At 31.8% G+C, this 115,343-nt stretch carries 112 protein-coding genes, 1 pseudogene, 2 riboswitches and 1 other annotated feature (1 of these 116 running past the window's edge); of the genes and pseudogenes, 101 read left to right on the top strand and 12 right to left on the bottom strand.

Annotated elements, in window-relative coordinates; translation table 11 throughout:
• Positions 1-110: 110 nt before the first annotated feature.
• A complete protein-coding gene (locus E4100_RS09575; RefSeq protein WP_135269811.1) occupies positions 111-236 on the bottom strand; it encodes a helix-turn-helix domain-containing protein in 126 nt (41 codons plus the stop codon).
• Positions 237-909: 673 nt separating this feature from the next.
• Positions 910-1,062 (bottom strand): hypothetical protein, encoded by a 153-nt coding sequence (locus tag E4100_RS09275; protein ID WP_167792034.1) that lies wholly within the window; start codon positions 1,060-1,062, stop codon positions 910-912.
• Between the two features lie 419 nt (positions 1,063-1,481).
• Here E4100_RS09275 and E4100_RS09340 point away from each other — a divergent pair, with 419 nt between their 5' ends.
• From E4100_RS09340 to E4100_RS00675, 24 genes and pseudogenes are all read left to right on the top strand, one after another.
• Positions 1,482-1,865 (top strand): hypothetical protein, encoded by a 384-nt coding sequence (locus tag E4100_RS09340; RefSeq protein ID WP_209315193.1) that lies wholly within the window; start codon positions 1,482-1,484, stop codon positions 1,863-1,865.
• Positions 1,862-2,254 (top strand): integrase core domain-containing protein, encoded by a 393-nt coding sequence (locus tag E4100_RS09345; RefSeq protein WP_486669505.1) that lies wholly within the window; start codon positions 1,862-1,864, stop codon positions 2,252-2,254. Before E4100_RS09340 ends, E4100_RS09345 begins: the two co-directional genes overlap by 4 nt.
• Positions 2,255-2,832: 578 nt before the next feature.
• On the top strand, positions 2,833-3,279 hold the full coding sequence (locus E4100_RS00565; RefSeq protein WP_135269813.1) for a hypothetical protein: 447 nt from the start codon (positions 2,833-2,835) through the stop codon (positions 3,277-3,279).
• A gap of 1,001 nt (positions 3,280-4,280) precedes the next feature.
• A complete protein-coding gene (locus E4100_RS00570; RefSeq protein ID WP_135269815.1) occupies positions 4,281-5,519 on the top strand; it encodes an MFS transporter in 1,239 nt (412 codons plus the stop codon).
• A gap of 330 nt (positions 5,520-5,849) precedes the next feature.
• Positions 5,850-6,056, top strand: coding sequence for a P-loop NTPase family protein (locus E4100_RS00575; RefSeq protein WP_135269817.1), 207 nt, complete (start codon positions 5,850-5,852; stop codon positions 6,054-6,056).
• A gap of 319 nt (positions 6,057-6,375) precedes the next feature.
• Positions 6,376-7,059 (top strand): helix-turn-helix domain-containing protein, encoded by a 684-nt coding sequence (locus tag E4100_RS00580; protein WP_135269819.1) that lies wholly within the window; start codon positions 6,376-6,378, stop codon positions 7,057-7,059.
• An 836-nt stretch (positions 7,060-7,895) separates the two neighbouring features.
• Positions 7,896-9,539, top strand: coding sequence for a M56 family metallopeptidase (locus E4100_RS00590; RefSeq protein ID WP_135269821.1), 1,644 nt, complete (start codon positions 7,896-7,898; stop codon positions 9,537-9,539).
• A 305-nt stretch (positions 9,540-9,844) separates the two neighbouring features.
• Complete coding sequence (locus E4100_RS00595; RefSeq protein WP_135269823.1) at positions 9,845-10,264, top strand: recombinase; 420 nt, start codon at positions 9,845-9,847, stop codon at positions 10,262-10,264.
• A 594-nt stretch (positions 10,265-10,858) separates the two neighbouring features.
• Positions 10,859-11,161, top strand: a complete 303-nt coding sequence (locus tag E4100_RS00600) for an iron-sulfur cluster repair di-iron protein, ric (protein WP_135269825.1) — start codon at positions 10,859-10,861, stop codon at positions 11,159-11,161.
• 59 nt (positions 11,162-11,220) lie between these two features.
• Positions 11,221-13,062, top strand: a complete 1,842-nt coding sequence (locus E4100_RS00605) for a heavy metal translocating P-type ATPase (RefSeq protein WP_209315208.1) — start codon at positions 11,221-11,223, stop codon at positions 13,060-13,062.
• Between the two features lie 96 nt (positions 13,063-13,158).
• Entirely contained in the window at positions 13,159-13,392 is a 234-nt protein-coding gene (locus E4100_RS00610) for a heavy-metal-associated domain-containing protein (RefSeq protein ID WP_135269828.1), read from the top strand.
• Positions 13,393-13,490: 98 nt separating this feature from the next.
• Positions 13,491-14,186, top strand: coding sequence for a Crp/Fnr family transcriptional regulator (locus E4100_RS00615; RefSeq protein ID WP_135269830.1), 696 nt, complete (start codon positions 13,491-13,493; stop codon positions 14,184-14,186).
• A gap of 316 nt (positions 14,187-14,502) precedes the next feature.
• On the top strand, positions 14,503-14,781 hold the full coding sequence (locus E4100_RS00620) for a DUF5320 domain-containing protein (RefSeq protein ID WP_135269832.1): 279 nt from the start codon (positions 14,503-14,505) through the stop codon (positions 14,779-14,781).
• Positions 14,782-14,843: 62 nt separating this feature from the next.
• Positions 14,844-15,212, top strand: a complete 369-nt coding sequence (locus E4100_RS00625; RefSeq protein WP_135269833.1) for a DUF134 domain-containing protein — start codon at positions 14,844-14,846, stop codon at positions 15,210-15,212.
• A 17-nt stretch (positions 15,213-15,229) separates the two neighbouring features.
• Entirely contained in the window at positions 15,230-15,598 is a 369-nt protein-coding gene (locus E4100_RS00630; RefSeq protein WP_135269835.1) for a NifB/NifX family molybdenum-iron cluster-binding protein, read from the top strand.
• Position 15,599: 1 nt separating this feature from the next.
• A complete protein-coding gene (locus E4100_RS00635; protein WP_135269837.1) occupies positions 15,600-16,460 on the top strand; it encodes a nucleotide-binding protein in 861 nt (286 codons plus the stop codon).
• Entirely contained in the window at positions 16,438-17,301 is an 864-nt protein-coding gene (locus E4100_RS00640; RefSeq protein WP_135269838.1) for an ATP-binding protein, read from the top strand. The genes E4100_RS00635 and E4100_RS00640 overlap by 23 nt, the downstream gene beginning before the upstream one ends.
• A 193-nt stretch (positions 17,302-17,494) precedes the next feature.
• The gene (locus E4100_RS00645; protein ID WP_135269840.1) at positions 17,495-18,334 is read left to right on the top strand and encodes an Mrp/NBP35 family ATP-binding protein; all 840 of its coding nucleotides are present in this window, start codon (positions 17,495-17,497) and stop codon (positions 18,332-18,334) included.
• A gap of 1 nt (position 18,335) precedes the next feature.
• Complete coding sequence (locus E4100_RS00650; protein ID WP_135269842.1) at positions 18,336-18,695, top strand: NifB/NifX family molybdenum-iron cluster-binding protein; 360 nt, start codon at positions 18,336-18,338, stop codon at positions 18,693-18,695.
• A gap of 225 nt (positions 18,696-18,920) precedes the next feature.
• On the top strand, positions 18,921-19,355 hold the full coding sequence (locus E4100_RS00655) for a MarR family winged helix-turn-helix transcriptional regulator (RefSeq protein WP_135269844.1): 435 nt from the start codon (positions 18,921-18,923) through the stop codon (positions 19,353-19,355).
• A 48-nt stretch (positions 19,356-19,403) separates the two neighbouring features.
• Positions 19,404-19,535, top strand: coding sequence for a thioredoxin domain-containing protein (locus E4100_RS09625; protein WP_135269846.1), 132 nt, complete (start codon positions 19,404-19,406; stop codon positions 19,533-19,535).
• Positions 19,536-19,547: 12 nt separating this feature from the next.
• Positions 19,548-19,865, top strand: a pseudogene (locus E4100_RS00665) (peroxiredoxin family protein); the annotation flags it as partial.
• A gap of 143 nt (positions 19,866-20,008) precedes the next feature.
• Positions 20,009-20,428, top strand: a complete 420-nt coding sequence (locus E4100_RS00670) for an arsenate reductase ArsC (protein ID WP_135269850.1) — start codon at positions 20,009-20,011, stop codon at positions 20,426-20,428.
• Between the two features lie 103 nt (positions 20,429-20,531).
• The gene (locus E4100_RS00675; protein WP_135269852.1) at positions 20,532-20,852 is read left to right on the top strand and encodes a putative heavy metal-binding protein; all 321 of its coding nucleotides are present in this window, start codon (positions 20,532-20,534) and stop codon (positions 20,850-20,852) included.
• 41 nt (positions 20,853-20,893) lie between these two features.
• Here E4100_RS00675 and brnQ read toward each other — a convergent pair whose 3' ends face one another.
• Positions 20,894-22,186 carry a branched-chain amino acid transport system II carrier protein gene (gene brnQ, locus E4100_RS00680; protein ID WP_135269854.1) on the bottom strand — a complete coding sequence of 431 codons (1,293 nt, stop codon included), beginning with the start codon at positions 22,184-22,186 and terminating at the stop codon, positions 20,894-20,896.
• A gap of 148 nt (positions 22,187-22,334) precedes the next feature.
• Positions 22,335-22,579 (top strand) — a binding site (T-box leader).
• 60 nt (positions 22,580-22,639) lie between these two features.
• Here brnQ and E4100_RS00685 point away from each other — a divergent pair.
• The 10 genes from E4100_RS00685 to E4100_RS00730 all read left to right on the top strand — a co-directional run bounded on the left by E4100_RS00685 (position 22,640) and on the right by E4100_RS00730 (position 31,073).
• Positions 22,640-23,419 carry an amino acid ABC transporter substrate-binding protein gene (locus tag E4100_RS00685; protein ID WP_135269856.1) on the top strand — a complete coding sequence of 260 codons (780 nt, stop codon included), beginning with the start codon at positions 22,640-22,642 and terminating at the stop codon, positions 23,417-23,419.
• Positions 23,420-23,445: 26 nt separating this feature from the next.
• Positions 23,446-24,096 (top strand): amino acid ABC transporter permease, encoded by a 651-nt coding sequence (locus E4100_RS00690; protein WP_135269857.1) that lies wholly within the window; start codon positions 23,446-23,448, stop codon positions 24,094-24,096.
• A gap of 9 nt (positions 24,097-24,105) precedes the next feature.
• Positions 24,106-24,762: an amino acid ABC transporter ATP-binding protein gene (locus E4100_RS00695; protein WP_135269859.1), complete on the top strand. Its 657-nt coding sequence runs from the start codon at positions 24,106-24,108 to the stop codon at positions 24,760-24,762.
• Between the two features lie 135 nt (positions 24,763-24,897).
• A complete protein-coding gene (locus E4100_RS00700; RefSeq protein WP_167792036.1) occupies positions 24,898-26,328 on the top strand; it encodes a cryptochrome/photolyase family protein in 1,431 nt (476 codons plus the stop codon).
• A complete protein-coding gene (locus E4100_RS00705; protein ID WP_135269862.1) occupies positions 26,325-27,272 on the top strand; it encodes a YbgA family protein in 948 nt (315 codons plus the stop codon). Before E4100_RS00700 ends, E4100_RS00705 begins: the two co-directional genes overlap by 4 nt.
• Positions 27,273-27,301: 29 nt before the next feature.
• On the top strand, positions 27,302-27,952 hold the full coding sequence (locus tag E4100_RS00710) for a cobalamin B12-binding domain-containing protein (RefSeq protein ID WP_167792037.1): 651 nt from the start codon (positions 27,302-27,304) through the stop codon (positions 27,950-27,952).
• Positions 27,949-29,106, top strand: a complete 1,158-nt coding sequence (locus E4100_RS00715) for an ABC transporter permease (protein WP_135269866.1) — start codon at positions 27,949-27,951, stop codon at positions 29,104-29,106. Before E4100_RS00710 ends, E4100_RS00715 begins: the two co-directional genes overlap by 4 nt.
• Positions 29,099-29,791, top strand: coding sequence for an ABC transporter ATP-binding protein (locus E4100_RS00720; RefSeq protein WP_135269868.1), 693 nt, complete (start codon positions 29,099-29,101; stop codon positions 29,789-29,791). Before E4100_RS00715 ends, E4100_RS00720 begins: the two co-directional genes overlap by 8 nt.
• Before the next feature lie 84 nt (positions 29,792-29,875).
• A complete protein-coding gene (locus tag E4100_RS00725; RefSeq protein WP_135269870.1) occupies positions 29,876-30,895 on the top strand; it encodes an SPFH domain-containing protein in 1,020 nt (339 codons plus the stop codon).
• Positions 30,879-31,073 carry a type II toxin-antitoxin system antitoxin gene (locus tag E4100_RS00730; RefSeq protein WP_345702323.1) on the top strand — a complete coding sequence of 65 codons (195 nt, stop codon included), beginning with the start codon at positions 30,879-30,881 and terminating at the stop codon, positions 31,071-31,073. Before E4100_RS00725 ends, E4100_RS00730 begins: the two co-directional genes overlap by 17 nt.
• Positions 31,074-31,091: 18 nt before the next feature.
• Here the strand turns inward: E4100_RS00730 and E4100_RS00735 are convergent, their stop codons facing one another.
• A complete protein-coding gene (locus E4100_RS00735) occupies positions 31,092-32,150 on the bottom strand; it encodes an NAD(P)-dependent alcohol dehydrogenase (protein WP_135269872.1) in 1,059 nt (352 codons plus the stop codon).
• A 330-nt stretch (positions 32,151-32,480) separates the two neighbouring features.
• On the opposite strand from E4100_RS00735, the gene E4100_RS00740 reads away from it, so the two are divergent.
• The 3 genes from E4100_RS00740 to E4100_RS09280 all read left to right on the top strand — a co-directional run bounded on the left by E4100_RS00740 (position 32,481) and on the right by E4100_RS09280 (position 36,018).
• Positions 32,481-34,229 (top strand): IS1634 family transposase, encoded by a 1,749-nt coding sequence (locus tag E4100_RS00740; RefSeq protein WP_135269873.1) that lies wholly within the window; start codon positions 32,481-32,483, stop codon positions 34,227-34,229.
• Positions 34,230-34,709: 480 nt separating this feature from the next.
• Positions 34,710-35,567, top strand: a complete 858-nt coding sequence (locus E4100_RS00745) for a hypothetical protein (RefSeq protein WP_245196332.1) — start codon at positions 34,710-34,712, stop codon at positions 35,565-35,567.
• Between the two features lie 286 nt (positions 35,568-35,853).
• Positions 35,854-36,018: a hypothetical protein gene (locus E4100_RS09280; protein WP_167792038.1), complete on the top strand. Its 165-nt coding sequence runs from the start codon at positions 35,854-35,856 to the stop codon at positions 36,016-36,018.
• Positions 36,019-36,049: 31 nt separating this feature from the next.
• Here E4100_RS09280 and E4100_RS00750 read toward each other — a convergent pair whose 3' ends face one another.
• The gene (locus E4100_RS00750) at positions 36,050-36,472 is read right to left on the bottom strand and encodes an acyl-CoA thioesterase (protein WP_135269875.1); all 423 of its coding nucleotides are present in this window, start codon (positions 36,470-36,472) and stop codon (positions 36,050-36,052) included.
• 71 nt (positions 36,473-36,543) lie between these two features.
• Positions 36,544-37,179 (bottom strand): PHP-associated domain-containing protein, encoded by a 636-nt coding sequence (locus E4100_RS00755; RefSeq protein ID WP_135269877.1) that lies wholly within the window; start codon positions 37,177-37,179, stop codon positions 36,544-36,546.
• Between the two features lie 177 nt (positions 37,180-37,356).
• On the opposite strand from E4100_RS00755, the gene E4100_RS00760 reads away from it, so the two are divergent.
• The 26 genes from E4100_RS00760 (at position 37,357) to E4100_RS00885 (ending at position 63,617) form a co-directional block, all read left to right on the top strand.
• On the top strand, positions 37,357-38,388 hold the full coding sequence (locus tag E4100_RS00760; RefSeq protein WP_209315194.1) for an ABC transporter substrate-binding protein: 1,032 nt from the start codon (positions 37,357-37,359) through the stop codon (positions 38,386-38,388).
• Between the two features lie 12 nt (positions 38,389-38,400).
• A complete protein-coding gene (locus tag E4100_RS00765) occupies positions 38,401-40,086 on the top strand; it encodes an ABC transporter permease (RefSeq protein WP_135269879.1) in 1,686 nt (561 codons plus the stop codon).
• Positions 40,070-41,002 carry an ABC transporter ATP-binding protein gene (locus E4100_RS00770; protein ID WP_135269881.1) on the top strand — a complete coding sequence of 311 codons (933 nt, stop codon included), beginning with the start codon at positions 40,070-40,072 and terminating at the stop codon, positions 41,000-41,002. Before E4100_RS00765 ends, E4100_RS00770 begins: the two co-directional genes overlap by 17 nt.
• A 181-nt stretch (positions 41,003-41,183) precedes the next feature.
• Entirely contained in the window at positions 41,184-42,032 is an 849-nt protein-coding gene (locus E4100_RS00775) for a cobyric acid synthase (protein ID WP_209315195.1), read from the top strand.
• Positions 42,025-42,966 (top strand): adenosylcobinamide-phosphate synthase CbiB, encoded by a 942-nt coding sequence (gene cbiB / locus E4100_RS00780; protein ID WP_135269882.1) that lies wholly within the window; start codon positions 42,025-42,027, stop codon positions 42,964-42,966. Before E4100_RS00775 ends, cbiB begins: the two co-directional genes overlap by 8 nt.
• A complete protein-coding gene (locus E4100_RS00785) occupies positions 42,966-44,015 on the top strand; it encodes a pyridoxal phosphate-dependent aminotransferase (RefSeq protein WP_135269884.1) in 1,050 nt (349 codons plus the stop codon). The genes cbiB and E4100_RS00785 overlap by 1 nt, the downstream gene beginning before the upstream one ends.
• A gap of 13 nt (positions 44,016-44,028) precedes the next feature.
• A complete protein-coding gene (locus tag E4100_RS00790) occupies positions 44,029-44,277 on the top strand; it encodes a cysteine-rich small domain-containing protein (protein ID WP_135269886.1) in 249 nt (82 codons plus the stop codon).
• Between the two features lie 57 nt (positions 44,278-44,334).
• Positions 44,335-45,108: a molybdate ABC transporter substrate-binding protein gene (modA, locus tag E4100_RS00795; RefSeq protein ID WP_209315196.1), complete on the top strand. Its 774-nt coding sequence runs from the start codon at positions 44,335-44,337 to the stop codon at positions 45,106-45,108.
• 10 nt (positions 45,109-45,118) lie between these two features.
• Positions 45,119-45,790, top strand: coding sequence for a molybdate ABC transporter permease subunit (gene modB / locus E4100_RS00800; protein WP_135269889.1), 672 nt, complete (start codon positions 45,119-45,121; stop codon positions 45,788-45,790).
• A gap of 1 nt (position 45,791) precedes the next feature.
• Positions 45,792-46,847: a sulfate/molybdate ABC transporter ATP-binding protein gene (locus E4100_RS00805; protein ID WP_135269891.1), complete on the top strand. Its 1,056-nt coding sequence runs from the start codon at positions 45,792-45,794 to the stop codon at positions 46,845-46,847.
• A 46-nt stretch (positions 46,848-46,893) separates the two neighbouring features.
• On the top strand, positions 46,894-47,634 hold the full coding sequence (locus tag E4100_RS00810) for a nitroreductase family protein (RefSeq protein ID WP_135269893.1): 741 nt from the start codon (positions 46,894-46,896) through the stop codon (positions 47,632-47,634).
• Between the two features lie 13 nt (positions 47,635-47,647).
• Positions 47,648-48,898: a D-serine ammonia-lyase gene (gene dsdA / locus E4100_RS00815; protein ID WP_135269895.1), complete on the top strand. Its 1,251-nt coding sequence runs from the start codon at positions 47,648-47,650 to the stop codon at positions 48,896-48,898.
• A 71-nt stretch (positions 48,899-48,969) separates the two neighbouring features.
• Positions 48,970-50,091 (top strand): sodium ion-translocating decarboxylase subunit beta, encoded by a 1,122-nt coding sequence (locus E4100_RS00820; RefSeq protein WP_135269897.1) that lies wholly within the window; start codon positions 48,970-48,972, stop codon positions 50,089-50,091.
• A gap of 157 nt (positions 50,092-50,248) precedes the next feature.
• Positions 50,249-50,440, top strand: a complete 192-nt coding sequence (gene dmpI / locus E4100_RS00825) for a 4-oxalocrotonate tautomerase DmpI (RefSeq protein WP_135269899.1) — start codon at positions 50,249-50,251, stop codon at positions 50,438-50,440.
• Positions 50,441-50,569: 129 nt separating this feature from the next.
• Positions 50,570-51,424 (top strand): PRD domain-containing protein, encoded by an 855-nt coding sequence (locus tag E4100_RS00830; protein WP_167792039.1) that lies wholly within the window; start codon positions 50,570-50,572, stop codon positions 51,422-51,424.
• Between the two features lie 11 nt (positions 51,425-51,435).
• The gene (nagE, locus tag E4100_RS00835; RefSeq protein WP_135269902.1) at positions 51,436-52,947 is read left to right on the top strand and encodes an N-acetylglucosamine-specific PTS transporter subunit IIBC; all 1,512 of its coding nucleotides are present in this window, start codon (positions 51,436-51,438) and stop codon (positions 52,945-52,947) included.
• Between the two features lie 26 nt (positions 52,948-52,973).
• Entirely contained in the window at positions 52,974-53,462 is a 489-nt protein-coding gene (locus E4100_RS09435; RefSeq protein WP_135269904.1) for a PTS sugar transporter subunit IIA, read from the top strand.
• A gap of 94 nt (positions 53,463-53,556) precedes the next feature.
• A complete protein-coding gene (locus E4100_RS00845; RefSeq protein ID WP_135269906.1) occupies positions 53,557-54,009 on the top strand; it encodes a DUF2975 domain-containing protein in 453 nt (150 codons plus the stop codon).
• A 9-nt stretch (positions 54,010-54,018) separates the two neighbouring features.
• Positions 54,019-54,225, top strand: a complete 207-nt coding sequence (locus E4100_RS00850; RefSeq protein WP_135269908.1) for a helix-turn-helix domain-containing protein — start codon at positions 54,019-54,021, stop codon at positions 54,223-54,225.
• 78 nt (positions 54,226-54,303) lie between these two features.
• Complete coding sequence (locus E4100_RS00855; RefSeq protein WP_135269909.1) at positions 54,304-55,998, top strand: HD domain-containing phosphohydrolase; 1,695 nt, start codon at positions 54,304-54,306, stop codon at positions 55,996-55,998.
• Positions 55,999-56,066: 68 nt separating this feature from the next.
• Positions 56,067-56,807 carry a DUF3784 domain-containing protein gene (locus tag E4100_RS00860; RefSeq protein ID WP_135269911.1) on the top strand — a complete coding sequence of 247 codons (741 nt, stop codon included), beginning with the start codon at positions 56,067-56,069 and terminating at the stop codon, positions 56,805-56,807.
• A gap of 153 nt (positions 56,808-56,960) precedes the next feature.
• Positions 56,961-58,862, top strand: a complete 1,902-nt coding sequence (locus E4100_RS00865; RefSeq protein ID WP_135269913.1) for a peptide ABC transporter substrate-binding protein — start codon at positions 56,961-56,963, stop codon at positions 58,860-58,862.
• A 2-nt stretch (positions 58,863-58,864) separates the two neighbouring features.
• Positions 58,865-59,806 carry an ABC transporter permease gene (locus E4100_RS00870; protein WP_135269915.1) on the top strand — a complete coding sequence of 314 codons (942 nt, stop codon included), beginning with the start codon at positions 58,865-58,867 and terminating at the stop codon, positions 59,804-59,806.
• Positions 59,807-59,809: 3 nt separating this feature from the next.
• Positions 59,810-60,751, top strand: coding sequence for an ABC transporter permease (locus E4100_RS00875; protein WP_135269917.1), 942 nt, complete (start codon positions 59,810-59,812; stop codon positions 60,749-60,751).
• An 8-nt stretch (positions 60,752-60,759) separates the two neighbouring features.
• The gene (locus E4100_RS09495) at positions 60,760-62,760 is read left to right on the top strand and encodes a dipeptide ABC transporter ATP-binding protein (RefSeq protein WP_135269918.1); all 2,001 of its coding nucleotides are present in this window, start codon (positions 60,760-60,762) and stop codon (positions 62,758-62,760) included.
• A complete protein-coding gene (locus E4100_RS00885; protein ID WP_135269920.1) occupies positions 62,760-63,617 on the top strand; it encodes a cyanophycinase in 858 nt (285 codons plus the stop codon). Before E4100_RS09495 ends, E4100_RS00885 begins: the two co-directional genes overlap by 1 nt.
• On the opposite strand, the gene E4100_RS00890 is transcribed toward E4100_RS00885, so the two are convergent.
• Positions 63,618-63,986 carry a hypothetical protein gene (locus E4100_RS00890; RefSeq protein WP_135269922.1) on the bottom strand — a complete coding sequence of 123 codons (369 nt, stop codon included), beginning with the start codon at positions 63,984-63,986 and terminating at the stop codon, positions 63,618-63,620.
• A gap of 79 nt (positions 63,987-64,065) precedes the next feature.
• Here E4100_RS00890 and E4100_RS00895 point away from each other — a divergent pair, with 79 nt between their 5' ends.
• From E4100_RS00895 to E4100_RS00910, 4 genes are all read left to right on the top strand, one after another.
• Positions 64,066-66,105, top strand: coding sequence for a sigma-54 interaction domain-containing protein (locus tag E4100_RS00895; protein WP_209315197.1), 2,040 nt, complete (start codon positions 64,066-64,068; stop codon positions 66,103-66,105).
• Position 66,106: 1 nt separating this feature from the next.
• Complete coding sequence (locus E4100_RS00900; protein WP_135269926.1) at positions 66,107-67,027, top strand: succinylglutamate desuccinylase/aspartoacylase family protein; 921 nt, start codon at positions 66,107-66,109, stop codon at positions 67,025-67,027.
• On the top strand, positions 67,011-68,177 hold the full coding sequence (gene iadA / locus E4100_RS00905; RefSeq protein WP_135269928.1) for a beta-aspartyl-peptidase: 1,167 nt from the start codon (positions 67,011-67,013) through the stop codon (positions 68,175-68,177). The genes E4100_RS00900 and iadA overlap by 17 nt, the downstream gene beginning before the upstream one ends.
• Positions 68,178-68,246: 69 nt before the next feature.
• A complete protein-coding gene (locus E4100_RS00910; protein WP_135269930.1) occupies positions 68,247-69,098 on the top strand; it encodes a DegV family protein in 852 nt (283 codons plus the stop codon).
• Between the two features lies 1 nt (position 69,099).
• On the opposite strand, the gene E4100_RS00915 is transcribed toward E4100_RS00910, so the two are convergent.
• The gene (locus E4100_RS00915) at positions 69,100-70,611 is read right to left on the bottom strand and encodes a DAK2 domain-containing protein (RefSeq protein ID WP_167792040.1); all 1,512 of its coding nucleotides are present in this window, start codon (positions 70,609-70,611) and stop codon (positions 69,100-69,102) included.
• An 88-nt stretch (positions 70,612-70,699) separates the two neighbouring features.
• On the opposite strand from E4100_RS00915, the gene E4100_RS00920 reads away from it, so the two are divergent.
• The 7 genes from E4100_RS00920 (at position 70,700) to tsaD (ending at position 76,089) form a co-directional block, all read left to right on the top strand.
• Complete coding sequence (locus tag E4100_RS00920) at positions 70,700-71,269, top strand: glycerol-3-phosphate acyltransferase (RefSeq protein ID WP_167792041.1); 570 nt, start codon at positions 70,700-70,702, stop codon at positions 71,267-71,269.
• Between the two features lie 22 nt (positions 71,270-71,291).
• Complete coding sequence (locus tag E4100_RS00925; RefSeq protein ID WP_245196333.1) at positions 71,292-72,515, top strand: MFS transporter; 1,224 nt, start codon at positions 71,292-71,294, stop codon at positions 72,513-72,515.
• Positions 72,516-72,586: 71 nt separating this feature from the next.
• Positions 72,587-72,700, top strand: a riboswitch (FMN riboswitch).
• Positions 72,701-72,773: 73 nt separating this feature from the next.
• Positions 72,774-73,382: an ECF transporter S component gene (locus E4100_RS00930; RefSeq protein WP_135269937.1), complete on the top strand. Its 609-nt coding sequence runs from the start codon at positions 72,774-72,776 to the stop codon at positions 73,380-73,382.
• A gap of 105 nt (positions 73,383-73,487) precedes the next feature.
• Complete coding sequence (tsaE, locus tag E4100_RS00935) at positions 73,488-73,940, top strand: tRNA (adenosine(37)-N6)-threonylcarbamoyltransferase complex ATPase subunit type 1 TsaE (protein ID WP_135269939.1); 453 nt, start codon at positions 73,488-73,490, stop codon at positions 73,938-73,940.
• Complete coding sequence (gene tsaB / locus E4100_RS00940) at positions 73,937-74,632, top strand: tRNA (adenosine(37)-N6)-threonylcarbamoyltransferase complex dimerization subunit type 1 TsaB (protein ID WP_135269941.1); 696 nt, start codon at positions 73,937-73,939, stop codon at positions 74,630-74,632. Before tsaE ends, tsaB begins: the two co-directional genes overlap by 4 nt.
• Position 74,633: 1 nt before the next feature.
• Positions 74,634-75,077: a ribosomal protein S18-alanine N-acetyltransferase gene (rimI, locus tag E4100_RS00945; protein WP_135269943.1), complete on the top strand. Its 444-nt coding sequence runs from the start codon at positions 74,634-74,636 to the stop codon at positions 75,075-75,077.
• A gap of 10 nt (positions 75,078-75,087) precedes the next feature.
• The gene (gene tsaD, locus E4100_RS00950) at positions 75,088-76,089 is read left to right on the top strand and encodes a tRNA (adenosine(37)-N6)-threonylcarbamoyltransferase complex transferase subunit TsaD (protein WP_135269945.1); all 1,002 of its coding nucleotides are present in this window, start codon (positions 75,088-75,090) and stop codon (positions 76,087-76,089) included.
• Positions 76,090-76,107: 18 nt separating this feature from the next.
• Here the strand turns inward: tsaD and E4100_RS00955 are convergent, their stop codons facing one another.
• The gene (locus E4100_RS00955) at positions 76,108-78,009 is read right to left on the bottom strand and encodes an ABC-F family ATP-binding cassette domain-containing protein (protein ID WP_135269947.1); all 1,902 of its coding nucleotides are present in this window, start codon (positions 78,007-78,009) and stop codon (positions 76,108-76,110) included.
• 124 nt (positions 78,010-78,133) lie between these two features.
• Here E4100_RS00955 and E4100_RS00960 point away from each other — a divergent pair, with 124 nt between their 5' ends.
• The 14 genes from E4100_RS00960 to E4100_RS09500 all read left to right on the top strand — a co-directional run bounded on the left by E4100_RS00960 (position 78,134) and on the right by E4100_RS09500 (position 95,148).
• Positions 78,134-79,834, top strand: a complete 1,701-nt coding sequence (locus E4100_RS00960; protein ID WP_135269948.1) for a sensor histidine kinase — start codon at positions 78,134-78,136, stop codon at positions 79,832-79,834.
• Positions 79,827-80,570: a LytR/AlgR family response regulator transcription factor gene (locus E4100_RS00965; protein ID WP_135269950.1), complete on the top strand. Its 744-nt coding sequence runs from the start codon at positions 79,827-79,829 to the stop codon at positions 80,568-80,570. The genes E4100_RS00960 and E4100_RS00965 overlap by 8 nt, the downstream gene beginning before the upstream one ends.
• A 107-nt stretch (positions 80,571-80,677) precedes the next feature.
• Entirely contained in the window at positions 80,678-81,178 is a 501-nt protein-coding gene (locus tag E4100_RS00970; RefSeq protein WP_135269952.1) for a DUF8052 family protein, read from the top strand.
• An 18-nt stretch (positions 81,179-81,196) separates the two neighbouring features.
• On the top strand, positions 81,197-82,804 hold the full coding sequence (locus tag E4100_RS00975; RefSeq protein ID WP_135269953.1) for a carbon starvation CstA family protein: 1,608 nt from the start codon (positions 81,197-81,199) through the stop codon (positions 82,802-82,804).
• A 115-nt stretch (positions 82,805-82,919) separates the two neighbouring features.
• Positions 82,920-83,555: a redox-sensing transcriptional repressor Rex gene (locus tag E4100_RS00980; protein WP_135269955.1), complete on the top strand. Its 636-nt coding sequence runs from the start codon at positions 82,920-82,922 to the stop codon at positions 83,553-83,555.
• A gap of 157 nt (positions 83,556-83,712) precedes the next feature.
• The gene (locus tag E4100_RS00985; protein WP_135269957.1) at positions 83,713-84,978 is read left to right on the top strand and encodes a Glu/Leu/Phe/Val family dehydrogenase; all 1,266 of its coding nucleotides are present in this window, start codon (positions 83,713-83,715) and stop codon (positions 84,976-84,978) included.
• Positions 84,979-85,078: 100 nt separating this feature from the next.
• Complete coding sequence (locus tag E4100_RS00990; protein ID WP_135269958.1) at positions 85,079-85,960, top strand: DNA-3-methyladenine glycosylase family protein; 882 nt, start codon at positions 85,079-85,081, stop codon at positions 85,958-85,960.
• Between the two features lie 21 nt (positions 85,961-85,981).
• Entirely contained in the window at positions 85,982-86,662 is a 681-nt protein-coding gene (locus tag E4100_RS00995) for a DUF554 domain-containing protein (protein ID WP_135269960.1), read from the top strand.
• Positions 86,663-86,869: 207 nt separating this feature from the next.
• Positions 86,870-87,151, top strand: a complete 282-nt coding sequence (locus E4100_RS01000; RefSeq protein WP_135269962.1) for a co-chaperone GroES — start codon at positions 86,870-86,872, stop codon at positions 87,149-87,151.
• Between the two features lie 30 nt (positions 87,152-87,181).
• Complete coding sequence (gene groL, locus E4100_RS01005) at positions 87,182-88,807, top strand: chaperonin GroEL (protein WP_135269963.1); 1,626 nt, start codon at positions 87,182-87,184, stop codon at positions 88,805-88,807.
• Between the two features lie 114 nt (positions 88,808-88,921).
• Complete coding sequence (locus E4100_RS01010) at positions 88,922-89,221, top strand: ArsR/SmtB family transcription factor (protein WP_135269965.1); 300 nt, start codon at positions 88,922-88,924, stop codon at positions 89,219-89,221.
• 160 nt (positions 89,222-89,381) lie between these two features.
• A complete protein-coding gene (gene guaB / locus E4100_RS01015; protein ID WP_135269966.1) occupies positions 89,382-90,842 on the top strand; it encodes an IMP dehydrogenase in 1,461 nt (486 codons plus the stop codon).
• Between the two features lie 75 nt (positions 90,843-90,917).
• The gene (locus E4100_RS01020) at positions 90,918-93,854 is read left to right on the top strand and encodes an acyl-CoA dehydratase activase (protein ID WP_135269968.1); all 2,937 of its coding nucleotides are present in this window, start codon (positions 90,918-90,920) and stop codon (positions 93,852-93,854) included.
• On the top strand, positions 93,835-95,148 hold the full coding sequence (locus E4100_RS09500) for a 2-hydroxyacyl-CoA dehydratase (RefSeq protein WP_209315199.1): 1,314 nt from the start codon (positions 93,835-93,837) through the stop codon (positions 95,146-95,148). Before E4100_RS01020 ends, E4100_RS09500 begins: the two co-directional genes overlap by 20 nt.
• Positions 95,149-95,162: 14 nt before the next feature.
• Here the strand turns inward: E4100_RS09500 and E4100_RS01030 are convergent, their stop codons facing one another.
• Complete coding sequence (locus tag E4100_RS01030) at positions 95,163-97,268, bottom strand: heavy metal translocating P-type ATPase (protein ID WP_135269971.1); 2,106 nt, start codon at positions 97,266-97,268, stop codon at positions 95,163-95,165.
• A gap of 2 nt (positions 97,269-97,270) precedes the next feature.
• Positions 97,271-97,651: an ArsR/SmtB family transcription factor gene (locus E4100_RS01035; RefSeq protein ID WP_135269973.1), complete on the bottom strand. Its 381-nt coding sequence runs from the start codon at positions 97,649-97,651 to the stop codon at positions 97,271-97,273.
• A gap of 152 nt (positions 97,652-97,803) precedes the next feature.
• On the opposite strand from E4100_RS01035, the gene E4100_RS01040 reads away from it, so the two are divergent.
• The 7 genes from E4100_RS01040 (at position 97,804) to E4100_RS01070 (ending at position 105,892) form a co-directional block, all read left to right on the top strand.
• Positions 97,804-99,324, top strand: a complete 1,521-nt coding sequence (locus E4100_RS01040) for a hypothetical protein (RefSeq protein WP_135269975.1) — start codon at positions 97,804-97,806, stop codon at positions 99,322-99,324.
• 108 nt (positions 99,325-99,432) lie between these two features.
• Entirely contained in the window at positions 99,433-100,431 is a 999-nt protein-coding gene (locus E4100_RS01045; protein WP_245196334.1) for a permease, read from the top strand.
• Between the two features lie 11 nt (positions 100,432-100,442).
• Positions 100,443-100,676 (top strand): thioredoxin family protein, encoded by a 234-nt coding sequence (locus tag E4100_RS01050; protein WP_135269977.1) that lies wholly within the window; start codon positions 100,443-100,445, stop codon positions 100,674-100,676.
• 191 nt (positions 100,677-100,867) lie between these two features.
• Entirely contained in the window at positions 100,868-102,007 is a 1,140-nt protein-coding gene (locus E4100_RS01055) for a BMP family lipoprotein (protein WP_135269978.1), read from the top strand.
• 225 nt (positions 102,008-102,232) lie between these two features.
• Positions 102,233-103,759, top strand: coding sequence for an ABC transporter ATP-binding protein (locus tag E4100_RS01060; protein WP_135270178.1), 1,527 nt, complete (start codon positions 102,233-102,235; stop codon positions 103,757-103,759).
• Positions 103,749-104,930, top strand: a complete 1,182-nt coding sequence (locus E4100_RS01065) for an ABC transporter permease (RefSeq protein ID WP_135269980.1) — start codon at positions 103,749-103,751, stop codon at positions 104,928-104,930. Before E4100_RS01060 ends, E4100_RS01065 begins: the two co-directional genes overlap by 11 nt.
• A complete protein-coding gene (locus E4100_RS01070) occupies positions 104,927-105,892 on the top strand; it encodes an ABC transporter permease (RefSeq protein ID WP_135269981.1) in 966 nt (321 codons plus the stop codon). The genes E4100_RS01065 and E4100_RS01070 overlap by 4 nt, the downstream gene beginning before the upstream one ends.
• A 37-nt stretch (positions 105,893-105,929) precedes the next feature.
• On the opposite strand, the gene E4100_RS01075 is transcribed toward E4100_RS01070, so the two are convergent.
• A complete protein-coding gene (locus tag E4100_RS01075) occupies positions 105,930-106,904 on the bottom strand; it encodes a 2-hydroxyacid dehydrogenase (RefSeq protein ID WP_209315200.1) in 975 nt (324 codons plus the stop codon).
• Between the two features lie 111 nt (positions 106,905-107,015).
• A riboswitch (purine riboswitch) is annotated at positions 107,016-107,117 on the top strand.
• Between the two features lie 136 nt (positions 107,118-107,253).
• Between E4100_RS01075 and E4100_RS01080 the strand changes: the two genes are divergently transcribed.
• The 6 genes from E4100_RS01080 to purN form a co-directional block, all read left to right on the top strand.
• Positions 107,254-107,958 carry a phosphoribosylaminoimidazolesuccinocarboxamide synthase gene (locus tag E4100_RS01080; RefSeq protein ID WP_135269985.1) on the top strand — a complete coding sequence of 235 codons (705 nt, stop codon included), beginning with the start codon at positions 107,254-107,256 and terminating at the stop codon, positions 107,956-107,958.
• A 168-nt stretch (positions 107,959-108,126) separates the two neighbouring features.
• The gene (locus tag E4100_RS01085) at positions 108,127-111,849 is read left to right on the top strand and encodes a phosphoribosylformylglycinamidine synthase (RefSeq protein ID WP_135269987.1); all 3,723 of its coding nucleotides are present in this window, start codon (positions 108,127-108,129) and stop codon (positions 111,847-111,849) included.
• A gap of 13 nt (positions 111,850-111,862) precedes the next feature.
• Positions 111,863-112,345, top strand: a complete 483-nt coding sequence (purE, locus tag E4100_RS01090) for a 5-(carboxyamino)imidazole ribonucleotide mutase (RefSeq protein WP_135269989.1) — start codon at positions 111,863-111,865, stop codon at positions 112,343-112,345.
• 14 nt (positions 112,346-112,359) lie between these two features.
• On the top strand, positions 112,360-113,712 hold the full coding sequence (purF, locus tag E4100_RS01095; RefSeq protein ID WP_209315201.1) for an amidophosphoribosyltransferase: 1,353 nt from the start codon (positions 112,360-112,362) through the stop codon (positions 113,710-113,712).
• Positions 113,713-113,714: 2 nt separating this feature from the next.
• Positions 113,715-114,746, top strand: coding sequence for a phosphoribosylformylglycinamidine cyclo-ligase (gene purM / locus E4100_RS01100; protein ID WP_135269992.1), 1,032 nt, complete (start codon positions 113,715-113,717; stop codon positions 114,744-114,746).
• On the top strand, positions 114,737-115,343 hold the 5' portion of the coding sequence (gene purN / locus E4100_RS01105; protein ID WP_135269994.1) for a phosphoribosylglycinamide formyltransferase. Its footprint extends 50 nt past the window's final position; only the first 607 of its 657 coding nucleotides appear in the window; its start codon is at positions 114,737-114,739; the stop codon falls past the right edge of the window. Before purM ends, purN begins: the two co-directional genes overlap by 10 nt.

Below are 115,343 nucleotides of genomic sequence, written 5' to 3' on the forward strand. Positions count from 1 at the left end.
CCTATAAATTTTCATAGTTTGGTCAAGTTTGTCATTTATCAAACCTCTTAGCTTCAAAAAACATGAGGTCTAATTTGTCGCCATTCTTATACCTTTGAGGATTCATATAATTACCTCCTATAGAGCACATCACATATTCTGTATAATACATCTAAGCTAACATTCTCATCTTTATTCATATGAGATAATACATAAGAATACATTTCTACTCTTTTACGAAGTATTTCTAAATACATTTACTTATTAATTAATAATTCTCATAATTTGTAATAACCATATCCTGTGGGTAACTTCAATATACAAATGTTAATTTTTATCTTTAATACAACTATACCATATATTTACATGTTGCAATATCAAAATACTAAATAACTAAAAAGGTAAAATCTACTTTATAGTCGTTTTATCAAAAAAGTACACAATATAAGAGGACAATATTATGTACCTTTCAGTTTCCGTTGGAGAACATAATCTTAACGTAGAGATTATATCAGCAATCTTTTTATAAAAAGAACTTTCCACTATGAAGGAACAGAAGCGCATAATAAATATAAAATAGGATAAAAATGACAAAACCTATACTATTGGTTTTAAGTTATTCAATATTTTCGAGTTTTCATCCTAATTCCTATTAATTACATTTGTTATAAAAGCAAAACTTTATTGTAGAAGGACAAGTGCGAAACGTTGTAAGCACATAAGATTTCAGTGTTTGTCAAGTAAGTTGTCGCATTTAATATAAAAATATTTCAATGCTTAGTTTTTGATTTGCCAATGACATAGAGCGTCTATATACATAGTTTTGATAAACAAAGACAGACCTATATAAGGGGACTGCTTTCTTCATAAGCAACCGTATAGGTATCTCAAGTCTTTGATTTACTAAAGACAAATCTATTATTATTTAGCTTAGTTGCTTTTATGTAAGATATTTTTTACTTCTTCTTCGCTTATTGGATTAAGAGATACATATTCAGGTAGTGACCAATTTCTAATGTTTTTAGACCATCTTTCTGGATGTTTTGCTTTAGCATTTTTATAGGTTCCTTTCCGTTTTTCCATCACCTTTTTGTCAAGTTCATAATGTCTTTGATATGGAGTGATAAAGTTGATACCACGGTGTAAATGAGTATAGTTATACCATTTTACAACCTTATCAACCCATTTTTTTGCTTCATCTATACCTTTAAATCATCTAGATGGGCATTTAGGTCTATATTTCATTGTTTTAAAAAGTGACTCTGAATAAGGATTATCGTTACTTACTCTTTGATATGAGATAATACATTTGTGACAAGAAAAATAAAAAAAGAAAGGCCTCTGATATAATGTTATTTGTCAATATAAAAAAATCGGAGGGATCCTTTCTTATGAGAACAATTATAAAGAATAATAACAATGCAAAAGCAGCTAGAAGATATCATACTAGTCGTTAGCAGGTATGGCGTTGGCGAAAAAAGTATGACGGAGCTATATAATCTTTGGCAAATAAAAGCACAAAACTAGATTCTCATCCTAATCAACACACACAGGAGGAATTGGGCTTAATAAGACAAAAACACTATTATCATCGCCATGAGGGTCTGGCACAAGTATATCGCAAGCTAAAAAATACAGGCTATATAAAAACCTATGACTCCATGTGCAGACAAATAAGGGAAATGAAATTAAACAAACCAAAGAAACAAAAAAGTTATCCTAAATCTAAATATCATAAAGACCCAGATCCAGCTACTTATCCAGGAGAACAAGTGCAAATAGATGTAAAGTATGTACCCAATGAATGTATTGGTTTTGCAAATTGTCATAGTAGATACTACCAAATAACAGCGATTGATGAGTATTTAAGAAAGAGATATTTATAGAATTAGTTAATAAACTTAGCACATGCAGTACATCTAATTTTTTAAAAAGATTAGAAGATAAGTTAGGATTTAAAGTTAAACTAGTGCAAACAGACAATGGAAATGAATTTGTTAACGATCAAGATATTACAAATAAGAAGACAAGATTTGAAAAGTATTTAGAAAAACTAGATATAAAACACGAACATATACGACCATATTCACCATGGCAAAACGGCATAGTAGAGCGAAGTCACAGAATAGATAATGAATTATTCTATAGTAGAAGATGGTTTAGTAGTTATAAGCAAATGGAAAAAGCATTCAAAAGATATAACAATAGATACAATAACATAGCAAGAAAAGTATTAAATTTTAAGACACCAAATGAGATAGTTGAAGAATATTAGTCTAAAAATGCTACTTAGAATGATATTACAAATAATTATTTAATCAAGGGACGCTATCGCTTTTCACCTTGACAAAAATAATTATTAGCAATTTATTAAAACCACAGCATTATTCAGAGACAATTTTTCAGAGGTCTGTGTCACATATGTTTGATTTCTCTAGACTGTTGTTAAATATTTATCAGGAAACAGCAGTTGTCTTTATTTATATGAAAGTGTATCTAAAAAAGTTTTAATAGATAATTGTTATAAGAACTGGACATCTGCTGTTGGTGATATTGTTGCCGCTGCTAAAAATGTAGTACAAGCTGCTTTATCAGAAGCTGATTGGCTTGCAACTATTGCAATTTGGGGCGTAATTATTGTTGTAATTGCAGACTTAGTAATACCTATGGATCCGGTACCTATAATTCCACTTTCAGACCCAACTTTAGTTAAATATTGATTAACAAGTAATAGGGGCTGCTCACTACAGCCTCTTTTACTACCTCATAGACTATTGAGTTGAAAAGTGTTAAGCTAATACTAAATCTTATTCTATGATTTTTTCATATGCCACTTTACAAGGAGAGCAAAAAATGAAAACTATACAAGTTCAAATGTTAGACCATAATGTTAATTCAGACTGGTGGAAACAAATTATTCAGCATTTTGTAAAACAGGGGGATGAGTTTGAAATCCGTTGCTGGAATGAAGAAAAGGAAGAAATAAAAAAAGCTATGACTTATGGCCGTCCTATTCAAATTGAGAGTAATTTGCAAACAGCAATTAGAGGTATAGTAACAGAACAAATGATAAAAGAATTATTGAATTTGCCTGAACCTGTGGATAAGGATGTCTACAATAAAATGACAGAGTTTTTTACAATTATAGTTGAAAACAAGATTTCTAGTGAACATTATGGCACTGAATTGTATTTGTTCAATGTACATGATGATGAAGTCGAAGTTTTCAAAAAAATCATGACTCCATATTGGGAAAAATTTAGTATCTCAATAGAAGAGAAAAGTTGGAATGACAAATGATAAATTTTATTGAAAAACAATTATAGGATAGAATGGAAATCGGTAGATAATCTACATTCCATTCTTTTTGAAATTCTAGGAAAATTAAAAATCATACCTGCCAAATAAAAAAATGGTGTTTTGGCGGGCGCTCTAATGTGCCTAAATATTTAGCCCTCCAAAATCACTTGGTTTGGGTGATTTTTTATGTGTTAGGCAATACAGTGTCTACACCACTGCGTATTTGTTGAAGCGATATTAGGTTATCTGTATAACTTATATTTACATAAATGTGTTATTTAAAAATAATCATAATTTAACTACAGAATATCCTGTTTATCAATATGAACACATACATCATAATCTAGTTATTAACAATTCCTTTGTACCCGACTGTGCTATGCAGACGGGCTTTTTTGCGTTTTTCTTAAAAGTTTCTCTGGTGGAAATGCAACTGTCAGTCCTTTTGCGTCGGGAATTAGTGCGAAAGGTGGCAAAAGAGTGTAATCCACTCCCTTTCATGTTGAGGCTTGATATTGATGCCCAGGGTAGATAAATAGAAAACTCAAAATGCTTATAAATATGGGCTTCCAGACACAGATCATTCCTTTTGGCTACTCTGCCTTAGATGATAATGTCAGGTACCCTTATTTTTATTTTGTATAGTAGATAATAAAACGCAAAATCCATACCACAGCTAATGAAAATGTTAAACAAAGTATAAAAAAGGCTAAATAAACCAAATGAAATCTATAAACCATAAAAGTGTAATATATAAAATTATAGTGGTGGTTAGAGTTGAAACATTATCAGATACTATAGGAGATAGCTTGAATCTATGGTTGCATCTAATATATATAACTTAAAAGCATAACAGTAAAAAGTAATTTTATAGTTGAAAATCAAGGATTTATGGTATGTAAGTTTCCAATAAGTATGTTAAAATTTGTATTAATAGTTAATAAATGTTATTATCAAACTGTTTAGGATATTCATTTAAATAAGTTATAAGGTGATAGTGCATGAATGAATTACAGAAAAAAATTAAATTTCAATTTACACTACTTGAAACAATCTTTTTTGTACATACCGGAATTATCGGAGCGGTGTACGTCTTATATCTTTTGTCTAAAGGATTATCAATTTTTCAGGCAAATATGGTTAGTGCTGTTTTTACTTTGACATCTATATGCTTAGAAGTACCAAGTGGAGCAGTATGCGATATTATTGGTAAAAGACGTACAGCTATTTTTGCTGGTATAGCTCTGTTTATTGCAATGTTATGTTTTCAATTAGGCATGAATATTGGGATAATAATAATAGGGCAAATATTTTGGGGAATGAGCTATTCGCTTGAATCAGGTACAATTGAAGCATGGGCTGTTAATGAAGGTAAATTTAAAGATTCAGAAATTGACATTGTTTTCGCATCTTCCGCTAAACTACAAAGTATAGCAATGATACTAGGTAGTTTTATTGGAACATGGTTTGCAGATCGTTCATTGAACCTCATTTGGTTTGCTCCAATGATTACCTCACTAATATTTATTTTTATGGTTTTAATGTTTATTAAAGAACCAAAACAACAAAATAAAATCAATCAAATATCAATCATAAATCTATATAAGAGTTCGATTGCTAATATCAAAGCGGGATTTAAACATATAATATCTGAAAAAAAGTTATTATATGTTTATAATTTTAATATAATTATAGCTTTTATTTTTTCTCCATTGATGATTTTCTGGTCAGTATATCTTAAACAGATATCTGATGATTCATCTTATATATACCTATCATTTGTGTGGGTGTTGATACAACTTGCATTAGTGGCAGGAAATCAGATATTAGAATACATAGGATTAAAATACAAAAGAAAAACAATATTTATTTTTTCATTAATAGTTCTCGCAATAAGTATGATTAGTATGAATTTTATAGAGGGATTCATTTTTGCAACTGCAATGATACTCTTGCAGGAATTAATATGCGCAGTTATTAATTCTTCACAGAGGGGACTGATTAATAACCATATTGATGATGAAAAAAGAGCAACAATGATATCTTATTCATCTTTATTCAATTCTTTAGGTAAAGTAATGGCATCTGTTTTATTTGGTATGGTTGCAGATATCTTTTCTATTACAACTGCATGGATGACGGCTGGTATAATGTCATTATTATCTATTGGATATATTATTTTGATGTATAAGACAATAGATAGGAAAAAGTATACTGACAAAAATGCTGAATGTGTTTAAAAATGAAATTTGATCCTTTACGTAAACTAAATTTTCCCTAGGGTAAGAGGTATTTTATCGAATTTGATATTATTTACTAATTTATCGCTAAAACTATTGAAAATAGGCTATTATTTCAGTAGAAGAATGTAACCAATAATTAACTCTAGTGCCCTTTTTATTCATTGAAAAGGGAAAGTAGATTTCAATAAATTCGTTTAGAAGAAATTGATAGAGAAGATTACATTTTTCAATTGATCAAATTGAATATTTATTTCAAACAAATTTTTTAAATAACATTACAATCTTCAATAGTGCGGTGGAGAAAGACAGATACTAAGGATTATACGAATGTTAGTTGCAAATCGTCTTATAATATTAATGGATGAATCATTTTCTAGTATAGATTCTAATAATACTAAAATCATCAAAGAATATATTATGTCATTGAAAGATAAGATCATCATAGAGGTTACACATGATATAACAGAAGATATTTTAAATAATTATGATCGAATAATATACCTTGAAGAAGGTAAAATTAAAAAGATAATTTAGGGACCACTGAAAAAGTCTAATAAAAAAAAGCTGAAGCATAACAAATATGGCGAGTGGTAGAATTAAATGAAACATAATTAAATAAATAATGTTTATGATAGGGAAATTAGTCGGAAAAGTATGTAGGTTGTGTAGGTTGAGTTGCCAAGTTAGACATCAGAGGGTTGAGTTAGTGTATTAGTTGTCAAGAGATTGTGGATGTAAGATAGATGTCAGATAGCCAAATGTGTCTAATACCCAAAATACAACATTTCTCGCTTTGTGTCGTGTTTAAAAATGCTGCCAGATAGTATTCTAACATAGAAAGGAGGTAACCCATATGGATCAAGTCAAGATAGGTTCTTTCCTTAAGGAACTCCGAAAAGAGAAAAACCTGACGCAGGAGGATTTGGTTGAACAGCTCAATGTTTCCAGTAGAACAATATCTCGATGGGAGACCGGAAGCAATATGCCAGATATCGGTATGCTGGTCGAGATAGCTGATTTTTATGATGTGAGCATACCTGAAATCATTAATGGAGAAAGGAAAAGTGAAAATATGAATCATGAAACAAGAGATACTGCCGTCTCTATGGCAGAATACAGTCGAAATGAAGTAAAGAACGGAAAACAAAAAGTAATCGGCATTTTGATGTCAGCTTTTGGTATATTCACTATTGTGTCAGCACTGTCTATATTTCCAAGCGATAGCAGTTGGGGAAGTATTTATGCTATTTTGGGAAGCATTTTTTTAGTTAAAGGTATATACCTCATTATTTGGACTGTGGGGGTTAAACGAAGTTTACGTATACTGACTGTTTCCGGATGCATCGTTTTATTATTTGGAGCTTTTATGATATCCGATTATATTGCGGTCACGCTGTTCAATCAGGTACCAAGATTTCGGCATGAGACAATTTATGATTCACGGAATCCTGATCAGTTAGTGTATAAAACATTATTTTTCACAGCGATTCAAGAAAATCCAGGAACAAAGGATGAACAAGTTTATATTGTAAAATAAATTCGGAGAATCATACTCTGGTTTTTCTTTCTGGCCACGGAGCCGGAAAATCTCATCTGTACTGGCATCGTAGTCCTGTGCGGGGTTTTCAGGAAGTTGTCCCTGTCAGTAAAAATCTGATTGATGGCTTTGACTGTGACTTCTTGTAGCAGGAGTTCGTTTACAGTCCGGTTGGTGCTGTTTTTTGATCCACTTTCTTGTCAGAAAGTCCGTGGTATAGGTATTCTGGAGCAGGGCGTCACCCATGTACTTTTCGTTTCGGAGAATTTTTTGATGATGCTGGTGTCTATTGAAACACCCAACCATACTGGACTTAATATAAAATAATTGTTAGACAAAGAACAAAAAATATAGAGAATAATTCTCCTTTTGATATAATGTAATTACAAAAACCAAAATAAAGAAAGGAGAAAATTCTCTATGAATAATATTATTATACAATTAATAGCTGGAAAAGTTGAGAGGGAAATATAATATTCATAAAAGTTGACATTTACACAAGAGAAGATGCCATAAAAGCAATTGAGATTTTTAGGATGAAAAACAGGTATTAGCGGATAGAATTAAAATTCCATCAAAAGCCGCCATAAAGTAAAAAAATGCATTACAGTTACAACTTACGCTCAGCTGTTATTATAGTGAAAAGCAAATTCAATTGATGAAATAAGTAAGCAAGTGCTGTTTATGAAGTATACCTTAAATATGTCATATAAAGAAATTAGATGGGGATTTCTATAAGAACTTTTAAGAGAATTGGTTCTCCTATGCTAATAGGGATAATAAATCTTATGGTTTTAATTCCAAGCATAGATGACAATGACAAAAGATAAAAGACGATATTTCTACATGAATTAAATCACTATAAAAGAAAAGATATTATAACGAAAGCATTTGGACTTATTATAAATGCAATTCACTGGTTTAATCCAATAATCTATATTTTGTTAAGAGAAATAGATAGATACTGTGAATATTCAATTGATGAAAAAGGAGTAGATTATATGAATATTGAAGATAGAAAATATTATGGTGATACTATTTTAACACTAATAGATAATTCTATTGTAGGAAGGAACACTCTTACAACATCAATGGGTTCAAGTGGCAAAGAATTAAAAACTAGACTAGAAAATATGGTATATTTTTTTAGAATATCCAGAAAAAAACAGATTGTATCCTTATTTGTAGTGATTTTGATACTATTATCAGGTTTTATCACAGCCTGTAGTATTTTGCCTAATAATGATTCGTTGGTAGTATATATCAAGGAAGATGGACTTTATTATTCTTATTTAAATGGTAAAGGTGAGACAAAGGTTCATGATGGTAATGGTTTTGAGTATCCCTTAATATCCAGCTCGGGAAATTATATAGCCTATACTAAGGATGGTAGTCTTTTTATATATAGTGTAAAAGATGAAAGCTATGAAATAATAGATGATGGGATTGAGCATTATTATAGATCCTATGATTGGATTGATGATACCTCAATAGTATATGGTTCCAATGAAAAACCGGGATTTACGGTATACAATGTACTGTCTAAAGAAAAAAAGACACATTCAGAAGATTACTATTATACAGGACTAATGGCATCTAACAATAAGGTTTACGCTTCAAGACAGAATAGGTGGACTACAGCAGAAGGAGAATTTTGGAGCAATGATGGGATAGTAGAAATAGACTTAAATAATTATGATGAAAATAAAAAGCAATTTTCTACAAATATAATCATAGAAGGCATAAGATCAACAGATGAAATGATGGGTTACAATCCTGTTGTTTGGGATATTTCAGCTGATGGAAGATACATTTATATAATGGAAAAGCCTGCTTCAGCTTCTCTAAGCTCCGATGTAATAGGCATAGGTATCTATGATGTAAAGGAAAAGACACATACAAAACTGACTGGTATAGATACATTATCCTATAAAAATCATTTAGCTATAAATCCAAGTGCCCATATGATTGGATTAATAGAAGGTGCTGGTAGAGATATGTTTGTAAACAAGAAAGTAGTCCTATTAAATATAAACCAAGATAAATCCTACAATAGTATCGAGGTTACAGATGAGGACTTAGTTACTATGACCCCTAGTTTTACTTTGGACGGCAAGAAATTATTATATTCAGCTACTGAAGCTGTAAATCCCAAAACTTTAGGGGATTATAATCAAATTTATAATGAATGGGAGAAACAATCATATAGCATTTATGAATATAATTTAGATAGTTCACAGGTAAAGAAGATAACAGAGGGAGATAACTTTGACTTTATGCCTATAAGTATATCTAATGATGAAATATTATTTATTAGATATAAGGGCAATGATTATTATAGCTTAATAAAACTAGTTAATGGTAGAGAAAATATTGTAGCAGATAATATCATTTTTAGTGGTGGAAAAGACAATCAACCATTTGGATATTATGGACATATAGATACTGAAAGAGGAATGGATGTCTTTATCAGTAAATAAACTGAAAAAACAACGCTACAGCTAAAAAAATGACTGTTGGGATTATTTTAAATAAAACGGATAACAGTATGTATGAAGAAATTACAGTAAAAACAGAAGATAATTAAAATGCATTTCTTTGGAGAAACAAATCAAATACAATTCCCTATCAGCATATATGTTATTACTGTAGGATCAAGTTTGGAACAAATCAAAGAGCGAGAATCACAGTTGCCACAAATGCTATATTCGAGATAGGTTCTGATGAGATGAAGATGTAGATGTACGTCTTGATTAATAATATTTAAAAAACTGGAGATGATTCTATGACCTATGAAGAGTACGAAAAATTATGCAAATTACAACAAGCCAAAAACTATGAATATCTCGATATATTCGAAAAAGATTTAATGGCATCTGGTTTAAGTCAAAAGACAATAAAAAAACATCTAAATAATGTAGATTTTTACATTAACACATATCTTTTGAGAGAAGAACCTTTGGAGATGGCGGCAGGATGTAGTGACATGATAGATATATTTTTAGGATATTTTTTTATACGAAAGTGTATGTGGTCGACACCAGGCACCATAAAAACAACCGCAGCAAGTATTAAGAAATTTTATAAGTGTATGAACGAGCATGGATATATTTCTAAAGATAGATATGAGGATTTATGTGATATCATTAAAGTGAATATGGAAATTTGGCAGGATGACTGTGAAACATTCAATAATTACTACTAAGATGAACAATAGTTTAATATAAGTATGGCATATTTGTCCTTGATGATGTTGGTAGGATAGATAATATGCAAGAACTAATGTAGAATGCTGTGGCACCAACTTGGGGAAAGGTTCTCAGATTTGTATTTTTTTTACGCTTTGAAGTCATTATGTGCAAATGAAAAAACAAAATTAGATCACTAAGTTTGTAAGACTAAATAAGACTGTTTTTGAAAAAGTGATCTAATTTACTTATATAATTTACTAATTAAGCATACAAATATATCTATAAAAAAAACCTTAGATGGAGGCCGCTGAAAAATACATAAAAAAATCGATAAGTACTTCATCTTAAGAATCTTTAACCGCGATTGAGTGTAGTGGGTAATAATATTTTAGCTGGCTGACTTGGATCAATGATCTGAGTCGGTTTTTTATTTAAAGCTGTATTTGAAAGATTGCTTGATTAAGGGCTGAGAATATTGAAGAGAAATTAATTGATAATGGCTACATATTTATTTCAAATTTTGATGTATATCAATGTTTTATTATTTATTTATTGATAATATTAAAGTACAACAAAAGTCAAATAAAAATTTGGAAGGAGCATGTGTGATGAATAAAAATGAAAATTTTACAAAAGCAAAGGAAAAATATTTTAAAAAATTAGAACAATTAATCCCAATTGTGGATCGAGTTCATGGAGGTAATCATCTTGAATTCCATGAGGTGCGAAAAGTGTTCAATATAATTCTCAAAAAAATAAATGAATCAGAAGCTGAAAAGCCTAATCTTGATGATGAGTTCAATAAATTGTCTGAAATCACTCATAACTACGAGGTTCCAGGAGATGTTTGTGAAACCTATGAATCAGTATACAACATGCTATCAAAAGTCAATGAGGCCTATTGGAATTAGAATGAATTTATGTCAAGGTGATTTCTATGAGTGAAGTGAGGTGAGTAGGTTTGCAAAAAATGATATTAAGTAGAAAAAATCACATAACACTTATGAGTTTGATTTTAATTGTTACTGCATTCATAAGCAAATTAGGCTTTGGTAACACTGAAATTTTCCTGTGGGCATTGGTCATTGCGTCTGTCATAGGAGTAGCTCCAATATCCATACAAGCATATCAAGCGCTTAGGGTTAAAGTTGTCAGCATTGATGTTCTGGTAACCATTGCAGTAGTGGGGGCCTTCTTAATAAGGAACTTTGAAGAATCAGCCATTGTGACATTCCTGTTTTTGTTTGGAGCATATCTTGAACAAAGAACATTGAATAAAACTAGATCTGCCATCAAGGAATTAACGGAAATGGCTCCGGAAAGTGCTTTAAAGCAGATGGATAACGGAGAGTTTGAAATGGTTGAAGTGGATGAAGTTGATGTAGGGGATATCTTGCTTGTTAAAACCGGTGCAAAAGTACCTGTTGATGGTACTGTCGTGACTGGAGAGGGACATATTAATGAAGCGAGTATAACGGGAGAGTCCCTGCCAGTTACTAAAAAGAAGGATTCCAAGGTGTTTGCTGGGACTATATTGGAAAATGGAACCCTTCAAATTATTGCAGACCGAGTAGGAGAAGATACCACATTTGGAAAGATTATTGAACTGGTGGAGGAGGCGCAGGATTCTAAATCAGAAGCTGAACGATTTATTGATAGGTTCTCAAAATATTATACACCAGCAGTGTTAGTTCTATCCTTCATAGTATGGTTGGTTTCAAGAGACATCGAACTGGCAATTACTATACTTGTACTAGGATGTCCTGGAGCGTTGGTGATAGGTGTTCCAGTATCTAATGTAGCAGGAATTGGAAATGGTGCAAAACATGGAGTGCTTTTAAAGGGTAGTGAAGTTATTCGTGATTTTAGCAGAGTAGATACTATTGTATTCGATAAGACTGGGACACTTACAATAGGCAATCCAAAAGTTGTTGATCATATAATATACTCTGGCAGTAGTGATGAGGTACTAAGTTACCTATCAAGCGTTGAAAAGGAATCAGATCACCCTTTAGCCAATGCTGTTGTTGAATACATCGGTGATACAAAAACTCATTTAATAGAGAAAACAGATGTCATAAAAGGTGGTGGTATAGTAGCCAAAATAGGTGGTCACAGAATGGTAGTTGGAAATGTAGCTTTGATGGAAAGAGAGAATGTAACTTTAAATAAAAAAGTTCGTGAAGACATCTCCAAGATGCAGTCAGCAGGAAACTCATTGGTTCTTGCTTCAATGGATGGAGAATTAAAGGTTTTGATGGGGATTCGTGACCCAATCCGTCCGGGTGTCAAGAAAGATTTGCAAAAGCTCAAAAAGCTAGGAGTTAAAAACCTAGTTGTACTATCAGGAGATAATCAAGAAACGGTTGATTTAGTTGCGAAAGAGATTGGACTTACTGAAGCCCATGGGCACATGCTTCCCAATGACAAGCAGGATTATATCAAAGAGCTTCAAGCCAAAGGACAAATAGTAGCATTTGTTGGAGATGGTGTTAATGACAGCCCATCTTTGGCATTGGCGCAGATTGGAATTGCTATGGGAAGTGGTACAGATGTAGCTATTGAAACATCTGATGTGGTATTAATGAATTCAGATTTTGGACGATTACCACATGCATTGGGTTTGGCAAAGGCCACTGTCAACAATATGCATCAAAACATACTGATTGCGATAGGAGCGGTATTGATTCTACTTGTAAGCGTGTTTTTTAGTGAATGGATGAACATGGCCATCGGAATGTTGGTACACGAAGCAAGTATACTTGTTGTTATCCTAAATGGCATGAGATTATTAGGCTATAAATTAAGGTGATAACTAGTAAGCAGTTGAATGATTTTGATAGAAATCAATGTAAAATAAATTTGATAAGGCGTATAATATAAATGAAGATAGGAATGGAGGATTAATATGAAAAAAGCAACAATTAAATTGGAAACTTTGACATGCCCATCATGTATGCAAAAGATAGAAAATGGCATTAAGTCCATAGATGGTGTGGATATTCCTAGTATAAATGTGCTATTCAATTCAAGTAAAGTGATATTTAACTTCGATGAAAATAAAGCATCAATAGATGATGCAGAAAATGTTATTGCCAAGTTAGGTTATGAAGTAAAAAAATCTCAAGTCAAAGATATCTAATAATAATTTTTAAAGGGATCTAATTAAATGGGCAAAGCACCAATTTTGAGAATTGCCTTAAAGGAATTAATATATTAAAGTGATCTGAGGTGAAAAATATGTCCCAATGTAACCATACTCATGGATTATGTGTCACTAAAGTGCCAATATTCTCAGAACTTAGCAATGAAAAATTATTGGAAATCAATAGCCTAGTTCAAAAAAAAGAGTATAAAAGCGGTGACATCATCTATCATGAGGGCGATCCTAGTGAATATTTGTATATAATTGAATCAGGTTTAGTCAAACTATTTAAAATTGGAAAGAATGGTAATGAGTATATATTGAGGTTATTGAAATCAGGTCAGTTTTTTGGAGAACTGGTACTGTTCAAAGATGATGTTTTAAATAGCAGTGCAGAGGCAATTGGAGATTGTAGTATATGTATCATTCATAAGAATGATTTGGAGCAGTTGATAAAAAATTCTTCAGAAATTTCATATAGCATATTAGCTGCAGTCACTAACCGGCTTAACCAAGCTGAAATTCAACTTCAGTCAATTGTGTTGGAAGATGCAATGGAAAAAACACTAAGATTGTTATTGGAGCTGGTAAAAGAAGATGGTATAAAAAATGAGGAAGGAATATTGATTGATCTACCACTAAGTCGAGCTGGTTTGGCAAGTTTAATTGGGATTAGTAATGAAACTCTGAGTCGCAAACTATCAGAGCTTCAAGAAGAGGGAACTTTGCTTATTAAAGGGCAAAAGCAAATTTTATTAAAAATTCCTTTAAGAGATGATCAACTTAAGTAATAGCCGGTTTAGTTAAAATCAGCTATTCACAACAATAAAGGATCATTTATCCAAATGATTTGTTATGATTTATAAAAGAGATAGCAATGTTTTAAAAACATTGAAAGGATAATTATGGGATATAAAAGTGTTTCATTTTAATTTGCATTTTGCGTTATTTAAAAAATTATTTTTAATTTTTTTCCAACAATTAATTGACACTATCACATTATCATAATAACTACATTTTTTGGAAGGATAGTTATTGACATATGTCAAAAATGATGTATACTTATAGTAAATGGCATATGTCATTAACTATGAGGAGGTGAATACTATGCCTGGAAGAAATGGAACTGGACCAATGGGTGCTGGATCAATGACTGGTAGAGGCTTAGGTGCTTGCACTGGAGTAAATGCAGTAGGATATGGCTATGGTCGTGGAATGGGATATGGACGTGGATTATTCTGCAGACGTGGCTATGGTCGTGGATTCGGCAGAGGTGTTTCTATCTATGAAACATCGCCTAAAACTCAAAAAGAGTTGCTCGATGAACAAAAAAGAATTTTGCAAGATAGACTTGAATACATTGACAAGCAATTAGAGAATCTATAATTGTGATCAGAAATAGCTAGAGGACGCTCTGGCTATTTCTGATAAGAATTGGAGTGTTGATCATGGCAAGACCGATGAAATGGAGAAAAGTTTGCTGCCTGCCTGAAATTAATAGGTTTGGGCCTCTTGATTTACCTGCAGATGCTGAAAATTATGTAAATATGACCGTGGATGAGTATGAAACCATAAGGCTTATCGATTTAGAGGGATATACTCAAGAAGAGTGTGCCCTGCAGATGAATGTGGCTCGTACTACTGTTCAAGGTATTTATATTGAGGCAAGAAAAAAATTAGCAGAGTCATTAGTTAACGGTAAGGTACTGACGATTCAGGGCGGTGAATATCGACTTTGTGACGGATTTGGCAACAGTTGTGGTCGTAGTTGTAAGAGACATAGACATGGTATGTGTTTTACGGATGATAATAAATAAAGGAATGGAGGATTTTTATGAAAATAGCAATTCCAGTAGATGATAAGTCTTTAGAATCCAACGTATCGGGATCCTTTGGACGTACTCTTTATTTTCTTATTTATGATACAGAAACTAAGGAAAGTGAATTTATAGATAACACTGCAGCGGAAAGCACAGGTGGTTCTGGAGTAAAAGCTGCACAAACAATAGTAGATAGCAAAGTAGATGCTTTGTTGACCCCAAGATGTGGACAAAATGCTGCTGAAGTGATTAATTCAGCTGATATAAAAATATTCAAAACGACACACGCTTCAGTGAAAGACAACATTGCCGCTTACGTCGAAGGTAAATTACCATCGTTAGACGAAATACATGCTGGATTACACATGCACGGAGACAATTAATATGAAAATCGCTGTACTAAGTGGCAAGGGTGGTACTGGAAAAACATTTGTATCTGTGAATCTAGCTACGGTAGCAAAAACTTCGACTTACATAGATTGTGATGTGGAAGAGCCAAACGGTCATCTTTTTTTTAAGCCTGAAAAAATTCAAGAAGAAGAAATAACAGTTCAAATTCCAAAGGTAGATAATGAACTATGCAACGGATGCCGAAAATGCGCAGATTTTTGTAATTTCAATGCCCTTGCTTATATCAAAAATAAACTGATTGTCTTTGAAGATGTGTGCCATTCCTGTGGTGGGTGTAGCCTAGTTTGCCCTGAAAAGGCACTGACAGAGAAAGAAAAAACAATAGGAAAAGTACAAAAAGGTGTTTCCGACGAAGTGATTATATTGACAGGGATATTGAATATAGGTGAAGCTTCAGGCATTCCTATCATAAAAAACCTACTTAACACAGAAAAATATCGGCAAGACTTATTAACATTTATCGACTGCCCTCCGGGTAGCGCATGTATAGTAATGGAAAGCATTAGAGATGCTGACTATTGTGTATTAGTAGCTGAACCCACTTTATTTGGGGTGCATAACCTCAACATGGTTTATGAGCTAGTCACGTTAATGAAAAAGCCTTTTGGAGTGGTTCTCAATAAATGTTTGGAAGAAGAAAATCCTGCGGAGAAGTTTTGCTTAGAAAAAAATATTAAGATTTTAGGGAAAATTCCTTTTGATAGTGAACTAGCTACAATAAACTCAAATGCTGAAATTGCCGTAAATAAAAATGGAAAGTACCGTAAATTATTTTCTTCCATACTTGACACAGTGATAGAGGAGGCAAAAAATGAAACAACTACTAGTCCTTAGTGGAAAAGGAGGAACTGGGAAGACAACAATAGCAAGCGCATTTATAAAACTTGCAGATGCTAAGGCATATGCAGATTGTGATGTGGATGCACCTAATCTGCACCTTATAACCGAATGGAATAATGAACCAGAAAAAACAAATTATTATGGGTTGCCAAAAGCGAAGATAAATATTGAAATGTGTATTGAATGTGATCAGTGTAGGCAAAATTGCAGGTTTGACGCAATCAAACTAAACAAGTACTACGAGATTGATACTTTTGCTTGTGAAGGATGTGGAGTCTGCGAGTATGTTTGCCCTGCGGGAGCAATAATAATGGAACCAGCAGTAGCTGGGGAGTTAATGCTTTATTTTGATGGAGAAAGAGCGTTTTCGACAGCAAAACTAAAAATGGGCAGTGGGACATCGGGTAAGCTCGTAGCAGAAGTAAAAAATAAGATGAAGTCAGTAAAAGTTGATTCTGATGTTGCTATTATAGATGGTTCTCCTGGGATTGGTTGTCCTGTTATCGCTTCAATCAGTGGTGTAGATATGGTTTTAATAGTTGCCGAACCTTCGATATCAGGTATCAGTGATATGGAACGCATCATAAATACAGCAATGAAATTTGGGACTAAGATGGCGATATGCATCAATAAATACGATACCAACATAGAAAATACAAAGAAGATTGAAAAGCTTTGCGAAGAACGAAAATTACCTTTTGTTGGTAAAATACCTTTTGATTCGGGTGCAGTGAAAGCTATTAACAATGGCAAAACTATTGTAGACATAGATTGTATATCTGGCACGGCCGTTAAAAAAGTTTATCAAAATACAATGAATTTGCTTTTTGAATAGATTTGTTGATTAAAGGCATGCGGATATTTTAATGATCTAATGATAAATATTTGCTTTGAAGGGTTTTTATTTTTAAATCAAATAGGTGCAAATAAATAATCGAATAAAAGGAATAAATTTTTAAATATATCTTGAATCATGATTATTTATATATGTACTAAGAAAATGAAATCTAAAATAAAGGAGTAAGATTATGAGTGAAACTTGCAATCAAACCTGCAGCAGCTGTTCGGAAGACTGCGCAGAAAGAAAAGAAAAAAAAGTTGATTTTTCCGAGCGAATGAATGAGATGAGTAACATAAAAAAGGTCATTGGTGTAGTAAGTGGCAAAGGAGGGGTGGGTAAGTCTCTTGTCACCTCAATGCTTGCAGTTGCAATGAGCAGAATGGGTTACCATGCTGCTATTCTAGATGCTGACGTTACAGGACCTTCTATTCCGAAAGCATTTGGTATCAAACAAAAAGCTTCAGGAAGCGAGTTGGGCTTATTACCCGTTAAAACCCAAACAAATATTGATGTAATGTCGATAAATTTATTATTAGAAAAAGATTCTGATCCAGTTGTCTGGAGAGGGCCTATTATTTCAGGTACAGTTAAGCAATTTTGGACTGATGTTATTTGGGGTGATGTAGATTTTATGTTTATAGATATGCCTCCAGGGACTGGTGATGTACCTCTTACTGTATTTCAATCCATTCCAGTTGATGGAATTATAGTTGTAACGTCTCCACAAGAGCTAGTATCTATGATTGTATCAAAAGCAGTTAAGATGGCTGAAATGATGAATATTCCAATTATAGGGCTAGTAGAAAACATGTCTTATTTCAAATGCCCAGATAACGGCAAAGATTATCAGATATTTGGGGAAAGCCACATTGAGGAAATTGCTGATAAACACAATTTAAAAGTTCTAGCTAAACTACCTATTGATCCAAAAATTTCGGATGCATGTGACAAGGGTATAATAGAGTTCTACGATGGCAATTGGCTTGAGCCAGTTGCAAAAATATTAGTAAATATGGGGGGAAATTAAAATGATGAAAATAGCTGTAGCAAGTGAAAATGGGATGGTAACAGAGCACTTTGGACATTGCGAAGCGTTTATGATTTTTGATGCAGAAGATAATCAAATTGTAAAAAGTGAAACTGTAGCTAATCCTGGGCATAGGCCCGGATTTTTGCCTGAATTTTTGAATGACATGGGTGTTAATGTAATTATATCGGGTGGCATGGGTGCAGGAGCTATTGAAATCTTTAACGATAAAAATATTGAAGTTATAGTTGGAGCTAGCGGTAATGCTAATGAAGTTGCAAAATCATACCTTGAGGGTCATCTAAAGTCCACAGGATCTGTATGTCATCAACACCAACATCATGATGAATGTGGGGAATAAGATAGAATATTTGCATAAGAAAAGTATTATATGGGGTATTCATATAATACTTTTTTATTTTCTACACAATAAATTTATTAAGTTTACCTGTTTTTAACATAAAAATATCATACACACAATAAAAACATTTATTGACTATTGATTAAAAACAATGTATTATTATATTACAATCAATTGAATAAAATTAAATTTTATAAAATTAATCATATTTTAGAAAGGGACCATATGGATAAATACGATCAAATAAAATTAGAAAATCAAATCTGCTTTCCTTTGTATGCTCTATCAAGAGAAATAATCAAACTATATAAACCAATACTTGATAAATACAATTTAACTTATACTCAATACATAACTATGCTAGTTATATGGGAGAAAGAGAAAATTGGATTTAAAGACTTGGGCAGACTCCTACATTTAGATTCAGGTACATTAACTCCTGTATTGAAGAAATTAGAGGCTATGGAACTTATACATAAATATAGGAGCAATGAAGATGATAGAATTGTAATTGTTGAGGTCACTGAGAAAGGGAATAGTCTAAAGGAAGATATACTTCATGTACCTGAAGAAATTTATTGTAAATTGAATATCGAAACTGAAAAATTGTTTACTTTAAAAAAGCAACTTGATGAAATACTTACTCAAATAAGCGAATAAACAATTTTCAACATATTTATATTATAAAAACTAAGGAGATGAGATTAATTGGCAAGTGTAGAAGTAAATAAAAAAGCACCTGATTTTGAAATAAAGGATTATCTAGGAAATGTAATAAAATTATCTGATTTTAAAGGGAAAAACAATGTACTGATTGTATTGAACAGAGGTTTTGTATGACCGTTTTGCAGAAAGCATATGATGCAGTTGCATCAAGACTATGATAAATTTGTTAAAAAGGATACTGCAATATTAGTTATCGGACCTGAAAATGCTGAGAAATTTAAAGAGTATTGGGAAGAAAACAATTTAGAGTTCTATGGAATACCTGATGAAAGCCACTCTATATTAAAGATGTACGGCCAAGAAGTAAACTTATTTAAACTTGGAAGGATGCCAGCGCAGATGCTAGTAGATAAAGAAGGAATACTAAGGTATGTACATTTTGGGCATTCAATGAAAGACATACCAGAAAACAGCGAGATACTAGAGATTATTGAAAAATTATAAGTGATTTTGTGTTATTTTTAGATATACTAAATATGCATAAAAGCTAGCTCAATTGGATAACAATTTTTATGATAAGACTTGAAATAGAGAAATCAGGGAAATTGAATGAGATGAAAAGTGCAATTGATATAGGAGGTATCCAAATGGAAAATGGAAAATTGAAAGTCGCATTTATATGTACACATAATTCATGTAGAAGTCAAATCGCAGAAGCTTTAGGCAAACACTTTGCCTCAGATGTTTTTGAGAGCTTTTCTGCAGGAACAGAAACAAAGCCTCAAATCAATCAAGACGCAGTAAGACTTATGAAAGAGATATATGACATTGACATGGAGAAAGATCAATATTCTAAGTTGATAACTGAACTGCCAGAAATTGATATTGTAATTAAAATGGGTTGTAATGTAATATGTCCTTTTGTACCTTCAAAATATGAAGAAGATTGGGGATTAGATGATCCTACAGGAAAAAGTGATGAAGAATTTAAAAAAGTCATATTCAAAATTGAAGAGAATGTGAAGGAATTGAAGAAAAAAATAGAATCAGAGGAATTAGCGATATAAATTTATAAATAGATTAAATTTTTGCTAATTTATATTTTTATTAAAAGGTAAAAATATGGTATACTGTAAAGAGAAATTAATTTAATAGATAAGAAGGGATATCATGGTTATAACAACAACTCCAACCGTAGATGGAAAAAAGATTGTGGAGTATAAAGGTATAGTTTTCGGAGAAGTCATTTCAGGAGTAGATTTTATTAAAGATTTTGCAGCTGGGTTATCTAATTTCTTTGGTGGAAGATCTAAATCTTATGAAGGAGAGCTTATCGAGGCTAGAGAAGCAGCGCTAAGAGAGATGACAGAAAGGGCAAAAGATTTGGGGGCAAATGCTGTTGTTGGAGTAGATATTGATTATGAAGTGCTAGGGCAAGGCGGGAACATGATAATGGTAACTGCTTCTGGCACTGCTGTAGTAGCAGAATGAATAAAAGAGAGCTAATGGCTTAAGCCATTAGCTCTCTTTTATTATAAAGCAATATCGTATTTCTTAGGTTTTATAAAGGCACCTAAAATTGCGCCTAAAATAGCTGGCAAGATCCACGCAAAACCAGATGAGGAAAAAGGTAATAAATTTAGGATTCTAATTATAAAGCCATGTAAGCCTAGCATGTTTAAAGTCTGTAATGCACTAATTACGAGTGTGGCATAAATTGAATATCTGAAGATATTATTGTTCTTTATGTAATCACCTAAGAAAACGGTAAGTAGTATCAAAACAATAACAATAGGATACATAAAGGTAAGGATTGGCTCCGCCAATTTTATAATGAATTCGACCCCATTTATTGACATAATTGCACTAAATAGGCTGGTCACAATTACAACAACTTCATATTTTATTTTACCATTGCTAATTTGATTAAAATATTGTCCTACAGTTGCTGTAAGTCCAACTGATGTTGTTAAACATGCTAAACCTACAACCAGTCCCAGACCGATTTCGCCGAAAGCTTGGAGTAAATTATTAGCAATATTCATTATTAAATCCGTTCTTGTAATAGTCTTTGGAAATAATTGACCACCAGTTGCACCTAGATAGCCTAAACCCCCATATACAAATGTCAAACCAGATACTGCTATTAGGCCAGCTTTTTTTGTCATTGAAAACTGTTCTTTTTTACTGCTATAACCTTGTTGAATTAATGATGAAGATATTATTCCACCGAATAAAATTGCTGCAAGTGCATCCATGGTTTGATAACCTTGTGTGAATCCATCAGAAAATGGTTTTGCTAAACTTTCTTCTATTGGATCACCCATAGGAAAGAATATTCCTCTAAGAATCAATAACATTAAAATAATAAGAAGCACAGGAGTTAAGACTTTTCCAAGTTTATCAATTACATTTGTTGGCTTTATTGTAAGTAATAGAGTTATCCCAAAATAAATAATCATAAATACAATTGGATTTGCATTTGGGAATATAGGCTGTACTCCCATTTCAAAAGATGTAGCACCTGTTCTAGGTATCGCAAGTAGAGGGCCTATTGCAAGGACAATTGTTATACCTAGAAATTTCGAAAATAAAGGAGAAATTCTATTTCCTAGTTTATCAACATCTCCACCAGCTTTAGCTGAAGCGATTATTCCCAAGAATGGTAAACCTATACCCGTGATAAAGAATCCTATCATAGACCAATTCCATTTATCTCCTGACATGAATCCTAAAAAAGGTGGGAATATCAAATTTCCCGCACCAAAAAACATAGAGAACAATGCTGCTCCTACAATCAATGAATCTCTTTTCTTTTTTTGCATTTACAAACCTCCAGAATATAATTTATTATATTGTTAATATTTTACCACTATTTTGATAATTGAGCAAATATACACAATAGAAATAAATATAAAATAAGTATTTACAAAATAAATTATTTATGATATTTTATAAAAAATAGTTTAATATGATAATGCAATGACGAGAAAGAGTAATCGATAATTAGCTTATAGAGAGTGTATGTATGGTGGAAATACATAGCGAAAGATCGATGAACACATCTTTGAGCAGGTTGGTGAAATTTTATAAATTAGCCGGATTCGGGTTGCAGCCGTTAACATGCACGGGTATAGAATTTTTGTACCTAGTGAGGATGATAATTAAAGTTATCATTAAATTGAGGTGGGACCACGGGATTAACTCTCGTCCTCTAGCTAGTTAGCTAGAGGATGGGAGTTTTTTTAATTTAATTTTTAGTAAAGGGGTAGATTTAAATGTTAAGAAAGAAAAAATCAGTAGTAATTTTAGTTTTGGTGTTATTGGTAAGTACAATAGTGGGTTGTACACAGCAAGAAAGTTCTAGTAAAGGAGAAGAATTTGTCATCGGGTTAGATGATACATTTGCTCCAATGAGCTTTAGAAATGAACAAAATGAAATTGTAGGATTTGATGTAGATCTTGCGAAAGAAGTTGCTAAGAGAAATGGGTGGAATATAAGATTTCAGCCAATTGATTGGGCCATGAAAGAGGCAGAACTCAATTCAGGAAATATTGATATGATATGGAATGGATACACAATAACTGACGAAAGAAAAGAAAAAGTTAATTTCACTGATGCTTATCTTACTAATTCGCAGATAATTGTGACATTAAGCGATTCGGATATAGATGAGATTGATGACTTAAAAAACAAGACAGTTGCTACACAAGCTGAATCAAGCTCTCTTGATGCAGCAAGAAAACTAGATGGATTTATCGAAAGCTTAAAAGACGGAAAAATAATTGAGTACTCAACTTTTAATGAAGTGTTCAATGATCTTGAATCAGGCAGAACCGATGCCATAATTGTAGATGAAGTGCTTGCAAGATATTACATGAACAATAAAGGTGAAGGATTATATAAAGTGCTTGATGAAAATTTAGGGATTGAAGAATACGGAGTAGGAGTTAGAAAAGAAGATGAGGAATTGCTAAAAAAATTAAATATAACACTTGAAGAAATGAAGAATGATGGAACATATGATGAGATTTATTCAATGTGGTTTGCTGAATAAGTTTTATTTTAGGCGGAGATGATACAATGAAAATTTTTGAGATGCTAATTCCAATGACATGGGAAGGATTAAAAGTGACAATGAGCGTTTTTGCAATAACGCTTATTGTTTCACTACCTTTAGCTATATTTGTTGCTTTACTCAAAGGATCAAAAAACAAATACATTTACAAATTTACTAGTGCTTATATATATGTTATGAGAGGCACGCCACTGTTATTGCAGTTGATGTTCATATTCTTTGGCTTTCATTACATTCCTGTAATAGGATATGCATTTACTAGATATCAAGCTATTTATATAGCATTTATATTAAATTACACTGCTTATTTTACTGAGATAATAAGAGGTGGTATAAACACTATTGACATAGGGCAATTCGAGGCTACTAAAGTACTGGGTATGAGCAAAAGCTTTGCATTTACAAGAATAATTTTGCCACAAGTTATGAAAAATATAATTCCATCTTTAGGAAATGAGATAATTACACTAGTAAAAGACACCTCGTTGGTTTATATACTTGGTGTGACAGACATATTAAAAGCTGCAAAATCAGTATCAAACACATATTCAACTTTCACACCATATATATTTGTCGCTTTTGTATATTTGGGAATCATTGCGATAATGACAAATATTTTATCAAGTATAGAAAGTAAATTTGATTATTATAGATAGGAGAATAAAATGGGATTAGTAGTAGAAAATATAAGCAAATCTTTTGGAAAAATAAAAGTTTTCGACCATCTGTCATTTGAAGTTGATGCCGGAAGCATTTTATGTGTAGAAGGAAAATCAGGAGAAGGCAAAACTACACTTTTAAGATGCCTTAATAAACTTGAACAAGTAGACGAAGGGAGTATCTTTATTGATGGAGAGAATATACTTCAGCTCAAAGATGCTAGGAAAATCGGATCAAAAATAGGGCTTGTATTTCAAAATTATAATCTTTTTCCTCATTTGACTGTAATGGAAAATTTAACTATCACACCTAATTATTTAAAAATAATGAATAAAGAAGATGTGAATCTAAAAGCCAAAAAAATATTGAAATCCTTGGAAATTGAAGATAAAGAAAATATGTATCCTTATCAATTATCAGGTGGGCAGAAACAAAGAGTGGCTATAGCCAGAGCGTGTATGTTAAATCCAGCAGTGCTTTGCTTTGACGAGCCTACGTCAGCATTAGACGAAGATACATCGCAAAAAATATCTTCTATTATAAAAAATCTTGCAAATCAAGGCATGGCAATAATTGTAGTAACCCATGATATAAAATTCAGTAGAGATATAAGTGATCTCATATTAAAATTAGAAGATGGCAAATTGAATCGGATGCAATAGAAACCCAAAGAAAGATTTTTTTAAATCTCTTTGGGTTTAAAAAATTGTAAAGATTAAAAAAAGAAAAATCTATTCTTGGGTTTTTGTTATTTGATTTGGGTATATATGGATAAATTACTTAACGGAAGTGAAAATATGACTAATTTATTATGGATAAAAAACGACTTAAGACTAGAAGATAACACTGCTTTAATAAATGCCATAGGAGACACTCTTAAATACAATGAAAAATTGCTGATCATTTTTTATATTGACCCAAAGCAGATGAAAACTGGGGAAATGAGCCATGATTATTTTTTTAAATCAGTAGATATCTTCTATAAAACCTTAAAAAGTTTAGGCTTAGATATGTTTTTTCTTTATGGAGACTTATCAAAATCTTTTAATAAATTAGTCCATGACTTTCCTGACATCAACAGATTCTACTATAATTGCGATGAATCTGGATATGGATATTTTAGAGATATGAAAGTAATAGAAATATTTAAAGAAGCTTCCGTAAAATGCATAGGTTTTATGGATAAACATTTGCATCAAGCTAAAGAAATAATGACTTCAAGCAATTCAAATTACAAAGTGTTTACTCCGTATTATTTAAAGTGGAAGGACAGGTTAAAAAATTCAGAACTATTAATAGACTTTGGTCGAATTAAATCAGTAAATTATGAGGATCATGGTGGGAAAGATTTATATGCAAAAGAGAAATATTTAGAAATAATAAAAGGAATTAAAAATTCTTTTGATGGCATCATCGGCGAGGAAAGTGGAAATAAAATACTTTTTAAATTTAAAGAAGAAAAGCTATCAAATTATCATGTAACTAGAGATTACCCTTATTTAGATCCTACTAGTCACATATCTAGCTTCTTGGCTACAGGTCAAATTTCCATTAGAAAAGTCTATCGGATAGTTGAGGAAGCAGAATATTCTTCTGGGAAAGAGGCTTTTATTAGAGAATTGGCATGGAGAGATTTTTTTAATATGCTTTATCATTTTAATCCTAAACAGAAAGAGGAGCCATTAAATGACAAATATAAATCTTTAAATTGGGTAAATGACAAAGACCAAATTGATGCTTGGATGAAAGGCAAAACAGGATTTCCTATTGTTGACGCTGCTATGAGGCAACTAAACTCCGAAGGCTTTATTCACAATAGACTTAGAATGATAGCAGCTTCGTTTTTAGTTAAAGATTTACTTGTGGATTGGCGAATAGGGGAAAGGTATTTTGCTAATAAATTAATTGATTACGATAGTTCCTCAAACATTGGAAATTGGCAATGGATTGCATCGGTTGGTGTTGACTCTGTCCCTTATTTTCGTATTTTTAATCCTATATCTCAGAGCATTAAATTTGACCAAGAAGGTGTTTTCATTAGGAAGTATGTTAAAGAATTAGCTGATTTGCCTTACCCTTACATCCATCAGCCTTATAAATATAAGGATAAAATAAAGAAAGAATATGGTTTAGATTTAAACAAAGTATATAAAGAACCAATTATTGATCATAATATTCAAAGGCAAAAAGCAATAGAGATGTTTAAAAAATATGGAGGAAATTTATGAAGCCTAAAATACTGATAAGCAGTTGTCTGGGATTTGAAAAGTGCAGATACAATGGAGATGTTATTAATTTTGAATTATTGGGAATGATGAAAGAATATATAGATTTTATACCCATCTGTCCAGAGGTTGCAATCGGTCTAACTATACCGCGAGATAGTCTGAGAATAATAAAAAAAGGGGATAATTATCTCTTAGTTCAGCCTACTACAAATAAAGATTTTACAAATGATATGAGAGATTATGCAAATAAAGTATCAGAAGATATCAAAGATATCGATGGTATTATACTCAAAGGTAGGTCGCCATCATGTGGGATAAAGGATGTTAAAGTTTATGCTGGTATATCAAATGCACCAGTTATTGAAAAAACACGAGGAATTTTTGCAGAAGTATTATTAGACAAATATGATCATTTACCAATAGAAGAAGAAGGGAGGTTGTTAAATTTAGAAATTCGGGAACATTTTTTTACTAAACTCTATGTGCTGTTTGAATATAAAAATATCCGCAAGAGTAATTCAATCACTACTTTAACTAACTTTCATGCAAACAACAAATATCTCTATTTTGCTTATGACCAAATGCAAAAAAATAGACTCGGTAAGATAGTAGCAAACCATGATAGAAAAGAAATAAGCGAGGTTTATGATGAGTACTTTAAAGAATTAAATCTACTTTTTTCTAAATTGCCGACTAAAAAGAACTACATAAATTCATTTTTGCATATATTCGGTTATTTTTCAAAGGATATAAGCAAAGAAGAAAGGAAATTCTTTTTAGAACTGATTGATAAATATAAAAAAAATCAAATCGAAAGAACTTCAATTAGCAATGTGCTAAAAAGTTATGTAATCAAGTTTAATATTGGCTATTTATTAGATCAGACTATATTTTCTCCATTCCCCGAGGGCTTGATAAGTTTGAAGGATAGCTCTGTTAAATAGCTTTATTTTAGTATAAGGAGATGAGATTGTTGAATAAATACTATGCTGATTTTATCAAATATTTAGGAGAAGAAAACAAAGAAGAAGCATTTAGATGTGCAATGCAAATATTAAAAGAAACTGGAGTTGTAAAGCTTTACGAAGAAATCCTAGCTCCTGGATTAAACTCAGTAATTGATGAGTTTGGAGCTGATTCTAAAGAACTCATATGGAGAGAGCATGTAAGGAGTGGAATCATAAAAACTATTGTGGAAAATTCTTATAGCTTTGTGTTGGATGAAAGAGAAAAGATTGGAATAAAGCACAATGAAAATATAATTGTCTTATGCCCAAAGTTTGAAGAACATGAGATAGGAGCAAGGATGGCTGCAGATTTTTTCACTATTGCTGGATTCAAAACAACACATATAGGTGCTAACACTCCAGAAGACACACTTTCACTAGCGGTAGAAAAATTACAGCCTAAATATATATCAATTAGTGTAACTAATTATTACAACTTAATTGAGGCTAAAAGAGCAATAGACAAGTTAAGACAAAAAGACAATTATAGTGGAAAAATCATATTAGGGGGACATGCTTTTTCCTCAGACCCGCAAGTTTACAAAAGAATTGGTGGAGATTATTTACTATCTAATTTTAATGAGATTCTTAAATTCAGCAAGGAGGTAAATCTATGAGATTAGCCTTTAGCATAGCTTCTAGGTTTTTGAAATCGAATAAGGGACAGACAGCTTTGATTTTAATAGGAATAGTAATTGGAGTTGCAGTTCAAATTTTTATTGGTTCTTTAATAGATGGGTTACAAATCTCTTTAGTTGACAAAACAATAGGCAATGCATCACAGATTACAATCTTACCATCAGGAAAGGACAAGTATTTCGCTGAAGATAAAGCTTTGTTAGATAGATTATCAAATAATGATAATTTAACAGCTATATCAAAAACTTATGATAATTCAGCATTTATAAAGATTGATGGTGAAACCTACCCGATTCTTTTAAGAGGAGTAGAGTTTACTAATGCCAATATGATATATGAATTTAATGAGAAATTAGTAGAAGGGAACATACCAGAAAGAGAAAATGAAACTATAATTGGCTCGAATCTTGCAATTGATAACAACTTAAATGTAGGAGATGAAGTAGAGATACTTACTCCTGAAGGTATAAATGAGAAAATAAAAATATCAGGTATATTTGATTTAAAGGTTTCTAACCTTAATAAGACTTGGATAGTCATGCCAATTGACAGTGCAAGAAGTATATTTGGTAGTGACAATCAACTTACATCCATAGAGATGCAAGTTAAAGATGTATTTAAAGCAGATATCGTATCTGAAGAAATAAAGAAGGACATTAATATAACTAACGTTGATATATTGAATTGGAAAGAAGAAAATGAGGAGTTGCTTTCTGGGTTATCTGGGCAATCAGCATCAAGTATAATGATACAAGTATTTGTATTATTAGCTGTATTATTAGGAATATCATCAGTATTAGCTATTTCGGTAGTACAGAAATCTAGGCAATTAGGTATATTAAAAGCTATGGGGATAAAAGATAGACAAGCTAGTTTTATTTTTTTATTCCAAGGGTTGCTTTTGGGAACAATAGGAGCTTTATTAGGTGTCATATTTGGAGTAATGCTAACTTATATATTTTCAATATTTGTTAAAAATCCTGATGGCACAGCACTCGTACCTTTCTATATTGATTATAGGTTTATAGGATTTTCAGCATTGATTGCTGTAGTTGCATCTACGCTGGCTGCGCTGATTCCTGCTAGAAATACTTCTAAACTCAATCCTATAGAGGTGATAAAGAATGGCTAAGATACTAAGATTAAAAGATATTAACAAAATTTATGGAGATAAGGTAAAAACTCAAGTGCTATTTGATATTAATTTAGAATTTGAAGAAAGTACTTTTAATTCAATTATTGGAGAATCGGGAAGTGGAAAGTCTACCCTAATGAATATATCAGGAACGCTTGATAGAGCAACAAGTGGAGAAGTAGAAATAAATGGAATTAACACAGCTAAAATGAATAAAAATGAACTAGCAATTTTAAGGAATGAAACCATAGGATTTATATTTCAATTTCATTATTTACTCCCTGAATTTACCGTCATGGAGAACATATTAATCCCATATAGAATAAAAAACAAAGTGATAACAAAAGAAGCAGTAAAAAGAGCTGAGGAATTAATTGATATAGTTGGTCTTAGTAAAGTTAAAAACAATAAAGCTACGGATATATCTGGAGGCCAGCAGCAAAGAACTGCAATAGCACGAGCTTTGATAAATGATCCTAAAATAGTACTTGGAGATGAACCTACTGGAAATCTAGACTCAGGTACAACGGAAATAGTTTATGAACTATTAAGGGATATTAATAAAAGATATAAAACTACTTTTATTATAATAACTCATGATAAGAGGGTAGCAGAAAAAGCTGACAGAATAATTGAAATAAAAGATGGAAGAATAGAAATGGATTTATCAAGAAAAATATAGAAAAATATAGAAATTTTTGTTGACTTATTTATATGAGGTGATATGATAATGATATCAAAATAATATAAATAAGGAGATGGAATAGTGGAAGAAAAAATTCTCAAACCAAAGAATGGAATGGTAGCTTTACTTTCAATTATTGCTTTGCAGATTTTATCGATAGCTGCTATAATTTTTGGTGCAAACAAAGTTGCTGAAAACAGCACATTAGGAGTAGCACTCATAATTATAGGGGTAATGGGTTTTATAGGAGGTTGTATTCTATACGCAGGATTAAAAGTAATTAAACCACAAGAAGCTTTAGTGTTGACTTTATTTGGGAAATACACTGGGACTATAAAAAAAGATGGATTTTACTTCGTAAATCCATTTTCAACTGCAGTTAACCCAGCAGCAGAAACTAAATTAGGGCAAAGTGGAGATGTCAATGCATCAAACACGGGAGAAAAAAATATTTCAATCGAAGGTAAGGCTTATACATTAGGAGCAAGTAAAAAGATCTCGCTTAAAGTTATGACCTTAAATAATGCAAAACAAAAGGTTAATGATGTATTGGGAAATCCTGTCGAGATAGGAGTAGCTGTCATGTGGAGAGTAGTTGATACCGCTAAAGCAGTATTTAATGTAGATAACTATAAAGAATACTTATCTTTACAATGTGATAGTGCTGTTAGAAGTATCGTTAAAATATATCCATATGATGTAGCTAATGGTGTAGACACTACCGGAGATGGAGAACCCGATGAGGGAAGTTTAAGGGGATCAAGTGCAATTGTAGCTGAAAGAATTAAAAAAGAACTGCAAAGCAGAGTTGAAGAGGCAGGCATTGAAATTCTTGAAACTCGCATAACTTATCTAGCATATGCTCCTGAAATTGCAGCTGCTATGCTTCAAAGACAACAAGCAAGCGCCATAATCGATGCAAGAAAGATGATAGTTGATGGAGCGGTTGGTATGGTAGAAATGGCTCTTCAGAGGTTAAATGAAAATGGTGTAGTAGAATTAGATGAGGAGAGAAAAGCTCAAATGGTATCAAACCTATTAGTAGTATTATGTGGTAATAAAGATGCTCAACCGATAGTAAATAGTGGAAGTCTGTATTAAAATGAATGAAGATAAAAAGAAACAAATACCACTACGCATATCTAAGGAATTATATGATGAGATAGCATCGTGGGCAGCAGACGATTTCAGGTCAATAAATGGGCAAATCGAGTATCTATTAAACGAATGCGTCAAGAAAAGAAAAAAAGGAAAATATGATGGAGAAATAAGAGAATAGAGATTAATCTCTATTCTCTTATTTGATGAGTACAACAGGTTTAATTAAATCTTTTGGTTTTTTATACATCAAATCAAATGCTTTATCAAGATTTTCAAAGCCTTCGAATTTATGAGTTATTAGTTTCGATGGATCTAACCTATTTGTCAATACGAGGTTAGCTAGTCTTTCAATTCTCATTCTACCTGCTGGCATTAGCCCTCCGACAATCTTTATGTGGCCCATTCCAACACCCCAATCGAGTCTTGGAATTTCAATATAATCACCACTTCCTAGATAGTTTATATTTGCTACTATTCCACCAGGTTTTATAACCTTTACAGCAGTTTTGAATGTTTCAATTCCCCCACCTGCAAGTATTACTTTGTCAACACCTTTGCCGTTTGTAAGTTTCATAACTTGTTCTTCTATAGGTCCATCTTTGTAACTAATTATATCAGTAGCACCATACTCTTTTGCAACTTTTACACAATTTGGTCGTGTACCAACTGCTAGTATTCTGGCAGCTCCTTTTAATGCTGAGCCAGCAACAGCCATTAGACCAACAGGTCCAATACCAACTACAAGTACATCTTCACCAAAACCTATTTCAGCAAGTTCAGCCCCGTGTAGCCCTGTAGGAACCATATCACTTAACATAGTACCAACAGCTGGATCTATTCCTTCAGGTAACAATGCTAAGTTAGCATCTGCATCATTTACATGGAAATACTCGGCAAACACACCATCTTTAATATTTGAAAACTTCCATCCACCAAGCATTCCACCTGAATGCATAGCATATCCTCTTTGAGCTTCTAAGGAACTCCAATCTGGTGTTATTGCTGGCACAAGAACTTTATCGCCTACTTTGAAGTCTTTTACAAGTTCGCCTACTTCAACGATCTCGCCTACAGCTTCATGTCCTAATATTAAATCTTCTCTTTCACCTAAAGCCCCTTCATAAACAGTGTGTATATCTGAAGTGCAAGGAGCTAAAGCTAATGGTCTGACTAAAGCATCAAGAGGTCCACATTTTGGTTTTTCTTTTTCGATCCAACCTACTTCACCAATTTTTTTCATAGCAAAGCCTTTCATTATAACCCCTCCCTTTATATTTACAAATAAATATTATCTTCAATATAATTATAACAGAAAATTCAATTAATTCAATCTTTGTTTGTTAAAAATCAACTAAACAAATTAAATATAAACTGAAAATATTAATATAACATTGGCTTTTATTTAATTTATGCTATTATTAAATTAAAGTGAGTAATATTTATTGGGTCGGGTCTTTGACACTTACTTAAAAAAATAATCGCTAAAGCCATTGGAAAGGCTTTATTTTTTTGTCAATTTTCGGAAATATTTATTGCGTAATATATTGTAATATGTTATAATATAAAGCATAGGGGGAGTTTTAATATGAGATTATCATTTTCAAAGTCTAAGAATTCGACTTCACTTTATGTTATCAAAGATGTTATAGAAGGAAATAAACGTACTACTAAAATAGTTGAGAAATTAGGTACTGTAAGAGAATTAGAAGAAAAATTAAATGGACAAGATCCTATTGAATGGGCAAAAGAATATATTGATGAATTAAATAAAAAAGAAGATGAACAAAATAGAGATGTTATTGTGAAATATAGTCAATCAAGGCAAATTGATAAGAATATCCAAAGGTCTTTTAATGGTGGATATTTATTCTTACAGCAGCTTTATCATATGCTTGGATTAAATAAGATCTGTGATAATATCTCTGCTAAATATAAGTTTGAATTTAATCTTGACTCAATTCTTTCAAGGTTAATTTACGGAAGAATCCTTTTTCCTTCTTCAAAATTAAATACTTATCAGGAGTCTAGTAATCTTTTAGAAGAGCCAGACTTTGATTTGCAACATATTTATAGGGCTTTAGAGGTTATTGCAAAAGAAAGTGATTATATTCAGTCAAAACTCTATGAAAATAGTTTATCTGTTTCAAAAAGAAACGACCGTATTCTCTATTATGATTGCACTAATTATTTTTTTGAGATAGAAAATGAAGATGGACTTAAACAATATGGATTTTCTAAGGAACATAAGCCTAATCCTATAGTGGGAATGGGACTATTTATGGATGGTGATGGTATCCCCCTTGCTTTCGATATTCATAGTGGTAATACCAATGAACAAACTACTCTGAAACCGCTAGAGAAGAGAATTTTTAAAGACTTTGAGTTATCTAAATTCATTGTATGTACTGATGCTGGATTATCTTCAACAGATAATCGTAAATTTAATGACATAAATGGTAGAGCATTTATTACAACTCAGTCTGTAAAAAAATTAAAGAAACATTTGAAAGAGTGGGCTCTTGATCCAACAGGATGGCACCTAGCAGGCAGTGATAATTTATTTGATATTAACCTAATCGATCAAGATGGAGAAAACTATGATAAGTACAAAAATAAAACCTTTTACAAAGAACGTTGGATAAAAGAAGATGGGCTTGAGCAAAAGCTTATTGTTACCTATTCTCTCAAATACAGAGATTACCAACGAAAGATTAGAGCTGGGCAACTAGAACGTGCAGCTAAGTTAATTACAAACAGAAAATCAGATATCAAAAAGAAAAATCAAAATGACTTCAGAAGGTTTATATCATCTACAAACGTTACAAAGGATGGAGAAATTGCAGATGAAACTATATATGGTATAGATACAGATGCAGTGGTTAAAGAAGAAAAGTATGATGGATTTTATGCTGTATGTACAAATTTAGAAGATGATGCTGAAGCTATTACAAAGATTAACCACAGAAGATGGGAAATTGAAGAATGTTTTAGAATTATGAAATCAGAATTTAAGGCAAGGCCTGTTTATTTAAGTAGAGACGATCGTATACAAGCACATTTCACTACATGTTTTCTTGCATTAGTTTTATATAGATATTTAGAGAAATTATTAGGTGAACAATTTACAAGTCAGGAGATTATTAATGGTTTAAGAGATATGAATTTCTACTCTATTCCAACAGAAGGATATATTCCAACCTACACGAGAACTGATTTTACTGATGCTTTGCATGAGGCATTTGGGTTCAGAACAGATTATGAGATAGTAAGCATAAAAAAGATGAAAAATTATTTTAAGGAAACAAAAAAGAAGAAAACATTACGAAGTTTTTAAACAAATCGAAAACTCTGAAATGAACTAATTACAATGCATTTCAGAGTTTTTGTGTCTCTCAACTGTCAAAGATGGAATTATAACAGAAAATTCAATTAATTCAATCTTTGATTAATTCAATCTTTGTTTGTTAAAAATCAACTAAACAAATTAAATATAAACTGAAAATATTAATATAACATTGGCTTTTATTTAATTTATGCTATTATTAAATTAAAGTGAGTAATATTTATTGGGTAACAAAATTCGTTTTTGTATTGAGAGGTTTATACTAATAGTTTTTATATTTTTGTGACATAATCATATAAAACTAAAATTTATTACTAGTACAATATTTGGAAATATCAAAATATACATGCTATAATATATTCATAATATTAAAAGTTAATCTATTTTATTTAGTGAGCTTTTTATTCATTAAATTATAGTTCACTAAAAGTATTCATCTGTACTAATAAATGGGAAGGTAAATGGGAAGGAGTGAATAAAATAATGGGTGAGGAAAAGCACAATAAAAAGAAAATAGTATATAATAATTATCAGTTTTATGAGAATCCTGCATTGACTGAATTTATAGAAAAACAAGCTACAAAAGGCTATAGTCTTTGTGGTGCAATGGGAAAATTTTTAAATATACTAAAATTTTGTTATGCAAAAGATGAATTGCCAAAATCATACACTATTTTACATAAGCATTTAGATGAAGAAATTGATAAAAAAATTGAAGATATGAAAGCTAGCAATTATAAAATTGTATATCAGAATAATCTGTATATTGTATTTCAGCATGCTTCCAGGGAAGATAGTGAAATGGAATTAGGAAAGATAAAAACCAAGCAAAATACTTTACTTGGTGTTCCCATAAAAAAATCTTTAGCTTTAATTTCCGCGTTATTTGTGATTTCTATAATTGGTGTTATTCTGAATATATTATTGATACACGACGGAAATTTACATTTTAACCTTCTGAGTTTAGGACTTTACTTGGCTTTAATTATTACCTTCCTTTTTTACTTTATAGGGGATTTACATGATATCATTGTAGGCAAGGGAACATCTATAGATGATAAACTGTATTTTTCTAGTCGCACAAAATTCAAAGATATACTGTTTCGCATTGGCGATATACTCAAATTTGGGATATTATTAGGGGGTATATTAGTAAGTGTTATGCTTTTATTAGATGCAAAAGATGAAGTCTCAGCAATTAATATTTTTGGAATGTGGTTAACTTACGGTATTGTTGGTTATACATCAAGGTTAAAGTACCAACGATCCTATATATCTTTACTATTAATAGAAGTGTTTCTAAATAGTTTTCAGTTTCTACTAAAATAGAAAATAAAACTTTATTTCAATATTGGGAGTGGGTATTCAATGGAATACCTGCTTTTATATTGTTTGTATACATTGTTTGTAGAAATTTTTTATTAGAACAACGGAGGATTTTAATTCTAAGCAAGTCATAATTACAACTGAAATTACGATTAATTTGACATTTGTTTGTTAATAATTATCAAAGAACATTAAATATAAAATCAATATAATCAATAAAATATTAATTTTTATCTTACTAATACCTACAAAATTACTTATTCTAGGGCTTGACATCACACCTTATATAATGAAAAAAACTTCTGGGTACGTTTCAGATAAACAGAAAGAAGTTTTAGACTGTATTGATTTTAAAGTATTAGCAAAAAGCATAAAAGTTTTAAAAAACTATAGAGGGCTTAAAATCATAGAGGTAAGGTCAAAAGAAGGCGAAGAAGTTTCAATCATCATATAAATTGTACAATAAGCACTGCTAAAAGCAGTGCTTATTTGCTCAAGAGTTTAGCTCTTTCTCTTATATCTAATTCCGTTATATCATCTGTATTATCCATTACAATATTATGAGGAATTGATTTTCCATTTTCATCAACAAAGACAAATGTTATGAAGCCATCAGAGACAAGAGTATCAGAATCATTTATTGTAATTTTCCCATAAACTGTAATGCTGGATCTTCCTACTTTTGACACAAAAGTTTGAATATAAACTACATCTCCTTTATTGCCAGGCTTATTAAAAGTAAGACCATGGATATTAGCACAAACTATATTTTCAGGTCTTTTTGTAATTTTAGCTGCGCATATAAAACAAGCTTCTACAAACCATTCCGCCATTCTTCCTGCAAATAATGTACCGTGATGATTTAAATCCTCAGATTTTACTAGATGAGCGACATTAATTTTTTCCAAAATAAAACCTCCAATCATAGTCACATTCATTTTAGCATCGGTAGGAGATTATTGCTATATTTTTTTGATACCTATATATAATTGACTATTTCGTACCGATTACCTCTGTAAACTGCAGGAAAGAATTCTTTTGATTTTATCGCTTCTATAAAGTCCTTCTCATCTCTTATTTTATCCTTAAAATAAGTTGCAAATTTTCCAACATTATCTAATATATGTGCATCACTTCCACCTGTAGATGGGATATTCAACTCTTTTGCCAAAGCAAATCCATAAAGATTGTGATGAGCAAGAGTACTGCCGTTAAATGCTTCCACTGCAGAGAGTTTGTAGGAAATTTTCATCAAGAAATTTCCTAATCCTCGATTGTTATTCCTAAATGGGTGAGCACTTATTGCAATACCATTTTTATGTTTTATATAATCTAACAACTCGTCTGCGTCAATCTTATTATCTTCTATATGCAATGTATCATTTACAAAGGCTAATACATCACCTTGTCTACTTAATATCTCAGCCCCAGCGATAATCGTAATTCCGTATTTTTTGTGATAATAATCTATCTCATTTCTTATGAAGTTATTGTCATGATTTGTTATGCAAACTCCGTCAAGCCCTATCTCTTTAGCCTTTATCAGTATATCATCTAGAGATATTTGGCTATCGCTAGAGTATTTCATCTCATGAATGTGAAGATCTATTAACATGTTCTAACCTCCAGATTTGTACTAGTAGAAATATATCACATTTTAATATAAATGATGAATTGAATAAATTTATAGAATAAATATTTTGATAAAAATAATCAATACAAGTTTAATTCTAGATTTTTCTATGTTAATATATCTGAGATAATTCATAAAAAAAAGGGGGAAAGGGAATATATGAAAAAGTTAATGTATGTATTTGTAGCTTTATTAATGCTATTTAGTTTAGCATCTTGCAGCAATACAAATAATAGTAGCGATGGCGGAGCGAATACATCGGGAAATGAAAATAAGACATTAAAAATTGTCGCAGCAATTGGAAACAAGGAAGATATATTTAAACAATTTGAAAGTGATACTGGCATAAAAGTTGAGTTTTTAGACATATCATCTGGAGAGGTTTTATCAAGAGCATTGGCACAGAAAGGGATTCCTGTTGCAGATGTGTGGTTTGGAGGGGGAGCTGATAGTTTCATGGCTGCAGCCAAAGAAGGGATTCTTGAGAGTTATGTATCAGAAGAAGCAAAGGACATAAGTGATAGATACAAAGATAAAGATGGATATTGGACTGGCATGTCAATAGTCACAACAGGCTTTGTGGTAAACAATGACGTACTAGAAGAAAAAGATCTCCCAATGCCTTTAAAATGGTCTGATTTGACAAACCCGGTATATAAAGATGAAATACTTATGCCAAATCCAAATATTTCTGGAACAAGCTACTCTATTATATCTTCTTTAATCCAAGCTTGTGGAGAAGAAAAAACTTGGGAGTACTTGATAGAACTCGATAAAAATATACCATATTATCCACAAAGAGGAGGAGAACCACCACAAAAGGCTTTGACAGGAGAAACAGCAATAGCTATTTCTCCATTAGATGGAGAACAAATAGCGAAAGGAGAAGGTTTTAATGTTACAAATGTATTTCCTGAAGATGGTATTCCATGGACTGTAGCACCGGTAGCTATATTTAAAGGTGCACAAAACATGGATGAAGCAAAAGCATTTGTAGATTGGAGTCTTTCTAAAAAAGGTCAAGAGACAATAGCTAAGTTTTCTCCGAGAATTCCTGTTAAAGAAGATCTCGAAATTCCAGAAGTCTTAAAAGATGTTGATTTAAATAAACTATTAGATGTAGATATCTTTAAAGCAGGTGAAGACAGAGACGATATTCTTAGTGTTTGGAATGAAAAAATCGCAAAATAAGCGAGGGATAATATGGGAAATAGTTTATTAAGGGCATCTAAATTAGATGTCCTTATTTCTAAAATAAAAGAGAACATTGTATTTATAATCATTTACGCTTTGATATTATTGTTTATCTTATGGCCTATCATAGCTGTAGTTTTTAATAGCATTTATGTAGATGGTAGATTCACTTTAGAAGCTTATTCTAATTTAACTTTTAAGAGCACGAAATTGCTATATAATAGTTTTATTGTAGCATTTTCTTCTGCGTCGATTGCTTTAATTATATCTACAATTATAGCTATATATGTAACTTTTACTAAAGGGCATCTTAAGAAATTCATAATGATCGTACTTCTAGTCAGCATGATCTCACCCCCTTATGTGGATTCACTTTCATTTATAATTTTGTTTGGCAAAAGGGGGCTTATAACATATAAATTATTGGGTTTAAATATAAATCCTTATGGATTTTGGGGAATAGTCGTCATGGAAACTCTTGCGAATATACCTAGGGCTACTTTATTTATAATAATGGCTATGAAATCTATTGATAAAAATATAATTCACGCTTCTAGAGATTTAGGTAGCGATGAATTGAGTATGTTAAGATCAATAATATTGCCAATATCAAAACATGGATTGCTTTCTGCGTTTTTTATAAGCTTTGTAACTAGTCTGTCAGATTTTGGGACGCCATTAGTAATAGGTGGAGGATTTAATGTGTTTGCTACAGAAGCATATCTAAATATAACGGGCGTGAGTGATATACCTCTAGCTTCTGCAATGAGTATATATCTTGTCATTCCATCATTGATATTTTTCATCTTATACAGGAAAGAGATGACAAGGGATCAGGTTTATTCGTATCAAATTGCAGATTTACAACAACAGGATGTAGAGAACTATATAGATTTACCAAAGGCAATTAATTTTATTATAAAATTAATTACGTGTATGTTTTTATTAATAGTTGTAGTTAAATACACAACTATCCTTCTAGGAAGTTTTTTGTCATTTACTGGTGGTGATGTAAGTTTTACATTAAAGCATTTTGAAAAAATTGACTTTGCAAAGCTTAGCAGCTTTAAAAGAAGCATTCAATATTCACTTATTAGCGGAATAGTTGGAAGTATTATAGGTATATTGTTATCATATGGGATTAATAGAAACAAGATATTTGGGAAAAATTTCATCGACTTTGTTGCTACTTTGCCATATATGATGCCAGGAACGCTATTTGGGATATCATATATTTTGGCATTTAAAAATCCACCGCTATTATTGATTGGGACTAGTTCTATAGTTATATTAAATTGCATTTTTAAACAAATTCCAATAAGCTCTAAAGCAGGTGCTCAAGTATTAAAGAAGATAAATCCTGAGATTGAAAATGCTGCAAAAGATTGCGGAGCTAGTAATTTCCATTTACTAAAGGATGTAATTTTGCCACTTTTATCTCCAGCTTTTCTCACAAGTTTTATAAACATTTTTTCTTCAACAATGGTTACTATTGGGGCCTTGATATTCTTAGTATCTCCGGGGAAAGAAGTAGCTACAGTACAACTTTTTTCCGCAATAAAAGAGGGAAATCTAGGAGTAGGATCAATTCTAGCAAACATGATAATTTTTACGACCATAATCGTTAATCTGTCAATGTCAGCATTATTAAAAGGCAAATTCAGAAGAGGTGAATCCGATGTTTATGGAGATTAAGAACTTAAAAAAGAGTTACAAAGACAATTTAGTGGTAGAAAATTTTACATTAGAAATCGAGAAAAGAGAATTTGTCACAATTCTAGGGGCAAGTGGTTGTGGGAAAACTACAACTTTAAAAATGATAGGTGGATTTTTAAAACCTGATAGTGGAAGTATCACAATAGACGGAAAAGATATAACTAATCTAGCAGCTAATTTAAGACCGACTGCAACAGTGTTTCAAAATTATGCATTGTTCCCAAACATGAATGTAATTGAAAATGTGAGTTACGGTTTGAAATTTAATAAAATAAAGAAACCACAAGCAAGGGAAATAGCAAAAGAAATGCTGGAAACCATAGGATTAAAAGAACATATTTATTCTGATATTAACAAATTAAGTGGTGGACAAATGCAAAGAGTTGCATTAGCTAGAGCATTGGTATTAAATCCAAAAGTTTTACTTTTAGATGAACCTTTCTCCAATCTAGATGCTAAGCTAAGAGTAAAAATGAGAGAAGAGATCAAGCAGATACAGCATAAATTTGGTATCACTATGATATTTGTCACTCATGATCAAGAGGAAGCTTTGAGTATATCTGACAAAGTGGTTATAATGAATAAAGGAAAGATTGAACAGATGGGAAAACCAGAGGAAGTGTATAAGAACCCTAAAACACTTTTTGTTGCAGATTTCATTGGTAGGATTAACATCATTGAATTAGATGGGGAGAAAAAAATGATAAGACCTGAAAATATTATTTTGGATAGAGAAAAAGGGACTTTTCTAGGGAAAATTCACGATAAACAATTCAAAGGTGTTTATGTTACTTATTTTTTGAATTCTGACATCGGCAGTTTACAAGTAGATGCATTAAATAGCGATATATACGAAGTTGGAGAAAAAGTTTATTTTAGTCTAAAAAATAATTAATTATAGTATCTGTATAATGAGGTTATATAAATTACAAATAAAGGAATATTTCCAGCTGACTTTCGATAATCAGAATTTTTGTTTCGATAGTAAAACTGTGGTGTTTTTTATTGTCAGGCTATATAATAGATTTAGTAAATCTTTTATTGTTTAAAAATCTTTAAGAAGTAGGTGTTAGAGCGTGGCAAGCATTATGATACAGGGAACAGCTTCATCTGTGGGGAAAAGTATGATATGCACTGGATTATTAAGAATTTTTCAACAAGATGGATATAAAGTATACCCATTTAAGTCACAAAATATGTCAAACAAATACACTCTCACAGAAGATGGCTTTAAAATAAGTACAGCACAAAATCTTCAGGCAATTGCTGCTAGAGTTAATCCAAATCCTAGAATGAACCCTATTTTACTTATTCCAAATTCTGAAAGTGGATCAAGAGTTGTAATAAATGGAATGGATAAAATAGATTTAGAAGCGGCTGAATACTTTAAATATAAAAAAGACTTAAGAAAAATGGTATATGAAATTTTTAAAGAAATAGAAAGCGAAAACGATTTAATTGTTATCGAAGGAGCGGGATCACCAGCTGAAATAAATTTAAATGAAGATGATTTCGTAAATATGGGTCTTGCACAAATGACCAATTCACCAGTTCTTCTTGTTGCAGATATAGATAGAGGTGGAGTTTTTGCATCAATATATGGCACCGTGATGCTTTTAGATGAATCACAAAGAAAAAGAATTAAAGGTATATTGATTAACAAATTCAGGGGAGATATCACACTCTTACAACCTGGACTAAAAATGATTGAAGAGCTAGTTAATATACCTGTGATTGGTGTTGTGCCTTACACTCATTTGGAACTCGAAGATGAGGATAGCTTAACTGAATATGACAAATTGTGCAATGTAGTAAAACAAAATACAGAGGATATTGATTCAGAGATAGATAGATTGGCTCAAATATTAAGAGATAATATAGATTTAAATTATATTTATGAAATTTTGGGGATAAAAAATGCTTGATATATTTATTGCTGTGATATTAGATTACTTAATTGGAGATCCAGAGTATGCTTTGCATCCTATAAGGCTTATGGGGCAAATAATAAGTGGAGAAGAAAAACTAATAAGGCGAAAGGTAAATAGCCCAGTTGGATTGAGAGTATCTGGATTAATCGTAGTAGTTTTAAATTTAGCGATAGGTTTTTTTGTTCCATTTTACATTCTCAAGATCACCAGTAGAATTCCATTAATTTACAGGCTTACAAATATTTATTTTATTTACAGTGCTATAGCTGGCAGATGTTTAAGTGATGAAGCGAAAAAAATTTATTATGCACTGAATAAGAGTTTAGAAGAAGCAAGACATAGATTGTCATTTATAGTTGGGAGAGATACATTAAAGTTAAATGAACAAGAGATCTTAAGAGCTACGGTTGAGACTGTTGCAGAGAATACTTCTGACGGGGTTATAGCTCCACTTTTTTATATCATGGTATTTGGGGCTCCTTTGGGAATGGTTTATAAGTTTGTCAATACCATGGACTCTATGCTTGGTTATAGGAATAAAAAATATAAAGATTTAGGATTTTTCCCAGCTAAAACAGATGATGTATTTAATTTCATACCAGCTAGGTTAACTGGCATATTAATGTGTATAAGTTCAATCTGGAAATATGATGTAAAAAGAGGATTAAAAATAATGATTAGAGACAGAAAAAATCACAAAAGTCCTAATTGCGCATACCCTGAAGGTGCTGTAGCAGGCTTATTGGGGGTACAATTAGGTGGGAGTAATTTTTATAATGGCGAACTTGTCATAAAGCCAACAATAGGAGATAATTACAGGGAGTTAACAAAAAATGACATTCTAGCTTCTGTAGATATTTTATATAGGACTTTAACTCTGAGCCTAATATTGTATTATTTAATTAATTTGTTATTGAAGGTGATATAATGGAACATGGTGCTGACATTGAAACATATCAACAATATTCAAGGAAAAAATTAATTGACTTTAGTAGCAACATAAATCCCTTAGGAATTCCACCTAGATTAGAGATCAAAATAAAGGATGATATTGGTAATTTAGTTAGATATCCAGATATAAAATACAGAAAGCTAAAAAAAGATGTATCCATGTATTTGAATTGTGCTGAAGAAAATGTGATTGTTGGGAATGGCGCAGTAGAGATAATTGATATTTTTACTATGATTGCTAAGAGAGTTATTGTTTTTATGCCGTCATTTTCTGAGTATGAAAAAAGAGCGAGAATCCACAATAAAGAGGTTATAAGTTTAGATTTAGATGAGAATTTTAAAATCGATATAGAGAAAATTAAAAGTGTTATACAGCCAGATGACTTGCTAATTTTAGGAAACCCGAACAACCCAACAGGTCTTAGAATCGATAAAAACACTTTGATTTCGATCTATGATATTGTCAGAGAAAATGAGGCAATACTCTTGTTAGATGAAGCTTTTTTTGAGTTTTGCCCTACGGATTATGATAGTATAAAAATATTTAAGAAAAACGATTACTTAAATATTTGTATTTTAAGAGCGGCCACTAAATTCTTTGCTTTACCTGGGTTGAGATTGGGATATGGCTGTAGCTCAAAAGAATTAGTCAATAGAGTTTATGAGATTATTATGCCGTGGAGCGTAAATGGTATCGCAGAGTCAATAGCTAAGCATCTATTTACAGATAAAGAATACATCTTAAATAGCAAGGCATATGTGAAAAACGAAAGAGATTATCTTTTAAGTGAATTGAGAAAATTATCTAACATAGTTGCATATGATACAGATGCAAATTTTATATTGGTAAAATTGTTACATAAAGATGAAGACTTTGCATTACATTTTTTCTTGAATAGAGGAATTTTAATAAGAACTTGCTCTAGTTTTAGTAATATTGGAAGAAACCACATAAGAATAGCCATAAAAAACCATCACGAGAACAGTGTTGTTGTAGATGTATTCAAAGAACTTAATAAACTATAATCAGGAGGTAAAAATGAAAAATTCATATAGGTTTTATAAAAATTTAGAATGTGAGTATTTCCCATGTCATAAAATAGACAATACTGACGAGTTTAATTGCATGTTTTGTTATTGTCCGCTTTATTTATTAGATGAATGTGGAGGAAACTACATAATGAATAATGGAGTTAAGGACTGTTCCAATTGCTTAATTCCACATAAAGTATCAGGGTATGATTATATAAACAAAAAGTTGATAGAGAAAGTGTATTCAAAGAAATAAATATTAAAAACAAAAAATAATAGATTAATATAAAAGTCAAAATTAAAAGGTGTGTATATGAAAAAAATAGTTTTAGTTCTTTTGTTAATTAGCATTTCTATATTTTTTTTATCAGGTTGTTCAACTGAGAAAAATTTAGATAGCAATATCACGATAGCTGCAGCAGTAAGCCTTAAAAATGTATTTGACGAAAAGCTAATCCCTGAATTTGAAAAAGAGAATCCAAATATAACTATCGAGGCTACTTATGACAGTTCTGGAAAACTTCAACAGCAGATAAAAGAAGGAGCTCCAGTTGATGTATTTGTATCTGCAGCCACAAAACAGATGGATGAATTAAATGAAGAAGGATATATTCTTAAAGATTCGATAAGAGATTTATTAGAGAACAAAATTGTTGTAATAGTACCGAGAGATAGTGATTATTTAATATCTGATTTTGAAGACTTGCTTAAAGTGGAAAAGATAGCAATAGGAGATCCTTCTAGTGTTCCGGCAGGACAATATGCTAAAGAACTTCTAACAAATTTAAATCTCTGGGATAAAGCACAAGGTAAATTAAGCCTAGGGACTAATGCTTCAGAGGTCTTAAATTGGGTTAAGGAGAAGAGTGCAGATTGTGGTATAGTTTACTCCACTGATGCTTATTCAACTGATGAAGTTAAGATAGTTCTAGAGGCTGATGAAAACATGGTGAGCAAGGTTGTATATCCAGTGGGTATTGTAAAAAGCACACAAAATGTAGAAAGTGCAAATAAATTTGTTGAGTTTTTAAGGTCAGATAAAGCACATGAGATTTTTAGTGAATATGGTTTTACACCAATAAAATAGGAGAATTAAAATGGAGATTTCACCTATACTGATATCTTTAAGGACAGCTTCTGTGGCTACGTTTTTTACATTTATATTTGGCATATTTGCGGCTAAGTTGGTTTTAGATATTAAAAGCGAACGAATAAAGGCAATTTTAGACACTATATTTACTATACCTCTAGTACTTCCCCCTACAGTTATAGGATTTTTATTGCTTTTGGTATTTGGTGTGAAAAGGCCTATTGGTAGATTCTTACTTGAGTTTATGGGGATTAGAATTGTATTCTCATGGCAAGCCACAGTGCTAGCAGCATTCGTAATAGCTTTTCCGCTAATGTATAGGACTGCAATGGGTGCATTTGAGCAAATTGATGAAAATTTGATTATGGCAGCGAGAACTCTTGGAATGTCAGAATCAAGTATATTTTTTAGGATAATGTTGCCTTTAGCATCACCAGGGATTTTAGGGGGTGCTATTTTGTCATTTGCAAGGTCATTAGGAGAATTTGGCGCTACTGCAATGATTGCGGGTAACATTGAAAATAAAACTCGTACTCTTCCGCTGGCGATATATTCAGAAGTAGCTGCAGGCAACATGAAACAAGCATCATATTATGTAGCAGTAGTTTTGGCAATATCTTTTATAGTGATATTGTTGATGAATTATTTTGGCAGAAAACCAATAGTAAAGGACAAGTGATATGGGATTAGAAGTCGATATAAGGAAAAAAGTAAATGGTTTTAAACTAGACATCAATTTTAAAAATGAAGGATCGCACTTAGGGATTTTTGGAGCATCTGGTAGTGGGAAAAGTATGACATTAAAATGTATTGCTGGGATAACAGAACCTGATGAAGGTAGGATTTTACTAAACGATAGAATTTTATTTGATTCAGAAATGAAAATAAACGTTAAACCTCAAGAGAGAAACGTTGGATATCTATTTCAAAATTATGCTTTATTTCCTCATCTGAATGTAGAAGAAAATATAAAAATATCACTTAATAAAAAAAATGAAGATACAAAAACAAAATTAAAAGAGATTATCGAGCTTTTCAAACTAGAAAGTTTAGAAAAAAAATATCCTAGACAACTTTCAGGAGGACAACAACAGAGAGTAGCTTTGGCTAGAGCAATAATTAAAAATCCAGATATTCTAATCTTAGATGAGCCATTTTCAGCACTAGATTCTTACTTAAAGGAAAGACTGGAAGTAGAATTATTTGAATTATTGAAGACCTACAATAAACAAATGGTAATGGTAACACATAATAGAGAAGAAGTATATAAATTCTGTGATTACATGACTGTTATAGATGAAGGGAAAGTAATATTGGCGGGAAGTACTAAAGATGTATTTGCTAATCCAAAATATTTTAATGTATCAAAATTATTGGGTTATAATAATATTTCAAAACTTCAATATTTAACACACGACACTTTAATTGCTACTAAATGGGGTATATCATATAAAACAGACACGTATTTAGAAAATGATATTTCATTTATTGCTCTTAAAGACAATGACATATTGATAAACAATAGTCCGTATTCAAGCGGAGAGATAGTGGTTCAAGTAACAGTAGTAGATATCATAGAAACAATAAATCATTTTGATTTATTAGTAAAAAATGTGTCTTATAGTCAAGGAGAAGCTATATCTTTAAAAGTTGACAAAAATAATTTTAAAAAATTAGATTTCAAAGAAAATATTTTCTTACATATTGAAAAGAAAGCATTGGTTTATTTAAAATAGAGAATCAAAATAAACAATTGAAATATATTTGCTAGGGGTGATATTTTTGAACGAAGTAATAAAATTAATTCAGGAAAGAAAATCTGTAAGGTTATTTGAGGATAAATTAATTTCAGAAGATATAAAATCTGAGATTATAAATGCAGCTTTTGAAGCACCAACTGCTGGCAATATGATGTTTTATTCTATTGTAGATGTGACAGATTTTGAAATTAAAGAGAAACTTTCAATATTATGCGACAATCAGAAGTTCATTGCAAAAGCACCCTTAGTATTAGTATTTATTGCAGATTATCAAAAATGGTACGATATATACAAGTATAACGGAATTGATGCAAGGAATCCTCAAGAAGGAGATTTATTGTTAGCTATTCAAGATTCAGTAATAGCTGCACAAAATACCGTTTTAGCAGCACAATCTTTTGGGATTGGTTCTTGTTATATAGGGGATATATTAGAAAATTACGAAGAGGTAACTAAACTATTGAATTTACCGCCTTATACTTTGCCAATTAGCATGTTAATTTATGGATATCCAACAAAAAAACAAATTGACAGAAAAAAGCCTCAGAGATTTGAGAAAGAGTTTATGGTTTTTGAGAATAGATACTATAGATTAGATAAAGATAAACTGATGAAAATGATACAAATAAGAAATGAAAAAGAAAATTTATCAAAAGATGAAATAGAATCCATTAAAGAATTACATAAAAGAAAGTATGATTCTGATTTTGCTAAAGAGATGAATAGATCAGTTAAGAAGTATTTAGAAAATTTTAGAGGATAAACGGAGGTATAATATGGATTTAATAGAAAACCTTAGGGAAATGAAAGAGGTACTGTGGGTTAATCCTAACTACGAACCTTTTGAGAAAGTATATCCTCATCTAGAGATAAAAAAAGAAGATGTGATAGAAGCAAAAGAAAGATTTAAGAGATTTGAGCCTTTTATAAAGAAAGCATTTAACCTTGATAGTGGGATTGTTGAATCTAGGATAGAAGAGATTCACAATTATAAAAGTTGGTATGAAAATGAAATAGGGCAAAAAATAGATGGGAAAATTCTACTAAAAAGAGATGATTTGCTACCTATTGCTGGTTCGATAAAGGGGCGGGGCGGAGTATATGAAGTTCTAAAAATAGCAGAGAATTTAGGAATACAACATGGAATGTTAAATATTGAAGATGATTATTCTATCCTTTTAGAACAAAGGTTTAAAGATTTTTATAAAAAATTCACAATTCAAGTAGGAAGTACAGGAAACCTCGGATTAAGCATAGGAATGATAAGTTCTAGATTGGGATTTAATGTCGTAGTGCATATGTCAATAGATGCTAAACAATGGAAGAAAGACATGCTAAGAGCTAATGGAGTGAATGTAATTGAATATAAAGAAGATTATTCAAAAGCTGTAGAAATGGGAAGGAAAGAATCAGAGAAAAACATCAATAGCTTCTTCATAGATGATGAAAATTCAAAGGATCTGTTCTTAGGTTATGCAGTTGGCGGATTAAATGTCAAAGAACAATTAGACGGTATGGGAATCATTCCCGATAGAACACATCCACTCGTTGTCTTTTTACCTTGTGGTGTTGGCGGTGGCCCAGGAGGGGTTTTATACGGCTTGAAATTAGCGTATAAAGATTTAGTTCATTGTTATTTTGCAGAGCCAACTCATTCCCCAAGTATGCTATTAGGCTTAGCTACAAAAAAACACAATGAAATATCGGTATTTGACATAGGACTTGACAATAAGACTCAAGCAGATGGGCTTGCAGTAGGTAGAGCATCAGGTTTTGTTGGAAAGTTCATTGAAAATATGATACATGGTTGTTTCACTATAAACGATGAAAAATTATTCTATTACTTAAAAGGGCTATATAATTCGGAAAACATATTTATTGAACCTTCATCATTAGCAGGGTTTAATGGTATTTCACTCACTAAAAATCTTTATACCGAAGTATTTCCCTATTATATGATGTGGGCTACTGGGGGTAGCCTTGTACCCGAAAGTGAAAGAAAAAAATTTTTGCAAATGTTTGCTTAAATTTACTTTATATGTTGATTACTTTATGTTAAATTGTAATAGGTAAATATATTTAACAAGGGGGACAGTAAATGGAACAATTACTTCTGGGTTTGACATCAATAACACCAAAACACGTAATCATGTACATAATATCAGGAACTCTTATTTTTTTAGCAATCCACAAAAAATATGAACCTACATTGCTATTGCCACTAGGGTTTGGAGCATTGCTTGTGAATATTCCGTTTTCTTCTGCGATTGATCAGATTAGCGGTGGAATATTGCAAAGAGGAGCTTTGAGCATTTTGTTTGATGCAGGAATAGCAACTGAATTATTTCCCCTATTCATTTTTATTGCAGTAGGAGCTATGATCGACTTCACGCCTTTACTTCAAAACCCAATTATGTTATTTTTTGGGGGAGCAGCTCAATTTGGCATATTTTTTACTATGTGTTTAGCGACATTCTTTGGCTTTGATTTAAAAGAAGCGGCTTCAATTGGAATAATTGGAGCAGCAGATGGTCCAACATCTATATTTGTAGCAACGCGATTTGCTAAAAATCTATTAGGACCAATTTCAGTGGCGGCTTATTCTTATATGGCTTTAGTGCCAATCATCCAACCGCCAGTCATAAAGGCACTTACGACTAAAGAAGAGCGAAGAATAAAAATGGAGTATAAACCTCAGGGAGTATCAAAAACAGTAAAGATATTGTTTCCGATTATTGTAACTTTTATTTCTGGAATAATTGCTCCTTCAAGTGTTTCGCTAATAGGCTTTTTAATGTTTGGAAATCTAATTAGGGAATGTGGGGTAATGGATAGTCTTTCGAAATCCGCTCAGAACGAATTAGCTAATTTAGTGACTATATTTTTAGGGATAACTATTGGCTCCACAATGGTAGCTGAGCAATTTTTAAAACCACAGACTCTCATGATTATTGCTATGGGACTAATTGCATTTGTATTTGACACTGCAGGGGGAGTAATATTTGCAAAAATAATGAATATATTTTTAAACAAAAAGATCAACCCTATGATTGGTGCAGCAGGGATATCAGCTTTTCCAATGTCTGCTAGAGTAATTCATAAGATGGGACAAAAAGAAGATCCATCAAACTTTTTATTAATGCACGCAGTAGGAGCTAATGTAGCTGGTCAAATAGGCTCAGTTATAGCTGGCGGGCTTATTTTAGCATTATTGAGTTAGGAGCTGATGATATGAACGAATTATTTATAGAAGCGGTCAAAGTTTCAATGTATGGATTGTTAGGTATATTTGTTACAATTACTATATTTTTTTTGATGATTAAACTTTTACTAAAGGCCTTTTCATAATTAAAAATTTTTTGAAAGAAGGTGAGTTTATGCCATTTATTCAGTTTGATGGAGGTCAAATGACAAGGGAACAAAAGATGGAACTGGCAAAGAGATTAACTGATGTATCGCACGAAGTATTAGGCATTCCAAAAGAAGCTTTTTCAGTTTTGATAAGAGAGAACAGTATGGACAACATAGCATCAGGCGGGCAGCTATTGTCCGAAAGACATAAAAAATAATTTATGGGTTGATTTTTATAGTATTATATAATATATTATATTTATAAGGTGTGTCACTGATTTATCAGGCATGAACCTATGTTTATACATATGGTTTGTGCCTTTTTATTTTTAAAGGGGAGATGGATTGTGGGGGAAAGGAAGTATAAAATTAATAAAATATTAAATAATAATGTCATCCTTGCAATCGACATAGAGAAAAAACAAGAAATAGTTTTAGTTGGCAAAGGCATAGGTTTCTCAAAAAAAATTAATGAATTTATAACATTGAGTGATAAAGAGATAGAAAAGTCATTTCTTAATTTTGATGAAAGCACTAAGAAAGAATACATAAATTTAATTAATGAAATCGATGATAGAATCATTATAATCTGTGAAAAAATAATAAAAAAAGCAGAGGAGAAACTTGGGAAATTAAATAATCATATTCATATAGCTCTTACAGATCACATAAGTTTTGCTATTGAAAGGGCAAAATCTGGGATGGGGTTAAACAATCCATTTCTTTATGAAATTCAAGCACTTTACCCTAAAGAATTTGAAATTGGATTAATAGCCATAGATTTAATTAAATCAGAATTAGGAGTGGATTTAAAAGAAGTAGAAGCGGGGTTTATAGCTTTGCATATTCACTCTGCTAGGCAGAATAAAAATGTTGGTGATACGATAAAAAATACAAAATTATTATTGGATTTAATTAAAATAATTGAAACAGAGTTGAATATTGAAATAGGAACCAATGAATTAACTTATACTAGGCTGATAAATCATCTTAGAACTAGTTTAAATAGAATGGAAGAAAATAAAAATATTAAGAATCCTTTACTAAATATAATAAAAGAACAATTTGCTAAGTCTTATCAAATAGCTAATAAAATCGGGGAACACATAGCAAAGGTAAAAAGTGTTGAGGTATCGGAAGATGAGTTAGGATATCTAGCACTTCATATTGAAAGGATTAAAGAAGTGAAAAATTTTAATTAGGAGGAGTTGAAATGAAAAAGTATTTTCAAAGGTTAGGTAGTTCACTAATGCTTCCAGTAGCTGTACTTCCTGCAGCAGCAATACTTCTAGGTATAGGATATGCTATTGATCCAACCGGATGGGGTGGAGGAAGCCCAGTAGCAGCCTTCTTAATTAAAGCAGGGGACTCTATAATAGGTAATATGAGTATATTGTTTGCGATCGGTGTATCTATTGGAATGTCAAAAGAACGTGATGGGGCAGCTGCACTTAGTGGCTTGGTTGGATATTTAGTCGTTACAACCCTTTTATCTACTGAATCAGTAGCTATGCTTAAGGGAATTGAGGTTTCAGAAGTAAATGCAGCATTTTCAAAGATTGAAAACCAATTTGTTGGAATAATTTCAGGATTAACTGCTGCGGCAATGTACAACAGATTTAGTAAAGTCAAGCTGCCAGATGCACTGGCTTTTTTCAGTGGTAAAAGGCTAGTACCGATTGTAACATCTGCTGTTATGCTATTGGAATCGATGGCTTTATTGTTCGTATGGCCCGTAGTCTATACTGCATTAGTTAATTTTGGGACAACGATTAGTGGATTAGGCTATATAGGGGCAGGGCTTTATGGATTCTTTAACAGATTGTTAATTCCTACAGGGCTGCATCACGCATTAAACTCTGTATTCTGGTTTGATGTAGCTGGAATAAACGATATAGGAAACTTTTGGGCTGGTACTGGGACAAAAGGTATAACAGGAATGTATCAGGCTGGATTTTTCCCAATAATGATGTTTGGACTAATTGGAGCAGCTATCGCTATGTATCAAACAGCTAAACCAAAAAGAAAAAAAGAAATAAAATCACTGATGATGGCAGCTGGGTTTGCATCATTTTTAACAGGAGTAACAGAACCTCTTGAATTTTCATTTATGTTTGTTGCGCCAGTACTTTATGTAGTTCATGCTATTTTGACAGGTATTTCATTAGCTGTTAGTGCATTCTTTAATTGGACGGCAGGATTTGGATTCAGTGCGGGACTTATTGACTTTGTATTAAGTTCAAGGCTTCCTTTAGCAAATAATCCATATATGCTTATTTTGCAAGGTGTTTTCTTCGGTTTTCTATACTATATTATTTTCAGATTTTTAATAGTTAAATTTAATATTCAAACACCAGGTAGAGAAGCTGAAGATATAGATTTAAAAAATAGCGATGAAATGGCAGAAAGATTTACAGATAATTATAGTGATAATTACAATGAAATTGATTCAAAAGAGAAAATATCTACCACAAATGAAAAATTTGCAAATATAGCTAAAATTATTTATACTGGTTTAGGTGAAGACGAAAATATAGTAAATATTGAAAACTGTACTACACGATTGAGAATAGAAGTAAAGGATATGGATAAAGTAGATATTGGGAAAATAAAGAAAGCTGATATCGCTGGAGTTAAAGTGACTGGTCCTTATACCTTACAGATAGTTATAGGACTTCAAGTTCAATTTGTGTGGGAGGAATTAGATAAATTAATTAGCAAATAATTTTCGAACAAAAGGAAGGTCAGAAGATGTTTAATATTTTTAACAAGAAAAACTCTATAGTTATATATGCTCCAATGAGTGGTGAGCTAATTGACTTAACTGAATTAGACGATCCCGTATTTTCAGAGAAAATGGTAGGAGATGGTATTGCTATAAAACCTAATGAAAATACAGTTTTATCTCCAGTGAAAGGTACAATAATTCAAGTATTTCCAACAAAACATGCAGTGGGGATTAAAACTAACGAAGGATTGGAAATTTTAATTCATTTAGGAATTGATACAGTAGAACTTAAAGGAGAAGGATTTAAAGCTTTTGTTAAAGCTGGGGATGAAGTTAACATTGGAGATAAACTACTTGAAATGAATTTAGAGTTCATAAAGCAAAAAGGCAAAAGCATTGATACTCCTGTATTAATAACTAATATGGATATAGTAAAAGAGTTAGGAATCAAAAATAGTAATGATGTAATAGCTGGCAAGGATATAATTATGGAGATAAAACTAAAGGACTAGGGAACTAGTCCTTTAGTTTTACAATAAAATTATATTGCAAAACGATATTGACAACTGTAAAATTAAATAAAAGGATTGAAAAAAGAGGTGTGCCATGAAAGACAAGTATATACTTTTTTTAAGAATAACATTAATACTAATAGCCATGCCAGTTTTAATACTATGTGTATTTTGGGTGCCAACAATGATGGGATATTTACCAAATATAGTTGTTGTTATTTTATATTTGACAGCTTTAATATATTTTTATGCACTTTTTAATGCTTCTAATATCTTAACTAGAATTGATAAAAAGGATGTTTTTAGCAATATCTCACTAAATTTGCTGACGAAAATAAAACATAGTGCTATTGCGATTTCTATGTTATATGTAATTGCTTTACCTTTTTTATATCCAATTGCTGAAGTTGATGATGCACCAGGACTTTTAGCATTTCCATTAATCATTATATTTGCGAGCATCGTTATATCGGTATTTGCAGCAGTACTAGAGAAATTATTAGCCGAAGTAATAAAGCTTAAAAATGAAAACGATCTGACTATTTGAGGTGGGGTTATGGCAATTATAGTAAATTTAGATGTAATGCTAGCAAAAAGGAAAATGAGTGTCACAGAATTGTCTGAAAAGGTAGGAATCACTATGGCAAATATTTCTATATTAAAAAATGGGAAAGCAAAAGCAATTAGATTTCAAACATTGAATGCAATTTGTGAAGCATTGGACTGCCAACCAGGTGATATTTTAGAATACAGAAAAGATTGATTATACTTAAATCCTAAAAATTTCCACCGATATAATAGATAAGCTTAAATATAATTATCAATCGGCGGAGGTGAATGTATGCTTAAAAGCATTGATTTAAAGGCTTTAAATAAAGACAATCGTAAAGAATTAATTCAATCTTGCAATGAATTAAGAGACATATTGGAGTTTAAAGAATGGGAGATAATAGTATTTAATGATGACAACATACTTGGGTTTAGAATCACTCAAAATATTGACAACAAAACTGATAAATTTCATATAAACAAAAATAACATATACTATTTTAACAGTGACATTGATGATGACCATATTAAGAAATTGGTCAAAGAAAAAAGAGTGTTGTTTATAGGAAAAGATGAAAATGTATCCGAGTCAGAGCTTTACATTCCGTTAATAATCAATAAAGAAAATGAAAAAATGCTTATAGGCACTCTCCATTTAAGTGGTGGGTACAATGATGTAGATTCGATTATTAAAAAGTTAGAAGAACCAAAGGTCTCTTTACTGGTTGAAAAAATATCTGATAAATATTCAATTCATTATACTAGCTCATTAGACGAACAATATTTTAAAAACTTTATTCACTTGATTTTTGAGATATTAAATGAAAAAGATCCTATAATGAAATCTCATCCTTATAATGTTGCATACTTATCAAATCTATTAGGGCAGACGCTTGGATTTCCTCAAGAAAGGCTTGAAAAGTTATACATGGCAGCATTGTTACACGATGTAGGGAAATTATTTATTGACAGCCGAATTTTAAATAAAAAAGGAAGTCTAACAGATGAAGAAAGAAGTGAAATTGAGAAACATTCAACATATGGGTACAATATACTTAAGGATATAATTAAGAAAAATAATTCGTTATCAGGGATCGAAGATATAATATTGCAACATCACGAGAGATTTGATGGCACGGGGTATCCTAATAGAATTAAAGGCAATAGTATTTTACTTGAAAGTAGGATAATATTTTTAGCTGATGCTGTAGATGCCATGCTTTCTAAGAGGGCCTATAGAGATGAGAGTTCTATTGATACTGTAATAAATCAAGTGAGGTTAAACGCAGGAAAACAGTTTGATCCTAAATTATCGAGACTTATGATAACCATATTGGTAAATAATAAGAGAATGGAGAATATGATATTAGAAGAACCTTTACTTTTAGGAACATTGGTAGTGCCTCAACTCAATGGGATTAAAAACCTTCAAGGGACTTTAATCAAGAAAAATATTGGATATGAATTTAAAGTAAATATAAGCGACTTAAAGAATAATGGAGATAACATAGATAAATCTTCAGAAGCTGTTTTTTATACTCAAAGCAAGGGATTGGTGTATGAATATGATACTAAAATCATAAATTGGGAAGACAGCAATATATATATATCTGATATCACTCCAAAACCATCCGCGAACTTTTTTAGCATGTCGTGGGAAATTGAAGGTAATTTAATTGTTGGTAAGAGTATAGGATCTGAAGTTACAATCAATAAAATTGGTGGTGACTCCTTAAGCTTTTACATAGATGAAGAGAATGTGGAAAACTTAGATTTAGATGATGTTAATGCAATTATAATTAAATTTGATGAAGAAAAAACATTGGTTCAGGGAGAGGTAATCAGAACTGTAAGGATTGAAAACAGGATTTATGTCGATTTTAAATTTATAGGAATACCAGAAGCTACACGAGATGTGATTTTTAGACAGATATTTAAAAAGCAAGCAGAACTGAAAAAGAAGGCAAAAGAGTTGTTTGAAGAATAATAGTACTTTATTGATTTTAAAGTGCATATGGAATATAATGGTAGCAAAGGATCAAAGGGGGATTACTGATGCTAATATTAGCTATCATAGGGCTGCTATTTATATTTTTGGGTTTTGCCATACACAAGCTCAAATGGTATTTTCTAATTGCAGGATACAATACATCGCCAAAAGATATGAAAAAGAATGTTGATACTGAAGGATTAGGGAAACTGATTGGAAGTTACATGTATTTTATCGGTGGCTTATTTATATTGATTGGTATTTTTTCTTATTTTTTTCCTGAGCTTATTTCAACTTTCAATGCTATTTTTATAGTTATATTTATAATATCAACAATTTTGGTAATAATAAAAGCGCAAAAATACGATCATAATAAACAAGAAAACGATAGTAAATCTAGGGATAAAGGGACTTTGATAACTTTGATTATAACAATAATTGTATTATTATTTGTTGGAATTATGATTTTTAGATCTCTTCAGCCCATTAAGATAAATATAAACGATGTAGGAGTTGAATTTAAAGGCATGTATGGCGACTTGTATCGCTGGGAAGAAATTGAAGAATTGGAGTTAAGAGATAAATTGCCGACGATAGAGTTAAGAACAAATGGATCAAGCATAGCAGGGAAAGATAAAGGATATTTTAAAACAAAAGAATATGGTAAAGTAAAGCTATACTTAGATTCTAAAAAACCACCTTTTATTTACATGAAAGTAGACGGTCAATATATAATTATCAATTTAGGAGAAAAAGAAAAAACCATTCAAGCTTTTGAAAAAATGGAGAACATCTATAAGGATTAAGAAACTTAGCTATTTGGTGAGAATTTCATTGGCGATTAACCAATAACTCACCAAATAGCTTTTCTTATATTTATAAATATAGTAAATATCACTTTTTTTACGTTGGCACAATTTTTGCAATATTATATATCAAATTAATTAGGAGGGGAATATATGAAAAAATCTGTTTCATGGCTACTTATATTCACTATGATTTTAGTTACTTTAGCGGGATGCTCAAACAATGAATCAGGAGGTTATGAGGATGTATTCTATGGTACTTTTTCAGGAGAATATAAAACTATAAATCCATATGATTTATCCTCGGTTACTGGTTATACAATAATTTCCAATACTATTGATGGGCTTGTGGAAAATGATAAATATGGAATGGTTGTGCCATCTTTAGCAGAAAGCTGGACAAAAAATGAAGATGATACAGTGTGGACATTCAAATTAAGACCAGATGTATATTGGGTAGATAGCAATGGACAAAAGACAGAATACAAAGTTACAGCAGATGATTTTGTTGAAGGTATTAGATACATTTCTGATCCGAAAAATGCAGCAAAGAATTTTAGAACGATATCAAGTGTAATTAAAGGTATCTCTGACTATTATTACAATCTAGCAGATATTGATGAAGGCATAGATATTGGGATGACAAGAGAGGAAGTTGAAAAATCATTTGAAGAAACAGTTGGAGTAAAAGCACTAGATGAATATACATTGGAATATACCCTTGATACATCTACTCCATATTTTCTTTCGTATTTAGTTATGGAACTATTTTATCCAGTAGAGAAAGAATTTCTAAATGAAGTAGGGGAAGATTTTGCTACATCAAAAGAAACCTTACTTTATAATGGTGGCTATTACATATCTACTTGGGAGAGGGATAAGTTAATAGTATTGACTAAAAATGACTATTATTGGGATAAAGAAAATATAACTGTAAGAGAAATAAATTTGCAAAAAGTAGGAGATGAAATAACAGGGTTAGAAATGTTTCAAAGAGGAGAGCTTACAAGCTGCTCTGTGTCAGCAGAACAATTAAAAGCTTTAGATGGAACTGAATGGGAAAAGTATGTTAACTTGAAAGAAAAAAATACTGTCACTTTTTGGTTTACTATGAATTACCAGTCTAAAAACCCAGAGTATAAAACTTTTGTGAACAATCTAAACTTTAGAAAAGCATTGTTACACGGCATAGATAGAGTTAAAATATCTTCACTTTATGAGCCAAATCAACCTGAATTTTTTATAAGGAATACAATAACACCTGAAGATACTGTATTTGACCCTAATGGGGTAGATTATACAGATTATCCTAATTTAAAGCCTTACAAAGAGAATAATCCATATGATCCAGAGTTAGCTAAAGAATATATGAATAAGGCTATTGAAGAATTATGTAGTGAAGATGGGACTATAAATGGTGTAGGAAGAGAATCAGTTGATATGGACAGGATAGCTAAATTTGAAGTAGATGGGAAGCTACCGGTTGATATAGTTTTAGCAACTACAACAGATCCTGTAGAGACAAAAAAGGCCTTGCTTATAGCTGAAATGTTAAAGCAAAATTTAGGTGAGGAGAATGTAAACGTAATTGTTGGATATGCTGCAACAAGTTTTCAAGATGAAGTTTTTAGTCCTATGAATTTTGATTTAGTAGATGATTCATACAGCTTTAAGTTTGCTGACCCTTCTGCTAATCTAGAGAGGTTAACAACCGATGGAAGCTTAAATGAAGGTGGATATACTGTAGAAGAATTTGATAAATTAGTTGAAGAAGCAACAGCAAAGAGTGATTTGGTTGAGAGATACACTATATTCTCAGAAGCTGAAAAATACATGTTAGATAATGTAATAATTATTCCATATATGACTGGTGGGGGATCTTACTATATTAGTAAGGAAGTTCCTTTTCTAACTCCAAAAGGTCAATTTGGATTAACCAAATACAAAATGAAAGGCTCTAAAATCCAATCTGATCCAGTTACTGTAGAACAATATGAAAAATTGAAAGCTCAACACGAAGAAGAAATTGAGAAATTATTCCAAGAAGGGAATTAGGTATGAAAAAATATATCTTCAAAAGATCAATTCAATCACTTATAACTATATGGATAGTTATATTTGTTGTATTTATGTTACTTAGATTGATGCCCACTTCTGGCTACTTTACAAGAGATGATTATTTGACTATGACTGAAGAAATGAGACAAGCATATTTAAAAAGCATAGGTGTATTGGATCCACCACTTACACAATTCAAAAACTTCATAGTAAATATATTTAATGGAGACTTAGGAAGGAGTATAACTGTCTATCCTAGACTAAGCATAACTACAATACTAAAAGAAAAGATAGGATATTCTGCTGTATTTGGATTTGCAAGTATTGTAATAAGCATGGGCCTTGGTATACCAATGGGTATACTAATGGCTCGTTACAAAGGGAAGATCGTAGATAATCTTGGAACATTTTACTCAGTAATTGTAAGGGCTGTGCCAAGCCTTATATATTTATTCTTGTTTCAAGTTTGGGTATCTAAAATCTTTGATTTGCCTATGTTGTTTTATAAAGACAGACCAGAATCTTGGATTTTACCAGCAATTTCTATGTCATTATCAAGTATAGCATGGTATGCAATTTGGTTAAGAAGGTTTATGGTTGACGAAGCTAATAGAGACTATATAAAGTTTGCGCAAGTTAAAGGCCTTTCAGAAAGTTATGTAATGAGAAAACATGTTCTTCGAAATGCATTTGTACCAATTGCTATTGGGATACCATCTGATTTATTGTTGATAATTTCGGGATCTCTAATTATTGAAAACTTATACTCAATACCTGGCATGGGAGGACTCTTAATAGATTCAATAAAACAGATGGATAATAACTTAGTACAAGTACTAGTATTGATTTATTCAGTTCTTTCAGTTTTAGGGGTATTTTTAGGTGATTTACTTATTGTATTTATTGATCCTAGAATAAGGCTTACAGAGAGCGAGGATTAAGAGATGGATAAGATGTATTATAATGGAACGGAATTACCTGATGATCTATTTGATGAAATACCACTAGACGAGCAGTTATCAGAAGAAAGTGGATATTCTAATTATTCTTACTGGAGATCTACTTTTAGAACTTTTTTCAAAAGTAAACTCAGTATATTTTTAGTGATAATTATTGTTGTATTAAGTCTATTTAGCTTTTTGTATCCTGTTTTTTCTAATGTAGATCCTCAGCAAGTTACTTTAGATATGGATAAATGGAATGTAAATGCAAACAGCCAAAATTGGTTTGGAACAGATGGACTCGGAAGGGATATATGGGCAAGAACATGGTATGGGACAAGAAATTCTTTGCTATTAGCGCTGGTAATAGCATTAATTGAGGTAGGAGTAGGCAGTATTGTCGGAGCAATATGGGGATACGTGAGGAGGATTGATCCATTAATGATTGAACTTTACAATATAATCACAAATATCCCTTCTACTGTCTATTTAATACTTCTGTCTTATATACTCGAACCTAGCTTTACTACGATTGTAATTGCACTAGCATCGAGTGGTTGGATAGTAGAGGCTAAATTTATGAGAAATAAAGTACTTTCACTTAGAGAAAGTGAATATAATATTGCTTCTCAATGCTTAGGAACTCCATTAAAAAGGATAGTAGCTAAAAACATCATACCACATCTAGTGAGTTTAATAATAATGGAAGCAGCATTGACTGTACCTTACTCTATTGGTTCAGAAGTTTTTTTGGGCTTTGTAGGACTTGGATTACCGCTAGATTCTGTTACTTTAGGTAATATGGTAAATCAGGGCAGAGCAAATTTTATGCTCTACCCATATCAAATGCTCTATCCAACATTAGTTTTATGTATCATAACAATTTCATTTTATATCGTTGGAAATAAATTTGCTGATGCATCTGATCCTAAGAATCACGTGTAGGAGGAAATATGGAAAATAAAATTTTAGAAGTCAAAAATATAGTTATAAAATTTAATCTTCGAGGGAAAATTTTAACTGCTGTGAGAAACTCCTCACTTGATTTATTTAAGGGAGAAACCTTAGCAATAGTTGGTGAAAGTGGATCTGGTAAAAGTGTATTTACAAAATCTTTTGTTGGAATGTTAGACAAAAATGGGTGGATAGACGAAGGAGAAATTATTTACAACGGGAAAGATTTAGCAAAGTTCAAAACGGAAAAAGAGTGGTTAACCATAAGAGGTAAAAAAATTGCGATGGTTTTTCAGGACCCAATGACATCTTTAAATCCGCTGAAAACTATAGGAGAACAAATAAGAGAGGTAATCACATGGCATAGAAATACGCCTAAAGATGAAGCTAAGAAAGAAGCCATTGAAATTTTAAAATTGGTTGGAATAGATGATGCGGAAAAAAGATATAAACAATATCCTCATGAATTTTCGGGGGGTATGAGACAAAGAGTTGTAATAGCCACAGCAATTGCTTGTAGACCAGAGATACTAATATGCGATGAACCAACTACAGCTTTAGATGTGACAATACAAGCACAGATATTAACCCTCATAAAAGATTTACAAAAAGAACTTAACATGACGGTAATCTATATAACCCATGATTTAGGTGTAGTAGCAAATGTGGCTGACAGGGTAGCTGTTATGTATGCAGGACAAATAGTTGAATATGGGCTTAGCAATGAAATTTTTAAAAATCCAAAACACCCATATACAAAAGCACTTTTGCTATCATTACCACAACTAGGGTTAAGAGGCGAAGAACTTTTTTATATAAAAGGCACTCCTCCAAATTTGTACAAAGAAATTAAAGGGGATGCATTTGCATTAAGGAATCCACATGCTCTAAAGATTGATACCATGTATGAACCGCCATTTTTTAAGGTGTCAGAGACTCATTATGCAAAGACATGGATGTTGCACGAAAAAGCTCATGACAATTTAATTATCGAAAAACTAGAACACGATGGGAAACAAAAAAAAGAAGACAACAAAAATAAACTGAAAAAAGAAGTATTGGTTTCACTAAAGAATGTTACGGTAAAATTTAAACTTGATGGCAAACAGTTTAAAGCAGTTGAAGATGTTAGCTTTGATATATATAAGGGAGAAACTTTTTCATTAGTGGGCGAAAGTGGTTCTGGTAAGACTACGATTGGTAGAGCCATTATGAAAATTCACCCCATATCTGGTGGTGAGATATATTTTAAAGATAAAATGATCAGCAAAAAATTGAAAAAAGATGAGATAAAGAGATTTAGGCAAAGTGTGCAAATGATCTTTCAAGACCCTATGGCATCACTTAATGAAAGGGCAAAAGTTGATTACATCGTTTCAGAAGGTCTGTATAACTTTAAATTATATGAAGATGAATTAGATAGGAAGAGAAAAGTTGAAGAGGCTATGGAAGAGGTAGGACTCTTAAAAGATTTTTTAACTAGATTTCCACATGAATTCTCTGGCGGGCAAAGACAGAGGATAGGCATAGCAAGAGCATTAGTTATGGAACCTGAGTTTATAATAGCAGATGAGCCTATTTCAGCATTAGATGTGTCAATTAGAGCTCAGATAATAAATCTACTCAACAAATTAAAGGAAGAGCGAGACTTGACATATTTGTTTATAGCTCATGATTTAAGTGTGGTTAAATTTATATCTGATAGAATAGCAGTTATTCACAAAGGACATATTGTTGAATTAGCCAATAGCGATGAATTGTTTGAAAATCCACTTCACCCATACACAAAATCACTTTTGTCAGCTATACCTATACCAGATCCAGACTTAGAAAAAAACAAAAAAATATTAATATACGATCCTAAAGTGCATGATTATTCAGTTGATAAGCCTAAATGGGTCGAGATAAAAAAAGAGCATTTCATATGGGCAAATGATAAAGAGATAGATGAGTATCTAAGTGAGTTAGAGAGAAGTCATTATGATAAGGAGATAGATTAATGAATGGTAAACTAATAATAGCAGGAGGGAATTTAGAAGAAAGTGAATATAAAATTCATGAATATTTTATAAAAAGCTCTTATAAACCAGGTAAAAAAATTGCTATAATACCAACTGCATCTGGCATTGAACCAATTGAAACTATAGAACACGTTAAAGCCATTTGGGTAAACTTAGGAGTAGAAAAAGAGGATATCATAATAATACCTATCTACGGTGATGAAGGGGGCTTGTGGAGAGACCCTCCTCTTGGGGATAGTGATGAGATTGTTGATATTATTAAAGATATTAATGGATTTTGGTTTACAGGTGGAGACCAATTCTATATTCATAAAGCTTTTATTAGGAAAAATGGCGATGATACAAAAGCTCTTTTGAAGATAAAAGAAAATTATGAAGCGGGAGGTATTATAGGCGGCACTAGTGCAGGAGCTGCAATCATGAGCAAAATAATGATTGGTTCAGGTGATAATTCTGATGTATTAAAAGGTAGGATAAAATATGGCTATGATGATTACGATGAAACAAATGATGATTATATGAGAATTGTGAGAGGATTAGGATTTTTTGAATGGGGGGTAGTAGATCAGCATTTTGATAAAAGAGCGAGAATTTTAAGACTTGCTAGGGCTGTTTTAGAGCCATCTAATAAAACTTTATTAGGATTTGGAGTATCAGAAGACACAGCTTTAATTTATGACAAAGAGGCCGAAACTCTCGAGGTACTAGGTTCTGGAGCAGTTTTTATTCTTGACATGAATCAAGCAAACAACTTTAAAACAGATGAAGTGTTCTCTTTTGAAAAAATGAACATAAGCATATTAAGGGAAAAGGATTATAAGAAACTTCCGCTTTAATTATTGAATAAAATTAGAAAGAACTATTAGAATAATACCTACGCTGATATTACTAAATATTGATTCACTAATATTTTTCTCTAAATCAGAATTTATTGTATCGTCTTCGTAGATGTTTAAAACACCTTTATTACTGCGCTTTTTAAGAATTGATTTTATGTAAACTGAGTTTGAGAACAACTTTGGTATATTTAAACCATCGTTAGATAAATAATTAATCCATCCAAAGAGCAAAAAAAGGCTACCTAAGAAAGCAATCAAAATATTTAACCTGCTTATTTGAGAGAACAATATATTATCTAAGACATATATTAAGGCTATTGATACAACTAATTTAAGTATTAAGTGTTGTAGAAACTTAAATCGCATATTTTCATCTCCAATGATATAATTATAAATTATAGCATAAGCTAAAGCATTAAACAATTATGAATGGATAGGTGATATTATGCAAAAGAGTATAGTTTTAATTTCAGGGTCTAGAAATACAAAGGATCATCTTTATAGCCAGTTGAAAGAATTTATTCCTGAATATATAAGCATCTGTTGCTACGCAAGTGAAGAAAACATACCGGATGAAATATCAGCTGATTTAATAATATATTCAAGTGATAACCTGAAAAATGAAATTAGTGAGAGGGGAATAAAATTAAATTGTAAAGATTATATAATCAGTGAAAGAAGTATAAATTTTGATTATATAGAACTAGTTGCAAATATTCCACCAAAAACTGAAGTTTTACTGGTTAATGATGAAAAAGAAACAACTTATAGTTCAATCGAAGATCTCATGGAACTAGGATTAAACCACATAAAATACTATCCTTATTACCCTGGGATAGAACGCTACAAAAAATTAAAGATTGCGATTACACCTGGAGAATCAGATAAAGTACCTGATTGTGTAGAAAAGGTAATAGATTTAGGGCCACGTATTATGGATATTAATACTCTCTACAATATCATGGACAAATTAAATTTTGATAATAAAGACACTAGGTTTTTCACTAAGAGATATATGCAGAAGATTATTAATGTATCAAAGAATATTTCTCTAGTTAATAATAACATAAATACATTAAATACTTATTTAAATAATATTGTAGATAGCCTTGTTAATGGTATTTTAGTTATTGATGAAAACGGATATATAAAATATGCAAATGAACAGATGACAAAATTACTTTCTCCTGACAAGAGAAATATCGAAAACAGAAATGTCAAGAATTTAGTAGACAAAGAAGCTCTAAAGTACTTTATGAGTGCTGATTTTTATGAAAACAAAGATATAGAAATATCTGGTTCAATAATTAAAACATCAAAATTTAAGATACCTAATAGTGATAATGTAGTTATTACAACTAGTAAAGAAAAAAAGGCAAATAGCAAGAGCAAATTTACTCAAGATTTACTTTTAAAAGGCCATTTTGCTAAATATGATTTTGAAGATATAATCGGAAACAGTTATCAAATAAATGAAGTTAAATTGACTGCATTTAAACTTTCAAAATCTGAACTTACCGTTTTAATTGAGGGTGAAAGTGGCACAGGGAAAGAGTTATTTGCATCAGCAATTCATAACACTTCTAATAGAAAAGATGGGCCGTATTTGGCAGTTAATTTCAGTGCGCTTCCTGATGAACTGATTGAGTCTGAATTGTTCGGCTATGAAGAAGGTGCTTTTACTGGGGCAAAAAAAGGTGGGAAAATAGGATTATTTGAACTAGCGGATGGGGGAACCATTTTTTTAGATGAAATAGGCGACATTTCTTTAAAAGTACAGACGAAATTATTGAGGGTATTGCAAGAGAAAGAGATAATGCCAGTCGGAGGGACAAAAATAAAGTCGGTTGATGTTAGAGTCATTGCAGCAACGAATAAAGATTTAAGAAAAATGGTAAAAGAAAAACAATTTAGATCTGATCTTTATTATCGACTAAAAATTGGCTATATACATTTACCACCTTTAAGAGAAAGAATATCAGATATAAAAGATTTGGTAGAGTATTTTATATCAAAGGAGACATCAAAGAAAGTTAAAATATCGAAAGAAGTTATAGATGAGTTTGAAAGCTACAAGTGGTTAGGGAATGTTAGGGAATTAGAATCCACGATTAAATATATGTTAGCAGTGAGAACCACTGATACATTAACTTTAGATGATTTACCGGATAAGAAATTTTTCGAGGAAGAGGTAGGAGAAGATAATTGTGATTCGGATTATGAATTTAAGATACTGAGTGGAGAATTGCTGAGTATATTAAATATGATTAAGAAGTTAGAAGATAACAATATAAATGCAAGTAGAGAAAAAATAACAAAAGCTTTAAATGACATAGGAATTGATGTCACAGAAAATAAAATTCGCACAAAACTAAATTATCTAGAAGAATACGGATATATCACTAAAAATAGAGGGAAGAAAGGAACTGTATTAACTAGAAAAGGATTGGGATATTTAAACAGTATGATTCTCGAGGGGGAGTAACATGAATATTAGAAAACTTGTTGTAGAAGATAACCCTTCATTTGAACAAGAAGTATATGAATTTGGGGAAAATCATCCGAAACTCATGATCACCGCAGGTATACATGGTGATGAAGTCGCAGGAATAGCTATAGCATATGAGATGATCGAATTATTAAATAATACAGAACTTAAAAAAGGCAGTATTAAGATTATGCCTAAATGTAATCCTGTCGCAACGAGAGTGTTTAATAGGACTTCTTTTTATGATGATGTGGATATGAACAGGATATTTCCTGGGAATGAAATAGAAGGGCCAACTTATAAAGCAGCAAAAAATGTTTGGAATGAAGCCAGCGATATGGATATAATAATTGATTTGCATTGTGCAAATCAATACTCTATTCCATATATTTTATCTGTATATGATGAATTTCCAGAAGTTTTATCAGTTATTAATCACTTGCCATTAAAAAATTTAGTGCAGTCGTCTGGACTTAGAGGTCAATTCTTTGTAGAAAGCATTTACCAGAGGAAGCAAAAATCATTTATAATAGAACTCCCAAGTGGATCATCAAAAGGTGCAATTAAAAATACTTATGTATTTGAATGCATAGATGCCTTAAAAAGTCTTTTTATTGCTCTGGGCTTTATAGAAGGAGAAGCTATATATAATCCTCCCATATATTATGGAGAAATATTTGATGTAAAAACTAGTAATTCAGGCTTATTTAAACCTATAAAATCATCAGGAGATGAAGTGAAGAAAGGCGAGCTCATAGGTAAAATTGGTAATACTGAAATTATAGCGAATATAGATTCAAAGATTCACTTCATAATACCAGATTCTTATGTATACAAAGGAGATAGTATATATTCATATATTGTTAGAAAAGAAACTCAAGCTTTGAATTTGGGAGGAAATCATGATAAAACTAATTAGAAATGGAATAGTTTATTCCCCTTCATATCTAGGTAAGAAAGACATATTAATAGCTGATGACAAAATAGTAGATATAAGGGACAATATATCATTAGAAGGGCTTGAATACGAGCTAATTGACGCAAAAGGAAATTTTGTTGTGCCAGGGCTTATTGATAGCCATGTCCATGTATGTGGTGGTGGCGGTGAAGGAGGATATAAGACAAGAACACCAGAAATCATGTTGACTGACATAACTACTGCAGGAGTTACTACAGTAGTAGGAGTTCTTGGAACTGATGGCACATCGCGAACAATGTCGAATTTATTAGCTAAAGTGTATGCACTAAATGAAGAAGGAATAACAGCATATGCATATACTGGATCTTATCAAGTCCCAGTTAGAACAGTAACAGGAAGTATTACTGATGATTTGATATTGATTGAAAGAATTGTCGGTACAGGAGAAATAGCTATATCAGATCACAGATCTTCTTGCCCAAGTGTTGAAGAACTCATTAGATTAGCATCAGACACGAGGATTGGGGGAATGCTTTCTGGAAAAGCTGGAGTGATAAATTTACATTTAGGTGACAGCAAGAATCCTTTAAAGATTATTTATGATTTATTGGAGAGATCTGACATTCCAATAACTCAATTTTTACCGACACATATGAGCAGAAATGAATGGATTATGGAAGATGCTGTTGAGTATGCAAGGCACGGTGGATATGTAGACTTTACGACGAGTACAACTAAAAAGTTCATAGAAGATGGGGAGTTATCAGCGAGTAAGGCAGTAAGAAAAATGATTGATCAAGGTATTGATATATCGCAGATAACAATTTCTTCTGATGGCCAAGGGAGCCTGCCCTCATTTGATAAAGAAGGTAACTTAGTAGGTTTAAAGATAGGGAAAACATCTTCTGTATTAGAATGCATAAAAAATATGTATTTTGATGAGCAGATAGATCTCGAAAACTGTTTAAAAGTAGCTACGGAAAATCCCGCAAAAATATTGAAATTAAAAAATAAAGGGCAAATTAAGAAAGGCTTTGATGCGGATGTATTGATATTAAACAATGAGTCTTTAAGTATAGATACTGTAATTGCCAATGGAAATGTGATGATAAAGCAAAAAGAAATAAAAATTAAAGGAACTTTCGAATAAACAATATGGATATCCATATTGTTTATTTTGTAAAATTTGGGTATTATACAAAAAAAGGGAGGGATAGATATGACAGTAAAAGTTGTCATTGATAGTATTTGCTCACCTTCTACGGATTTAGTAGAAAAGTATGATATACCCATAGTACCTATTAATATCCATGTAGGGGATACTATATTTGAAGATGTGATTGAAGTTGATGCAAGAGATCTATACCAAAAATTAGAAAATGATGAAGAGAAAATAACTACTTCTGCACCTTCTTATGAAAGATTTTTGATAGAATTTAAAAAATCACTTGACACTCATGACGATTGTTTGTGCATGACGGTGGCATCTACCGTTAGTAATACTTATTCATTAGCTATGAAAGCCAGAGATGAGTTTGATGAAGATAAGAGAAATCGTATACATGTATTTGATACTAATACTGCTGGTCCAGCATCAAGTTTATTGGTTATGGAAGCTATAGAAATGGCAAATAAAGGGAAAAACATTGATGATATCTTAAGTACCTTAAATGAACTTAAACCAAATGCAAAATTTGCACTAATATTATCTACTTTAAAATACGTGCAAAGAAGTGGAAGAGTAGGAAAAGTCACTTCTATAGCAGGAGATTTATTCAATATAAAGCCTCTTATTTATTTGAATAATGGTGAAATCAAATTCTTTGGAAGAGCGAGGGGAATGAACCAAGGTTACAAAATGATGATTGATGAATTTAAAAAAGATACTCTAGAAAAAGAAATGATTAGAGTAGCTATTTCCCATTCAAACGTAGAGGAGGAGGCATTAACACTTAAAAACATGATAAAAGAAATTTATCCGGATTTAAGTGTTGACATATCTCCTCTTACGCTTGCGATAGGGTTACATGTAGGGCCGGGTGTTGTTTCAATAGGGTATATATATAAATAATTTAATCAATGGTAATAATGATAGGTATATCACTTGCAGAGAATAATGTGAATTTATTTTCAATATATGGATATTTAATATCAATTTTATCCATTAAGATGTCTATATCTTCTTTAGATATTTCACAACCATAATAAATAGTTATACTGTCGCCTCTTTGGGGTTTTAGTTTTTCAATAGCGCGAATAGCCAAATCTAAAATGACATTTTTATCAGTAACTTTAGCTTCATCTACTTGGGTACCATTTATTATCAAGTGACAAATGCCACTTGAGTGGTTTAATTTAGCATAATTAGTATAGCTGGATAATCTTTTTATCTCTTTTCCATCAGGGAGATTTTCAGCATACATAGATATTAATACGGACATTATCTCAATTTCATCCATTAAATAGATTGGGGTAGAGATCTTTAAATTAATGTTTTCAGAGGATAAAATCAATGTTTTGCTGTTGATATATTCATTGAGTATATTTTTCTTTTTATTGGTTAATTCTTTATCCATAGCAGCATCTGCTCCTGACATTGCATATAATGCTATAAGACCTGGAGAGGAGCCAAAGGCTAAAATATGAAAATTTTTTGATTTTAGTTTATCTTGAGATTGATCTATATACTGACTTTGCATATCTCTAATGATAATATTATCAATCTTAGAATTTCTATACACTTCCTCTACAACTTTTAAAGGGTTGGATGTATGAATATGGACATAGATACCTGATGAGCTACCTCTAGTTATTAGCTCATCTCCCAAACTTGATAGAGATGATCTAATGATTGGTTCTAATTTTCTTTCACCAGATATTTTAAATTCCATATCATAAGGATTATCAAAATCAAAACTATCATCATATAGGAAATAGTTTTTCTCTAAGTCAATATCGATATCATCATTTATATCTATGCCAATTGCTTTTGCTAGCGAGCTAAAGAAGAGATAGAGTCCCCAAGCGCCTGCATCATAAGCATCTTTATTTTTCAACACTGATAAGATATCCTTTGTTCTAAGAAGAGCTCTCTTAGCTTCAAAGAATAATTCTTGTATGAGTGCATCTAATGTAGTTTGATCTGATGACTCAGCTTTTTCGGCCACTTCTCTAGCTACAGTTAATATTGTTCCTTCTTTTGGATGCATAAGTGAATTATATGAAGATTTATAAGCACAGCGAAGTGCTTTACAAAAAAGAGGTAGATCTGCTTTGTCAAATCCATCAAAAATTATACTTAGGCCTCTAAAATACTCAGATAAAATTGCTCCTGAATTTCCAGTAGAACCAGACCTTGCACCAAGAAATATTGCTTTAGATACATCATCTAGTCTCATTGAAGTTGTACTAGACAAAGATTCATAAGCTGACTCAACAGTAGAAAGCATATTGTTTCCTGTATCTCCATCTGGTACTGGGTAAAGATTTATCTTATTCAAATGATCTTTTTTATTTCTGAGCTCATTGCAGTATATGTTCAAAGCATCTCTATAAATTTGACCGGTTAAATATAAGTTTGACATATGTTCCTCCTTGTAGTAAATAATCATATTATTAATATACCTGAAAAAATGGAAACTAATCAGTAAACTGAAAGTGAGGGTGAAAGATGTGGATGCACTTATATTGATAATAGCTTATTTATTAGGTTCAATACCTTCTGCATATTTAATAGGCAAAATTTTTGCTAAAAAAGATATAACTAAAATAGGGAGCGGAAATGTAGGCACAGTAAATACAATTAAAAACATTGGGGTTTTACCTGGGGTTTTAACTTTTATTTTGGATGCAGCAAAGGCGATTATATCGGTAGCTATTGCAAAGCAATTCAGCAAATTTGAGTTAATACCATATTTTGCATCATTTTTTGTTATTTTAGGGCATAATTTTAGTATATTTCTAAAATTTAAAGGCGGGAAGGGGTTAGCTTGCCTTGTTGGTATGTTGCTAACTATATCACCTATTACAATTATATATTTATTTGGATTTATTGGTATCTTAACACTTGCATTTGGGAAAAAAGTTAATGCAGCTACAGGAGTAGGCATATTCATTTTACCAGTGATATTGTATTATCAACATGCACCTACTGAAGGAGTTATGATTAGTTTTTTAATTTCATTATTAGTTATGTACAAAAATTTTGATTATATAAAAGATTTTTTGAAAAAAGAAACTTAAAAGATAAGGAAGGTAAATGACAATGGAAAAAGAATCTAAATTTTCACCAGCAGTTACAGCTATCATATTGTTTGGTGTGATAAGCTTACTTGGCGATGCTGTCTACGAGGGAGCAAGAAGTGCTAACAGCCAATATTTTAATTTACTTAGCGTAAGTGCTACACAAGTTGGACTATTTTTTGGGATTGGGGAATTTATTGGATATGCATTAAGATTAGCTGCAGGAATTTTTTCGGATAGGACTGGGCGATATTGGTTATTTATTTTTTTAGGCTATGGAATGCTTGTAGTTGTGCCATTAATGGGTTTTACAATGAACTGGAATATATTGATCATCTTAATAATGATGGAAAGAATTGGAAAAGCCTTAAGAAGTCCATCAAAAGACACAATAATCTCAGCAGTTGCTCAAAATCAAGTTGGAGTTGGGTTTGCATTCGGTCTACAAGAGGCATTAGATCAAATAGGTGCTTTAGTGGGGCCTTTGATTTTTACTATTGTATTCTTTATTACAGGAAGAAATGAATTAACACAATACCAATTAGGCTATAAAGCACTAATAATACCATTTGTACTCTTGATGATATTTTTAATTTTTGCATATAAGAAAATAGAAAAAGAAAATTTAATAAAAGAAGTTCATGTAAAAGAATACAAAGAAGAACAGTTGAAACCTACGTTTTGGATATACACTGCTTTTACCTTTTTTGCAACTTTAGGATTTCTAAATTTCAGTGTTATAGGATACCACTTAAAAGCTGAGGGAATATTTAGCGACGGTAATATCACCTTACTTTATGCTCTTGCCATGGGAATAGATGCGATTACAGCTCTTTTATTTGGTAAGATTTATGATAATATGAAATCAAAGACAGGAATAAAGACTTCAGGACTATTGACGTTATTAGTAATACCTTTTTTATCGGTGGTATTGCCAATATTTACATTGAGCAATTCAAAGGCATTAGTTATCATTGGAATGATAGTATTTGGCATTATAATGGGGGTACATGAAACTATCATGAGATCAGCAATAGCAGATATTGTTCCATTCTATAAGAGAGGAACAGGATATGGAGTGTTTAATACAGCATATGGACTAGCTTTATTAGGAGGCTCCTCTTTGATGGGATTTCTATATGATAAAGATATGATAGTTACAATCATAACAATAGCTATTTTATTTGAAATGATTGCTCTTTTACTATATTATAAGATGAATAAAATGGTGAAGATAAATAGTTAGGGTAAAATAATTGTTGGAGAAATAAATAATTAGTATTGACAAGTACTAGACAAAGCTGTAATATAATATCAGAGTATCTTCAGGGCGAGGTGCAATTCCTCACCGGTGGTAAAGCCCACGAGCCGAAAGGTTGATCTGGTGAAATTCCAGGGCCGACAGTATAGTCTGGATGAAAGAAGATTTTATTTGATTTTTGGCCCCGAAGATTGCTTCGGGGTTTTTTATTCCCGAAGTAATTTATAACTATGGAGGGATAATATGTACACTTTAAGCAAAGACATGTGGAAGACAAAGACATTATCAAAATTGGCTGTATTAGGGGTAATAGCATTTGCGCTGATGCTTTTTGAATTTCCTCTAGTGTGGCTAGCACCACCATTTTTAAAATTAGACATTTCCGATTTACCTGCACTGATTGGTTCATTTGCACTCGGGCCTATGGCTGGTGTTATAATTCAATTTCTAAAAAATTTACTTTTTATGGTAATAAGAGGAACGTCTTCAGCTGGAGTTGGAGAATTAGCTAATTTTTTAGTTGGGAGTGTATTTGTATACACAGCAGGTGCAATCTATTTTAAGAAAAAGACTATGAATAGGGCAGTAGTTGGTCTTATTGTGGGCACAATCTTAATGACTGTAGTAATTACATTGGCAAATTATTTCTTTATATTCCCAATGTATGCAAAATTGTTTGGTCTATCGATAGAAAACCTTGTTGAAATGGGTACTTCAATTAACGCAAACATCGTCGACTTAAAGACTATGATGATTTATGCAATAGTTCCATTTAATTTATTAAAAGGTATTCTTGAGAGTGCCATAACAATTCTGGTATATAAAAGAGTATCCCCAATACTTCATAAATAATGATAAAAATCAGTGCTTAAAGCACTGATTTTTTTAAACTAGTTTGAAGAAGTATAGATATTTTGCTATAATGAGTTGATAATATTTTATTGGAGATATGATAAAATGATAATTGAGATTAAAAATTTAGAAGAATTAGAAAAGCTCGGAATAAAGCTTGGTTCCTTACTTGAAAAAAAAGATGTAATATGTCTTAATGGTGATTTAGGAGCAGGGAAAACCACTTTTACTCAAGCCATTGGAAAAGGACTTGAAGTTATAGAATATATCACAAGTCCTACTTTTACTATAATAAATGAATATGAAGGGAGATTGCCTTTATATCACTTTGACATATACAGACTTGGTGATGAAGAAGAATTAGATTTGTTAGGTGCACAAGATTACTTTTATTCAGATGGTGTATGCGTAATAGAATGGGCAAATAATGTTGAAAACATATTGCCTAAAGAAAGATTAGACATATGGATTAAGATAATTGATGAAAACAGGCGACAATTTAAATTTATTCCACATGGTGATAGATATGTAAAATTAGTGGAGGAGCTGTTAAAATGAAAATATTGGGAATGGACACATCAACACTCATGACAACTGTGGCCATAACAGATGATCAAAAACTTTTAGGAGAATATTCTCTATCAGTAGATATGAGCCATTCTGAAATGTTAGTTCCGATGATAAAGAGCACATTAGATGGTTTGAAAATAGATATTGATGATATTGACCTTTTTACTATCTCTATAGGGCCAGGTTCCTTTACAGGTTTGAGAATAGCGCTATCAACAGCAAAGGGATTTGCAATAGCTAAAAACAAACCAATCATCGGAGTTTCAACATTAGAGGCTTTGGCATATAATATATGTTCTGAATCATATATTGTACCAATGATTGATGCAAGGAGAGAAAGAGTTTTTTCAGGCATATATAAATGGAATGGAAACATCCTTAAAGTTGTAAAACAAGATGATGCATTAGATATTGCTGAGTACTTCAATTATTTAAATGAAAATTATGATAAACTCTTTTTGAATGGAAATGGAAGTATTGCATATAGAGATTTAATAGAAGAAATTCTCGGAGATAAGGCTATTTTTGCTCCATTTAATCTCAATAGCATCAGAGCAAGTAGCATTTGTGAGATAGCTTATGAAAGATTTAAAAATGGATTAATTGATGATGTTGATAATTTGAAACCAGTTTATTTAAGAGAATCTCAAGCAGAAAGACAATTTTCAAAGGGAGAATAACATGAGAGTGACAATAAGACAAATGGAATCAAAAGACATAAATGAAGTTTATGAAATTGAGAAAGAATCTTTTTCTATACCATGGAGCTATGAAGCACTAAAAAAAGAAGTTGAGGAAAATTTGTTAGCTCTATATATTGTTGCAGAGATAGATGAAAAAGTTGTTGGGTATTTAGGCATGTGGAAGATAATGGATGAAGCGCATATTACAAATATAGCCGTAAAGAAAGATTATAGAGGGCAAGGAATAGGCGATTATTTAATGATGGCTATCATAGATTATTGTGAAAAACACAATATACCAAATATTACTTTGGAAGTACGAAAATCTAATCAAGTGGCCATAAACTTATATGAGAAACATGGATTTGTTGAATGTGGCATTAGACCAAAATACTATACAGATGAAAATGAAGATGCATTAATCATGTGGAGAAGGAAATAAGAGGTGAAATATGAAGACATTGGCAATAGAAACATCTTGCGATGAAACATCGATAGCAGTCATAGAAGATGGCAGGAAAATACTTTCAAATATAATATCTACTCAAATAGAAACGCATAAAAAATTTGGTGGGGTTGTACCAGAGATAGCTTCGCGAATGCACGTGGAAGTTATTAGTCAAATATTAAAAAATGCATTAGAAGATGCAAATATTGGTTTAAATGATATAGATTTTATATCTGTAACAGAAGGGCCTGGTTTAGTAGGGGCACTATTAGTTGGTATGTCTTTTGCAAAAGCTCTATCTTATAGCCTAGATATACCATTAATAGGTGTAAATCATATAAAGGGGCATATATGTGCAAATTATATATCTCATAAAAATTTAGAGCCGCCATTTATAGCTTTAGTAATATCTGGAGGACATACGTATCTAGTTGATGTGACAGGATATGATGAATATAAAGTAATTGGTAGGACAAGAGATGATGCAGTAGGGGAAGCGTTCGACAAAGTAGCTCGAGCGTTGGGATTGCCATATCCAGGTGGGCCTATGATAGACAAACTTTCAAAAGTGGGAAATCCAGAAGCGATTAATTTTCCTAGAGTATATTTGGAAGTGAATAGTTATGATTTTAGTTTTAGCGGACTTAAAACAGCTATCTTAAACTATTTAAACCAAATGAAACAAAAAAATGAAACAATTACCATTGAAGATGTAGCAGCTAGTTTTCAAATGGCAGTAATTGATGTGTTGAGTGAGAAAACATTCAGATTGTTAAATGAAACTAAGAGAAATAAATTAGCTATAGCAGGTGGAGTTGCAGCCAATAGTGGTATTAGGGATATATTTACTAAGAAAGCTTTAGAAAAAGGGATTGAACTATTCATTCCAGATATGAATCTTTGCACTGACAATGCTGCGATGATAGGATCAGCTGGGTATTATAGTTATATTTCTGGGAAGAAATCTACACTAGGCTTAAAAGTAGATGCCAACTTAAGTCTGTAAAGGATGGATTGCCATCCTTTAAGACAAATCCACCCATTTATCATATAGTTCATTTAATTTTTTCTCTACATCATCACGTTTTTTTGATATTTCCAAAGCTCTTTCATGATCTTCATATGTCTTAGAATCAGCTAATATACTATCAATATCATTTAAAGTTTGTTCCAATTCAAGTATTGATTTTTCTAAAAATTTTTGCTTTTCTATTTGCTCTTTTTCCTTTTGGATTAATTCTTTTTCTTTCTTTTTCTCTAATTTTATTTGGGTTTTAGTTTTTTCTTCTTCGGCTGGTTCTTCTTCATTTAATTCCTTTTTCTTCTCTAGATAATAATCGTAATTTCCAAGATATTCAAAGATACCATCCTGTGTTAATTCATATATCTTAGTGGCAATTTGATTTAAGAAATACCTGTCATGGGATATGACAAACACAGTTCCTGAATACATATTCAAAGCATCTTCTAGGACTTCTTTTGAATCTATATCCAAATGATTGGTAGGTTCATCCATCAACAAAAAATTAGCGTTTGAAAGCATGAGTTTAAGCAGCGATAATCTAGCTTTTTCTCCACCACTTAGATTAGATACTTCCTTAAATAAATCATCACCAATAAAGAGGAATCTGCTTAAGTAAGATCTAACTTGATAATGAGTCAAGTATGGATAAGTATCCCAAATTTCATCAATTACTGTTTTCTCATCTGAAAGATGAGCCATCTCTTGATCAAAATATCCTGTGATTACATTTTTACCTAAGATGATTTCACCATCGTCAAATGGCATTTTACCTAATAAAATTTTAAAAAGCGTGGTTTTTCCGATTCCATTAGGACCTATTAAGCCTACTTTTTCTCCTCTGTATATGCTTAGAGAAATATCTTTAAAGAGAATTTCATCGTCAAAACTTTTAGATATTTTTTCTGCTAATAAAACATCTCTACCAGATATAACACTTGGCTCGAAAGCGAGAGATAGCTTTTTATTGGTATCGCTTTTTTCTATGACTTTCATCTTTTCAAGCATTTTTTGTCTACTTCTAGCTTGCTTAATGTACCTTTCATTACCATATTGCATATATCTTTCAATGATTTCTTGCTGCCTTTTAATTTCTTTTTGCTGATTCTCATATTGTTTTTTTAAAATTTCAATATCTTTTTTCCTTTGTTCCATAAATTTTGTGTAGTTTGTATTGTATATATATATATTTCTGTTTTCTAGATAGAAAACTCTATTTACTACTTTATCTAAGAAATATCTGTCATGAGAAATTAACAACAAAGCTTTATCATAATCTTTTATAAAGGTCTCTAACCATTCAATAGACTCAATATCCAAATGGTTAGTAGGTTCATCTAATAAAAGGATATCAGGCTTTTCTAATAACAATTTTGCTAAAGCAACTCTTGATTTTTGGCCACCGCTTAATATACTGACACTCTTATCTAAATCTTCATCTGTAAAACCTAAACCCTTTAATACACCCTTAATTTCTGATTTAAAACCATATCCATTTCTGCGGTTAAATTCTTCTAGAAGAGTTCCGTATTCTTTTAAATTAGATTCATATGACTCATCACCTGCATTGCTCTTTTCAGAAATTAATTCTGCTAAGGAATGTATTCTTTCCTCCATTTTAATTAAATCTTCAAAAACAGTTAAGCACTCCTCATACACAGTAAAATTAGAATCAACTTTAGTATGTTGCTTAAGGTAGCCTATTTTCATTGTGGATTTGATGAATATTTCCCCACTGTCAGGTTCTACATTCCCTGAAATAATTTCAAAAAGTGTAGTTTTACCTGCTCCATTTAAACCAAGTAGTCCTATCTTATCTTTTTCTTCAACAAAAAAAGATATATTTTCAAGTATTTTTTTATCTACATATGATTTTGTTATATTTGATGCTGAAAGTACTAGCACATTTATCCCTCCGACTAGTATATTTTAACATAATAAAGGACTATTATAAATAGAAAAAGATTTATCAGAATTAATTGAAATATGATTAGTTTATTGTGATATCATTATATAAGGAGGAATGATTATGATTGTCTTTATTATTAGAAATCTATTAAGTTGTGTAGGTATAATAATGCTCTTATCATATCTTATGACAAGAAATGGGTATTTTAGAGATGTTATTACTAAAAAAGAGACAACGTTAAAGGAAAAAATATTATTATCCATAGTTTTTTCTCTTTATGGGATAATTGGAACTTATACAGGGATACCAATAAACGGTGCAATTGCAAATTCAAGAGTTATAGGTGTGTTTGTTGGTGGATTACTTGGGGGCCCATTTGTAGGAGCGATGTCGGGTTTTATTGCGGGATTACATAGGTTTTTAATTGATCCTTTTGGATTTACTTCTTTCGCATGTGCGATTTCCACTTTATGTGAGGGAATATTGGCAGGAAGTTTGAAGAAAAAATTTGACAAAAGTAACCATAAGATCGCTTTTACTTTATTCTATGGAATGTTAGCTGAGATCATGCAAATGCTAATTATATTAATTTTTTCAAAACCATTTTTATCTGCTTTTGAATTGGTTAAATTAATATCTATACCAATGATTATAACAAATGGAATAGGAATTAGTTTTTCTATATCATTGATTCATAGCTCCATTGCAGAGATAGATTCCAGAGAAGCTTATCAAGCACACTTAGCTTTAAAGATTGCAGATAGAACTTTTCCTTATATTAGAAAGGGCTTAAACCCAGAGAATGCTAAAAGAGTGGCTGATATTATTTTGGAAATGACAGATTTTGACGCAATTGCAATAACTGACGATAAAAGAATACTTGCACATGTTGGTGTTGGTGAAGAGCATCATAAAGATGGTAGTGAAATAATGACTGAGCTAACGAAAAGCACAATTAGAAAGGCTGAATCGCAAATAGCCCAAACAAAAAATGAAATAAACTGTACAAACAATAATTGTAAATTAAAAGCGGCTATTGTTGTACCTCTTAAATTTGATGACAAAGTTAAAGGAACATTAAAATTATATAAGGCAACGAATCATTCAATTACAAAATCAGAAGAGGCATTAGCTAATGGGCTGGGAAGATTATTTTCAACTCAAATTGAATTGAGTAAGTTGGATTATCAAGCCGAACTCTTGACAAAATCGGAGTTAAAAGCATTGCAAGCTCAGATTAACCCACATTTTTTATTTAATACAATAAATACGGTCGCATCATTGACAAGATCATCTCCAAACAAAGCAAGGGAATTGTTGTTACATCTAAGCAACTATTTTAGAAACAGTCTCAATGATCCTTCTGATGAAATAGATATATATAAAGAAATTGAAGCATTGAAATCCTATCTAGAAATAGAAAAAGCAAGATTTGGTGAAAAACTAAAAATAGTTTTCAATATTCCAGAAGGTATAAATTGTAAATTACCTCCGTTGATAATTCAGCCAATAGTTGAAAATGCAGTAAAACATGGAATATTTGAAAAGGCTGAAGGTGGAGAAATAATATTAGATGTGAAAAACGATATTTTAGAGACAATAATTATTATATCTGACAATGGAATGGGAATGAGTAAGAGTAAATTAGAGAAAATCTTAATAGAGGACAATAAAAACTGCATTGGATTAAGAAATGTAAATGAACGCTTAAAAGCGAAATATGGACAGGAATATGAATTGAAGATAAGAAGCGAAGAGAATGTTGGCACAACTGTATTGATAAGAATACCTCACGAAAGCAAGGTGATATACAATGATTAATGTATTAATTGCTGATGATGAGTTTCATGCAAGAGAAGAAGTTAAATATTTATTGCGTAAATATGATGATTTTACTGTTATTGGAGAAGCAAATCACGGCATGGAAGTTTTGAAATTAAATCATAGTTTAAAACCTGATGTCATATTCTTAGACATAAAGATGCCAATTTTAGATGGAATTGAGGTTGCTAAGATAATTAATGATCTTAAATATAAGCCAGAACTTATATTTTTAACAGCTTTTGATGAATATGCCATTGATTCCTATGAGTTTGACGCGATTGATTATCTATTAAAACCAATCTCAGAAGAAAGGTTTGAAAAGGGCATTCAGAAATTAAGAACGAAATTTGCAAATGATATAAATAAACTTAAAGGAATAGAAATTAAGAATGATAAAGAAAATAGAGTAATCAGTTCTTATAAAAACGGGGTAATAATACCAATCAGATATACAGAAATTTTATATGCTACTATTTATGACAGAGAAACTGTATTGGTTACAAAAAATGATGAATATAAAATAAATTTAACGCTAGGACAACTTTATCAATTATTAAAAGATCATAATTTTTTTAGAACTCATAAATCATATATTGTTAATTTAGATTATATAAAGAGTATAGAGCCATGGTTTAATTCGACATATAACGTGTCAATTGAATACAGCAATATAAAGATTCCGGTGAGTAGAAATTACGTTAAGGAATTTAGAGATCGAATGAATATCAACTAGGTGCATTTTACTAGTTGATATTTTCATTTAAAGTACATAATTTTGCATTTTATACTGAAAATATGACTATAACGAAGTAATTTGATATAGTTAAAATAGGTGATTATATGGATGATTATAGATATTTAGAATCATTAAAATTAAAACTAAGCAGATATTTTGATATTGAAGATAACTTTATTCTAAATGAAACTACATTTGATATGAAAGCTAAATGTACTGTAGTATCAGAGAGATATTTTTTTACAAAAAATAATGTAATTGATTCCTTCAATACTTATGAATACTATTTAGTAAAGGTAATGAGTTCTAGACATTTAGAGGAATTTAAAAATGTGGTTGACAATATTTTGAAAGCTTTAGAAACATATGAAATTGAAGATGATCACATGAGAACTGTAATAAATATTGTGTTTATATTGAGTGAACATATAGAGAAGGATGTAGAAAACTATATAAATAAATTTAAATATTCAAAGAACTTTAAATTTGGCCTAAAAGGTTGGGCAGATATCAGTCTTATATTAATAAATCTTCATGACAATAAAATACTAGCTAATAAAAAAGGAAAGGAGGTAATAAAGGTTTTCCCTGCTACAAATTTATAAAAAGAAAGGAGATTTACTATGAGTTCATTATTTATCGTATTAGGAAGTATACTTGTATTTTTATTAGCCTATGCTACATATGGGTCTTGGCTTGCAAAAAAATGGGGAATAGATGTAAATAGAAAGACTCCTTCCCACGAAATTAATGATGGCATAGACTATGTACCAACTAGGCCTCAAGTACTTCTTGGGCATCACTTTGCTTCAATTGCAGGGGCAGGACCTATAAATGGGCCAATACAAGCAGCTGTATTTGGATGGGTTCCAGTTTTACTATGGGTAGTAATTGGAAGCATATTCTTTGGCGGTGTACATGATTTTGGCTCAATATTTGTTTCCATAAGACATGGGGGCAAATCAATTGGAGAAGTCATAAACGATACCATGGGGAAAAGAGGCAAACAACTTTTCTCAATATTTGCTTGGCTTACATTGTTGTTAATTGTTTCAGCTTTTACAAATATCGTAGCTAATACTTTTGTAAGTACGCCCCAAGCTGCTACTTCTTCAATGCTTTTTATTATTTTAGCAATAGGATTTGGATATGCTACAAATAGAAAAGGTGTATCATTAAAAATCGGAACTATAGTAGGTGTAATTTTATTGTTCATATGTGTATGGTTGGGGACTATTTTCCCGCTTGAGCTAAGTGTTAATACTTGGATAATAATTTTAGCGGTTTATATTTTTATAGCATCAACTGCTCCTGTATGGATACTGCTTCAACCAAGAGATTACCTTAATTCATTTTTGCTATATGCTATGATGATTGGAGCAATACTTGGAATAATTATTTATAGACCTTCTATACAATTAGAAGCAATAACTAGTTTTAAAGTAGCTGAAGGACAGTATTTGTTTCCTATGTTATTTGTAACAGTAGCCTGTGGCGCTATTTCAGGGTTTCACTCATTAGTAGGTTCTGGAACTACAGCAAAACAACTAGATAGTGAAAAGGATGCGAAACTAATTGGTTATGGCGGAATGTTGATAGAAGGTGCGCTTGCAGTTGTAGCTTTGATAACAGCAGCGTATTTGACAAATGGAGAGCTAAGTGATCTATTACAAGGCGGACCAGTAAATGTTTTCTCAAACGGGATAGGGGTATTCATGTCTAAATTTGGGATACCTTTTGAGGTAGGTAAAACATTTGTCGCTTTAGCAGTTTCTGCATTTGCACTTACAAGCTTAGACACTGCTACTAGACTAGGAAGATTTATTTTCCAAGAGTATTTTGAAAAAGAGGGAGAAGAAAATAAATCCCCATTGACAAACAAATACGTTGCAACTACTATTACAGTGGTAATAGGAGCGTATTTAGCTACAGGAGGATATGCTTCGATTTGGCCTATATTTGGGTCCGCAAATCAATTGTTATCAGCACTTGCTTTAATGGCAGTAGCATTGTGGCTTAAAAAATCAAATAAAAGTTTCAGTATGATAACAATACCTATGGTATTTATGTTGATTGTTACATTGACAGCTTTAGTATTCCTTATTAAATCTAACTTTGTGAATCAAAATTATGTGCTAGTAATTTTCCCAGCATTATTATTTGTATTAGCTATAGTGCTTGCAGTTTCTGGATACCAAATTTTATTTAAAAAGAGTAATTTAAATAATTAAACTATATATAATTATGCATTTAAATCACATATATACCTGTTTCTGATGTGAAAAAATTGACACTCTTTTTCAATAATGGTATAATTACCATATTAAAAAAGAGGTGGTGAATTTAGTGGCGAAAGATAATCAGGTCTCCATCACAGTTGTCAGAAGATTGCCAAAATATTATAGATATTTAACTGAATTAAAAGAGAAAGGGATCAGCAGAATTTCATCTCAAGAATTAAGCGTACTAACAGGATTTACTGCTTCTCAAATAAGGCAGGATTTTAATAACTTTGGTGGTTTTGGGCAACAAGGTTATGGATATAATGTAGAAGACCTTCATAGAGAATTGAAGAAAATTTTGGGTCTAGATTCAAACTACAACGCTGTTATAGTTGGGGCTGGGAATTTAGGACAAGCAATAGCAAATTATAAAGGTTTTGAAGATGCAGGATTTAAAGTATTGTCTTTATTCGATAGAAATCCAAGAGTAATTGGATTAAAAATTAGAGATATTGAAATAAGAGATATCGAAACAATAGATTCTTTTATAAAAGAAAACAATGTACAGATTGGCATAATAACTACACCGAAAGAAAGTGCTCAAAGTGTTGCTGACATTTATGTAAAAAATGGCATAAAAGGAATTTGGAATTTTGCTCCAACGGATTTAGTAGTTCCTGATAATGTTGTAGTTGAACACGTTAGATTAAATGAAAGTTTATTTGTTTTATCTTATTTTTTAAGGGCAATGAACGAATAATAGAAATTTTATAAAGAAAACTGGCTATTCAAATAATTATAGTCAGTTTTCTTTATTGATATAAAAATATTTATATGATATAATTTAGTCATTGTTAGTGCAATATGTGCAATATGTGTGAAAATGTTTTCATACAATTAAAGGAGGTAATATTACCATGTCAAAGGAAATTTTAAACCCATTAGAAAGTGCACAAAAACAAGTTAAAGAGGCTTGCGAAGCATTAGGTCTTGAGGCATCAGTTTATGAATTATTAAAAGAACCTAAGAGATTTATTGAAATTTCAATTCCAGTAAAAATGGATGATGGAACTGTGAAAGTATTTAAAGGCTACAGATCAATGCATTCAGATGCAATTGGCCCTGGCAAAGGAGGAGTAAGATTCCATCCTAATGTAAACCCAGACGAAGTAAAAGCACTTAGTGTATGGATGACATTTAAGTGTTGTGTAACTGGTATACCATATGGTGGAGGAAAAGGCGGAATTTCTGTAGATCCATCTACTTTATCTAAAGGTGAACTTGAAAGATTGTCAAGGGGTTACGTACAAGGATTATATAAATACTTAGGAGAAAAAATAGATATACCTGCTCCAGATGTTAATACAAATGGACAAATCATGGCATGGATGGTAGATGAATATGTAAAATTGACCGGAAACATGTCATTAGGAGTATTTACAGGAAAACCTGTAGAATGGGGTGGCTCATTAGGTAGAAATGAAGCAACAGGATTTGGAGTAGCTGTAGTTGCAAGAGAAGCAATAGCTAAACTAGGGATTGATATGACTAAATCAACTGCTGCAGTACAAGGATTTGGGAATGTTGGAAGCTATACCGTTAAAAATGTTCAAAAACTTGGAGCTAAAATAGTTGCAGTTGCAGAATGGGCAAAAGAAGTTGGTACATATGCCATATACAATGAAGAAGGTCTTGATTTCAATGATATGCAAGCATATGTCAAAGAGCATAAGAATTTAGTAAATTATCCAAAAGCTAAGAAAATATCTCTTGATGAGTTCTGGGGATTAAATGTTGATATTATGATTCCAGCAGCTTTAGAAAATGCAATAACCGTAGATATTGCACCTAAAATCAAAGCAAAACTCGTTTGTGAAGCAGCTAATGGCCCAATAACACCAGAGGCAGATGAAATATTGTTTAATAATGGCATCATAGTAACACCAGACATTCTTACTAATGCAGGTGGAGTTACAGTATCTTACTTTGAATGGGTTCAAAATCTTTATGGGTATTATTGGAGCGAAAAAGAAGTTGAAGAAAAAGAAGAAATTGCAATGGTCAATGCCTTCAATGCAATTTGGAAAATCAAAGAAGAATATAATGTGCCAATGAGAAAAGCTGCATATATGCACTCAGTAAAGAAAGTTTCAGATGTAATGAAATTAAGAGGTTGGTATTAAAAAATAAAATAAAAAACTAGTCGAAAGACTAGTTTTTTTTATTTTATTTTTTTAGTTTATAGTATAATGTAATAATAACAAAAAATAAAGGAGACAGATTATGAAATACGATATAGTTGAAAGCTATGATGAATTAAAAATTAAAGGAATAAGCGATTTTGATCCCAAACATATCTTTGAATGTGGACAATCTTTTAGATGGAAGAAAGAAAAAGATATGAGCTATACAGCGGTATATAAAGATAAATTAATTAATATTAAAAAGGAAAAAGATTATCTGACTGTTAAAAATTCAAATGCTAAAGATTGGGAAACTATTTGGCATGAGTATTTTGATTTAGATAGAGACTATTCATTGCTTAAGTCGAATTTTCCTCATGATGAGCATCTTTTAAAAGCAGTAGAGTTTGGAAATGGATTAAGACTTTTAAGACAAGATCCTTTTGAAACTACTATCTCTTTTATTATTTCTTCGAACAATCAAATACCACGGATCATGAAATCTGTCGAAATGATATCAAAAGACTTAGGGAAATACATAGGCACTTTTAACAATATTGACTACTATAGTTTCCCAGAACCAAATGAAATTGCACAACTTAGTGAAGAATACATTCGAGAAAAGTATAAAGTGGGATTTCGTGCAAAATATATAAAAGAAACAAGTGAAAGGATAGCAAGTGGAGAATTTAATCTAGATGAGATAAGAGAGTTACCCTATGAGGAAGCTAAGAAAAAGCTGATGAGTTTAGCTGGAATTGGTCCCAAGGTAAGTGATTGCATATTGTTATTTTCATTTCAAAAACAAGAAGCTTTCCCAATTGATGTTTGGGTAAACCGAGTTATGAAAACACTTTATTTAGGTGAAAAAGCCACAAAAAAAGAAATAGAGGGAGCTAAAAAAGAATTATTTGGTGAAATGTGTGGTTATGCTCAACAGTATTTATTCTATTATGCAAGAGAATTAGGCATTGGAAAATAAATAGTTATCAGGAGGTATACGATGTTAGGAACTATAGTAAATTCTTTGACGATAATAATTGGTGCAGCGATAGGTATGTTGTTTAAAAAAGGGATTAAAGAAGGCTATAAAAACACAATCATGGATGGGATTGGCTTAAGCGTATTAGTTATAGGAATTTCAAATGCGCTAGAGTTTGAAAATCTCGTAGTTGTAATTGTAAGTATCGTCATAGGGAGCATAATAGGTGAACTGATAGACATAAATAAAAGGTTAAATAATCTAGGAGACAGATTACAGTCAAAGTTTAAAAATGAAGAAGGTAATTTTTCAAAAGGTTTTGTAACCGCATCTTTAGTATACTGTGTAGGGGCAATGGCTATAGTAGGAGCAATACAATCTGGACTTACGGGGAATCATCAAACTCTTTATGCAAAAGCTGTTCTTGATGGAATTACAGCAATTATATTTGCTTCTACATTAGGAATCGGAGTGATGTTTTCGAGTTTAGCAGTATTTTTATATCAAGGGACAATAACTATATTTGCAAGCTCTTTAAGCTCTATATTGACAGAAATTGCAATCAATGAGATTTCTTCGGTAGGAGGGATTTTAATAATTGCAATAGGAATCAATTTGTTAGGTCTAAAAGAAATTAAAATTGCCAATATGTTACCTGCAATTATCATACCTCCAGTATATTATTTTTTACTTTCATTGTGATTTCAATAAATAAATATAGAAAAATAAAGCAAATAATAGATATTTAAAGATATTAAGAGAAATACAGAGAAAAATACCCAAAAATAGCGGAATTACACACTTGATTAGCTTTTTAAATATAGTTATTATTGTATTAGATGTTAGCACTCATTTTAATTGAGTGCTAACAATATGAGCACGAATAAATATGATGGAGGAGGAGTAAAGATGAGTTTAAAACCACTTGGAGACAGAGTTATAATTAAAAAGATTGAAGCTGAAGAAAAAACAAAGAGCGGTATTGTTTTACCAACAACAGCAAAAGAAGAACCATCGATGGCAGAAGTAGTTGCTGTAGGTGCAGATATATTAAATGATGAAAAGAAGAAAGATCAAATTAAAGTTGGAGACAAAGTAATATTTTCTAAATACGCTGGTACGGAAGTAAAATTAGATGGACAAGAATTAACGATATTAAAATTATCTGATATATTAGCTGTAGTTGAATAATAAAAAATTTACGACGAGGGAGTGTTGGATATGGCAAAAGAGATTAAATTTAATGAAAATGCAAGAAAAGCAATGGAGATTGGAATAAATAAACTTGCAGATACAGTAAAAGTAACACTTGGACCTAAAGGAAGAAACGTAGTTTTAGAGAAAAGTTATGGTTCACCAGTAATCACAAATGATGGTGTGACTATTGCAAGAGAAATCGAATTAGAAGATAAATTTGAAAATATGGGAGCACAACTTGTTAAAGAAGTTGCAACAAAGACTAATGATGTCGCTGGAGATGGTACTACAACAGCTACATTGTTAGCACAAGCTATAATAAGGGAAGGATTAAAAAATGTTGCAGCTGGAGCTAACCCAATGATCATTCAAAAAGGAATAAGAAAAGCTGTTGAAAAGGCTGTAGAAGAAATAAGAGGTTTTTCCGTTCCAATTGAATCAAAAGAAGCAATTGCACAAGTTGCATCAATTTCAGCTGCTGATGAAGAAATAGGTCAATTGATAGCGGATGCGATGGAAAAAGTGGGTAATGACGGAGTAATAACTGTTGAAGAATCTAAATCTATGGGGACTACTCTAGAAGTAGTCGAAGGTATGCAATTTGACAGAGGATATGTTTCAGCTTACATGGTAACAGATACTGAAAAAATGATAGCAGAATATGAGAACCCATATATATTGATTACAGATAAGAAAGTTTCAAATATCCAAGAAATATTGCCTATTCTAGAAAAAATAGTACAATTAGGAAGACCGCTTGTAATTATAGCAGAAGATGTTGAAGGCGAAGCAATGGCAACATTGGTAGTTAATAAATTGAGAGGAACATTTAATTGTGTAGCAGTTAAAGCTCCAGGATTTGGTGACAGAAGAAAAGAAATGCTTCAAGATATAGCAGTATTAACTGGTGGAACAGTTATTTCTGAAGAGCTTGGCTATGACTTAAAAGAAACTACAATAGATATGCTAGGTCGAGCTGGAAAAGTTAAAGTAGATAAAGAAAATACAGTTATAGTAAATGGAGAAGGAAATCCTGAAGAAATTCAAAACAGGATAAAACAAATCAGAAGTCAATTAGAAACTACTGAATCAGAATTTGATAAAGAAAAATTACAAGAAAGACTAGCAAAATTGGCTGGTGGAGTCGCAGTAATTCAAGTTGGGGCTGCTACAGAAACTGAATTAAAAGAAAGAAAATTAAGAATAGAAGATGCTTTAGCAGCAACAAGAGCAGCTGTTGAGGAAGGTATAGTTCCAGGAGGAGGGACAGTACTTGTAGACATAATACCAAAAGTAGCTGAATTATTAGATAAAACTGAAGGCGATGAAAGAACAGGAGTCAAGATTATTCTAAGAGCATTGGAAGAGCCTGTAAGACAGATTGCTACTAATGCTGGATTAGAAGGTTCAATCATTGTTGAAAAAGTTAAACAGTCTGAACCAGGAATAGGATTTGACGCATTAAAAGAAGAATATACTAATATGCTTCAAAGAGGAATTGTTGATCCAACAAAAGTAACTAGATCAGCTTTACAAAATGCTGCAAGTGTTGCTTCTATGATACTTACAACAGAAGCAGCAGTAGCAGAGATTCCAAAACCTGAAACAATGCCACCAATGGGCATGGGCGGAATGGATGGAATGATGTAATAATGTAATATAAAGGTCACCTAATGGTGACCTTTATATTTTATATATTAAGATAATTTGACAACATGTTTAAAGTAGGTTATGATTTTAACAAAGATTTGATGAGGTGATTATGTGGAAAGAGAAGTGGAGCTTTTAAAAGCATTAGCTGATAGTAGCAGACTTCAAATACTGGATATGTTATCATGCGGACCTATGTGTGCTTGTGAAATAATGAAAAAACTAAATTTAACTCAACCGACAATTTCTCATCATATGAAAATTTTAGTAAGTGCAGGACTAGTTGATGTGGTTAAAGAAGGAAAATGGATGAATTATTCAATTAATAAAGATGCTGTAAATGATATAATCAATTACATAGTATACAAGACAAGTCCTAAAGAAGATTGCATATGCAAGGAAACTCTCAAATGATTTGTTAAATTAACAATAACCTATCAAAATAGATTAGCTTTTGCTAATCTATTTTGATAAATAGGAGTTTGAGCAATTAATTTAATGTGCTTGACAAACAAAATTGAAGTTGTTAAATTAGAAAGAAAAACTTAAATAGTTAATTGGAGGGATTTGTAAATTGGAATTTATCGGTGAAGGGTTAACTTTTGATGATGTGTTATTACTTCCAGGGAAATCTGAAGTAATTCCTAGAGATGTAAATGTAAAAACTAATTTAACTAAATCAATTACTCTAAATATTCCATTGATGAGTGCAGGAATGGATACAGTAACTGAGGCTAGAATGGCTATAGCTATGGCTAGAGAAGGTGGAATAGGGATTATACATAAAAATATGAGCATTGACAGACAAGCTTTGGAAGTAGACAAAGTAAAGAGATCTGAACATGGGATTATTACTGATCCATTTTATTTATCCAGAGATCATTTTATATCCGATGCATTAGAATTGATGGAACGATACAGGATATCAGGAGTTCCAATTGTTGATGATGACCACAAACTAGTTGGTATATTGACTAATAGAGATATTAGATTCGAGAAAGACACAAACAAGAGAATCGATGAAGTAATGACAAAAGACAATTTAGTTACTGCGAATGATACTGTTACAATGGATGAAGCTTTAGAAATAATGAAAAAATATAAAATAGAAAAACTTCCAATTGTAGATGACGATTACAAATTGACAGGTCTTATTACAATAAAAGACATCGAGAAATCAATAGAATTTCCTAATTCTGCTAGAGACAAAAATGGGAGATTACTAGCAGGAGCAGCTGTAGGAGTTACTTCCGATATGATGGAAAGAGTGTCAGCGCTTGTAAAAAGCAAGGTAGATGTAATAGTTTTAGATACAGCTCATGGGCACTCAAAAAATGTGTTAGATGCAGTTTCTAAAATCAAGAGAGAATATCCGAATTTGCAAGTAATAGCTGGCAATGTAGCAACAGATGAGGCAACTGTAGATTTGATAAAAGCAGGTGCAGATGCAATAAAAGTGGGGATTGGCCCTGGATCAATTTGTACAACTAGGGTAGTGACAGGTGTTGGTGTTCCACAAATCACGGCTATAATAAATTGTGCAAAAGCGGCAAGTGCATATAACATACCTATAATTGCGGATGGTGGAATAAAATATTCAGGGGATATAACTAAAGCTTTAGCTGCTGGAGCTAATGTAGTTATGGCGGGATCATTGTTTGCTGGTACAGATGAAAGTCCTGGAGAAGAGGTTTTGTACGAAGGAAGAAGATATAAAGAGTACAGAGGTATGGGCTCTATGGGTGCAATGGATTCGGGAAGTAGTGATAGGTATTTTCAAACGGAAACTAAAAAATATGTACCTGAGGGCGTAGAAGGAAGAGTTGATTATAAAGGAGCTTTATCTGATGTTATATATCAACTTATTGGTGGATTAAAATCAGGAATGGGATATGTTGGAGCAAGAAATTTAGAAGAATTAAGACAAAAATCAAAGATGATAAGAATCTCTTCGGCTACACTTGTTGAAAATCATCCTCACAACATCAGCATAACAAAGGAAGCACCAAATTATCAAAGAGGACTGAAATATTAGAATTTTGAGAAACTATACAAATTTATACAATTGTAGTACAATGATTGTATAAATTACAAAAATAAGGTGATTACAATGAAAATTGGCATAGATGTAGGATCGACAACATTAAAGTGCGTAGTATTAGATGAAAGTAATAATATGATTTTTCATTCATACGAAAGGCATTTTTCACAAATTAACGAAAAAACAATTGAATTATTAGAAAAATTAAAAGAAGAATTTCCCAATTTAAATAGAGCTTCAATAGCTATTTCGGGATCTGCTGGTATGGGATTAGCCCAAAGGTTAAAAATACCTTTTATTCAAGAAGTATATGCTACAAGATTAGCGGTGATGAAAGAAATAGAAGATCCAGATGTAGTTATAGAACTTGGCGGAGAAGATGCAAAAATACTCTTTTTATCAAATGGTATGGAAGTAAGAATGAATGGCTCTTGTGCAGGTGGCACAGGAGCTTTCATAGACCAAATGGCCACATTGATGGGAATTACTTTAACTCAAATGAATGATTTGGCTAGAACATATAATAAGATATATACAATAGCTTCAAGATGTGGGGTATTTGCTAAATCTGACATACAACCGCTGTTAAATCAAGGTGCAAGTAAAAACGACATATCTTGTAGTATATTTCAAGCTGTTGTAAACCAGACAATAGGAGGCCTAGCTCAAGGAAGACCTATAAAAGGAAAAGTTGTTTACTTAGGAGGACCACTTACATTTTTCTCTGAGCTGCGAAAAAGATTTGACGATACTCTAGGATTAATAGGGATATGCCCAGAAAATTCACTGTATTTTGTAGCATTAGGAGCTGCACACAGTGCTGAAAGCACTATGATCACTATTGATGAATTAATTTATAGGATCAAAAATTCAGGAGCAATAACTAGGACACAAAATGCAAAGAGATTGTTTGATTCAGAAGATGAATATATTAAATTTAAAGATCGTCATGATAGAGATACGGTAAATTTTACAGACCCTTCAACTTATTCTAAAGGTGCTTATCTTGGAATAGATGCAGGTTCTACGACTATTAAAGCTTGTATTATAGCAGAAGATGAAACAATCTTAGGTAGTATGTATTCACAAAATGAAGGCAATCCTGTACCTATTCTTAGAGAATTTTTGATAGATTTTATGACGAAATATCCACAAATTGAAATACTTGGGTCTGCAGTTACCGGTTATGGAGAAGAACTCATAAAAAACGCATTTTCTATTGACTTAGGTATTGTAGAAACTATTGCTCATTATACAGCTGCAAAGAAATACAAACCAGATGTTGATTTTATTATTGATATCGGTGGGCAAGATATAAAATGCTTTAAAATAAAAGATGGACTAATAGACAATATATTTTTAAACGAAGCATGCTCTTCAGGCTGTGGATCGTTTTTACAGACATTTGCACAAGCATTAGGTTATGATATTGCTGATTTTGCAAGACTCGGGATATATGCAAAAAATCCAGTAGATTTAGGATCTAGATGTACTGTGTTTATGAATTCTTCAGTTAAACAAGCACAAAAAGATGGTGCTACTATATCAGATATATCAGCAGGATTATCAATTAGTGTAATAAAAAATGCGCTGTATAAAGTCATAAGGGCATCTAATGCTGATGATCTTGGAGAAAATATCGTAGTACAAGGTGGGACATTTTATAATGATTCAGTGCTTAAGGCTTTTGAAGATGAACTTGGGAAAAATGTTATTAGACCAAATATAGCTGGTTTGATGGGCGCTTATGGTGCAAGTTTATACGCAAAACACAATTTAAAAGATAAAACTACAACTATAAATAGAGAAGGATTATTGAATTTTGAACACAAAGTAAAAAGTGTTATCTGTGGATTATGCGAAAATAATTGCACTTTAACAATAAATACATTTGGAGATAACCGTAAGTTTATTGGTGGAAATAGATGTGAAAGACCAATAAAAGGAAGAACAAAAGAAGAAAAGTACAATATGTATGATGAAAAAAAGAAATTACTACAAAGCTATAAACCTATTCCAGGGAAAAGAGGGAAAATAGGAATACCTTTAGCTTTAAATAATTATGAGCTACTTCCATTTTGGCATACCGTATTTACAATGTTAGGTTTTGAAGTAGTGTCATCTCCTTTTTCAAGTAGAGAGCTTTACACTAACGGACAGCATACAATACCTTCAGATACAGTATGTTTTCCCGCAAAACTCGTTCATGGACATATTGAGTATCTACTTGACGAAGGTATAGAGGTTATATTTTATCCTTGTTTGACTTATAACTTTGATGAAAAAAAGGGAGATAATCACTTTAATTGTCCAGTTGTTGCTTATTACCCAGAGGTAATAGCTGCAAATGTAGAGAGAACAAATCACATAGTTCTGATCAATGATTATCTTGGACTTCACAATAAACAATCTCTCATAAAAGGATTATACAAAGCTCTCAATAAACACTTTGATGATATAAATCTGCAACAGATTAGATTTGCAGTAGAATGTGGAATGAGGGAATACAAAATTTATCAAGGCAAGATAAGAAAAAAAGGTGAAGAGCTTCTTAATTTATCAAAGAAATTAAATAAAAGAGCTATTGTACTTGCAGGTAGACCTTATCATTTAGACCCTGAAGTAAATCATGGAATTGATAAGTTGCTTACAGAGCTAGGTGTTATAGTTTTATCAGAGGATTCTATTGCACACTTAGGAAAGAAAATTGAAACAAATGTGCTAAATCAATGGACATATCATTCAAGGCTTTATACAACAGCTAAACTAATTTCGAATTATGATAATGTTGAACTCATTCAGCTTGTATCATTTGGCTGCGGATTAGATGCAATAACTAGTGATGAAGTAAAAGAAATACTTGAAGAAAATGGGAAGATATATACACAGATAAAAATAGATGAGATTACCAATCTTGGAGCAGTAAAAATAAGAGTTAGAAGTTTGTTAGCTGCACTAGAGCAAAGAGAAAAAGAGGGTGGACAAGTTGAGCAGAAAATACGATAGGGTCGAATTTACTAAAGAAATGAAAAAGGATTATACAATCCTCTGCCCTAACATGGCTTCGATACATTTTGGAATTTTAGAAAAAATATTTAGACTTCAAGGATATAACTTAGTTGTTTTGAAAAATGAGGGGCCAAATGTAGTAGACGAAGGGTTAAGGACAGTTCATAATGACACTTGTTACCCTGCATTGCTGGTAATTGGGCAGATGTTAGACGCTCTAAATTCAGGAGAATATGATGTAAATAAGGTTGCCCTTATGATAACACAGACAGGAGGAGGATGTAGGGCATCAAACTACATTCACTTATTGAGGAAAGCTTTAAAAAAATCTGGATACGAACATGTTCCTGTTATATCTTTAAATGCTGGAGGACTTGAGAAAAATAGCGGATTTAAAATCACATATAAAATGCTAATGCAGTTAGTGGCTGCTGTTGCATATGGAGATTTATTGATGTTATTAAATAATCAAGTCAAACCATATGAAGTAAATCTTGGACAAAGTGAAGAGCTAGTCAATAGTTGGATAGAAGAAATTGGTAGAAGATTTGAAATAAACAAAGCTTCTGGAGTTAAGAACATCAGAAAAATTTCTGAAGAAATAGTAGATTCTTTTATTAAGATACCAATTAATAAGACTAAAAAGATAAAAGTTGGCATTGTAGGAGAAATATATGTAAAATTTTCTAGCCTAGGGAACAATGGACTTGAAGATTTTCTTCATGAGGAAGACTGTGAAGTAATGGTACCTAGCCTAATGGGATTCTTGATGTATAGTGTTGAAAATGGAGTTATAGACTATAGATTATATGGGAAAGGACGTTTAAAAAGCCGATTGATGAAAATGGTAAATGATTATTTGTCAAAAGTAGAACAAGCTACTAGTGATGCGGTAAAGGAAAGTGGAAAATTCATTGTACCCTCGTCATTTATGCATACAAAAGAACTTGTAGATGGCATTGTGGGATTAGGCTGCAAAATGGGAGAAGGATGGCTTTTACCTGCTGAAATGGTGGAACTAATTAATTTGGGTTATGAAAATATCGTAGTAGCTCAACCTTTTGGATGTTTACCTAATCATATAGTTGGCAAAGGAGTAATAGCAAATATAAAGAAGTTATACCCAGATGCGAATATAGTACCAATAGACTATGATCCAAGTGCGACAATAGTAAACCAAGAAAATAGGATAAAATTAATGTTATCTGTAGCTAAAGAAAAAATATATGGCTTTGATTTTTCTGATGTGAAGTCATTAGAAGATAAAGAAGAGCTAGCGATTACAAAATAAATGATGCCTAGGCATCATTTATTTTGTAATAATCTCATTGAATTAATAACGGCTAAAATAGTAACTCCTACATCAGCAAATACTGCATGCCACATTGTTGCAATACCTATAGCACCTAGTATTAGGACTAAAAACTTGACGAAGAGAGCTAAATAAATATTTTCGTAGGCTATTTTTCTTGTTTTTTGCGATATTTGAAATAGTTCAATGAGCTTTTTTAATTCATCATTCATTAGCACAATATCTGATGCTTCTATAGCTGCGTCGGATCCCAAGCCCCCCATCGCAATACCTATATCTGATATTGATAAAACTGGGGCATCATTTATACCATCGCCAATAAAAACTAATTTAGATTTCTTATTAGATTTTTTACTCATTAACTTTTCGACTATTTCGACCTTATCTTCAGGCAATAGCTCAGCATAATATGAATTAATTCCAAGGTCTTTAGCTGTTTTGCTGGCTACTTCTTTATTATCGCCAGTAAGCATTACTATATTTTTTATGTTGTGATTTTTCAACATATCAATTGTGTATTTTGCATCATCTTTTACTTTATCCGTAATGACAATGTATCCTTCAAACTTACCATCGATGGCTACATATATACTATTGCTATTTTGATATAGTTCATCTATTTTTATTCCTTTTGATCTTAGAAAATCAAACTTACCCAACAATATTTTACTTTCGTTTACGACAGCTTCAATTCCATTTCCGGCATATTCCTTAAATTCTTTTATAGACGACAAATTTATTCCTTTATTGTAATATTCAACAATCGATTTTGCTATTGGATGATTTGAATTATACTCTGCATGAGCTGCAAAATAGAGTACTTCATCTACTGAGTAATTCCCAATTGTCACGACTGAACTAACTTTAAAAACCCCCTCCGTGAGAGTTCCTGTTTTATCAAACACAATAGTATCTACGAAATTTAATGCTTCTAAATAATTTCCACCTTTTATCAAAATTCCATTTTTGGAAGCTTTACCTATGCCAGCAAAAAAACTAAGAGGAATTGAAATCACTAATGCACAAGGGCATGATACAACTAAGAAGACCAATGCCCTATAAATCCAATCACTAAATAGTGCTTCTTCGGTAATCAATGGTGGTATGATAGCTAATGCTATAGCGAGAAACACAACAACTGGAGTATAGTATTTAGCAAACGCAGTAATAAAATTCTCAGTAGGTGCTTTTTTTTCACTTGATTCTTCAACAAGCTTTAGTATCTTTGATACTGAAGAGTCTTTATATTCCTTTTCAACTTTTGCTTTTAATAATCCCTGAAGATTTATATAACCTCCCAATATTTTATCACCAGTTCTCACATCTTTAGGAATTGATTCTCCAGTAAGAGCTTTTGTATCTATTGATGACTCTCCATCTACTATTACGCTATCCAATGGTATTCTTTCACCGGGTCTTATTAATATATGGTCACCAATTTGAACATCTTTCGGATTTACTTTTATAAAATCTTCATTTTTAATTAAATTTGCATAATCTGGTCTGATATCCATTAATTCTGCAATAGATTTACGAGACTGGTTAACAGCTTTAGATTGGAAATATTCCCCGATTTCATAAAATATCATAACTGCAATAGCCTCTTCAAATTGACCAATTGCTATAGCACCTAATGTTGCAACTGACATCAAAAAATTTTCATCAAAAATATTTTTGTTTTTAATGTTGTGTAATGAAATTTTTAAGACTCTAATGCCTGCTATTAAGTAACTTGAAAAGAACAATAAATATTTTATATATTCATCAATAGGCAGTATGACACCTAAGATAAAAATAAGAAGACTTAGAAATAATCTTTTTAAAGATGAATTATATTCATCAATATTATTTTTTCTATTTTTACTTATATTCTCATTAAAATCTATTATTTTGACATATGGTTCTATAGATATGATTTCATTCTTTATCTGATTGACCAATTCTTCATTACTTACATCATTAAATTCTATCTGTAGCTTTTTATTGACAAAATTTAAAGTTGCTTTTTTAACTCCATTGATTTTATTAACTCTATCTTCAATTTTTTGTGCACAATTAGCACAATCTAAACCTTCTAAGATAAATATTTTATTTTCCATTGTTATTCACCTCTATTTTTATGTCTAATATGGACAATACCTTGATCTAGAATTGCTTTTACATGTTCATCTTCAAGAGAATAATAAACAACTTTACCTTCTTTCCTGTTTTTTACAAGATTATTGCTTTTTAGAACTCTTAACTGATGAGAAATAGCAGATTGACTCATTTCTAGTAAGCATGCTATATCACAGACACACATTTCAGAATCAAGAAGAGCAGAGAGTATTTTTATTCTCGTTTTATCACCGAAAACTTTAAAAAAGTTTGCAGCTTCGCTTAAAATTTCATCATCGGGTAAATTTTTTTTAACTCTATTAACAACATCCTCGTGGATGCAAGTTGATTCGCATAGAGGAATATTATATTCTGAATTAACCATTATTTACACCTCCATTAATATATGAACAATTATTCATATGTTCATATATAGTATAACTCATCTATTTTTTTATTTCAAGTATAAAATTTGTAACTTAATTGTTACACATTTTAAATTCATTTAGGTATAATAATAAAGAAGGGAGATTGAAAATGAAAAAGATAATTTTATTGACTTGTTTAATAGTTTTTGCTTCAACAATTTTAACTGGCTGTCAAACATTAAATTCTGAAAATAGTGATAAATATATATTGAATAGTATACTTCCAAAAGAATTAGATATGCCACTTACAAAAGAAAGTTTGAGTAAAGATGAAACAAGGGAAATAATAGAAAAATACTTAAACCTATTAAATCAAAATTTGGATGTAAATCTTGAAAATTATGATATCGGAGATTTAAATGGTGATGGTATAGATGAGATTATTATGTATGTACATGAAGAGAACTCAAAAGAAAATGTTGGTAAATTATTGGTGTATTCATACGATGGAGAAGGATATTATTTATTAGATGAAGAAGAAATAAAGTACGATAAGGAAAATATAAAATTGCAAATTGGGAAAATTAGTGAAGATAAAGAAGGAATAATATTTTGCAATTTAGCAAATGAAGAAACGACAGCTGTGTATGTATATCTGATTGAAGATGGGAAACTTGTCAGCGCTATAAATCCAAGAAAAGTAAATTTATTTTCTGTCAATAACAGTGTAGAAATAGATGATATTGATGGAGACGGAGTATTAAATTTCAACATCTATACCATAGATCCTGAAGGAAACAAAGATGAGAACTCTAAAATAGTGCTTTGGTATAAGTGGGATGGGAAAGATTCAGCTGAAGTAGTTAAAAAAGAGAATTTAAATAATGAGATTAATGCTGACAATCAACAATACACTACACTGGATAATAGTGTATTGACTGTTGATGATTTAAAGATAAAAGCTAAAGAACTTACAAAAAATGAATTTTCTAATATGCTATATGAGTATATATCCATGCTTAGCTCTAGTCTGAATGATGGAAATAAAATACTATCGAGCTATATTTATATTGATGGTGTAAATAAGTTAAATGATTTTTTGAAAGAAGATACTTTTAAAAATCTCGATAGTTTAGAAAATGCATCAAATTTAACTAGTAATGAAAAATTTAATCAATTTATTGTTGAAGAAATAAAGAAGGGGTATATGATTTCATCCGTTGATAACAAAATTGTGCTAAAAATAAATTACGATTATTTCTTAAATTCTTTTAATGATATGTTAACAAATGAGATGTTAAGTTATATCAGAATTAAAAATCAATTTGATAATAAACCAATTTCTGATAGCAAAATACTTATAGTAGACAAAGGTGAAATAGCAGTAAGGTTAAATGAGATAGAAAATTTCAGACTGGTATTTCCTTATTCAAAAGCTTTAAACGAGGTTTTAGATATTTACAATGTATATGTTGATGCATTGCTTTTCTTAGATGATGATGAAGAAAGTGTTGAAAAATCTGAGTATAAGATAGATACTAATTATAAAGACGAATTGATTGAGATAAAACAGAAATACCCACAAACCTATTTTTCAGAGCTGATTGATAGGATGTTAACTTTAGTTGAAGGTATTGGCGGTGGAGCGATTACTCCAACAATAAAAGACTATATTAGAGAAGTATATTAGAAGAAGATCCTTTTTGGGATCTTCTTTTATTTTGTTTTTTGTTTGACAATATGATATCAATAAACTATATTATATATAGATAGATTTCTATGTATAGGGGGGGATAAGTTGTTTAGTTGGATAAATAATCAGATTTTAAAGATGGAATGGCTTTCAGATCTAGTCGAAAAGTTTGTGGTAAACATATTCAATCTGGATATAAATTCAAGGCTTGGGGCTAGTATTCATTTTTTTATTTATGACTCAATTAAAATATTTATTTTATTGTCTGTACTTATATTCTTAATATCATATGTTCAAAGCTACTTTCCGCCTGAGAGAACTAAAAAGATCTTAGGTAGATTTCATGGAATTGGAGCAAATACTCTCGCTGCATTATTAGGGACAGTAACACCATTTTGCTCTTGTTCATCAATTCCGCTGTTCATAGGATTTACAAGTGCTGGCTTGCCTCTTGGAGTTACATTTTCGTTTTTAATATCATCTCCATTGGTAGACCTAGCCTCAGTTATACTACTTGCAAGCATTTTCAACTGGAAAATTGCAATTGCATATGTAATTGTGGGAGTTATATTAGCTGTTATAGGTGGCACTATTATAGATAAACTTCACATGGAAAAATACGTTGAAGAATTTGCATACGCTTCAAATCAGCTAGATTCGGATATTGATGAACTTAAGGTGAAAGATAGAATTGATTTTTCAAAGGAACAAGTGAAAGATATTGTAAAAAGAGTTTGGAAATATGTTTTGATTGGAGTTTTCATAGGATCACTAATTCATAATTATATTCCAGAAAATGTTATTAATGCCATTTTAGGCAACGACAAATGGTATTCAGTTCTAATAGCGACGATTGTTGGTATTCCAATGTATGCTGATATATTTGGGACTTTGCCAATTGCAGAAGCGCTGGTTGCCAAAGGAGTTGGATTGGGGACTGCGCTCTCATTTATGATGGCGGTTACAGCACTTTCTCTACCCTCGATGATAATGCTTTCGAAAGTTGTAAAAAAGAAACTACTTGGCATTTTTGTAATATTAGTTACGGTAGGTATAATTATAATCGGTTACACATTTAATTTTATATCATATTTATTTATATAGGGGAGGATATTATGGAAATTAAAATATTGGGTTCAGGGTGTAAAAAATGCAATGAATTAGAAGAAAATACAAAAAAGGCATTGGAAGAAATGGGTTTGGTTGCAGAAGTAATTAAAGTTACTGATTTTAAGGAAATTGCGAAATATGGGGTCATGACAACTCCGGCATTAGTTATTGATGAAAAAGTAATTTCTAAAGGGAAAGTGTTAAAAAAAGAAGAAATAAAAGAAATGCTCTCCAAATGATTGAAAAAATGACTTAAAAATAAAAATTATCGATGGAAACAATAAAAGATATAAAACATCAACAAAAATATATTTGGATTTATGTTAAATTTACACAAAGTAGCTTATTAAATAAATCTTGAAAACGCTTTGGTATTTAGATATAATAAAGCTAAGACGTCACTATCTAAATATTAAGGGGGAATAGACCAATGAAGAAATTTTTAGTAATTGCAATGTCAATGGTATTGTTAATTGCTAGCTTAGCTGGATGTAGTTCAGGTGGAAGCGAAGGTGCTGAAATTGCATTAATTACAGATAAAGGGAATATTGATGACAAGTCATTTAACCAAGGTTCTTGGGAAGGTGTAAAAGCTTTTGCCGAAGCTAACAATATTTCACATACTTACATCAAACCTGAAGAAGCATCCGATGCTGGCTATTTAGCAGCAATTGATCTTGCAGTTCAAGGTGGAGCGAAAGTTATAGTAACTCCAGGATTCTTGTTTGAAGTTCCTGTTTATCAAGCACAAGACAAATATCCAGAAGTTAAATTTATATTACTTGATGGTGCACCACACAATGCAGATTATACAGACTTTAAAACTAATTCAAATGTTGCAAGTATAATGTATGCTGAAGAGCAATCAGGCTTCTTAGCAGGTTATGCAGCAGTTATGGATGGAATGACAAAATTAGGATTCATGGGTGGTATGGCAGTACCTGCAGTTCAAGCTTTTGGATATGGATTCCTACAAGGCGCTGAATATGCTGCTAATGAATTGGGATTACCAGACGGTTCAGTTGAAGTTACTTATCACTACACCGGTAATTTCGAAGAAAATGATACTAACAAAGCTACTGCAAAGACAATGTATCAAGAAGGTGTAGAGGTTATATTTGCTTGTGGTGGTTCTGTAGGTAAGAGTGTAATGTCTGCAGCACAAGAAGCAGGCGCAAAAGTTATAGGTGTTGACGTTGATCAAAGATATGATAGTGAAACAGTTATTACATCAGCTACAAAAGGTTTAGCTGCATCAGTACAAAGTGTACTTGAAGCAATCTACAAAACTGATAGTTGGGAAAATTATGCAGGTAAGACAACAGTATTTAATGCTGCAAATGACGGTGTTGGTCTTCCAACAACTGTAATTGGTGATGAAAATGCTGATGCATTTGACAGATTTGAGAAATTTACAAAAGAACAATATGATGCTATATTTGCACAATTAAAGAATAATGAAATTGAAATTATTCGTACGATTGAGGTAGCAGATCCAACAGGATATGCGACAGCAGAAGAATTAACTCAAGGTTTAGGATTAGTAAAAGTTGTTGTAACAACAAGATAATACTTAATCGTTTAGATTTACGTTTAGACTTCAATTGTAAGAAAAGGGGAAGGCGAAAGTTTTCCCCTGTTTTTTCTAATAGAAAAAATAAAAATAACTTAATATTTGAGAGTGCCCCGATAATTAAAGATTATCGTCTAAGTAATTTGGCACTATTTGTCGTTAGAAAAAATATGAATTGCGTAAAGGGTGAAAGATGTGGAAAATGAAAACTATATAATAGAAATGCTCAATATCACTAAAGAATTTCCTGGAATAGTCGCTAATGATAATATCACCCTAAGACTTAGAAAAGGAGAGATACACGCACTGTTGGGTGAAAATGGAGCTGGTAAATCAACTTTGATGAGTGTTTTATTTGGACTTTATCAACCAGAAAAAGGCGAAATCAGGAAAAATGGGAAAGTAGTAAAAATCAACAATCCGAATGATGCAAACGATTTAGGAATTGGAATGGTTCACCAACATTTTAGATTAGTTGAGGTTTTTACAGTTCTAGAAAATATTATACTTGGAGTAGAACCCACAAAGAATGGATTTTTAGATATGGATGAAGCTAGAGAGAAAGTAGTAGATTTAAGTGAAAGATACGGACTTAAAGTTGATCCAGACGCAGTCATAGAAGACATATCTGTTGGTATGCAACAAAGAGTAGAGATACTAAAGATGCTTTATCGAGATAATGAGATATTAATATTTGATGAGCCAACTGCTGTTTTGACACCTCAAGAAATAGCTGAATTATTGCAAATAATGAGAGATTTAGCAAAAGAAGGAAAATCTATATTATTCATATCGCACAAATTGAATGAAATAATGGAAGTAGCGGATAGATGCACCGTACTTAGAAAAGGAAAGTGCATGGGAACAGTTGAGATAAAAGACACTACTAAAGAAGAATTATCAAGAATGATGGTAGGTAGAGAAGTTTCACTTAAAGTCGATAAAAAAGAAAGCCAACCAGGAGAGGTTGTACTTTCTATTAGAAATATGACAGTTCCTTCAAAGATTCACAGAAATAATGCTGTAAAAGATGTTTCTTTTGATGTAAGAAGAGGAGAGATTGTGTGTATCGCAGGTATTGATGGGAACGGGCAGACTGAATTAGTTCAAGCTTTGACTGGGCTTGAAAAAATGACATCAGGGAGTATCAATTTATGTGGTAAAGACATATCGAAAGCCTCAATAAGAGAAAGGTCTGTAGTAGGTATTAGCCACATACCAGAAGATAGACAAAAATATGGGCTTGTGTTGGATTATACTTTGGAAGAAAATCTAGTATTGCAAAGATATTGGCAACCTCAATTTCAAAACAAAGGGTTTATAAAATTTGATGAAGTTAGAAAATATGCTTTAAGATTAATCGATAAATTCGATATTAGAAGTGGACAAGGACCAATCACAGTTGTAAGAAGTATGTCTGGTGGTAACCAACAAAAAGCGATTATTGCTAGGGAAATGGACAAGGATCATGAATTATTAGTTGCAGTTCAGCCTACTAGAGGCCTAGATGTTGGAGCTATAGAATACATTCATAGAATGCTAGTAGAAGGCAGAGACAGTGGGAAAGCTGTACTTTTAGTTTCATTGGAATTAGATGAAGTTCTAAATGTTAGTGACAGAATACTTGTAATGTATGAAGGCGAGATAGTAGGAGAGTTAGACCCTAAAGAAACAACTGATGAGGAATTGGGATTGTACATGTCAGGTGCAAAAAGAGACAATGTAAAGGAGATTTACAATGCAGGATAAAAATGATATGAATTCAAAAACAAAAGAAAAGAAAAAGATCAATGAAATTAAAGGGTTTTCATCATTTACTTCTGCTTTGATGGCTATTGTTATTGGGTTATTGTTTGGATTTATTGTAATGCTTTTAGCAAATCCAAACAACGCAGTAGCTGGATTTAGATATGTCCTTTTAGGTGGATTAAGCAGATTTGGAAATGTTTTATATTTTGCAACTCCAATTTTAATGACAGGTTTATCTGTAGCGTTTGCATTTAAAATGGGCTTATTTAATATCGGAGCGTCAGGGCAGTATACCATGGGAATGTTCTTTGCTTTATATGTTGCATTCATGTTTAATTTACCTCCGAGTATACATTGGATAGTAGCTATACTTGCAGGGATGGTTGGCGGTATGCTGTGGGGATTTATTCCTGGAATATTTAAATCTTTACTAAATGTCAACGAAGTAATTACTTCTATTATGACTAACTACATTGGGATGTATTTAGTGGATATGTTAATTAGAAGTAATGAAGTTATGTATATACCTTCAATGACAAGGACAAATTATATACCTCAACATGTTCAAATCAGATCATTAGGTATAGCAGGCTCAAATGTAAATTTTGGAGTCATATTTGCAATCTTAATTGCGATAGTTTTATATATAATTTTACAAAAAACTACATTTGGGTATGAACTAAAAGCAACTGGATATAATAAACATGCAGCTGAATATGCAGGTATGAATGGAAAAAGAAATATAATTTTAACAATGGTAATAGCAGGAGCTTTGTCAGGATTAGGAGGAGCTTTTGCTATATTAGCACCATCAGAAATAGCAGGTAGCAGTATGACTTATGAACCAATAAATGTAATTGCTGTAAATGGTTTTAATGGAATTGCAGTAGCACTACTTGGGAATTCTCATCCTATTGGAACTATATTTTCTGCACTATTTATATCATATATTCAAAGAGGTGGAACACTAGCTAGTTTAGTAGGATATAAACCTGAGATAATTGATTTAGTAATTTCGGTAATCATTTACTTCTCAGCATTTGCTGCTATAATGAGTTCTGCATTAGGTGGATTTTTTACAAGAAGAAACAAAAAAGAAAAAGACAAATCTGATACTCAGCCAGTTGAGGATATTGAACATGATATTATTAATAAGGAGGCAGAAAAATGAATACAATCTACTATCTAGTTCAAAATATGCTTCCTGTATCTATACCACTTTTATTAGTTGCGCTAGGCGGTATGTTTACTGAAAGAAGTGGGGTAATAAATATAGGGCTTGAAGGTACGATGCTAGCAGGGGCTTTTGCAGGAGCGCTATTTGCTTATAACATACAAGGCTCGGGACTACCTCCATATATGGTACTATTGATTTGTATGATAGTGGCAGCTGTTGCAGGAGCTGTATTTGCTCAATTACTTTCATTTGCTGCAGTAACAATGAAAGCAAATCAAGTAATAGTAGGTACGGCAATGAACATGATGATGCCAGCAATGATACTATTGATTTCAAAGATGTTTTTTAATAGTGATGGGATTACTACAAATGTTAGGTATTTTATCAGAGAAGTTCCTGTTTTGAGCAATATACCAGTTATAGGTGATTTATTTTTCAAAAACACCTATTTAACAGTATTAATAGGATTTTTGATACTAATTATATCGACGCTAGTTTTGTATAAAACTAAATTTGGGCTAAGACTTAGAGCCTGCGGAGAGCATCCACATGCAGCGGATTCAGTGGGTATAAATGTATCTAAAATGAGATATATTGGCGTTACTATTTCCGGGATATTAGGAGGAATAGGAGGATATTTTTACTCAGTGGGAATAACTGATGGAAATATAAATGGTCATAATGGGGTAGCAGGATTTGGATTTTTAGCGTTAGCAGTAATGATATTTGGACAATGGCAGCCAATTAAAATCATGTTTGCAGCTTTGTTCTTTGCATTCTTAAGGACACTAGCTTACTCTATACCTTTGATTCCTTTCTTAGATAATTTAAATATACCAACTGATTATTATAAAATGATGCCATACGTTGCAACAATTATAGTATTAGCTCTAACATCAAAGAATTCACGAGCACCAAAAGCGGAAGGAATACCATTTGACAAAGCTCAAAGATAGTAAAACACCTAAGCGATATCGCTTAGGTGTTTTACTTCTATAGATATTCTGCTCTGTTAAATACACCCTTTATTTTATTCCCATTTAAAAATTCAAGGATATTTTTTACTGCAAATTCTGTAGCTTTTAGCATAGAACCTGGTACCATGCCTGAGTTGTGAGGAGATCCTATGACGTTAGGTAATTCTACAAAAGGATAATCAACTTTGAACTCCCCATGTCTAAAAGGCTCAATCCACCAAGCGTCAATACCAGCTTTGAATTTAGGATGGCTTAAAAGGTGATCATATAAATCTTTCTGATCTATAATTTCGCCACGAGCTACATTTACTAATATTGCATCATCTTTCATATTATTTAATTCAGTTTTCCCAATCATACCTTTAGTTTTTTGAGTAAGAGGAATAGTGATAAATATAAAATCAGCATTACTCAATACATAATTTAAATCCTCAACAGTACCCGCAAAAAAAACATTTAAATCAGTTTTTCCGCTAGTATTAATTGCATAAATTTTTGGCTCGAATGGTTGAAGAAGTTTGTATATTTCCTTGCCAATACCACCAAATCCAATAATGGCGAAATTCGCTCCATGAACAAGTTTACCTTGGCTTGATTGATCGAATACTCCTTCTTTTATTTTTTGATGATTCACAAATAAGTTTTTAGATAGCGATAACGCCATTGCCAGTGCATGTTCTGCCATTGCCTGTGCATATGCACCAACATTTCCAGCGACTATAAGGCTATTGGGAAAAAATTCAAATGGCAAGTGATCGCCGCCTGCTGACAAAAGTTGCATCAATTTAACATTTTCGAAGTATTTGTATTCTTCATCATCAAATTCTCGAATTGGATTCCAAGAAAATATTATATCTGCTTTTTCTATAGCTTCTGTTCTATTTGTGTCACTTTCCAAATAATAAATATTTGCTTTTTCCGACAATTCATTCTCTATTATTTCTCTTTGCTTAGAGTTTGGATTAAAACTAACTAATATATTTTGCTTCAAATTAACACGACCTTTCTTCATTATTATTGTATAGATACCCTTCAATATAATTAAATTAAACAAAAAATTTACTATACCATTGACACCTATAAGAAAAACTGGTACACTCAATTTGAAATAAGAAATATAGCTCATATAAATCCCATAATAAGGTTGGGATGTTTCTACGAAATGACCGATAATCATTTGTCTATGAGCGAAAGTGTACCTAGGGATCTTTTTTAGAGACCAAGCGGTACAGATGTCTTTAGACATTACACCGGAGGGATAAAAGCCCAGGCGGGTAGGTTTCGCATATGACCTACCCACCTGGGCTATATTTTTTACTAATATTTTAAGGAGGTCTTTTATGGTTAATTTAAGAAATGCTGATTTAGTGTACTCCGGTAAAACAAAAGATGTCTACAAATTAGAGAACGGAAATTATATTCTAAAATTCAAAGATGATGTAACAGGAGAAGACGGTGTATTCGATCCAGGAGCAAATAAAGTTGGGCTTACTATTGAAGGGGCAGGCAAGTCCGGGCTTAAGTTAAGCACTTACTTTTTTGAACTTTTCAATAAAAAAGGAATACCCACACATTTTATCTCATCGGATATTGACAGTAACACTATGACAGTTTTACCTGCTCAACTGTTCGGGAAAGGTGTAGAGGTAATAGTTAGATATAGAGCAGTGGGAAGCTTTTATAAAAGATATGCATTATATGTTGAAGAAGGGGCTAAGATAGGGCCATATGTCGAATTCACTTTAAAAGATGATTTGAGAGACGACCCTCTAATAACTGAGGATGCTCTCCTCATATTAAACATTATGAACAAAGAAGAGTTAAGTAAAGTGAAAGCCATGGCTATTGAAATAGCAGAAATTGTAAAAGAAGAATTATCCAAAAAAGGCATAGAACTATATGACATAAAATTTGAATTTGGGAGAATAACAATAGAAAATCACATCGGATTGATTGATGAGGTATCCGGTGGAAATATGAGAGCATATAAGGGCGATAAATATATCGATCCATTGACGCTTGAAAAGATAATGTTGAGTAAATAATAGAAATTATATTGATATTTATGCACCGAAAGTGTACCTAGGGATCTTTTTTTAGAGACCAAGCGGTACAGATGCCATATGGCATTACACCGAAGGGAGAAAAGCCCAGGCGGGTAGGTTTCGCAGATGACCTACCCGCCTGGGCTTAAAATTTTAGGAGGTTAAAAAATGGGAAATTATAGAATAATGATCGAAAAAAAAGAAAGTTTCAATATAGAAGCTAAAAAGCTAAAAAAAGATGCTGAATTTCTTGGTATAGAAAAATATGACTATATAACAGTATTAAATGTATACGACATATTTGAAATTGATGAAGAAAACTTAAATAAGATAGTAGAAAAAATTTTGTTTGAAGCAAATATTGACAACATATATTATGGAGAATTGAATTTAAAAGAGGATGAATTAGCTTTTAGATTTGAATACAATAAAGGTCAATTTGATCCCAGACAAAATGCCACAGAAATACTTATAAATAAATACTTAGGATATAAAGATTCATCTGTAAAAGTATCAAAGATCATTTTGGTAAAAGGCATGTCAAATGAAGACTTCTCTAAATTAAAATCGTATTATATAAATCCAGTAAACTCTAAAGAAGTTCCACTTAACCTAATAATTCAAGATAAAGAAGAAATAGAAGCTAAAGAGATTGAAATAATAAATGATTTTGCAAATTACTCAGATGATGAACTAATAAGACTTAAGAATGAATACAGCCTAGCGCTTGACTTAGAGGATCTTTTATTCATAAAAGATTACTTTAAAAAAACTATGAAAGAACCTACAATTACAGAAATTAAAATTCTCGATACTTATTGGTCAGACCACTGTAGACACAAGACTTTTTTATCGGAAATAACTGAAATAAAGCTTGAAGATGGAGATTATAAAAGCTTATTTGAAGATGTGCTCAAAGAATATATGAAGTCAAGACAATACGTTCACAACAACGATAAACCTTTATGTTTAATGGATTTAGCTACCATTAATATGAAAGAAATCGAAAAAAACGGTAAGCTAACTGATAGAGAAATTTCAGAAGAAGTAAATGCTGCAAGCATAGAAGTTGAAGTTGATGTAGATGGTGAAGAAGAGAAATGGTTATTGATGTTCAAAAATGAAACACATAATCATCCAACTGAAATAGAGCCATTTGGTGGAGCTGCTACGTGTTTAGGGGGAGGTATAAGAGATCCACTTTCTGGAAGAGGTTATGTTTATCAAGCAATGAGAATTACAGGAGCAAAAGATCCAAGAACTAAATTTGAGGCTACATTGCAAGGTAAGCTTCCTCAAAGGAAAATCACGACAATGGCAGTTGAGGGGTACAGCTCATATGCATATCAAATCGGCGGTGCATCTGGCTATGTCAAAGAATTTTATGATGATGGTTTTGAAGCGAAGAGATTAGAATTAGGTGCTTTAGTTGCTGCAACACCAAAGGATTGGGTAAGAAGAGGAGTTCCTAAACCCAATGACCTTGTATTACTTGTTGGTGGGAAGACTGGAAGAGATGGATTAGGAGCAGCTGTTGGATCTTCAGTCGAGCAGAAAAAAGATGCTTTGATCACAGCGGGAGCACAAGTGCAAAAAGGAGATCCTCAAACTGAAAGAAAAATAGTGAGACTTTTTAGAAACGAAGAAGTTTCAAAGATGATAAAACGATGCAATGATTTTGGAGCTGGTGGAGTAGCTGTAGCAGTTGGAGAATTGGCAGATGGACTGTTAATAGATTTAGACAAAGTACCTACGAAGTACGAAGGAATGGATGGCACAGAAATAGCTTTATCAGAGTCTCAAGAAAGAATGGCAATAGTTATAGATGAAAATGATTTGGAGAGATTTAAAAAATTAGCAGAAGAAGAGGATTTAGAAGTAGCAGTTATAGCAAAGGTAACAGAAGAAAAACGAATGAAGATGCTTTGGAGAAATAAATTAATAGTAGATTTGGAAAGAAGCTTTCTTGATACAAATGGAGTTAGGAAAAAAGCAAAAGTTCATGTGTTATCTCCTTTAAAAGAAAACTCAGTGTTTTTAAATAAAATGGATTCTGACAAAACGAATGCTGAAAGATTTATTGATAATTTAAAAGATTTGAATTGCTGTTCTCAAAAGGGATTGATTGAAAGATTTGACAATACAATTGGCAAAAATGCAGTTGCTGTTCAACTAGGGGGAAAAGAAAAGTTGACACCTCAAGTTGGAATGGCTGCAAAACTTCCAGTTATAGGTAAACACACAAGCACCGCTTCTATAATGACATGTGGTTATGATCCTAAAATAGCTAAGTGGAGTACATTCCATGGAGGTTACTATGCTGTGATTGACTCAATAGCGAGAGTAGTAGCTATGGGCGGAGATTACAAAAGAATAAGATTGTCTTTTCAAGAATTCTATGAAAGTCTAGGAGAAGACCCTAAAAAATGGGCTAAACCTTTTACATCATTGTTGGGAGCATACAAAGTACAAAAAGAATTAGAGATTCCAAGCATAGGTGGGAAAGACAGTATGAGCGGAAGCTTTGAAAACATCAATGTAGCACCTTCACTGTTTAGTTTTGCAGTATGTGTTGAAAATAGTGATAATATAATCTCTCAAGAATTTAAAGCAACAGATTCCATAGTAATTGAAGTCATGTTAAAAAGGGATGAAAATGATTTAGTAGATCTAGATAGTTTAAAGTACAATTACAGCTTAATTAAAAAATTAGTTGATGAAAAGAAAGTGCTTTCTTCAAATGTAATAGGCTATGGAGGATTTGCTAAAGCAATATTTGAAATGTGCATAGGTAATGACATAGGGTTTAAATTCAGCCAAGAGTTTGATGATATGTATATACCGTCATACGGGAATATCTTATTAGAAATTTCACCAGACAATAAGGAAGACATATCTTCTTTAAACTATAGAGTCATTGGAAATACACAAAAAGAAAAAAGCATCACAATTGGCAAAGAAAACCTTGAATTAGCTGAATTAAAAAAAGTATACTTAGGGGTTTTAGAAGAAATCTTCCCTATAAAAGAAGACTTAAATGGCGAGATATCTGATATAAAATACATGGGTTCAACATCAATAAAAGCCACTAAAACAATTGCTAAACCAAGAGTATTGATTCCTGTATTTACAGGAACAAACGGAGAATATGATATGATCAGCTCATTTGAAGAATGTGGAGCAGTGGTAAATACATTTGTTTTGAAAACATTTAATACTCAAGAAATAAAAAAATCTATTAGAACACTGTCAAATTTAATTAAAGAAACTCAAATACTTGGGTTAGCAAACGGATATTTTTTAGGAAACGAACCTGAAACAGCAGCAAAATTATTAAAAGTAATATTTGATGATGAGTATTTGAAAGAATCGGTCTATGAATTGCTGTATAAAAAAGACGGATTGATCCTAGGCATAGGTTCAGGATTCAATGCTCTAATTAAACTTGGACTCATTGAACATGGAAAATTTGTTAAGGAGAATGAATTATCACCATCGATCATTTACAATTATTCAGGAGATTTTTACTCAAACTTCGTTGATGTGAAAGTAACCTCTAAATTATCACCATGGTTTAATGAAATGAAGATTGGTCATGAGTACACAGTACCTGTTGCTACAAAAGAAGGAAGGGTTTTCTTAAATAATAACAAAAATTTAATAGATAAAGGGCAAATATCAACACAATTTGTAAAAAATGGATATGCAACTTACGATGGACTTTACAATCCAACAGGATCCGAATACGCAATTGAATCTATGACTAGCCCTGATGGACGAATATTAGGGACAGTGTCTTCTATTGATAGAATCGGTGATGGGATTTACAAAAATATTGACATAAAAGGTAAACATAAGATATTTGAATCAGGAGTAAATTACTATAAATAATGGAGGGATATACTTGAAAGTTGCAATTGTTATGGGAAGCATATCAGATAAAAAAATAGCTATGGATGCAAAAGAAGTATTGGATAATTTTGATATAGAAAATGAATTGAGAGTGATATCAGCTCATAGAACGCCAAAGATTGCTTTTGATTTTGCAGAAAAGTTAGAAGAAAATGGATTTGATTTGGTAATAGCAATTGCAGGAAAAGCTGCACATTTAGCAGGTGTATTGGCGAGTATAACGATTCTACCTGTAATAGGTGTGCCAGCAAAATCATCTACTTTAGATGGACTAGATTCCCTTCTTTCCACAGTACAAATGCCTAAGGGAGTGCCAGTTGCGACAGTTGCAATTGATGGGGGTTATAACGCAGGGATATTGGCAGCAGAGATTTTGTCAATTGGCAATATATCATTGAGAGAAAAATTGAAAGCTCACAAAGAAAAGATAGAATCAGAGACAATTAAAAATGATAAAGAATTTAGGGAAAATTAATAGGGGGTCTTTTTTTGAGTGGTATAATAGGAGTTTTTAGTAAGGACAATCAAAAAGTTTCAAACTATATATATTACGGCCTTTATGCATTACAGCATAGAGGCCAGGCAAGTACGGGCATCTCAATAAATAACAATGGATTTATCGATTACGAAAAGAATTTAGGGCTAGTAGGGGATGTGTTTACAAGCGATGTGATAAATAGACTTATTGGGAATATTGCAATAGGGCAAGTGAGGTATGCATCATATTCTGAGAAAAAATCCAAAGTAAATGCAGAGCCTTTAGTAGTTGGTTACAAAAATGGCGCACTTTCAATATGCATGGATGGAGCATTAGCTAATTATAAAGAATTAAGAGAAATGCTTGAAGAAAATGGTCATTTATTTCAAACTGATTTAGCTGTAGAAGTGATTGCTTCATTGATTGCAAAATATCATAAAGATAGTTTGATTGATGCGATAAAAAAGGCATTAAACGAAGTAAAGGGATCTTTCTCACTGATTATAATGACTAAAGATTCATTGATCTCTGTGAGAGATTCACATGGAATAAGACCACTTTCTATTGGGAAAATAGGGGATGACTTTATCTTTTCTTCAGAAACATGTGCTATTGAATGTATTGGTGGGGAATTTATAAGGGACTGTGATCCTGGTGAAATTGTGATTGTCGACAATAAGGGGCTCAGAAGTGAGATGCTTTTAAGCGAAAAAAAAGCATTATGCATATTTGAACTAGTTTATCTAGCAAGGCCTGATAGCTACATAGATAATAGATATGTATATTCATCAAGATTTAATGCAGGTGAGATTTTATATGCAGAGTGTCCCACAAAGGCTGATATAGTCATTGGAGCCCCTGATTCAGGAACAGTTGCAGCAATAGGTTATTCTAAGAAATCTAAAATACCATATACTGAAGGGATAATCAAAAATAGATATATTGGAAGAACTTTTATTGAACCAACTCAAGACATCAGAGAAGAAGGAGTAAGAATAAAATTAAACCCCTTAACTTCAAATATAAAAGATAAAGATTTAATATTAGTAGATGATTCAATTGTCAGGGGAACGACAATTAAAAGGACTGTGGAGATGTTAAGAAATGCAGGAGCTAAAAGCGTACATGTAAGGATTGCTTCACCACCTGTAAAATACAGTTGCTTTTTAGGAGTAGATACTCCAAATGAAGAAAATCTAATAGCAAATTACTTGACAATTGAAGAGATCAGAAAAGCTATAAACGCAGATTCTCTGTATTTTATTTCTCTTCGCGGATTAGTTGAAGCTGCTGGAGGAAACAATGGATTTTGCACGGGATGTTTTACTGGTGAATATCCAATAGAAAGATCAAAGGGGGAATAAGAATGCCTATTGATTACAAAGCATCAGGAGTTGACGTAGATGCTGCAAATAAAGAAGTCGATTTGTTGAAAGATATAGTTAAGAAAACATATACAAAGGGTGTGCTTTCAGAATTAGGAGGATTTTCTGGGATTTTTGAGCTTGATGTTAATGAGTTTAAAAATCCAGTTTTAGTGTCTGGAACAGATGGAGTTGGCACTAAATTAAAATTAGCATTTATGATGGATAAACATGATACAGTGGGGATAGACTGTGTTGCCATGTGCGCGAATGATATTTTATGCCAAGGAGCAAAACCGTTGTTCTTCCTTGATTATATAGCTACTGGGAAATTGATTCCTGAAAAGATGGCACAGATAGTATCAGGAGTTGCAAAAGGGTGTTTAGATAGCACTTGTGCGTTGATAGGTGGGGAAACCGCTGAAATGCCAGGGTTTTATTCAAATGGAGAATATGACATAGCTGGATTTTGTGTTGGTGTAGTAGATAAACAAAAAATAATTACAGGAGAAAACATCAAACCAGGGGATATTATTTTGGGACTGCCTTCATCAGGCGTACACAGCAATGGGTTTTCTCTCATCAGAAAATTATTTTTCGAAGACAACAAGTATAAAGTTGATGACTATATAGAAGAATTCGGCAAAACATTAGGCGAAGAGTTACTTACACCAACTAGAATATATGTAAAAGAAGTACTAGATTTGCTGAAAAATTATGAAATTAAAGCAATGAGCCATATAACTGGTGGCGGTTTCTATGAGAATATTCCAAGAATGTTAAAAGATGGGTTAAGGGCTGTGATAAATATGAGTGAATTTAGCACACCAGCAGTATTTCAGTATATACAAAAACTTGGGGAAATTGAAATTAAAGAAATGTATAGGACTTTTAATATGGGAATTGGCTTAGTGATGGTTTTAGACAGAGAAATAGCAAATAACATAATATCTCAGTATGAATCAAGGAGCGAAAAAATTTATATAGTTGGTGAAATCATAGAAGGAGAGAGAGGCATAGATTTATGCCTGTAAAAAAAATAGCTGTGTTAATATCTGGTTCAGGTACAAATTTACAAGTAATAATCGATGCTATTTTACAAAAGAAATTAAATGCAGAGATTAAAATTGTAATATCGAACAACAAAGATGCTTACGGTCTTGTAAGAGCTGAAAAACAAGGGATTAAAAATATGTTTATAAGTACAAGAGATTTAACTTGCGAAGAATATAGCGAAAAATTATTAGAGATATTTAATAAAGAAGAGATAGATTTTGTTGTCTTAGCAGGTTTTTTAAAAATACTCTCTAAAGATTTAGTGATGCAGTACAAAAATAGGATAATCAACATTCATCCATCACTAATCCCTAGCTTTTGTGGCAAAGGATATTACGGAATAAAAGTGCATGAAAAAGCAATTGAATACGGTGTTAAAGTGACAGGAGCTACTGTCCATTTTGTTGATGAAAATGCTGACACAGGCCCAATTATTGAACAAAGAGCAGTGGATGTCGACGATTTTGATACAGCAAAGAGTTTACAACAAAAAGTATTAGTAATAGAACATGAAATACTAGTATCGTCACTTAAAAAGCTATGCAATGATGAATTGAAAGTCATTGGCAGAAGAG

This window comes from Soehngenia longivitae, assembly GCF_004684055.1.
In the GTDB taxonomy this organism is placed as follows: Bacteria; Bacillota; Clostridia; order Tissierellales; family Tissierellaceae; genus Soehngenia; species Soehngenia longivitae.

Bases quoted from the DNA above. Each gene is read 5' to 3' on its own strand.
- E4100_RS00890 (WP_135269922.1), bottom strand. From the start codon at position 63,986: ATGCGATTTAAGTTTCTACAACACTTAATACTTAAATTAGTTGTATCA.
- E4100_RS00635 (WP_135269837.1), top strand. From the start codon at position 15,600: ATGAAAATCGCTGTACTAAGTGGCAAGGGTGGTACTGGAAAAACATTT.
- E4100_RS09275 (WP_167792034.1), bottom strand. From the start codon at position 1,062: ATGGAAAAACGGAAAGGAACCTATAAAAATGCTAAAGCAAAACATCCA.
- E4100_RS01030 (WP_135269971.1), bottom strand. From the start codon at position 97,268: ATGGAAAATAAAATATTTATCTTAGAAGGTTTAGATTGTGCTAATTGT.
- E4100_RS00580 (WP_135269819.1), top strand. From the start codon at position 6,376: ATGGATCAAGTCAAGATAGGTTCTTTCCTTAAGGAACTCCGAAAAGAG.
- E4100_RS00860 (WP_135269911.1), top strand. From the start codon at position 56,067: ATGCTAATATTAGCTATCATAGGGCTGCTATTTATATTTTTGGGTTTT.
- dsdA (WP_135269895.1), top strand. From the start codon at position 47,648: ATGGATTTAATAGAAAACCTTAGGGAAATGAAAGAGGTACTGTGGGTT.
- E4100_RS00855 (WP_135269909.1), top strand. From the start codon at position 54,304: ATGCTTAAAAGCATTGATTTAAAGGCTTTAAATAAAGACAATCGTAAA.
- E4100_RS01065 (WP_135269980.1), top strand. From the start codon at position 103,749: ATGCAGGATAAAAATGATATGAATTCAAAAACAAAAGAAAAGAAAAAG.
- E4100_RS00885 (WP_135269920.1), top strand. From the start codon at position 62,760: ATGAATGGTAAACTAATAATAGCAGGAGGGAATTTAGAAGAAAGTGAA.
- E4100_RS00995 (WP_135269960.1), top strand. From the start codon at position 85,982: ATGTTAGGAACTATAGTAAATTCTTTGACGATAATAATTGGTGCAGCG.
- E4100_RS00760 (WP_209315194.1), top strand. From the start codon at position 37,357: ATGAAAAAGTTAATGTATGTATTTGTAGCTTTATTAATGCTATTTAGT.
- E4100_RS00895 (WP_209315197.1), top strand. From the start codon at position 64,066: ATGCAAAAGAGTATAGTTTTAATTTCAGGGTCTAGAAATACAAAGGAT.
- E4100_RS00820 (WP_135269897.1), top strand. From the start codon at position 48,970: ATGGAACAATTACTTCTGGGTTTGACATCAATAACACCAAAACACGTA.
- E4100_RS00805 (WP_135269891.1), top strand. From the start codon at position 45,792: ATGGGATTAGAAGTCGATATAAGGAAAAAAGTAAATGGTTTTAAACTA.
- E4100_RS00565 (WP_135269813.1), top strand. From the start codon at position 2,833: ATGAAAACTATACAAGTTCAAATGTTAGACCATAATGTTAATTCAGAC.
- tsaD (WP_135269945.1), top strand. From the start codon at position 75,088: ATGAAGACATTGGCAATAGAAACATCTTGCGATGAAACATCGATAGCA.
- E4100_RS00575 (WP_135269817.1), top strand. From the start codon at position 5,850: ATGTTAGTTGCAAATCGTCTTATAATATTAATGGATGAATCATTTTCT.
- E4100_RS09495 (WP_135269918.1), top strand. From the start codon at position 60,760: ATGGAAAATAAAATTTTAGAAGTCAAAAATATAGTTATAAAATTTAAT.
- E4100_RS00755 (WP_135269877.1), bottom strand. From the start codon at position 37,179: ATGTTAATAGATCTTCACATTCATGAGATGAAATACTCTAGCGATAGC.
- E4100_RS00685 (WP_135269856.1), top strand. From the start codon at position 22,640: ATGTTAAGAAAGAAAAAATCAGTAGTAATTTTAGTTTTGGTGTTATTG.
- E4100_RS00720 (WP_135269868.1), top strand. From the start codon at position 29,099: ATGGCTAAGATACTAAGATTAAAAGATATTAACAAAATTTATGGAGAT.
- E4100_RS09575 (WP_135269811.1), bottom strand. From the start codon at position 236: ATGTATTTAGAAATACTTCGTAAAAGAGTAGAAATGTATTCTTATGTA.
- E4100_RS00630 (WP_135269835.1), top strand. From the start codon at position 15,230: ATGAAAATAGCAATTCCAGTAGATGATAAGTCTTTAGAATCCAACGTA.
- E4100_RS00695 (WP_135269859.1), top strand. From the start codon at position 24,106: ATGGGATTAGTAGTAGAAAATATAAGCAAATCTTTTGGAAAAATAAAA.
- E4100_RS00765 (WP_135269879.1), top strand. From the start codon at position 38,401: ATGGGAAATAGTTTATTAAGGGCATCTAAATTAGATGTCCTTATTTCT.
- dmpI (WP_135269899.1), top strand. From the start codon at position 50,249: ATGCCATTTATTCAGTTTGATGGAGGTCAAATGACAAGGGAACAAAAG.
- E4100_RS00930 (WP_135269937.1), top strand. From the start codon at position 72,774: ATGTACACTTTAAGCAAAGACATGTGGAAGACAAAGACATTATCAAAA.
- tsaB (WP_135269941.1), top strand. From the start codon at position 73,937: ATGAAAATATTGGGAATGGACACATCAACACTCATGACAACTGTGGCC.
- E4100_RS01085 (WP_135269987.1), top strand. From the start codon at position 108,127: ATGGGAAATTATAGAATAATGATCGAAAAAAAAGAAAGTTTCAATATA.
- E4100_RS00625 (WP_135269833.1), top strand. From the start codon at position 14,844: ATGGCAAGACCGATGAAATGGAGAAAAGTTTGCTGCCTGCCTGAAATT.
- E4100_RS00640 (WP_135269838.1), top strand. From the start codon at position 16,438: ATGAAACAACTACTAGTCCTTAGTGGAAAAGGAGGAACTGGGAAGACA.
- E4100_RS00690 (WP_135269857.1), top strand. From the start codon at position 23,446: ATGAAAATTTTTGAGATGCTAATTCCAATGACATGGGAAGGATTAAAA.
- E4100_RS00610 (WP_135269828.1), top strand. From the start codon at position 13,159: ATGAAAAAAGCAACAATTAAATTGGAAACTTTGACATGCCCATCATGT.
- E4100_RS09280 (WP_167792038.1), top strand. From the start codon at position 35,854: ATGAAAAAAACTTCTGGGTACGTTTCAGATAAACAGAAAGAAGTTTTA.
- E4100_RS00735 (WP_135269872.1), bottom strand. From the start codon at position 32,150: ATGAAAGGCTTTGCTATGAAAAAAATTGGTGAAGTAGGTTGGATCGAA.
- E4100_RS00650 (WP_135269842.1), top strand. From the start codon at position 18,336: ATGATGAAAATAGCTGTAGCAAGTGAAAATGGGATGGTAACAGAGCAC.
- E4100_RS00925 (WP_245196333.1), top strand. From the start codon at position 71,292: ATGGAAAAAGAATCTAAATTTTCACCAGCAGTTACAGCTATCATATTG.
- E4100_RS00850 (WP_135269908.1), top strand. From the start codon at position 54,019: ATGGCAATTATAGTAAATTTAGATGTAATGCTAGCAAAAAGGAAAATG.
- E4100_RS00620 (WP_135269832.1), top strand. From the start codon at position 14,503: ATGCCTGGAAGAAATGGAACTGGACCAATGGGTGCTGGATCAATGACT.
- E4100_RS00865 (WP_135269913.1), top strand. From the start codon at position 56,961: ATGAAAAAATCTGTTTCATGGCTACTTATATTCACTATGATTTTAGTT.
- E4100_RS00715 (WP_135269866.1), top strand. From the start codon at position 27,949: ATGAGATTAGCCTTTAGCATAGCTTCTAGGTTTTTGAAATCGAATAAG.
- purM (WP_135269992.1), top strand. From the start codon at position 113,715: ATGCCTATTGATTACAAAGCATCAGGAGTTGACGTAGATGCTGCAAAT.
- E4100_RS09435 (WP_135269904.1), top strand. From the start codon at position 52,974: ATGTTTAATATTTTTAACAAGAAAAACTCTATAGTTATATATGCTCCA.
- E4100_RS00670 (WP_135269850.1), top strand. From the start codon at position 20,009: ATGGAAAATGGAAAATTGAAAGTCGCATTTATATGTACACATAATTCA.
- iadA (WP_135269928.1), top strand. From the start codon at position 67,011: ATGATAAAACTAATTAGAAATGGAATAGTTTATTCCCCTTCATATCTA.
- E4100_RS00970 (WP_135269952.1), top strand. From the start codon at position 80,678: ATGGATGATTATAGATATTTAGAATCATTAAAATTAAAACTAAGCAGA.
- E4100_RS00595 (WP_135269823.1), top strand. From the start codon at position 9,845: ATGACCTATGAAGAGTACGAAAAATTATGCAAATTACAACAAGCCAAA.
- modA (WP_209315196.1), top strand. From the start codon at position 44,335: ATGAAAAAAATAGTTTTAGTTCTTTTGTTAATTAGCATTTCTATATTT.
- nagE (WP_135269902.1), top strand. From the start codon at position 51,436: ATGAAAAAGTATTTTCAAAGGTTAGGTAGTTCACTAATGCTTCCAGTA.
- E4100_RS00605 (WP_209315208.1), top strand. From the start codon at position 11,221: ATGATATTAAGTAGAAAAAATCACATAACACTTATGAGTTTGATTTTA.
- E4100_RS00675 (WP_135269852.1), top strand. From the start codon at position 20,532: ATGGTTATAACAACAACTCCAACCGTAGATGGAAAAAAGATTGTGGAG.
- E4100_RS00785 (WP_135269884.1), top strand. From the start codon at position 42,966: ATGGAACATGGTGCTGACATTGAAACATATCAACAATATTCAAGGAAA.
- E4100_RS00655 (WP_135269844.1), top strand. From the start codon at position 18,921: ATGGATAAATACGATCAAATAAAATTAGAAAATCAAATCTGCTTTCCT.
- tsaE (WP_135269939.1), top strand. From the start codon at position 73,488: ATGATAATTGAGATTAAAAATTTAGAAGAATTAGAAAAGCTCGGAATA.
- E4100_RS01040 (WP_135269975.1), top strand. From the start codon at position 97,804: ATGAAAAAGATAATTTTATTGACTTGTTTAATAGTTTTTGCTTCAACA.
- E4100_RS01080 (WP_135269985.1), top strand. From the start codon at position 107,254: ATGGTTAATTTAAGAAATGCTGATTTAGTGTACTCCGGTAAAACAAAA.
- E4100_RS00790 (WP_135269886.1), top strand. From the start codon at position 44,029: ATGAAAAATTCATATAGGTTTTATAAAAATTTAGAATGTGAGTATTTC.
- E4100_RS01055 (WP_135269978.1), top strand. From the start codon at position 100,868: ATGAAGAAATTTTTAGTAATTGCAATGTCAATGGTATTGTTAATTGCT.
- E4100_RS00615 (WP_135269830.1), top strand. From the start codon at position 13,491: ATGTCCCAATGTAACCATACTCATGGATTATGTGTCACTAAAGTGCCA.
- E4100_RS00975 (WP_135269953.1), top strand. From the start codon at position 81,197: ATGAGTTCATTATTTATCGTATTAGGAAGTATACTTGTATTTTTATTA.
- E4100_RS00600 (WP_135269825.1), top strand. From the start codon at position 10,859: ATGAATAAAAATGAAAATTTTACAAAAGCAAAGGAAAAATATTTTAAA.
- E4100_RS01035 (WP_135269973.1), bottom strand. From the start codon at position 97,651: ATGGTTAATTCAGAATATAATATTCCTCTATGCGAATCAACTTGCATC.
- E4100_RS01060 (WP_135270178.1), top strand. From the start codon at position 102,233: ATGCTCAATATCACTAAAGAATTTCCTGGAATAGTCGCTAATGATAAT.
- E4100_RS00705 (WP_135269862.1), top strand. From the start codon at position 26,325: ATGAAGCCTAAAATACTGATAAGCAGTTGTCTGGGATTTGAAAAGTGC.
- E4100_RS00965 (WP_135269950.1), top strand. From the start codon at position 79,827: ATGATTAATGTATTAATTGCTGATGATGAGTTTCATGCAAGAGAAGAA.
- cbiB (WP_135269882.1), top strand. From the start codon at position 42,025: ATGCTTGATATATTTATTGCTGTGATATTAGATTACTTAATTGGAGAT.
- E4100_RS00700 (WP_167792036.1), top strand. From the start codon at position 24,898: ATGACTAATTTATTATGGATAAAAAACGACTTAAGACTAGAAGATAAC.
- rimI (WP_135269943.1), top strand. From the start codon at position 74,634: ATGAGAGTGACAATAAGACAAATGGAATCAAAAGACATAAATGAAGTT.
- E4100_RS00900 (WP_135269926.1), top strand. From the start codon at position 66,107: ATGAATATTAGAAAACTTGTTGTAGAAGATAACCCTTCATTTGAACAA.
- E4100_RS01050 (WP_135269977.1), top strand. From the start codon at position 100,443: ATGGAAATTAAAATATTGGGTTCAGGGTGTAAAAAATGCAATGAATTA.
- E4100_RS00985 (WP_135269957.1), top strand. From the start codon at position 83,713: ATGTCAAAGGAAATTTTAAACCCATTAGAAAGTGCACAAAAACAAGTT.
- groL (WP_135269963.1), top strand. From the start codon at position 87,182: ATGGCAAAAGAGATTAAATTTAATGAAAATGCAAGAAAAGCAATGGAG.
- E4100_RS00570 (WP_135269815.1), top strand. From the start codon at position 4,281: ATGAATGAATTACAGAAAAAAATTAAATTTCAATTTACACTACTTGAA.
- E4100_RS00910 (WP_135269930.1), top strand. From the start codon at position 68,247: ATGACAGTAAAAGTTGTCATTGATAGTATTTGCTCACCTTCTACGGAT.
- E4100_RS00960 (WP_135269948.1), top strand. From the start codon at position 78,134: ATGATTGTCTTTATTATTAGAAATCTATTAAGTTGTGTAGGTATAATA.
- modB (WP_135269889.1), top strand. From the start codon at position 45,119: ATGGAGATTTCACCTATACTGATATCTTTAAGGACAGCTTCTGTGGCT.
- E4100_RS00845 (WP_135269906.1), top strand. From the start codon at position 53,557: ATGAAAGACAAGTATATACTTTTTTTAAGAATAACATTAATACTAATA.
- E4100_RS01020 (WP_135269968.1), top strand. From the start codon at position 90,918: ATGAAAATTGGCATAGATGTAGGATCGACAACATTAAAGTGCGTAGTA.
- E4100_RS01070 (WP_135269981.1), top strand. From the start codon at position 104,927: ATGAATACAATCTACTATCTAGTTCAAAATATGCTTCCTGTATCTATA.
- E4100_RS00870 (WP_135269915.1), top strand. From the start codon at position 58,865: ATGAAAAAATATATCTTCAAAAGATCAATTCAATCACTTATAACTATA.
- E4100_RS01000 (WP_135269962.1), top strand. From the start codon at position 86,870: ATGAGTTTAAAACCACTTGGAGACAGAGTTATAATTAAAAAGATTGAA.
- E4100_RS00875 (WP_135269917.1), top strand. From the start codon at position 59,810: ATGGATAAGATGTATTATAATGGAACGGAATTACCTGATGATCTATTT.
- brnQ (WP_135269854.1), bottom strand. From the start codon at position 22,186: ATGCAAAAAAAGAAAAGAGATTCATTGATTGTAGGAGCAGCATTGTTC.
- E4100_RS00915 (WP_167792040.1), bottom strand. From the start codon at position 70,611: ATGTCAAACTTATATTTAACCGGTCAAATTTATAGAGATGCTTTGAAC.
- E4100_RS00740 (WP_135269873.1), top strand. From the start codon at position 32,481: ATGAGATTATCATTTTCAAAGTCTAAGAATTCGACTTCACTTTATGTT.
- E4100_RS00645 (WP_135269840.1), top strand. From the start codon at position 17,495: ATGAGTGAAACTTGCAATCAAACCTGCAGCAGCTGTTCGGAAGACTGC.
- E4100_RS00990 (WP_135269958.1), top strand. From the start codon at position 85,079: ATGAAATACGATATAGTTGAAAGCTATGATGAATTAAAAATTAAAGGA.
- E4100_RS00770 (WP_135269881.1), top strand. From the start codon at position 40,070: ATGTTTATGGAGATTAAGAACTTAAAAAAGAGTTACAAAGACAATTTA.